The sequence below is a fragment of the Pseudomonas sp. HD6422 genome (assembly GCF_025377065.1).
Lineage (GTDB): Bacteria > Pseudomonadota > Gammaproteobacteria > Pseudomonadales > Pseudomonadaceae > Aquipseudomonas > Aquipseudomonas putida_U.
Window position 1 is genome coordinate 173,014 of sequence record NZ_JAHWIW010000002.1, and the last position, 83,706, is coordinate 256,719.

Consider the following 83,706-nt stretch of genomic DNA (forward strand, 5'->3'; position numbering starts at 1 on the left):
GATTAATCTATTCAGCCTGTGCTGTCGTGCAGTCATTCTGCACGTTAGTCCATAAACGCTTGATCTGTGACGAGCGGATGCGTACCTTTGCCCGCTTTTCCAAATTGCCCCCCGGAGAGCGCCATGTCCGCTGATCTCGAGCACATCCGCCAAGTCATGCGCGAAGCAGACTGCCTGTACAACGAAGCCGAGGTCGAAGCCGCCATCGCCAAGGTCGGCGCGCAGATCAGCGAAGACCTGCATGACAAGAACCCGGTCGTGTTCTGCGTGATGAACGGTGGCCTGATCTTCGCCGGCAAGCTGCTGACCCACCTGCAGTTCCCGCTGGAAGCTTCGTACCTGCACGCGACCCGCTACCGCAACCAGACCAGCGGCGGCGAACTGTTCTGGAAGGCCAAGCCGGAAGTGTCGTTCATCGACCGCGACGTGCTGATCGTCGACGACATCCTCGATGAGGGGCACACCCTCAGCGCCATCATCGAGTTCTGCAAGCACGCCGGTGCGCGTGCCGTGCACACCGCCGTGCTGATCGACAAGGATCACGACCGCAAGGCCAGCCCGGATCTCAAGGCCAGCTATATGGGCCTGCCGTGCGTCGACCGTTACATCTTCGGTTATGGCATGGACTACAAGGGCTACTGGCGCAACGCCAACGGCATCTTCGCCGTCAAAGGGCTGTGACAGGCGCAGGCCTGCCTGCAGGGCGCAGGCAGGCTTGCGGCCAGATGAGGTGGGTTACTTCTTCGCAGCCTGGTACAGCGGCATCACTTTCGGGATGGCCGCCTGCAGCGAGGCGATCCGGCTGCTCGATGCCGGGTGGGTGCTCATGAACTCGGGCGGTGCGCCTTCGGACGCTGCGCTCATCTTGTTCCAAAGGGTGATCGCGGCATTCGGGTCATAGCCGGCGCGGGCGGAGAGCTCCAGGCCGATCAGGTCGGCTTCGTTCTCGTTGGAGCGGCTGTTGGGCAGGGTCATCGCATAGTTGACCACCTGATCCGCCAGACCCAGGGTGTCATCTCCCAGTCCAAGCAGGGCGCCGGCCCCCTGGCGGGCCATGGCCACGCCATAGGCCTTGGACATGGCTTCTCGGCTGTGCTCGCGCAGGGCGTGGGCGATCTCGTGGCCGACCACCGCGGCGATCTCGGCATCGGTCAGCTTGAGCTGGTCGATCAGGCCGGTGTAAACGATGATCTTGCCGCCAGGGCCGCAATTGGCATTGAGCTCGTCGCTCTTGATCACGTTGACTTCCCAGTCCCATTGCGCGGCATCCGGACGGAACTGCGGCGCCTGGGCGATCAGGCGGGTGGCGATGGCCTGGACGCGCTTGGCATCGCTGCTCGATTTGTCCAGCACGCCTTTGGTTTTCGCCTCGCCGAGGGTTTCGGTGTACGACTGGGCGTACATCTGGTTGACCTCATCGGTCGAAAGCATGCTGAACATGTACTGCTTGCGTTCGACCCCGACGGCGCCGCCGCTGGTGGTGTTCACCGCCTGGCAGCCGGCCAGCAGGATGCTGGCGCTCAGGACGCTGACAACAAATGACTTACGCATGAAAAACACTCCCTTTTTTGCATGGCGGTATCCTAGGCGCAGTCGCCTGGGGCGGCTATAGCCGCACGGAAGATTTATATCGGCAAGACGCCCCCAACCTTCAGGCGGGCGTCAGACACTCCGGGGCATCCAGCTTGGGGTCGTTGACGAAATGCGCCAGGGCCCGCTCGCGCAGCGTTGCAGGCGGGCTGGCGAGCAGCTCGTGTAGCCGTGACAGCGGAGTGTCGGGATCCAGCCACGCCGCTTGTCCGGCTTCATCGAGGATCAGAGGGCGACGCTGGTTCATCGCTGCCTGGGTGACCACCGCACAACTCAGCCAGACTTGGTCCTGCACCGGGTAGGCTTCCCACATGGCAGCGAAATACAGTGACGAACCTTCACCTGGGGTCAGCCAGTAGGGGCGCTTGCGTACCGAGCCGCGCCATTCGTAGAAGCCGTTGGCAGGCATCAGGCAGCGCCGTTGGCGCAAGGCTTCGCGGAACATGGGCTGTTCGGCCAGGGTTTCGGCACGGGCATGGGCCGGGGTGCGGGACAGGTCGGTGAGCCAGGCCGGGGTCAGTCCCCAGCGCGCCTTGGCCAACTGCGGCTGGCCGTCGATCTGGCGTTGAATCAGCACCGAGGCACCGGGCGAGATGTTCCATTGCGCAGGCTGGCCTTCGGGAAAGCCTGGTAGATTGGCCAGGGCCTGGGGCCAGCGAAACAGGGCGTAGCGTCCACACATGGGCGAATTGAGAACCTAGCAGATCAAGGTACCGGGAACATGCTCCGGTTCGTCGCCGGCAAGCGGCTGGGCATCATTGTACGCATCGATCAGCTGCCGTGCGTAGTCGGCCTGCTCGTCCGGCACGGCCAGGCCAAGCAGGCCGTGCACCGGCAGCTCGCCGACAGCGCCGATCAGGTCGCGGCCGATCAGGTGGACATCCACGCCCTCGCTGGCGAGCATACCCATCAGCATCTGCGCTTCGAGCAGGTTTTCCGGTTCGTAGATTCTGCGCATCAGGCATCGTCCTCACGTCTGACATCGAGCATCCATTCGTCACCGTGGACCTGCAGAATGAACAGGACCGGTCGACAGCATACCTGGCAGTCCTCGATGTATTGCTGATCGCCGCCGGAAAGGTCGATCGTGGTTTCCACCCGCTCGCCACAATAAGGACAATCGTAGAAGTCGGTTTCCAGCATCGCGGCCTCCGCGCTGACTTGTGCGTATAATTGCCGATCTGTCTTCAGGGCCTGTGCGTGTCCGAGCCGTTTCTTGGGCCCTCCCTGAATTATTACCCTAGCCGTTTCCAACAAGAGAGCATGATGGGCGAATTCGATGCCATCCGACCGTACGACGACGCTGAGGTCCCTGCCGTTCTGGCGCGCCTGCTCAGTGACCCGGCATTCCTCGATATCCTCACCCACTTCCGCTTCCCGCGTGCTGCGGGTGCCTTCGGCTGGCTGCTCAAGCCGCTGATCGCCCGCCGCCTGCGCCAAGAGTTCGCTGGTGTCACCTGCGTCGCGACCCTGCAGGACAAAGTCGAGTACTACGTCGACCGGACCATCGACCGCGCTACCGACGGGGTGACCTACTCGGGCGTCGAGCAGCTCAAGTCGGGCACCGCCTACCTGTTCCTGGCCAACCACCGGGACATCGTCATGGACCCGGCTTTCGTCAATTACGCGGTGTACCACGCCGGTCTGCCCACGCCGCGGATCGCCATCGGTGACAACCTGCTGCAGAAGCCCTTCGTCAGTGACATGATGCGCCTGAACAAGAGCTTCATCGTGCACCGTTCGATCAGCGGCCGCCGCGAGAAACTCGCCGCCTACCAGTTGCTGTCGGCCTACATCAATCACTCGATCCGCAACGACTGCGTGTCGATCTGGATCGCCCAGGCCGAAGGGCGGGCGAAGGACGGCGACGATCGTACCGATTCGGCGATCCTCAAGATGTTCCACATGAGCCGTAAGGACGAAGCATTCGGCGCGGTGATCCAGGGTCTGAACCTGATTCCGGTTTCGATCAGCTACGAATACGACCCCTGCGACCTGGCCAAGGCTCGTGAGCTGTATATCCGCGCCACCACCGGTACCTACAAGAAGGCGCCGGGTGAGGACGACAACAGCATCGCCAAAGGCATTACCGGCTACAAGGGCCGGGTGCACATCAACTTCGCCCCGCCGGTGACCGAGTACTACGAGGACACCAAGCAATTGGCACAGGAAATCGATCGGCAGATCCTCGGTGGTTACCGGCTGTTCCCGGTGCACTACCTGGCTTACGCGATGTGGGACGAAAAGGACGAAGCCCTGCAGGTGCCGAGCGCCGAGAAGCTGTTCCCGGCAGACGAGTTGGCCAAGGCCAGAGAAGAGTGGCAGCGCCGCCTGGACGCCTGTCCGGTCGAACAACGGCCTTACCTGGTATTGCAATACGCGACCCCGGTGCGCAATCAGTACCAGGTCAGGCAGCAGGCGCCAGTGGCTTGAACCGCCAGGGGCCGCAACGCGGCCCCACAGTTCAGACCCAGGTGCTGAACCAGGACAGCAGCAGAGCCATGGCCAGGCACGAGAAACCGAGGATGTAGTAGTAGCGCGGCACGCGTTGATCGACTGCGTCCACCACACCTTCGTCCACCGCCAGTCGTTCGCGGGCCATCGCCTCGCGGCGCCGTGCGCTTTGCAGCAGCAAACCGCCTGGGCAGGTCAGCACTAATGCCAGCAGATTGATCAGCTTGGTCGGATGGGCGGCCAGGAACCCCCAAAGCACGTGCAAGGACATCGAGCAACCTCGGTCGGAACATCGGAAGGCTGGCATTCTACCCAAAGCCGACGCCCATGCTCCGGCTTGGCGACCAACTGTCATCTAATTTCATGTGTCACACGCTCGTCATCAGAACAGGCCACCCTGTCGGCCTTTCGATCAGACGGAGCTTGTCATGCTGCACGCCGAAAACCAGGACCGCCTTTACCTCGTCGCCCAGAACGATGAGCAACAGGCGTTGATCGACGGTTTCGCCATCAATGTTCAGGACCGCCAGTGGTTGGTCTATTGTGCGCTGGGAGGGCATGCCCACGACGACCTGCCCGAGGTGGATGCCGGTACCGGTGTCAGCGTGCTCGACTTCCATATAGAAGCGGCCTAGGCCGCGATTGCCGTGCGGAAATGCCTGTCGTGGGGTATCTGGCGGCTGTGAGATCGAGCGCCGCCCGCGCGGCGCATCGCGAGCTCTGCTCGCTCCTACGCTTGTTTCTGGCCAATGAGGTCTTTGGGATTTGCGCGCGACCGCCTTGGCGCCCGCCACGATATCGCGGCGTACACACAAGGCGGTCGCGCGCACCTGTCATTGACGTTACTGGCCAAAAACAAACGTGGGAGCGAGCGCAGCTCGCGATGCGCCGCGCGGGCGGCGCTCGATCTCACAGCCGCCAGATACCTCACGACAGGCATAAAAAACCCGCTCCCTGATACCAGGCAGCGGGCTTTTGGCTCATCCAGGACGCGCTTATTCGGCCAGGACCTGACCGATGGTCGGATCCTTGAACAGGCGGGTGAGGGCGTCGCTGAGCACGTCGCTCACCAGCTTGGTGTTGGTTTCCTGGTTGGGCGCCATGCCGAAGCGCTGGTCCAGCGAAGCGCCATAGCGGCCACTGTAGCGGCGGCTGGCGTTGGACACGTCGGCACGGAAGGTGGCCCCGATGGTGGCCTCGGTCACGTACAGGTTGTCCTTGGGCGACTGGTACTTGAGCTCGGCCAGGGTGACGGTGAGCTGCGGCGCATTGCCGGCGTTGGCGGTCGGGGTGAAGCCCAGCAGGCGCACGGCTGCTTCGGCCTGGGCCTGCAGCTTGGGCACCACGTCGTTGCCGCTGACGCTGATGGTGCTGGTTTCCGGGTACATGCCACCGCGGGTGCCGAGGGCTTGCGAGGCACGACCGTCAACCACGCGGACCACCACCGGCTGGCCATGGCCGACCGGGGCGAGCTGAGCGGTGAGCTGGGGTTGCGGGCTGAGTTGTTGCGGGCTGTGGGCACAACCGACCAGGCTGAGGCTGGCCACGGCGAGCACACCGAACAACAGACGTTGCAACATGCGCGTTTCTCCAGAAAAGACGGCAAAGGCCAACAGTATACCTAGCCTCGCGACGCCCAGTCATCGGTCACGAGGTGGGTCTGCGGCGGGTTTTTGCAACCGGGCACAACGACGCATGCAGGGGTGCAGTCCGATAACCGGACAAACGCTGCAATAAAAACCACGATTTCCGACCTTTCTGTCCGCGACATCGTTATAATCTCCCCCCGATTATAAGGACGTCTCCTGATCGGGCCCCGCATTCGCCGTCTGACCCCGGCACCTTCACCGCTTCGCCCACAGAGAGCCTTCCACTCAGGTCTTGCATCGGCTGTCGTGCCTGCTTTTCCGGCCCTTCGCACTGCATGAACCTGTGGGTTGCCATCGCGCAGTCCCCTTTTGAGGTTCACGTCTCCAAAAGAGCGTGAAAAAACGGTTTTTCACAACTTCACGAGAGTGTGGCGAGCAATGAACAGTCTGGCATGTGCAAAAGCGACAGATGTGTCCCGAACAGCCCTGAACAGGCGGCAGGATCGCTCATCGCGGATGGGTGACTGAACCCTTCCCATAACGCACGCAGGGCACCCTTGACCATAAGTCGAATTGCCGCATCCGTGGCAAACGGCGTTCAATAGATGAACCCGAAGACTGATTGGCGTGTCCGCGGAAGTTGCAAGAACTGCGAAGAGTCGGACATGGCGATCCCTGGCGACCCCAGTGATCCTATGCTGTCAATTAGGTAGCTGTAGATTGTGGAGACGCGTTAAATGGCGCAGAACGAATCGGTTGATGTGGTATTGGTAGGCGCGGGCATCATGAGTGCCACCCTGGCCGTACTGCTCAAGGAGCTCGACCCGACCCTCAAGCTGGAGGTCGTCGAGGCGATGGACTCCGGGGCCGCGGAAAGCTCCAACCCCTGGAACAACGCAGGCACCGGCCACGCCGGTCTGTGCGAGCTGAACTACACGCCCCAGGCCGCCGATGGCAGCATCGACATCAAGAAGGCCGTGCACATCAATACCCAGTTCGAGGTCTCGCGCCAGTTCTGGGCCTATCTGAGCAAGAAAGGCAACTTCGGCTCGGCTCGTGCCTTCATCAACCCGGTCCCGCACCTGAGCTATGTCGAGGGTGACAAGGGTATTTCCTTCCTCAAGAAGCGCTATGAACTGCTCAAGCAGCACCATGCCTTCGCCGAGATGGAATACACCGAAGACCAGGCCGTGATGAAGGATTGGATGCCGCTGATGATGCCGGGTCGCCCGGCTGACCAGCGCATTGCCGCCACGCGCGTGCTCAAGGGCACCGACGTCAACTTCGGCGCTTTGACCAACAAGCTGCTCAAGCTGTTGGGCGATGCTCCGGACGCTCAGGTCAAATACAGCAAGAAGGTCGTCGGCCTGCGCCGTAACGGCAGCGGCTGGACCGTCAGCATCAAGGACGTCAACAGCGGCGGCAGCCGTGAAGTGGACGCCCGCTTCGTATTCCTCGGCGCCGGTGGCGCTGCCCTGCCATTGCTGCAACTGTCGGGTATTCCAGAGAGCAAAGGCTTTGGCGGCTTCCCGGTCAGCGGCCAATGGCTGCGTTGCGACAATCCGGAAATCGTCAAGCAACACCAGGCCAAGGTCTACAGCCAGGCTGCGGTCGGCGCGCCGCCGATGTCGGTGCCGCACCTCGATACCCGTGTGGTCGACGGCAAGAAATCGCTGCTGTTCGGGCCTTACGCCGGCTTCACCACCAAGTTCCTCAAGCACGGCTCGTTCATGGACCTGCCGCTGTCGGTGCGCATGGGCAACATCGGCCCGATGCTGGCTGTGGCGCGCGACAACATGGACCTGACCAAGTACCTGGTCAGCGAAGTGATGCAGTCCATGGAGCAGCGTCTGGAGTCGCTGCGTCGTTTCTATCCAGAAGCGAAGGCCGAGGACTGGCGCCTGGAAGTGGCCGGTCAGCGCGTGCAGATCATCAAGAAGGACCCGAAGAAGGGCGGCATTCTGCAGTTCGGCACCGAACTGGTCTCGGCCCAGGACGGCAGCCTGGCGGCTCTGCTTGGTGCCTCGCCAGGCGCTTCGGTGACCGTCTCGATCATGCTCGAACTGATCGAGCGTTGCTTCCCCGAGCAGGCCAAGGGTGCCTGGGCTGCCAAGCTCAAGGAAATCTTCCCGGCACGCGAGAAGACCCTGGCGACCGATGCGGCGCTGTACAACAAGATCAGCGCCGAGAACGACGTGGCGTTGGAGCTTGTGGAAAACAGCCCGGCCAAGCATTACGCCTGATTCGGCCCGAAACGAAAAAACGCCCCGAGGGGCGTTTTTTTGTGGCTTTGGCTTGCCAGTACAGACGACCGATCAGCCGCGAGCCTTGGCGATGATCTCGACGTACTCCGGCGCGTTGCGCTGGTCTTCGATCAGTTGGACGAAGGTCTTGCCGTGCTCGTCCTTGCCGTCCAGGTCATAGCCTGCTTCGACGAAGAACCCGACGAACCGCTCGAAGTCATCGACGCGCAGGCCGCGGTAGGCCTTGACCAGCTTGTGCAGCGAAGGCGAAGTCACGCCGTCGGCCGGTTCGAATTGAAGGAACGTCTTGACGTAGTCATCGCTGATCTCGTCACCAATCACCTGCTTCTTGTCTTTGCGCATTGCCGGCTCCAACTGGACCATCACGGAATTTCGAAGGCCGGCAGTGTACTCCCCAGGGGCGGCGGGCCTCAACGCGTACGTACGGTGCCGGTATGCAGGTCGGCCCAGATGTGGCCGTTGGCGTAGGTCAGGAATTGCACGTACAGGGTCTCGTGGCGCAACAGGTCCATGATCACCCGGTAGTCGCTGACCGGGTAGTTCAGGCTCAGGGTCCTCGTGCGTTCGTCGTAGACGGGCTTTTTCAGGCTCTTGCCGGCTTCGCCATCGAAGGTCAGAAGTACCTGGCTGATGGTCGCCCCCTTGCTCAGCGGCTTGCCCTTCAGGCGCATCTGCAACGAGGAGGTGATCGGGATCGGTTGCTGATCGGACGGGCGCTGGGCGCCGACCACCACCGAGTAGTCGGTGACCTGCAGCAGTTGCTGGCCGGTGGGCGCCTCCTGGCGCAGCGACTGGTCGTCGGCAGGCAGGAACTGGCCGTGCATCGGCGCGGCGACCGCTGGCAGGCTCAACGCCAGCAGCAGAGGAAGAATCGCACGCATGTGTAGCTCCATATCCTGTAGCTCCTAGGCATCGGCAGGCCACTCTAGCATGCCCTGTCCACCGACATCGGAACAGGGCTGCCGGGCAGTCCTGATGGCGGTGTCAGCCGACCCAGCCACTTGCCTTCATCGCCGAGTACACAGCGACGACCGCCAGTACGAAGAAGGCTGCGGCGGCCAGGCGGCGAATCAACGCCAGTGGCAATTTCTCGGCGGCGAAATTGCCCGCCAGGACCACGGGAACATTGGCGATCAGCATACCCAGGGTGGTGCCGATGATGACCATGATCAGGTGCGGATACTGGGCAGCCAGCATCACCGTGGCCACCTGGGTCTTGTCACCGATTTCGGCCAGGAAGAAGGCGATCAGTGTGGTCAGGAATGGGCCGAAGCGGCGCGCTGGGTTCTCGTCATCGTCCATCTTGTCCGGCACCAGGGTCCACAGCGCGGTGGCGGTGAAGCTTGCAGCGAGGATCCAGTGCAGCATCGTTTCGCTGAAGAACCCGCTGACCCACGCCCCTACGGCGCCGGCGGCAGCGTGGTTGGCCAGGGTGGCGGCGATGATGCCGGCAATGATCGGCCAAGGCTTGCGAAAGCGGGCAGCGAGGATGAGCGCGAGCAACTGCGTCTTGTCGCCGATTTCAGCGAGAGCGACGATTGCGGTGGGGACGAGCAGAGATTCCAGCATCAGGTTTCCTACGGGGGCGGGTCGACACGGCTATGACACGTACGACCTCCCCGCCCCGGGTAAGGTGTGCGTGTCATAGGTCTTGTCAAACCCTGGGTCCGTCTGTGCGGACCTCGGGTCGCACGCGCCATGGCCTGTGGGCCAAGTATGTTGACGCGTACCGGGCGAGCAGGGCGCTCGCGGGAGACTACTCCCCTAGGACGGAGCGGATTCTGCCTAGCCGAAACGATTTCGGCAAGCCCTGTTTTTATCCGCGTGTGGCCCGGTAGATGCGAAAGCCGTCGGCTTCGGCGCAGGTCTGGCAGTTGCCGAGGGCACCTTCGATCAGCGGTTGGTAGCGCAGGAAGCTGTTGGCAACGAGGCGTATTTCGCCACCTTTTCGCAGATGTTGTCCGGATTTTTTCAGCAGGTTTTCCGAGGCCTGGTAATTGGTGTGGACCCCGGTATGGAACGGCGGGTTGCTCAGGATCAGGCTCAGGTCAGTCGGTGCAGCGTCGATGCCGTCACCGCTGATCACCTCACCCTGCAAACCGTTGGCGGCCAAGGTCAGGCGGCTGGCCGCCACCGCGAAGGCGTCCACGTCCAGCAGGGTCACCCGACTCTGTGGATAACGGCGCTTGACCGTGGCGCCGAGCAACCCGGCGCCACAGCCGAAGTCCAGCACATGACCGACCGGCAACTCGTCGAGGTGCTCGAGCAGCAGTGCGCTGCCGCGGTCGAGGCGGCCGTGGCTGAAGACGCCGGGCAGGCTGATCACTTGCAGCGGGCCGTCGGCAAGGTCCAGCTCGAAGCGCTCTGCCAGGCTTTCCAGCGGCTTGGCCACCGGGGGCTGGTCCACAGTCACCTGCCACAGTTGGCAATGACGGGCGCTGTCGAGTTTGCGCGGCTTGCCCAGGGTTTGCAGCTGCTTGGACGCACCCTCGATACCGCCGCGTTTTTCGCCTACCAGGTAAAGCTCGCGCCCGCCGAGGCGGGCGGCCAGGGTGTTGATCAGATAAGCGGCCAGCTCACGTGACTTGGGCAGGAACAGTACGGCGGCGTCGAGCGCCATGGCCGGCGGCTCGACACCGTAGTGGCAGCGTCCGGCAAAGCGATTGTCGAGCATGGCCTGGTCGCCCGCGTGCCAGACCCAGGCCTGGGCCTCTGGCAACTGGCCGAGCAGACCGTCGGCCGGCGCACCGGCGAGCAGCAGCGGGCCCTGGAACAGCTCCGCCTGGCGGAGCAACACTTCACTGCGCGGGTCCATGGACGATGCCTCCTGGAAAAAGTCGCGCAGTGTAGCAGAGGCTGCTTTTGGACTCAGCTGACTACGCGGCGGGGCTGGCCGGCGAAGAACGCCTGGGCATTCTCGCTGAGCTGGCCGACGATTCGCTGACGTGCTTCCACCGCGCCCCAAGCGCTGTGCGGGGTAATCAGCAGGCGTGGGATATCGTCGGCCAGGAGTGGATTGCCGGCAGCCGGAGGCTCGACACTGAGCACGTCGGTGGCAGCACCGCCCAGGTGGCCGCTGCGCAGGGCGTCGGCCAGGGCCTGTTCGTCGATCAAGCCGCCCCGGGCGGTATTGACCACCAGCGCGCCCGGCTTGAGCAGCTCCAGCTCGCGACTGCCGATCATGTGCCGGGTGTGGTCGTTCAGCGGACAATGCAGGGTCAGCGCATCGACCTGGGGCAGCAGTTCGTCCAGTGGCAGGCGATCGTCGCGGGCTGGGCGTCCGGGGATCTGCCCGCTCAGTACGCGCATGCCGAACGCTTCGGCCAGCCGCGCCACCGCGCCACCCAGTTCGCCGTGGCCGAGCAGGCCAAGGGTCTTGCCTTCCAGTTCGACGATCGGGAAATCCAGCAGGCAGAACTGCTGGGCCTTGGCCCATTCCCCCGCCGCCACCGCCCGGTTGTAGTCCACCAGACGCGTGGCCAGGGCCAACAGCAGCGCGAGGGTGTGCTGCGCAACCGACGGGGTGCCATAGCCTTGGCAATTGCACACTGTGATGCCTTGGGCGCGAGCGGCGGCCAGGTCGACGTTGTTGGTGCCAGTGGCCGCTACCAGGATCAGCTTGAGCTGTGGATTGGCCGCCAACGTCTGGGCATCGAGCACGACCTTGTTGCTGACCACCGCGACCGCACCTTGAAGACGCTCGGCCACCTGCTCGGGGCAGGTGGCGGCGAACAGCTCGAACTCGTCGAACTGCTGCCGCAGAGGCGAGAGGTCGAGATCGCCCAGGTCCAGGGATTGGTGATCGAGAAAGACGGCGCGACGCGGGGTGGGCATGGGAGGCTCCGGCTGCTGGCTGAGTGGTTGTCAGCGCAGTGTCTAGCCCGCGGCTGTCACTCGTCAACGCTTGCCGCTCATACCTCAGGCGGGCAAATCATTCCTTTGGCTGATTTGGTCGTCACATTGGCGGTCTACAGTAGTTGCAGACTTTGACCGGCATGCGTTTCAGAGAAGGAATACCTATGTTGCAGACCCGCATCATCAAGCCAGCCGAAGGGGCTTACACCTTTCCACTCCTGATCAAACGACTGCTGATGTCTGGCAGCCGTTACGAGAAGACCCGCGAGATCGTTTACCGCGACCAGATACGCTTGACCTACCCTCAGCTCAACGAGCGCATCGCCCGCCTGGCCAACGTACTCACCGAGGCAGGTGTGAAGGCCGGCGACACGGTGGCGGTGATGGACTGGGACAGCCACCGCTATCTGGAATGCATGTTCGCCATCCCGATGATCGGCGCGGTGGTGCATACCATCAACGTGCGTCTGTCGCCCGAGCAAATCCTCTACACCATGAACCACGCCGAGGACCGCGTGGTGCTGGTCAACAGCGACTTCGTCGGTCTCTACCAGGCGATTGCCGGGCAGTTGACCACGGTGCAGAAAACCCTGCTGCTGACCGATGGCGAGAGCAAGACCGCCGACCTGCCCGATCTGATCGGCGAATACGAGCAACTGCTCGCTGGCGCCAGCCCTTGCTACGATTTTCCCGACTTCGACGAAGACTCGGTGGCCACTACCTTCTATACCACCGGCACCACCGGCAACCCCAAGGGCGTGTACTTCACCCATCGCCAATTGGTGCTGCACACCCTCGCCGAAGCCTCGGTCACCGGCAGCATCGACAGCGTCAGGCTGTTAGGCAGCAACGATGTGTACATGCCCATCACCCCGATGTTCCACGTGCACGCCTGGGGCATCCCCTATGCGGCCACCATGCTCGGCATGAAGCAGGTCTACCCTGGGCGCTACGAGCCCGAAATGCTGGTCAAGCTGTGGCGCGAGGAGCGGGTGACCTTCTCTCATTGCGTGCCGACCATCCTGCAGATGCTGCTCAACTGTCCTTCATCCCAGGGTCAGGACTTCGGCGGTTGGAAGATCATCATTGGCGGCAGCGCGCTCAATCGTTCGCTGTACCAGGCCGCGCTGGCCCGCGGCATCCAGCTGACCGCCGCCTACGGCATGTCGGAAACCTGCCCACTGATCTCGGCCGCGCACCTGAACGACGAATTGCAGGCTGGCAGCGAAGACGAGCGCGTCACCTATCGGATCAAGGCGGGCGTCCCCGTGCCGTTGGTGGAAGCGGCGATCGTCGATGGCGACGGCAATTTCCTGCCGGCCGACGGCGAAACCCAGGGCGAGTTGGTGCTACGGGCTCCGTGGCTGACCATGGGCTACTTCAAGGAGGCGGAGAAGAGCGAGCAGCTCTGGCAGGGCGGCTGGCTGCACACTGGTGATGTCGCCACCCTTGACGGCATGGGCTACATCGATATTCGCGATCGCATCAAGGACGTGATCAAGACCGGCGGCGAGTGGGTGTCGTCGCTGGATCTCGAGGATCTGATCAGCCGCCACCCGGCCGTCCGTGAAGTGGCTGTGGTGGGCGTGGCCGACCCGCAGTGGGGGGAGCGTCCGTTCGCCCTGTTGGTGGTACGCGACGGCCAGGCGGTGGATGCCAAGGCACTGAAGGAGCACCTGAAGCCTTATGTCGAAGAAGGTCACATCAACAAGTGGGCCATTCCCAGCCAGATCGCCGTTGTTACTGAAATTCCCAAGACCAGCGTAGGCAAGTTGGACAAGAAGCGTATTCGCCTGGACATCACCCAGTGGCAGGCCAGCAACAGCGCATTCCTCTCGACCTTGTGAAGGGTGATCGGGTTGCGGGCTTTGCTCCGCAACCCCTGAACTAGAGCGGTTTTCCCTTGCCAAATGAAGAGAATGAGCCATGCTTTCGCGCAATTCACCCGCAGCTTCCGGCCTGCGTCGGCACCTGTCGCAGTGGCTGTGCAAATCACACTTTAGAGGGATCAAGCACCTGGGCCTGCTGGCTATAGTCGGATCAGGTGATTTTCAGGAATGGGGGAGGGCGACACGCGCAAGCCTTGTCGCTGCGGGCGCAGGCCTGCACACCGGTCGCACGGGCCGTTTCTGAAAGGACTCACTGCCATAACAAAAAAGTACATGGAGTAGCGTCGATGAAATCTGCAAACCTGTTCTGGCGCCGGGCCAAGCTGCCCATGGCCGTCAGCCTTGCTTCCACGCTCGCAAGTCCAGCTTTTGCCGTCAGCTTCAACATCGGAGAGATCGAAGCGCAATTCGACTCCTCGCTTTCGATCGGCGCCAGTTGGTCCACCGCCAACCCCAACAAGAACCTGATAGGCGTCAACAACGGTGGCAAGGGGCTTTCGCAGACCTCGGACGACGGCCATCTGAACTTCAAGAAGGGCGAGACCTTTTCGAAGATCTTCAAAGGCATCCATGACCTGGAACTCAAGTACGGCGACACCGGTGTGTTCGTCCGTGGCAAGTACTGGTACGACTTCGAACTCAAGGACGAAAACCGCGAGTTCAAGGACATCAGCGATTCCAACCGCAAGGAGGGCGCCAAGTCGTCCGGAGCCGAGCTGCTCGATGCCTTCGTCTACCACAACTACAGCATCGCCGATCTGCCGGGCACCGTTCGCCTTGGCAAGCAAGTGGTGAGCTGGGGTGAGAGTACCTTCATCGGTGGAGGCATCAACGCCATCAACCCGATCGATGTCTCGGCCTTCCGTCGCCCAGGGGCGGAGATCAAGGAAGGCCTGATCCCGGTGAACATGTTCTACCTCCAGCAGAGCGTCACCGACAATCTGTCGGTCGAGGGCTTCTATCAGCTGGAATGGGACCAGACGGTGGTCGACAATTGCGGCACCTTCTTCTCCCAGCCTGACGTGATCGCCGACGGTTGCAACAACAACCTCGCGGTGCTGGCCAAGCAATCGACCCTGAGCGGTGCGCTGGGCCCATTGTCGGCGCCGGTGCTTGGCACACTTGGAGCACAGAACGTGTCCTGGGGCTCGCCCGACGAAGGCGTGATCGTGCGCCGTGGTGCCGACCGCGATGCCCGCGACAGCGGCCAGTTCGGCGTCGCCATGCGCTACATGTTCGAGCCGCTGAACACCGAATTCGGTGGCTATTTCATGAACTACCACAGCCGCGCGCCGATCTTCAGCGGGCACGGTGCCGATGCCCAGTACTTCGACCCGAACAACCTGGCTGCGGCACTGGTTGGCGCTGGGGTACCCCCTTCGGTGCTGGCCAACCTGCTACCCTCGCTGATGCCTCTGGTGGTCGCCGGCAACTCCAGCTACTACGTCGAATATCCCGAGGACATTCGGCTCTACGGCTTGAGCTTCTCGACCACGCTGCCGACTGGCACCGCCTGGAGCGGTGAGATCAGCTACCGGCCGAACGCTCCTGTGCAAATCAATACGACGGACATCCTGTACTCCGGCCTGACCCCGCTCAACCCCGACGTATCGGTGTTGCCCGGTACGCCTGGGGCGGACCAGCCTGGCTACCGGCGCAAGGAAATCACTCAGCTGCAGACCACCTTCACCCACTTCTTCGACCAGGTCATGGGTGCAGAGCGCCTGACCATGGTCGGCGAGATTGGCTGGACGCATGTCGGTGGCCTGGAGAGCACCCGCAAGATTCGTTACGGACGTGATCCGGTATTCGGCCCGGGCCCTTTGCCGAACGGCCAGTGCGAGGCGCTGAACAGCAGCACCCTGGGCACCGGCGACGCCAACAACGTGTCGCGCTATTGCGAGAACGATGGCTACACCACCACCGATTCCTGGGGTTACCGGGTGCGCGCGATCTGGGATTACAACAACGTTTTCGCCGGGGTCAACCTGCGCCCCAGCGTGGCCTGGTCGCACGACGTCGATGGTTACTCGCCGGGCCCGGGCGGCAACTTCGAGGAAGGGCGCAAGGCGATCAGCCTCGGCCTGGATGCGGAGTACCAGAACACCTACACCGCGAGCCTGTCGTACACCAACTTCTTCGACGGCAAGTACAGCACCGTGGATGACCGCGACTTCGTCGCCCTCAGCTTCGGCGTGAACTTCTAAGAACACTGATCCAGGACGACACGAGATGAACAAGACCAGAAGTCTGCTGCAAGTCGGTGTGCTGGGCCTGTCCCTGCTGGCGACCAGCGTCATGGCCGCGGTATCCGCCGAAGAGGCGGCCAAGTTGGGCACCACCCTGACGCCGATGGGCGCGGAAAAGGCCGGCAATGCCGACGGCAGCATCAGTGCCTGGGCTCCGCTGCCCAAGAACGCGGGCAGCGTCGATGCCAAGGGCTTCCTGTCCGACCCCTATGGCAACGAGCAGCCGCTGTTCACCATCACTGCGCAGAACGTCGATCAGTACAAGGACAAGTTGTCGCCAGGGCAGGTGGCGATGTTCAAGCGTTATCCACAGACCTACAAGATTCCGGTGTACAAGACCCACCGTGGTTCGACGGTGCCTGACGACGTGTTCGCCGCCATCAAGGAAAACGCCACCAAGACCACTCTGGTCGAAGGAGGTAACGGCCTGAGCAACTTCCGCACCGCGGTTCCGTTCCCCATCCCCAAGAGCGGTATCGAGGTGATCTGGAACCACATTACCCGCTACCGGGGAGGCAGCGTATCCCGCCTGGTGACCCAGGCGACGCCACAGCAGAACGGCTCCTACAGCCTGGTTAACTTTCAGGACCAGTTCGTATTCCGCGACCGGATGAAGGACTACGATCCGAATGACCCAGGTAACGTGCTGTTCTACTTCAAGCAGAAGGTCACCGCACCGGCGCGGCTGGCTGGGACGGTGCTGCTGGTGCACGAGACACTTGACCAGGTCAAGGAGCCGCGCAAGGCGTGGATCTACAACGCCGGCCAGCGGCGGGTGCGCCAGGCGCCCCAGGTCTCGTATGATGGACCAGGGACCGCTGCCGATGGCCTGCGCACCTCGGACAACCTGGACATGTACAACGGCGCGCCGGACCGCTATGACTGGAAGCTCGAGGGCAAGAAAGAGCTGTACATCGCCTCGAACACCTACAAGCTGGACTCCCCCACCCTGAAGTACGCCGACATCCTCAAGGCCGGACACATCAATCAGGACCTGACCCGTTACGAGCTGCGCCGCGTCTGGCATGTGGTGGCGACGTTGAAGCCGGGACAGCGGCATATCTACGCCAAGCGTGACTTCTATATCGACGAAGACACCTGGCAAGCCGCGGTGATCGACCAGTACGACGGTCGTGGCCAGCTGTGGCGGGTGTCCGAGGCCCATGCCCAGGATTACTACAACGTGCACGTGCCCTGGTATACCCTCGAGGCGATCTACGATCTGCAATCCGGTCGGTATCTGGCGTTGGGCATGAAGAACGAAGAAAAACGGGCCTACGATTTCGGTTTCAGCGCCAGCAAGAGCGACTTCCAGCCGGCAGCGTTGCGTCAGGAAGGAGTGCGTTGAGGCGGGGCTGTCTTCACATCTTCAGCGCCTAGAAGATCGAGCGCCGCGCGGGCGGCGCTCGATACCCGCAGCACTGCAAACTCCCCGCGCACACCTCCACGCTCTTCAACCGCCACGCCCGCCATCACCCCCCTGAATACCCCACCAAACCCCTGATCTAGCCGCGATAGAACGCGTCTGTTGCTTTTTGTCGTAGTCTTTTGCCAGCGACTGGCTCCCATCATCTTCAAATGTGCCGTTTTACCGGCTAGTCTCGGAACAATCCGTTTACCGCCGTAGTTTGCCAACCAGAACGAGCCGGCCATGACAGATCTGTCCCGTACGCATGGATTCGCCAGCCAGGCCTTGGGCCTGCTGGACGGGCGCTTCTTTCGGCCGCCACTGCCTGAAGGTCATGTGGCGCGCCCACGCCTGTGCCAGCGATTGCAGGCCGGGTTGGGTGGACGTCTGTTGCTGGTCAACGCCCCCGCAGGGTTCGGCAAGAGCTCGCTGGCCATCGAGTTCTGCGAGGCGCTGCCCGAACATTGGCGCAGCCTGTGGCTTGGTCTGAGCCAGCGCGACGCAGATCCCGGTCGCTTTCTCGAACGCTTGCTCGAAGGCCTGCAGCAATACTGCCCGGCGCTGGGTGGCCAGGCCATGGGCCTGCTGAAAATGCGACAGCGTCATCAGCCGTTCGCTTTCGAGGAGTGGCTCGATAGCCTGCTCGATGAGCTGGCGGTGTACCTGCAACCGGAAACGCCATTGCTGCTGGTGCTGGATGACTACCATCTGGCCCAGGGGGCGGTACTCGATCGCTGCCTGCAGTTCTTCCTCAACCACCTGCCGCCCGGCTTGGTGCTGCTGGTCACCAGCCGCCAGCGTCCCGACTGGCACCTGGCGCGGCTGCGGCTGTCACGCCAACTGGCCGAGCTCAATGAGCAGGACCTGCGGCTGACCGCCGACGAGGCTTTGGCAGTGATCGGCTGCCAGCCTACCGGCCTGCGTGGCCAGGCCCTGGACAACCTGATCTCACGCAGCGATGGCTGGGTGGCGGGACTGCGTTTCTGGCAGTTGGCGGCCAGCGAAGGCGGTGATGAACAAGCCCTGCCCCAGGCTCTGCATGGCGGAGAGGGCCTGATACGCGACTACCTGCTCGAAGAGGTCATCGACCTCCTGCCGCCGGAAGTACAGGCGTTTCTCGACGATACCGCGTGCCAGGAGCGTTTCTGCGCCGAGTTGTGCGATGCCGTGCGCGAACGTGGCGACAGCCGCGAGATACTGCGTTACTTGCAGGCTCACCAGGTGTTCCTGGTGCCGCTGGACGAGCATGGCAACTGGTTCCGCTACCATCACTTGTTTTCCGACCTGCTGCGCAGCCGTCAGGCCAGCGAGCCCTTGGCGCGCCTGCATCTGCGCGCCTGTGGTTGGTTCGAGCGTCAAGGGCTACTGGATGAAGCCGTGGAGCAGGCCTTGCGCGCCGGCCATCTCGATGTGGCTGCAGACTTGGTCCAGAGTCTGTCGGAGGAGCAGTTACTGGCCGAGCAGAACGTTGGCATGTTGTTGCGCTGGAAGATGGACCTGCCGGACAGTCTGTTGATCAGCACCCCGCGTCTGATCGTGCTGTACAGCTGGGCCCTCGGCCTGGCCTGTCAGCTGGATGCGGCCGAAGAGTTGGCGGGTTATCTCAGCCGCTTCCTGCCCGCACCCTCAGCCACTGCGCAGCGGTCGATGCTGGCCCAGTGGCTAGCGCTCAGCGGGGTCATCGCTCGCGGGCGCGGCGACCGCGAGCGGACCCTGGTCTACTGTGGTGAAGCTCTGCAAAGCTTGCCGGACAAACGCTACGGACAGCGCCTGGTGTGCCTCTCGACGTTGTCCAACCTGGCCATTGCCGACGCCGATTTCTGGCGCGCCCGCGGCTGGAACCGCGAGGCGCTGGAGCTGGCCCAGCGGGTCGGCAATCCGCTGTTCGAGGCGCTGGCCCACTATGACCGGGCGCGGGTGCTGCATGCCCGTGGCGAGGTGCTGCGTGCCTTGGACGAAGTGCGCCAGGGGCAGCAGCGGCTGCAGGGGTTGTCGGCGCAGCGTTTGTACGCCGTGCGTGCTCGGCTGACACTCTACGAAGGTTACCTGCTGGTGGCCCGCCTGCAGAACAACCAGGGCCGTGCACGCCTGCGTGCCGGGCTCAGCGAGGCGCGTGCCTGCCGAGACATCAGCGTGCTCATTGGGCATTGCGTGATCGCCTCGCTCGACGGCCGCGAGGGGCAGTTCGCCGAGGCCTTCGCCGAGTTGGCCGAGGCCGAGCGTTTGATGCATATCTGGGACGTACCACCGATCTTCTACCTGGCCATGATCACCCTGGTGAAGTGCGAGCTCTGGCTGGCCCAGGGACGCACCGACCTGGCCGAGTCGTGGCTGCTGCGCCTGGGGCAGACCTACGGCGGCGAGCAGCCGGCAGCGGCGCCGGAATTCCACCCCCTCCTGCCCCTGCATATCGAACTGCAGCAGGCCTTGCTGGAGCGCGCCCACGGGCATGTCGACGCGGCGGCCCGGCGGCTGGCGTTGTTGGTCGAGCGCGGTCTATCCAGCGGTGGTACGTTGCTGGCGGCACATGCACTGTGCCAGTCCATCGCGCTGCGGCTCGCCTTGGGGCAAGTCGCTCAGGCCGGCACATTGTTGCCGCAGGCCCTCGAGGCCGCCCGGGGAGGTGTACTGCAAACCTTCCAATCCTTGCTGCAAGAGCATCCGGTCTGGCTGCGTGAACAGTTGCTGGCCAGCCCTGGCTGTCCGGTTCAGGCGCAGTTGCTGGCACTCCTGCCGGAGCCGCCGCAGGCCGAGAGCGCCCACGGCGAAGCACTGAGCGGACGCGAACGCGCCGTGCTCGAGTTGATCGCCCAGGGTTGCTCTAACCAGCAGATCAGCGAGCGCCTGTTCATCTCGCTGCACACCGTCAAGACCCACGCCAGCCATATCAACAGCAAGCTCGGCGTGGAGCGACGCACCCAGGCGGTGGCCCGGGCCCAGTCGCTGGGGCTTTTGCCCTGAGGGTTGGGGTCGCCGACAAACAATGGCAATATGCCATTTATGATCAAGGCACCAGCCGCCGCTCATCTTTCCAGGCCAACTGCCGATAAAGCAGTTGGCGGGATATCTCGCCACGCACCCCTTTTCCCATCACCTCAAGACAGGTCGTGTTGATGCTGCAGTACGGGCAAAAAAACTTTCTGATCGTCGACGATTTCACCGACTTCCGTACCTCGACCCGGTCCATGCTGCGTGAACTGGGCGTGCGCGACGTCGACACCGCCGACAGCGGTGAGCAGGCGCTGCGCATGTGCGGGCAGAAGCGCTACGACTTCATCCTGCAGGATTTCCACCTCGGTGATGGCAAGAAAAACGGCCAGCAGGTGTTGGAGGACCTGATCCTCGACAAGCTGATCAGCCATGAGTGCGTGTTCATCATGGTCACCGCCGAGAGCAGTCAGTCGATCGTGCTCAGTACCCTTGAACACGAACCTGACGCTTACCTGACCAAGCCATTCAACCGCGTCGGCCTGGCCCAGCGCCTGGAGAAACTGACCCAGCGCAAGACCTTGCTCAAGCCCATTCTCCAGGCTTTGGATCGCGGTCGTCCGGCCGAGGTTCTGGCCGCCTGCGCCGAACTGTGCAAGCAGGACCCACGCTTCGCGCCGCTGTGCCTGCGCTACCGAGCCGACGCGCTGCGCGACCTCAACCGTTTCGATGAGCTGGAGAAGTTCCTCAAGTCGATCCTCGCCAGTCGCCCCCAGCCTTGGGTGTACTCGGCACTGGGTGGCTTGTTGCACAAGCGTGGACAGCACGATCAGGCCCAGGGCGTGTATGAGCAGGCGCTGAAGGCGTTTCCGATCATGCCGGCGCTCTACGATGGCATGGCCGAGGTGCTGGTGGCTCAAGGCGAAACCAAGCGTGCCCAGCACATGCTCGAAGAAGCCGTGCGCCTGTCACCACTGGCAGTGCGTCGCCAGGCCGCTTTGGGCAAACTGGCGCTGGACAACGAGGATTTCGAAAGCGCCTCCAAGGCTTACCGCCATGCGGTGAACCAAGGGCAAAGCTCGCGCTACAAGGATGCCGAGAGCAACCTCGGGCTGGTCCAGGCGCTGATGAACAAGAATGCTGGCTTCGGTCTCGACGCGCGCACGCGGGTCGAGATCAATACCGTGCTCGGTGAAGTGGCCAAGGAGAACGTCGAAGACCAGGGCCTGCAGGTGCGGGCACGCCTGATGAAGGCGGCCAGCCTGCAGCAGGCCGGCGACGCCGAGACCGCTGCCAAGCTCACTGAACAGGCCATGCAGCGCCTGGACAAGATGGAGCAGTTCTTCTCCGTCGATGCGGCCTTGACCGTGGCCAAGCAGTTGCAGGCTTTGGGCCAGGACTCCGCCGGTGGCGCGATTCTCAAGGGTTGCGTTGAAACCTACGGTGATGACCCCAAGGTCATGCAAAGCGTAGCCAAGCTCACTGACGATCCGGCGGTGCTCGGTGCCGTTACCGAGGCGGTCGACCTCAATCGCCAGGGCGTGCGCAGCTACCAGCTTGGTCAGCTCGACCAGGCGCTGGAGCTGTTCCGCAAGGCATTGGCGCTGCAGCCGAAGAACATCAGTATCGCCCTCAATACTGCCCAGGCGTTGTTGCGCATCGGCGGCGAAGCGCCGTCGGCCGAGCTGATGCAGGAGTGTCGCGCTTGCCTGCAAAGCGTTGCCGGTATTCCGGCCAGCGATAACCGACATGATCGTTACCGCAAGCTGCACATTCGAGTGTTCGGCGCATGAGCGGGGTTGACCAGGGGCTGGATTTTTCCACGGTGATCGCCTCCACCGTGCACGATCTGAAGAACTCGTTGTCTGCGCTGATCCAGGCCCATGACCAGTTCCTCGCCCGGCTGCCTGAAGGGCTGCGCCAGGGAACCGAGCAGGGGGTGATCGAGCACGAGTTCCGCCACCTCAATGGCATGCTGGTGCAGATGCTCGGCCTGTACAAACTGGGCGTGAACCAGTTGCCGGTGTGCCCGGACTACCATGAGCTGGAGGATTTCATCGAGGCCCAGCTGGCCGCGCACCAGGAAGTTCTGGAGCATCGCGATATTCTCGCCACCTGGCGCATCGACACCCAAAGCCCGCTGGGCTTTTTCGATCGTGAATTGGTCGCCTCGGTGGTGGCCAACGTACTGACCAACGCCATTCGCTACGCCGGCCATGCCTTGCTGATTGGCATTGAAGAGCAGGACGAACAGTTGGTGGTCAGCGTCAACGACGATGGTCCGGGTTATCCACAGCGTATGCTCGAGCGCCAGCAGGATTATGTGCAAGGCATCGACGCCCAGAGCGGCAGCACCGGCCTGGGCCTGTACTTCGCAGCGCGCATCGCGGCACTGCATGAGCGCGATGGGGTGCAGGGGCGCATTGAAATCAGTAATGGCGGGGCGCTGGGGGGTGGGTTGTTCAGGTTGTATTTGCCGTGAGTGGTTGGCTTGGTATTCCTCTGCTCATCAGATCGAGCACCCCTCGAATCACACAGCAAGCTCCTGTTAATCTACCTGTCGTCATGACTTGCCCCGGTAACCCCATGCCGCCCCAGACCCTCCTCATCCGCGAAACCCTCCCCGTCGGCCCGTTGCAGTGCAATTGCACGCTGATCGGCGACCCACTCAGCAAGAAAGCCATCGTCGTCGATCCGGGCGGTGATCCGGAGAAGATTCTCGCCCGTTTACAGGCCCACGGCCTGACCTTGGTGAGCATCATTCACACCCATGCCCATTTCGACCACTTCCTCGCCTCCGGCAGACTCAAGGAGTTGACCGGCGCGACCTTGCACCTGCACAAGGACGACCAGCCGCTGTGGGATAACCTGGAAATGCAGTGTCAGATGTTCGGTGTGCCGTACACGCCGGTGCCGCCGCCCGATCGCTGGTTGAGTGATGACGAGGAGCTGGCCTGCGGTTGCGGTGTGGCCTTGCACACGCCGGGTCACACGCCCGGATCGATGAGCTTCTGGTTCGCCGACGCCAAGCTGCTGATCGCCGGCGACACCCTGTTCCGTCGCGGCATCGGCCGCACCGATTTGTGGGGTGGGGATCAGCGGGCCATCGTGCGCTCGATCAAGGAGCGGCTGTATCGGCTGGATGAAGAGGCCACCGTGGTCACTGGCCACGGCGCCGATACCCGCCTGGGTGACGAGATGCGGGAGAACCCTTTCGTGCGCGCGTAAGCTGCATGACAAAGGCTTCATGGAATTTTTCCTTGCTCGCGCAATCCAAGCCTGGCAATGATCCGTTCTCGATCCGCCGCACATAATGAATTTCAGTAGGAGCTTGTCCATGTTCACCATGCGTCGTCTGATTATCGTCGCAACCGCCGCCGCCCTGATGACCGGTTGCGCCAGCCAGAATCCTTACGACTCCCAGGGCTCCTCGGGCATGAGCAAAACCGCTAAGTACGGTGGTCTGGGCGCGTTGGCCGGGGCAGTGGCTGGTGCTGCCATCGATCACAACAACCGTGGCAAGGGCGCCCTGATCGGCGCTGCCGCGGTGGGCGCTGCCGCCGCAGGTTACGGTTACTACGCTGACAAGCAGGAAGCGGCACTGCGTGCACAGATGGCCAATACCGGTGTCGAAGTGCAGCGCCAAGGCGACCAGATCAAGCTGATCATGCCCGGCAACATCACCTTCGCCACCGATTCGGCCAACATCGCGCCGAGCTTCTACACCCCGCTCAACAACCTGGCGAACTCGTTCAAGCAGTTCAACCAGAACACCATCGAAGTGGTCGGCTTCACCGACAGCACCGGCAGCCGCCAACACAACATGGATCTGTCCCAGCGCCGTGCCCAGGCGGTCAGCACCTACCTGACCTCTCAGGGCGTCGATGGCTCGCGCGTCAGCGTACGTGGCATGGGCCCGGACCAACCGATCGCGAGCAACGCCGATGCCAATGGTCGCGCGCAGAATCGCCGCGTCGAAGTCAACCTCAAGCCGATCCCTGGCCAGCAGTATGATCAGCAGGGGCAGGTGCAGCAGTACCCCTGAGCTGAATCAGCAACGCCGCTGATGGAGCGGCGCTGTTGTCCTGACGCCGGCAACCTTGCCGGCGTTTTCATTTTCAGTCGGCGACGCTGGCCTGAATCGCCGTCAGGGCGATGGTATGAACGATGTCGTCGACTTGCGCCCCGCGTGGCAGGTCGTTCACCGGCTTGCGCAACCCCTGCAGCATAGGCCCCAGGCTGACGCCGTCGGTACTGCGTTGTACGGCCTTGTGCGTGGTGTTGCCGGTGTTCAGGTCGGGGAACACGAATACCGTCGCCTGGCCGGCCACTTTGCTTTGCAGGGCTAGCTGGCGGGCCACCTGCGGATTGGCCGCGGCGTCGTATTGCAGCGGGCCGTCGATCAGCAGTTGCCGTTGGCTGCTCTGCGCCAGACGGGTGGCTTCGCGCACCTTCTCCACTTCCTCGTCACTGGCCGAGTCGTTCGAATAGCTGATCATCGCCACTCGCGGCACGATGCCGAACGCGCGAGCCGACTCTGCGCTCTGTCGGGCGATTTCCGCCAGTTCAGCAGCGCTTGGGTGCGGGTTCATCACGCAGTCGCCGTACACCAACACCTGTTCGGGAAACAGCATGAAATAAACCGAAGACACCAGGCTGCTGCCCGGTGCGGTCTTGATCAACTGCAAGGCCGGACGAATGGTGTTGGCGGTCGAATGGACCAGTCCTGAAACCAGACCATCGACCTCGTCGAGCGCCAGCATCATGGTGCCGATCACCACCGGATCCTCCAGCTGCTGCTCGGCCATTGGTGCGTTGAGGTTCTTGCTCTTGCGCAATTCGACCATGGGCTCGACGTAGCGGCCACGGATGCGTTCGGGATCGAGGATCTCCAGGTCGGCCGGCAGGCTGATGCCCTGGGCACGGGCCACTGCTTCGACCTCCTCGGGTTTGGCCAACAGCACGCAACGGGCAATCCCACGGGCCTGGCAGAGGGCAGCGGCTTGCACCAGCAGCGGTTCGGCACCTTCCGGCAGGACGATGCGCTTGTTGGCTTGCTGCGCCCGCTGAATCAGTTGATAGCGGAATACTGCCGGCGACAGGCGTGGCTCGCGTGGCGTGCCGCAGCGCTGGTGGAGCCAGGCGGCGTCCAGGTGGCTGGCGACGAAGTCAGTGATGAATTCAGCGCGTTCGCGGTCGTCCACCGGGATCTCGCGATTGAGAGAATTGAGCTGGTTGGCAGTGTCGTACGAGCCGGTGCTGACCGAGAGGATCGGCAGCCCTGCCTGCAAGGCGCCACGGCACAGTTCGAGGATGCGTGCGTCAGGCTTGCTGTCGCTGGTCAGCAACAGGCCAGCCAGGGGCACGCCGTTGATGGCGGCCAGGCTCACTGCGAGGATGATGTCGTCACGATCGCCCGGGGTCACCACCAGGGTGCCTGGGGTCAACAACGGTACGGTATTGGCCACGGTACGTGCGCAGATGATGATCTTGTTCATGCGCCGTTGTTCGTAGTCGCCGGCGTTGAGCACCTGGGCGCCGAGCAGTTCGGCCACATCGCGGGTGCGCGGCGCGTTCAGTTCGGCTTGATACGGAATGCAGCCAAGCAGACGGAAGTCGTCGCCGCGCAGCAGCGGCGAGTGTTCGCGCAGGCGTGTGGCGAAATCGGCCATGCTTTCATCGGTGCGCACTTTGTTCAGCACTACCCCGAGCACCTTCGGGTCACGCGGACCGCCGAACAGCTGAGCTTGAAGCTCTACCCGTCCGGAGAGTTCGCTGAGCACCTCGTTCTCCGCTGCCGAGACCAGGATCACCTCGGCATCCAGGCTCTTGGCCAGGTGCAGGTTGACCCGGGCGGCATAGCTGGCGTGCCGGGTGGGGACCATGCCTTCGACCACTACCACATCGTTGTCCACGCAGGCTTGCTGGTAAAGGCGGATGATTTCCTCCAGCAGCTCGTCCAGTTGGCCGTCGCCGAGCATGCGCTCGACCTGGGCCAGACTCAGGGGCGGGGGAGGCTTGATGCCGTGGGTTCGAGCGACCAGCTCGGTGGAGCGTTCGGGGCCGGTGTCTCCGGGGTGCGGTTGGGCAATCGGCTTGAAGAAGCCGACCTTCAGGCCAGCCCGCTCCAGGGTGCGGACCAGGCCGAGGCTGATCGACGTCAGACCGACACCGAAGTCGGTCGGCGCAATGAAAAATGTTTGCATGCGTGCTTCTCGAAATAAGCGGTGCAAGGAGTCAACGGCCAAGGGTAGCGCCATCTGCCCCCTGTGCGCACCAGCCACAGGCAAAAGGCTGGCCGATGCGTTGCGCCCGTTGTCCGGCGTCGAGCACCCAGGGGCGTGCCTGCCACGGCGGTTGGTGACGCAGGTGCTGGGAATGGCCGCAATCGAGCTCGACCACCCAATGGCCGTCTTCGTCCTGGCGGAAGCCGACGATCCGACTGATGGACCGTTGCTCGATCGAGCTACGGTCGCAATCGGGCGATGCCTTGGTTACACTTGTCCGTTCTACATTCTTTTGCAAAAGGTCTTGCCCCATGCTGATCGCCGCCAACAAGGCAGTCTCCATCGACTATACCCTGACCAACGACGCCGGGGAGACCATCGACAGCTCCGCCGGTGGCGCGCCGCTGGTTTACCTGCACGGTGCCAGCAATATCATCCCAGGTCTGGAAAAGGCCCTGGAAGGCAAGCAGGCCGGTGACGAGCTGGAAGTCGCCGTTGAGCCGGAAGAAGCCTACGGCGAGTACTTGGCCGAGCTGGTCAGCACCCTGAACCGCAGCCTGTTCGAAGGCGTTGACCAACTGGAAGTCGGCATGCAGTTCCATGCCTCGGCGCCGGATGGCCAAATGCAGATCGTCACCATCCGCGACATCGACGGCGACGACATCACTGTCGACGGCAACCACCCGCTGGCCGGTCAGCGCCTGAACTTCAAGGTCAAGGTCGTCAACGTTCGTGACGCCAGCGAAGAAGAAATCGCTCACCGTCACATCCACGGTGAAGGTGGCCATCACCACTGATTTTCTGCGCTAAGCTCAGACAGTCGCCAAGGCGCTCGGGCAAGCCGACTTGCCTTCCCAACGGGAGGTGGATGGCTTGAACGGGCGCCTTTTTAGTGGGCGGATTTTGCCCCGCGGTCTCTGGGAAGCTGAAAGGGGAACACAACATGAGTGCATTTCACGACCTGACGTTGAAGGCGCTGAACGGCGAGGATCTGCCCCTTGCACCGTTCAAGGGCCAGGTGGTGCTGGTGGTCAATGTCGCCTCCAAGTGCGGCCTGACGCCGCAGTACAAGGCCTTGGAAAATCTCTACCAGCAATACAAGGACAAAGGCCTCACGGTGATCGGACTGCCGTGCAACCAGTTCGCTGGCCAGGAGCCGGGCAGCGAAGAGGAAATCCGCACCTTCTGCAACCTCAACTATGGGGTGACCTTCCCGCTGGGTGGCAAACTCGAAGTCAACGGTCCGCAGCGCCATGCGCTGTATCGCCTGTTGGCCGGTGAGGGGGCGGAGTTTCCGGGGGACATCAGCTGGAACTTCGAGAAGTTTCTCGTCGGCAAGGATGGTCGTGTGCTGGCGCGCTTCGCTCCACGCACGACGCCTGATGATCCGGCGGTGGTTCAGGCCATCGAGAAAGCGCTCGGCTGACCCGTTCACCCCTATCCCTGGCTTGTCGAGCCTGGCTTGATTGCCAGCGCTATCTCGGCAGGCCGGTCGTCGCTGTCTTTCGTCGCGCGCCAAGCCGTGTGCAGGTAATTCTCGAACTGCTCGACGATGGCCGGCCAACCTTGGCGGCTGGCATGTTGCCGGGCGTTGAGGCGGACCCGGCGCAGGGTCTCGTTTTCTTCCAGCAGCCAGCAGGCGGCCTCGACGAAAGCAGCCGGGTCACCCGGCATGGCCAGCGCGCCGTTGTGGCCATGGCGGATGTGTTGGGCGGCAGCGGCTTGGTCGTAGGCCACGACAGCAAGCCCCGAGGCCATCGCTTCGAGCACCACGTTGCCGAAGGTCTCGGTCAGGCTGGGGAACAGGAACAGGTCACCGCTGGCGTAATGCTCGGCGAGGTCATCACCGCGCCGGGCGCCGCAGAATACCGCCTCAGGCAGTGATCGCTCGAGTGCGGCGCGCAGCGGGCCGTCCCCGACCAGTACCAGGCGCAGGCGCTTGTGGGGAGAGGCGCGCTGCAGCGCCTGCAGGCTCGGTTGCAGCAGACCGAGGTTCTTTTCCGCCGCCAGTCGACCGACATAGATCACGGCAACGTCATTCGGCTCCAACCCCCATCCCTGGCGCAAGGCCTGATTGCGACGGGCAGGGGTGAACAGGCAGGTGTCCACACCGCGTCCCAACAGGGCCAAACGCTCGAAGCCGCGCCGTTCCAGTTCCAGGCACTGGCTCTGGCTCGGCACCAGGGTGGTCGCGGTGCGGCGGTGGAACCAACGTAGGTAGTGGGTGAGCAGGCGGGTCAGCAGGCCCAGTCCGTACTGGCCGCAATACTGCGGGAAATTGGTGTGAAAGCCGCTGACCACGGCAATGCCCAGGCGTCGGGCAGCGCGCAGGGCGCTGAGCCCAAGCGGGCCCTCGGTGGCGATGTACAGCACATCCGGACGTCGCCGGCGCCAGCGGCGCAGCAACCTGTGCATCGACACTTCGCCCCATTGCAGCCCAGGGTAGCCTGGCAATCCCCACCCCCGGCAGAACATCAGTTGCGGGTCGTCGCCCTTGGCAGTCTCCCCCGCTTGGCGCGGCCGGATGATCTCCACTTGGTGGCCGCGCAGGTGCAAGCCCTCGCTGAGGTGACCAAGGGTATTGGCCACGCCGTTTATCTCGGGTGGGAAGGTCTCGCTGACCAGGGTGATACGCAGGCTGGGAGTATTCATGGGAGAAGTCTCCGCCTGCTGCGTTGCGCGAATGTGACAGCCATATGCCGTAGCAATGACGCCTGATTTCCGGCATGCGCGGTGCCCGGATATTTCCCTGCGCCGTGCTCAAGAGGCCTGGCCCATGGCCGATGAACTTGAATCCGAATCGGTTGATGCGCTCCAGGAGAGCGGTGATGTTCAACAGCAAGCTCAAGAAAGAAAACCGGCAACTGCGTGAAGAATTGATGGCCATCGAGCAGGTCAAGAGCAGCCTCGACAGTGAAATGTTGGTGTTGCAGCTCGACCCCTTGGGGCGCATCGAGCAGGTCAACCACAACTTCGAGGCCGAGATGCACTACCGCGCCGAGCAATTGCTTGGGCGCTCTATCGAAGAGATCGTGCCTGCCCACGTGAAGAAGCTCGATTTCTATCAGCGGATGAAAGGCGCCATTGCCCGTGGCGAGCATCTCAATGGCGCATTTCGCTTGCTGCGCGGCAATGGCAAGGAGGCCTGGCTGCGCTCGATCCTGCAGCCGGTGAAGGATATCGACGGGCGGATCAAGCACTTCTCGCTGCACTCCAGCGATCTGACCCGTACGATCGAAACGTCGCGCGAACATGAAAGTCTGATCAAGGCGCTGATGCGCTCCACTGCAGTGATCGAGTTCGATCTCGATGGCATCGTGCTTGCTGCCAATGAGCGTTTCCTGCAAGCGATCGGCTATACCCTGGAGCAGGTGCGCGGAAAGCATCACCGCATGTTCTGCGAGGCGGCAGAGGCCAGCTCGTCCGACTACCAGGCGTTCTGGGACAAGCTGCGTCGGGGCGAATATGTGGCCGACCGTTTCAAACGCATCGATGCGCACGGTCGCACGGTGTGGTTGGAGGCTTCCTACAACCCGATCTTCGATGCCCATGATGTGTTGTACAAGGTGGTGAAGTTCGCCACCGTCATCACTGACCAGGTCAACCAGGAACAGGCTGTGGCCCAGGCGGCGGATGTCGCCTACAGCACTTCGTTGACCACCGATGACGGTGCGCGTCGAGCGACCGAAGTGGTGACTCAGACTGTCGAGGTGATGCGCGGCCTCGAGCGCTCGATGCAGGATGCCGCCGAGGGCATCCAGGCGCTGGATGAGCAGTCCAAGGTGATCGGCGCGATCATCAAGACCATCAGCGATATCGCCGGCCAGACCAACCTGCTGGCGCTCAATGCCGCCATCGAGGCTGCGCGCGCCGGTGAGCAGGGCCGTGGTTTCGCCGTGGTCGCCGACGAAGTGCGGCAACTGGCGTCGCGCACCAGCGGAGCCACCGAGGAAATCGCCCGGGTGGTGCAGCAGAATGAGCAACTGGCGCAGGCAGCGGTTGGCATCATCGACACCAGCAAGCGTCAGGCCGAGCAAGGCCTGGCACTGGCGGCCGATACCGGTGGGGTGATCGTCGAGATTCAGGAGGGGGCGAAGAAGGTGGTCGATGCGGTAGGACAGTTTTCCAGCCGACTCAGTCAGTGATCGAAGGAGGCGCGAATACGCCTCCTTGCGCCCTACCATCAGCCTGCTTGCTCGGTGTCCTTGATGTGCCTGTAGACGATCTGGATGGCCTCGTCGACGGTTTGCTGGTCGATGTTCAGCAGTTCATCGCTGCTGGTGACTGCCATGCGGCCGAACAGGCCACCGTGCATACCGATGGACGGTGGTTCACTGTCCACCACCGCTTCGGTCAGCAATTGCACCAGCGACTTGCTGTAGTTGACCACACCATCCTCGTTCCAGGTGGTGAAGAAGATATGCTCGTAGGGGTAGGTGATGCCGCTGTTTTCCAGCGTTTCGCGCAGGCGCCACTTCACACGGTGCTCGGCGATGACGGTACCTTGCCGGTGCTCTGGGACACCTGCCAGTTCAATGAAGTCCTTCGATTTCACGTCTGTGAATTCCATGCTCAATCTCCAGGGTCAGTACCGCGACATTGCGGTGCGTGGCCATTGGAAACCAGACGACTGCAGGCTGAACTGTAGATAGTTACTACGTGCGCTCGCGCACCCAGAACAGCGTTGCCCCCGCCACGGCAGCCGGCATCATCACCACGTTCACCAGCGGCACCATCAGCGCCAGGTAGGTGATTCCACCAAACCCCAGCGACTGCCAGCGTTTGCTGCGCAGCCAGGCGAGCATGTCCTGCCAGCTCATCTTGTTGTTGTCCGCCGGGTAGTCGATGTATTGGATGGCCATCATCCAGACGCCGAACACCAGCCATAAAGGGGCCGCGACCACGTTGACCACAGGGATGAAAGACAGGATGAACAGGCCGATGGCGCGCGGCAGGAAGTAGCCGAGCTTGCGCATCTCGCGGCCGAACGTGCGGGGCACCATGGCCACCAGTTCGCCCCAGCTGAAGGCCGGGAAGGGATCCTGGCCACGGACCACCACTTCCACCTTCTCGGCCAGGAAACCATTGAAAGGCGCAGCGATGACGTTGGCCACCAGGGTGAAGGTGAAGAACACCATCAGCACTACCAAGGCGACGAACAATGGCCACAGGATGTAGGTCAGGAAGCTCAGCCAGTCGGGCAGGCTCGGCATCAGGCTATCGACCCAAAGGCTGAACTGATGGCCGGCGAAGTAGATCAGGCCGCCGAACAGCAGCAGGTTGATCGCCAGCGGCAGCAGGACGAACAGCCGCAGATTCGGGCTCAGCACCAGTTTCAGGCCTTCGCGCAGGTATTGCGGGCCGGAGAGGACGGGGGCTTGCATTGGGATACTCCGCAAAACGTGAGGAAACGCGCTGACCTTACCGAGTTTGCTGCGCCGACGAAAGGCGGCGGTTCATGAAGACATCGTCTGTAACAAACCGCGGCGTGATTTTTCAGGTCTGAGTGGCAGATAGAGGATGCCTATGAGGTGGATTGTCGGAGGATATTTCCTTAATCTCTGCCACCTCGTTACAGTGCGCTCATCTTTTTGGTTTTGGACCGGCGCGTTGTAGCCTTCCCCAAGTGCTGCGTGGGTCCTTTTTAATACCAGTCGGCGCAGCCGGTACACCGATGCCGGCCATGCGCCGCCGGCTCGACAGGAGTTCGACATGTCCGAAGTACGTCATTCGCGGGTAATCATCCTTGGTTCCGGCCCTGCCGGTTACAGCGCAGCGGTCTATGCTGCCCGTGCCAACCTCAAGCCGCTGCTGATCACCGGGATGCAGGCCGGTGGCCAGCTGACCACCACCACTGAGGTCGACAACTGGCCGGGCGATCCCCATGGCCTGACCGGTCCTGCTCTGATGCAGCGTATGCAGGAGCACGCCGAGCGCTTCGAGACCGAGATCGTCTTCGACCACATCAACGCGGTCGACCTGGCCAACAAACCGTTCTCCCTGCAAGGCGACAGCGGCACCTACACCTGCGACGCGCTGATCATCGCTACCGGCGCCAGCGCCCGCTACCTGGGTCTGCCTTCCGAGGAAGCGTTCATGGGCAAGGGCGTATCGGCCTGCGCCACCTGCGACGGTTTCTTCTATCGCAACAAACCGGTCGCGGTCATCGGCGGCGGCAATACCGCTGTGGAAGAAGCGCTGTACCTGGCCAACATCGCCAGCAAGGTGACCTTGGTGCACCGTCGCGACACGTTCCGCGCCGAGAAGATCCTGGTCGACAAGCTGCACGCCCGCGTGGCCGAAGGCAAGATCGAACTCAAGCTCAATGCCACCCTGGACGAAGTATTGGGTGACAACATGGGTGTTACCGGTGCGCGCCTGAAGAACAACGACGGCAGCAACGACGAAATCAAGGTCGACGGTGTGTTCGTCGCCATCGGTCATACCCCGAACACTTCGCTGTTCGAAGGCCAACTGACCCTGAAGGACGGTTACCTGGTGGTTCACGGCGGCCGTGAAGGCAACGCCACCGCCACTAACGTCGAGGGCGTGTTCGCCGCTGGCGACGTGGCCGACCACGTCTACCGCCAGGCGATCACCTCCGCCGGTGCTGGTTGCATGGCCGCACTGGACGTCGAGCGCTACCTGGACGGTCTGGCCAACGCCTCGTTCTGATAGTTCTTCACAAGAAAACCGGCCCTTGGGCTAATGCCAGTCAGTTAAGCCAATTGGGGCTGCTTTGCAGCCCTTCGCGGGTGAACCCGCACAGGGACTGCGCCGGCCTTGATTCGAGCGTAGAACCTGTGGGAGCGGGCTTGACCCGCGAACACCGGCGAAGCCGGTGCCATTCACCGCGTCGCCCCATTCGCGGGACAAGCCCGCTCCCACAAGGACCATGGTTCTCTGCGCGACAGCGCAGCCCAGACCCGCGAAGGCCGCAACGCGGCCCCAATAGATGAGCATGAGACCTTAACTGACTGGCATTAGCCCTGGGCCGGTTTTTTTGTCCGCGCAATGCCGAATTCGCGGGGGCTACCTCAAAGACTCAAGCGCATCGACAGGTCCACTGCCTTGACATCCTTGGTCATCGCGCCAATCGAGATATAGTCCACGCCGGTTTCGGCAATCACCCGCAGGGTGCTTTCGTTGACCCCGCCACTGGCTTCCAGCTTGGCCTTGCCGGCATTGATGCGCACGGCTTCGCGCATTTCATCGAGGGTCAGTTCGTCGAGCATCACGATGTCGGCACCGGCGTCCAGCGCCTGACGCAATTCGTCCAGGCTCTCCACTTCGATCTCAACCGGTTTGCCTGGCGCGATGCGGTGCGCCGCGGTCACTGCCTCTGCCACGCCTCCGCAGGCGGCAATGTGGTTTTCCTTGATCAGGAAAGCGTCGTACAGGCCGATGCGGTGATTGTGGCAGCCGCCGCAGGTGACCGCGTACTTCTGTGCCAGGCGCAGCCCAGGCAAAGTCTTGCGGGTATCGAGCAGGCGCACCTGGGTGCCTGCCACCAGCCCGGCGAGGAAGTGCGCGCGGGTAGCGACGCCTGAAAGCATCTGCAGGAAGTTGAGCGCTGCGCGCTCGCCACTGAGCAGCGAACGAGCTGGTCCTTCGAGGTGGAACAATGCCTGGTTGGCCTTGGCCTGATCGCCGTCGGCGACCTGCCAATGTACCGCAACCCGGGGATCGAGTTGACGGAACACCGCATCGACCCAGGCAGTGCCGGCGACCACGCAATCCTCGCGGGTAATGATGGTGGCCTTGGCCAGGCGCTCGGCGGGGATCAGTTGCGCGGTGATGTCGCCGCTGCCGATGTCTTCCAGCAACGCACGGCGCACGTTGGCTTCGATTTCGGCAGTCAGGTCGGCGAGGCGTAGGTTCGGCATGGTCGGCTCCACAAGCTAGGTGTCGCGATTATCGGGTAGGGGAGGCGGCTGTGTACAGCAGACCGCGTGTGCCGGCAGGGGGCTCGAACAGGCCAGAGGTTGCTTTAATGGATCCATATGTGGGCCGGTAATCGCACGGATTACGAATGCATAGCCGTATTTACATTGACTGCCAACGTTGTTCGTGGATTTAATGGATCCATTAAATAAAAACAACATGCCGGAGAGCCTCCATGTACCCAAAAAACACCTGGTACGTCGCTTGCACCCCTGACGAAATTGCCGAAAAACCTCTGGGTCGACAGATCTGCGGGGAAAAGATCGTTTTCTATCGCGGTCACGAGGGCCGTGTTTGCGCAGTCGAGGACTTCTGTCCGCACCGTGGCGCGCCGCTGTCGCTGGGCTACGTCGAAGACGGGAACCTGGTATGTGGTTATCACGGCCTGGTGATGGGCTGTGACGGCAAGACTGTCTCCATGCCGGGGCAGCGAGTTCGCGGCTTTCCCTGCAACAAGACCTTCGCTGTGGTCGAACGCTATGGCTTCGTCTGGGTCTGGCCTGGCGACCAGGCGCAGGCCGATGCGAGCCTGATCCCGCACCTGGAGTGGGCGGTCAGTGACGAGTGGGCCTACGGCGGCGGCTTGTTCCACATCGGTTGCGACTACCGGTTGATGATCGATAACCTGATGGATCTCACCCATGAAACCTATGTCCATGCCTCCAGCATCGGCCAGAAGGAAATCGACGAAGCGCCCCCTGTCACCACTGTCACAGGTGACGAAGTGGTCACTGCGCGCCACATGGAAAACATCATGGCACCGCCGTTCTGGCGCATGGCCCTGCGTGGCAATGGCCTGGCTGACGATGTGCCGGTGGATCGGTGGCAGATCTGCCGCTTCACCCCGCCGAGCCATGTCCTGATCGAAGTCGGCGTTGCCCATGCCGGCAAGGGCGGCTACCACGCCGAGCCCCAGCACAAGGCTTCGAGCATCGTGGTCGATTTCATCACGCCGGAAACCGATACCTCTATCTGGTACTTCTGGGGCATGGCACGCAACTTCGCCGCCCACGACCAGACCCTGACCGACAACATCCGTGAAGGCCAGGGCAAGATCTTCAGCGAAGACCTGGAAATGCTCGAACGCCAACAGCAGAACCTGCTCGCCTACCCCGAACGTAACCTGCTCAAGCTCAATATCGATGCCGGTGGTGTGCAGTCGCGCAAGGTGCTGGAGCGGTGGATCGCCAAGGAGCGCGCAGCCCAACCGGAACTGATCGCCACCAGCGCGACGCCAGCCTGAGGAGGATCCGACATGATCGATGCCGTAGTGGTATCCCGCAACGATGAAGCCCTGGGTATCTGCAGCTTCGAACTGGCCGCTGCCGATGGCAGCCCGCTGCCGGCCTTCAGTGCCGGCGCGCACATCGATGTGCACCTGCCCGGTGGGCTGGTACGTCAGTACTCCCTGTGCAATCACCCTGAAGAACGCCACCGCTATCTGATCGGCGTGCTCGACGACCCGGCTTCACGCGGCGGTTCGCGCAGCCTCCACCAGCAGGTTGGCGCAGGCGCAAGTCTGCGTATCAGCGAGCCGCGTAACCTGTTCCCGCTGACTGCGGGGGCTCGGCGTAGCCTGTTGTTCGCCGGTGGCATCGGCATCACGCCAATCCTGTGCATGGCCGAGCAGTTGTCGCACAGCGGCGCGGATTTCGAATTGCATTACTGCGCCCGTTCCTGTGAGCGTGCGGCATTCCTCGAGCGCATTCGTCACTCGCCGTTTGCCGACCGCCTGTTCGTGCACTTCGATGAACAACCGGAGACCGCGCTGGATATCGCCCAGGTATTGGGCGGTGCGCATGACGATGTTCACCTGTATGTCTGTGGCCCTGGTGGTTTCATGCAGCACGTACTGGAAAGCGCCAGGTCGCTGGGCTGGCAAGAAGCCAACCTGCACCGGGAGTACTTCGCTGCTGCTGCGCTCGATACCAGCGGCGATGGCAGTTTCTCGGTCCAGGTGGGCAGCACCGGCGAGGTCTTCGAGGTGCCGGCAGACCAGAGCGTGGTGCAGGTGTTGGAGCGCCATGGAATCGAAATCGCCGTTTCCTGCGAGCAGGGTATTTGCGGTACCTGCCTGACCCGTGTGCTGCAGGGCACGCCCGATCATCGCGATCTGTTCCTCACCGAGCAGGAGCAGGCGTTGAACGATCAGTTCACGCCATGCTGCTCTCGCTCCAAGACGCCGCTGCTGGTGCTGGATATCTGACCTGGCTCAGGATGCTGGCAGAATGACCTTCATGCGTGGGTCGGCCTTGGCGCTGCCGAAGGTTTCGGCATAGCGCAAGGTGGCATTGGCGTGCTCGCGCATGATCGCCTCGGCGCGGGCACCCTGGCCGTTGACCAGGGCATCGAACACCGCGTGATGCTGCATGTGGGCGAAGTTGAAGCGGCGGTACTCGCGCGCCAGGTCGTGGCGGTCGATGGCCAGTGCGGTGACCGAGGCGAACGGCAAGTGATCGTTGCGCGCCAGGGCATCGGCAATCGCCGGGTTGTGACTGGCCGCGACGATCACCTGATGAAAACGCATGTTGAGATCGTGGTAGGCGTCCAGGTCTTCCTCGGTCACGAAGCCCTTGTCGAACAGCTGGTCCCCCTCGGCCAGGCACTGCTGGAGGGCTTCGCGCGCTGCCGGCGACAGACCACGCTCCGCTGCCTGGCGGGCGGCCAGACCTTCCAGCACACCGCGTACCTCGACCGCGCCGGCGATGTCCTCTTCGCTGACCGAGCGCACCTGAAAACCACGGCCGCCAAAGCGCACCAGCAGGCCTTCCTGCTCGAGGGTGCGAAATGCCATGCGCACCGGCATGCGTGACACACCGAACAGTTCGGCGGTCGGTACTTCCATCAATCGCGCGCCGGCCGCCAGTTCGCCCGAGGCGATCATCTTGCGCAACGCAACCAGCACCATCTGACCGGGTTTACTCATCCAGGCAACTCTTGAGGCATGAGCGGCCATCTTAGCGTAAGGACTGGAGTTGTGGTCGCTCATTGTGGGCGCACCGGCGCTTCACTACGGACTTGAGCTGTGCCGATAACGCAAACAGCCCTCAGCGAAGGCGAGCGGTTCGGGCTCGTCGTCGCTGAGGGCTGTCGGGCGGCTTGGGTCAGGCGTTGGCCAGTTCTGGCCGTGCAGGAGTGGCGGCACGCCGCAGCAACAGCAGGCAGCCGGCGGCGATGACGAATACACTGGCGAACACGCCATACAAATGCAGCGGTTGCCAGCCACCATCGAGCAGGACGCCCGCTACGGTAGGCGAGAGGATCGCGCCGATACGACCGATGCCGATACCCCAGCCAACGCCAGTGGCGCGCACCGACGCGTCATACACCGCTGGCGAGAGCGCATACAGCCCTGCCACGCAGCCATTGGAGAACAAGCCGATCAGCAGGCCCAACGCCAGCGCCATCGCGACCGAAGCGCCGTTGGCCACGAACAGCACCAACAGCCCCGCTGTGATGAGCATGAATATCGACAACACCCGGCTCAATGGCCAGCGTGAGGACAGGCCGCCGATCAGCGCGGCGCCGATGATGCCGCCAACGCTCAGCAACACTCCGCCGGTGATGCCCTGTTGGGCCGACAGGCCTGCTGCGACGAGTAGTTTCGGGGTCCAACTCATGACGAAATAGAAGCCGAACATCACCAGGAAGAACAGCAACCAGATCACCAGGGTGGTGCGCCGCAGCGAGGGCGCGAGCAGTTGTCTGAAACCACCGGTGGTGCCGCGGGTATGGGCGAGGGGGGGAGGGAGCTGTGCCAGTGCCGGGTGGCCGAGGCGAGCAGCCAGGCGGTTGACCCTCGCCAAGGCATTGGCCGGGCGTCGGGCGAGCAGGAAATCCAGCGATTCGGGTAGCCACAGCAGCACCAGCGGGATCACCAGCACCGTCACGATGCCGCCGAACAAAAACACCGAACGCCAGCCCCAATGTCCCAGCAACCATACCGCGAGCAAGCCGCCGAGGGACGCGCCCAAGGCATAGCCGGTCGATTGCAGGCTCACTGCCAGGCCCCGCCAGCGCTTGCTGGCATATTCGCTGGCGATGACGTTGCTGCTGGCCAGAATGCCGCCGATCCCCAGCCCGGTCAGGCCGCGCAACAACGCCAGCTGTAGCGGGCTTTGGCTCAGGGCGCAGAGCAGCATGCCCACCCCGGAAAGCGCCAGGCAGACGAGAATCAAGGGGCGGCGGCCGAAGCGGTCGGCCCAGGGGGCGATGAACAATGAGCCGGCCGCCATGCCGAACAGGCCAGCGCTGAGCAGTAGCCCCACCTGTGCACCGCTCAGGTTCCATTGCGCCGAAACCGAGGCCGCGGTGAAAGCCATGACCAGTACGTCGAAACCATCGATCATGTTCAGGACGATGCAGATACCGATGGCCAGATACTGGAAACCGACCATCGGCTCGTCATCCAGCCGCTGTTTGATATCCATGCTCATGGAGTCACCTGTTGATCGGACTCGACCGCAGTGGAGAAGAGGGAGGTGCGCAGGCACGCTAAGCTGAGGGAACTTTGTCGGTTCCGTGCCCCTGGTAGGCCATTCATGACTGAACCCTTTTGTAATTGTTGTCGCGTACGGCAGGAGGGCTCCGACCGTAGTCAGGCGCTAATCAATCAGATGATGGATCCATAAACACTATCGTCTGAAGGGGATTCGTCGCTGAGATTCCTCGTGCTGACCTCTTCATGAATTGTCTTCCTTCAAAAATGCTAGTTAAATCAAAAGTTTATGAAGATTATTGCTTGACTATTTTTTGTTCGGTTATCGAACCTATTTGATGACATGGATCCATTTGAGGGGGTAAGTCGAGGCGGTAAGTGGAGGGGATGTGCGGGCCACCGCGCCTTTGGTCAGGACGGTTGAGCAATTTCCCGATTTGGCGGTCTTTTGCCTGCCAGCGTCCCGACGCCGGCGTTCCAAAGCGTGCCGAACAAGGAGACAAGGATGCATACAGAAGGCAAGGTGGTGCCGCTGGCAGCCGCCATCGAGCGGGGTAACTATTTGCCCGGCCTTCCGCTACTGCTCCTGCAGGTGCGGGACAAAGCCGCATTGCAATTGCGTCACGGTCTGCAGGCCTTGTTCGATAATGCCGATGACAGCCTTTTCGAAATGGCCGACAAAGCCACCGACCGCCGTGAACAGAATCTGTGCTTCGAAGCCATGCGTGACCTGCGCCTCAAGCGCAAGGGCATCGAGCGCCATGTGCTCGATGGGTTCTATGGCGCCTTTGCCCGCATGGGGCAGACCGCTGCACCGGCGACAACGGCAGAGGTGTCCCTGGAGCGTGATAGCGGAGCAGAGGCCCTGGTCGCCCGCGCCCTCTCGCGCGATGGCCTGGCGCTCGGCCAGTTGCTGCAGCGCTTGCACGCGCTGCTCGATCGAGCTCTGCCCGAACAGAGCAACCCACTCGCACCTGCGCCGTTGTGCGAGCTGTTCATCGATGCCGCGCGCAGCCTCGGGCTCGGCCCGCGCGTCAGGGCAATCCTGCTGAAGCTCTTCGAGCGTCATGTGCTGCGTGATTTGTACCTGGTCTACGACGATGCCAACCAACTGCTCGCCGATGCCGGTATCTTGCCCGACCTGCCGGCGTTGCCGCGTCGACGTGCCGAGGACCGGCGCAGCAATGCTCGTCAGCGCCCGAGCGCCGCCCAGCAAGACGAGCACGCCGACCTTGCCGGCCAGGCGCTGTTCGATGCCGTACAGGGCCTCTTGGCACCTGACCGTCGATCGCCCGTGCCTGTGCAGGCGATCGGCGTGGCCCAGCTGCTGAGCCGCGCCGACTTGCTGCGTCTGCTGACGCACTTGCAGCATCAGGTTCCAGCCACGTTCGAGGCCAATGATTTCGACCCTGGCCAGCAACTTGGCGTGCTGTTGCGGCGTGTCGGTGCACGCAGCGCAACGCCATGCCGGCTCAGTCACGCCGATGAAGACATGATCTGCCTGGTCGGCTTGCTGTTCGATTTCATCCAGGCTGACGACAACTTGCCAACCCGCCTGCGGGCCCTGATCGGTCGTCTGCACATCCCGCTGCTCAAGGTGGCGCTCCTGGACAAGAGCGTTCTGGTTCGCGCCAGTCATCCCGCCCGGCGACTGCTCGACGAAATGGCTGCTGCTGCAATCGGCTGGGAATCCAACGATGACGGTCTGCGTGACAGCCTGCACCTGCGTATCGAGCGCACTGTCCAGCGCCTGCTCAACGAATTCGATGACGACCCGGAGCTATTCGCCGAGCTGCTCGAGGACTTTCTTGCCTTCAATCAGGATGAGCGTCGGCGTTCGGCCTTGTTCGAACAGCGCACCCGCGATGCCGAAGAGGGCAGGGTGCGGACGCTGCAAGCACGCCTGCAGGTGCAGCGGGCGCTCAATGCACGTCTGCGTGGCCGGCGTCTGCCAGCAGGCGTGCTGAACATGGTGGTGCAAGGGTGGAGTCAGGTCATGCTGATGGTCCTGCTCAAGCACGGTGAGGCCTCCGCACCTTGGCGCGACGCGTTGACCACCCTGGACATGCTGCTGGGCAGTGTCGTCCCGCACCATGACCTGCGTGCCCGTGAGCATTTGCTGCAGCAGGTGCCAGGGTTGCTCAAAGCGCTACGTGACGGGTTGGCCGGTGTGGCGTTGGATTCGGCGGTGACCCGCGCGTTCTTTCTGCAGTTGCAGCAACTGCACCTGCGCGCCTGCGCCGCTCAGCCGGCGAGCGTTGACGATGGCGATCCAGCCATGACCGAGGTTCTGATCGAAGAAGACATCGTCCTGGTGCTGGCCGAGGAGCTGGCCTGCGCACCGCTGCGTCCTCTCGATGATCTGGTGCAGCCGTTGCGTCAGGTGCAGCGCCTGCAGTTGGGCGCCTGGGTCGAGGTCTGCGATGAGGGCCAGGCGCTGCGCTGCAAGTTGGTGGCCCGTTTGGATGGCAGTGATCGGCTGGTGTTCGCCAACCGCAGCGGCCTGAAGGTTCGCCAGTGGAGTGCGGCTGGCTTGGCGCAGGCGCTGCGGCGCGGCGATGTGCGGCTGCTGGATGACGGCCTGCTGTTCGAGCGGGCGCTACAAACGGTGCTCGCAGGCCTGCGCCAAGGCACGCGGCATTGAGTGCGCCAGGATTTACATGCAAATGGCCACAGCCGCAAGGCATACTGCGGGCCTGTACCGGCGCTTTCTCAGGATCTTCCCATGCAATTGGACCGTGCCACGGGCTGGTTCGGCGGAATCGACCACTGCCCTTCGCCCAACTTCAACGCCCGCCCCGAGGGCGAAGCGATTTCGCTGCTGGTCATCCATAACATCAGCCTGCCTCCGGCCTGTTTTGGCACGGGCAAAGTGCAGGCGTTTTTCCAGAACCGCCTCGACCCTGACGAACATCCTTACTTCAAGGACATCTGTCATCTGACGGTGTCGGCACACCTGTTCATCGAACGCGATGGCGCCGTGACCCAGTTCGTCTCGCTGCTCGATCGTGCCTGGCATGCCGGTGTGTCGTGCTTCCAGGGCCGTGAAGGGTGCAATGACTTTTCCATCGGCATCGAGCTCGAAGGCACCGACGAACTGCCCTACACCGAAGCCCAGTACAACGTACTGACGCAACTGACCCGGCAGATCCGCGCAGCGTTCCCGCGGATCGACGTGGATCACATCCAGGGGCACTGTGATATTGCTCCGGTGCGCAAGACCGATCCCGGTCCGGCCTTCGACTGGCAACGCTACCGGCGATCCCTGCAGAGCAACGAGGACAAGGCATGAGTTTTCTGGTGTTGGTGCTGGTGCTGTGGGTCGAGAAGTTCTCTGCCTGGCGTAAGCGGGTGCAGCATGACGGGTTCTTCATCGGCGAGCTGACCCGCCTGGAAAGAAGCGGCAAGGTCCATCCCTGGTGGACCCTGGCCATTCTGGTGGCGGCGCCGGTGGCGCTGTTGATGTTGTTGTTGCATGTGCTGGAACCGGTTGCCTATGGTTTGTTGGCCTTGCCGGTGCATCTGCTCGTGCTGATCTACAGCCTGGGCCGTGGCGAAACCAAGGCTGCTCTGGGGCCGTTTCGCGATGCCTGGCGGCGCGGAGACGAACAAGCGGCGCTGCATGTGGCAGAGCGCGATCTCGGCATGCAGGCCGATACCCCTCGCGGCCTGCTGGTGCGGGTCCAGGGTTATCTGTTGTGGCAGGCTTACCAGAGCTTTTTCGCAGTGATCTTCTGGTATTTCGTGCTTGGCCCTGGTGCGGCCCTGGCCTACCGCTTGCTGGCGCTGACAGCCGGCAACAGTGGGCAACCGGCACTCAAGGCGCGTGCCGAGCAACTGCGCCATATCATGGACTGGCTGCCGGTGCGGGTGCTGACCCTGAGCTTCGCCCTGGTGGGCAACTTCGTCGCGGTCATGCGGTTGATGTTGCATGAATTGCTGAATTGGCACATCGGTGCCGGACATTTGGTGGCCCGGGTCGGGCGGGTGGCTGACGACATCCCCGAGGAGGAGGATGACCAGCGCGGCCTGGCCAGGCTGGACAGCCTGTGGGAACTGCTACAGCGCTGCGCGGTGCTGTGGTATGCCGGTTTCGCGCTGTGGACGGTGTTGCTCTGATATTCGCGAGCAGAGCCTGCCCTGCAGTGCAGGCTCGTTCGCTTACACCTGCTGGCGCTTGAGTTTGTTCACGACCACGCTGCCTTTGACCTTCACTTCCTCGGCTGTGTCGGTATCGACCACGAACTCGAAGTTGGTCTTGAACAGGCCAGTGCTCTCGTTCCACTCGGTGTCATGGATCAGGCCGCTCTTGGCAAAACCACTGCCGCTGTCGGTATTGGACCCAAGGTAGGCGCCGGCCGGTGCTTCTTCGCCGTAGCCCATCTCATGCTTGGGCAGGCCGAGGTCTTTTCGCGGCAGCCAGATGTCGACGACGTAGTAACGGCGGTCTGCATTAAATAGTGCCCAGCCTTGAATGCTGACACTTGCATGCTGGTCGCTGACGAAGACGTCGTGGTTGATCTTGAGGGTTTCGCTGCCGCCCGCCCAGGAGACTGTTGCCTCCATCTGACCGTCGACGAATGCTTGAATTTGACCGTTGCTCATGGTTGATCCTCCGTGTGTGAGCCCAGAGGATAGGAGTCGTGTCATAACTGCCACAACTGGCAGATTTACCAGGGATGTGCCCGCCCAGCGCCTGGCAATCGGCACCTCGTCAGTCGAAAAGCGCCAGGGCATTGCGTGTGCTGGCATCGGCCAGCACCTCGACATCCACCGCCATCACGCTGGCCAGCGCTGCGGCGATTTCCGGTAGATGTTCGGGGCTGTTGCGCACCCCAGGAAACATGGCCGGTGCCATGTCGGGGGCATCCGTTTCCAGCACCACGCTGTCCAGCGGTAGTCGGGCGATGGTCTTGCGCAGGCGCAGCGCCTGCGGCCAGGTCGCGGCACCGCCCAGGCCAAGCTTGAAGCCCAGCCTGATGTACTCACGGGCTTCTTCGTAACTGCCGGCGAAGGCGTGGATCACGCCAGCGCGGCTTGGCTTGTAGCGCTTGAGCGTGGCGATGACCTGGGCATGGCTGCGGCGCACGTGCAGCAATGCCGGCAGTTGGAAGTCGCATGCCATCTGCAGTTGGGCTTCGAACAGGTCCTGTTGGCGTTGGCGGTCCAGGGTCTCGACGTAGTAGTCCAGGCCGAACTCGCCCACGGCGCACAGGCGCCGGTCGCCGCGCAGGCGTTCGAGCCATTGGCGCAACTCGAGCACATGCTCGGGACGATGTTGGTCAAGGTAGATAGGGTGCAGGCCCAGAGCGGCGACCAGGCGTCGATCGGCACAGGCCAGGTCCCAGACCCGCTGGAAATTACCCTGGAAGACACCCAGCACCACCATGCGCTCCACCCCGCGCGCCGCCGCGTTGTCCAGCAAGCGCGTGCGGTCGGCGTCGAAGTCGGGGAAGTCGAGGTGGGTGTGGGTGTCGATCAGACGCATGCTCAGGCCTTGGCGATACGTTGCTTGAACGTTCGACCGATGGCATGCACACCCGGTTCGTAGCGTTTTTCCTCGATTGCCGCCAGGGCCAGCTCCAGGGCCGTGGCGGCGATCTGCGCGTGCTGCTGGGCCATGGCGTTCACCGGCAGGGGCAGGAAGTCGAGCAACTGGTTGTCACCAAAAGTGCCCAACTGCAGCTGGCGCTCGCCAGCCGGGCGCGCTTGCAAGGCGTCGAACACCCCTTGCAACAGCACATAGGAGGTGGTCACCAAGGCATCTGGGAGGCCGCCCAATTCATCGATCAGCCGCTGCATCAGACGCTGGCCGCACTCACGGCTGAAGGCTTCGCCCTGATAGCGCCGCACTTCCAGTTCTTTGCCCTCCAGGGCCTGGTCGAAGCCACCGGCGCGGGCCTGGCTGACTGACAGTTCCGGTCGCGCGCCGATCAACGCGATGCTGCGTGGTGCGGTGTTCAGCAGGCTTTCGGTCAGTTGCCGGCTGGCATCGAGGTCGTCGCTGATCACCGAACAGAAGTGCGCCGGATCCAGGCGCCGGTCGATGGCGATCACCGGCAGGCCCTTGTCCTGCAGTTCGCGGTAGCTGTCGTCCTGTGCTGGCAGGCAACTGGCGACGAACAGTGCATCGCAACGCCGGGCACGGAACAGCTGCTGCAACTGGCGTTCGCTGTCGGGCTGGTCATCGCTGCTGGCGATCAGTAATTGGTAACCCCGGGCGCGGGCGCCTTGTTCGAGCTGCTTGGCGATGCGCGCATAGCTCGGGTTCTCCAGATCCGGGAGAATGAAGCCCAAGGTCCGCGTGTGGCGGCTGCGCAGGCCGGCGGCTTGGGGGTTGGGCGTGAAGCCATGGGCCTCGACCACGGCCCGCACGCGCTCGACAGTGCTGTTGCTGATGCGCTGCTGTTCGGCCTTGCCATTGATGACGTAACTGGCAGTGGTCACGGACACACCGGCCAGACGGGCGATATCGCTGAGTTTCACCGAATTTTCCTTGTTGTTACCGGGGCTGGCGGCGAGCCCTGACCGGGTAGTTTGACCCAGTCGATGCACCCCGCGCAGGCGACCATTGTCGCAATTGTCCGACAGGATGGGGCTTTTTCGTCGGAAGATTATCGAGTACCGTGACCACCTGATCAGATTAAACGTTTCAGCAGGCTTTTTTCTGCCGCCAAGACAGCCTGCTAACGGCCATCCTACTGGCCATTCGCCTGAAATTCACAACAATACCTCAGTACCCGACCTGGGGCTGGAAAAGGAGAAGGTCATGCTCGAGCTCGCCAAGGAGCAGATCGCCATGGGCCAGTCGGCCACCGACAAGGCTGAGGCGTTGCGCCTGATGGCCGCACGCCTGGTCGCCGATGGCCTGGTGGCCGACGGTTACCTGGAGGGGCTGCAGGCCCGTGAGGCACAAGGTTCGACGTTCCTTGGCCAGGGCATCGCCATTCCCCATGGCACGCCACAGACTCGCGACCTGGTGTATGCCACCGGCGTCCGTCTGCTGCAGTTTCCCGAAGGTGTGGACTGGGGCGACGGCCAGATCGTCTACCTGGCGATCGGCATCGCCGCGCGCTCCGACGAACATCTGCGGCTCCTGCAGTTGCTCACCCGAGCCCTGGGCGAAACCGACCTGGCCGAAGCGCTGCGCCGGGCGACGTCTGCCGAGGCGCTGCTCAAGTTGCTGCAGGGCGCGCCCCAGGCGCTAGCCCTGGACGCCCAGCTGGTGGGGCTGAACCTGCCGGCCGAGGATTTCGATGAGCTGGCCTGGCGCGGCGCACGCCTTTTGCAACGCGCCGGTTGCGTCGACCCAGGCTTTGCCGCCGTGTTGCAGCAGGCCGAGCCGCTGCCGCTGGGCGAAGGCCTGTGGTGGTTGAACAGCGAACGCCAGGTCCGCCAGCCGGGACTGGCCTTCCTCACTCCGCAGCAGCCCTTGCGATACCGCGATCAGCCGCTCAACGGCCTGTTCTGCCTGGCCAGCCTCGGTGCTGGGCACCAGGCGTTGCTCGAGCGCCTGTGCGAGGTGCTGATCGAAGGCCGTGGGCAAATGCTCTACCAGGCAACCAGCAGCCGTGCCGTGCTCGAAGTCTTGGGCGCCGACGCGCCAAGCGACTGGCCAAGCGTGCGCCAGGTGTTGGCCAACGCCCATGGCCTGCATGCCCGTCCGGCCAAGGTGCTGGCCCAGTTGGCCAAGGGATTCGACGGTGAGATCCGTGTACGCCTGGTCGACAGCGGCCAGCCGGCGGTCTCGGTGAAGAGTCTGAGCAAGCTGCTCGGCCTCGGTGCCCGACGGGGCCAGGTACTCGAGCTGGTGGCCGAGCCCTCGGTTGCCGAGCAGGCGCTGCCTATGTTGCAGGCTGCCATCGAGCAAGGCCTGGGCGAGGAAGTCGAGCCCTTGCCGACCGCCGCCGAGCCCGAGCCAAGCCTGCCTGACGCCGACCCCGTAGCGCCGTTGCCGGGCAGCCTGATCCAGGCGGTCGGCGCGGCCCCGGGCATCGCCTGCGGCCCGGCGTTGGTCTGCGTCGAAAAGGCCATCGACTACCCGCTGCGCGGTGAGTCTCCTGCTCAGGAACGCCTCAAGCTACGCGAGGCGCTGACGGCGGTGCACGACGAACTCGATGCCTTGGTGCAGCGCAGTGACAAGGCGATTGGCGAGATTTTCATTACCCATCAAGAGATGCTCGCCGACCCGGCCCTGGCCGATGACGCCGAGCAGCGCCTGGCCCAGGGAGAAAGTGCCGCAGCGGCCTGGATGAGCGTGATCGAAGCGGCGGCTCGGCAACAGGAGGCGTTGCACGACGCGCTGCTGGCCGAGCGCGCTGCCGACCTGCGCGACATCGGCCGACGGGTCCTGGCTCAGCTGTGTGGTGTGCAGGACCAGGCCGAACCCGAGCAACCTTATGTGCTGGTGATGGCCGAAGTCGGCCCGTCCGATGTCGCTCGCCTGGATCCGGCGCGGGTCACAGGCATCGTCACCGCCTACGGCGGTGCCACTGCGCATAGCGCCATCGTCGCCCGAGCCCTGGGTATTCCCGCCGTGGTCGGGGCCGGGCCTGAGATCCTGCTGCTCGACAGCGACACGCCGTTGTTGCTCGACGGCCAGCGCGGGCAGGTACAGGTCGCGCCTTCGGCCGATGTGCTGGAGCGTGCCCTGGCCGAGCGCGAACTGCGTGAACGACGCTTGCAGGCGGCCTGGGCCAACCGCCACGAGCCAGCCGTGACCCGCGACGGCCATGCCGTCGAAGTATTCGCCAACATCGGCGACAGCAGCGTCATCGACAAGGTGGTCGAGCAGGGCGCCGAAGGTATTGGCCTGCTGCGTACCGAACTGATCTTCATGGCCCACTCCCAGGCCCCGGACGTGGCTACCCAGGAAGCCGAGTACCGCCGCGTGCTCGACGGCTTGGCGGGCCGGCCGCTGGTGGTGCGCACCCTCGATGTGGGCGGCGACAAGCCATTGCCGTACTGGCCCATCGCTGCGGAAGACAATCCCTTCCTTGGCGTGCGCGGCGTGCGCCTGACCCTGCAACGCCCGCAGATCATGGAAGACCAACTACGCGCCCTGCTGCGCGCTGCCGACCGGCGTCCGCTGCGGATCATGTTCCCGATGGTCGGACAGGTGCACGAGTGGCGTCAGGCGCGGGCCATGGTCGAGCGCCTGCGCGACGAAATCCCGGTCGCCGACCTGCAACTCGGCATCATGGTCGAGGTACCGTCGGCTGCGTTGCTGGCGTCGCAACTGGCCCAGGAAGTCGACTTCTTCAGCATCGGCACCAACGACCTGACCCAGTACACCCTGGCCATCGACCGCGGCCATCCGAGCCTTTCGGCCCAGGCCGATGGCCTGCATCCGGCGGTGCTGAGCCTGATCGACATGACCGTGCGCGCTGCCCATGCCCACGGCAAGTGGGTCGGTGTGTGCGGCGAGCTGGCCGCCGACCCGCAAGCGGTGGCGGTGCTGCTCGGCCTGGACGTCGATGAACTGAGCGTTGCCGCCCCGAGCATCGCTGAAGTCAAGGCCTTGGTTCGCCAGGCCGATCACCAGACGGCCCGCGCCCTGGCGCGCGAGGCCCTGCAACAAGACAGCGCCGCGGCGGTTCGCGCGCTGGTGGAGCGCTTCTGACATGGCCAAGATTCTCACCCTGACCCTCAACCCGGCGCTGGATATCACCATCGGCCTGGACACCCTGCGCGCTGGGGCGGTCAACCGTGCCCTGGCCCAGCACAGCCATGCCGCCGGCAAGGGCCTGAACGTCGCCCAGGTGCTGGCCGACCTGGGGCACAGCGTCACCGTCGCGGGCTTTCTCGGCCAGGACAATCTGCAACCGTTCGAAGACTTGATCGCCTGGCGCGGTTTCGCCGATTGCTTCGTGCGAGTGCCCGGCGAGAGCCGCAGCAACATCAAGCTGGTCGAGGCCGATGGGCGGGTCACCGATATCAATGGCCCGGGACCGGAAGTCGACGAAGCCGCGTGCAGTGCGCTGATGCGGCGGTTGCTGCAGGTGGCGCCCGGGCATGCGGCGGTGGTGGTGGCCGGCAGTCTGCCTCGCGGCATCAGTGCGCAGTGGTTCGGCCAGTTGCTCGCTCAACTCAAGGGCCTGGGCCTCAAGGTCGCCCTCGACAGCAGCGGCCAGGCGCTGAAAGCCGGGCTCGACAGCGTGCCTTGGCTGGTCAAGCCCAATACCGAGGAGCTGGGCGATCTGCTCGGCGTGCAGGTGCATGGCCCGGCGGAGCAGCGCGGTGCGGCCGAGCAGTTGCTGGCCCAGGGCATCGAGCATGTGGTGGTGTCCGATGGCGAGAAAGGCGTGTGCTGGTTTGCCGCCGACCTTGCCCTGCAGGCCTTGCCGCCCCGGGTGCAGGTCGCCAGCACCGTGGGAGCGGGCGACTCGCTTGTGGCAGGCATGGTCCATGGCCTGTTGCAGGCCGAGCCTGCGGCACAGACCTTGCGCCGGGCCACGGCGATCGCCGCGCAGGCGGTCAGCCAGGTCGGCTTCGGCATCCGTGACCGCGAGCAACTGGCCCGCTTCGAAACCCAGGTGCGCCTGACAGAACAACAAGAGGGTTGCCGATGAACATCGCCATCGTTACCGCCTGCCCCAACGGTCAGGTGTCCAGTATTCTCAGTGCCCGTCTGCTGGCAGCGGCAGCGCAGCGACGTGGATGGCGGACCTGTGTCGAAGTGCAGGATGCCGAGCATCCCGAGCGCCAGTTGAGCGCGACGCAGATCGCCGATGCCGACTGGGTGTTGGTGGTCGGCACCGGCCCGGTGGCACTGGATCGCTTCGTTGGCAAGCGCGTCTATCAGAGCACACCGGCCCAGGCACTGGCCGACCGCGAAGGTTTTCTCGACGAGGCCGCGCAGGGCGCGACGTTGCTCGAGGCGGTGCCGGCCCAGGCACAAGAGCCACTGCCCGAGGCCCGGACACGCATCGTCGCGGTCACGGCTTGCCCCACGGGGGTCGCGCACACCTTCATGGCCGCCGAGGCCCTGCAGCAAGCGGCCCAACAATTGGGTTACACCTTGAACGTCGAGACTCAGGGTTCGGTCGGCGCACGCAATCCGCTGTCGGCCCAGGCCATCGATGAGGCCGATGTGGTGCTGCTCGCCGCCGACATCGAGGTACCCACCGCCCGTTTCGCCGGCAAGCGCATCTACCGCTGCGGCACCGGCATTGCCCTCAAACAGCCCGGCGCGACCCTGGACAAGGCCTTGCGCGAGGCCAAGCCGGAAAGCGCCAACGATGCCGCTGACGCGCCTGGCTCCGCCCAGGCCGAGAAAACCGGGGTGTACAAGCATCTGCTGACCGGCGTGTCGTTCATGTTGCCGATGGTGGTGGCCGGTGGCTTGCTGATCGCGTTGTCGTTCGTGTTCGGCATCGAGGCTTACAAGGAGCCGAACACCTTGCCCGCGGCATTGATGCAGATCGGTGGAGAGGCGGCGTTCAAACTGATGGTGCCGCTGCTGGCGGGCTATATCGCCTGGTCGATCGCCGACCGCCCAGGCCTCGCGCCGGGGATGATCGGTGGACTGTTGGCCAGCACCTTGGGCGCAGGTTTCATCGGCGGTATCGTCGCCGGCTTCCTGGCCGGTTACAGCGCCAAAGCGATTGCCCGTTGGGTGCGACTGCCGAGCAGCCTGGAGGCACTGAAACCGATCCTCATCATTCCGCTGCTTGCCAGCCTGTTCACCGGGCTGGTGATGATCTACGTGGTCGGTCAGCCGGTGGCGGCGATGCTGGTCGGGTTGACGCATTTCCTCGACAGCATGGGCACCACCAACGCCATCCTTCTCGGCCTGTTGCTGGGCGGGATGATGTGCGTCGACCTGGGCGGTCCGATCAACAAGGCTGCCTACGCCTTCTCGGTCGGCCTGCTGGCGTCATCCAGCTATGCGCCGATGGCCGCTACCATGGCTGCTGGCATGGTGCCGCCAATCGGCTTGGGCATCGCCACCTTCCTGGCTCGGCGCAAGTTCGCCCAGAGCGAGCGTGAGGCGGGTAAGGCGGCCCTGGCGCTGGGTCTGTGCTTTATTTCCGAAGGGGCTATCCCGTTTGCCGCCAAGGACCCGCTGCGGGTGATTCCGGCGAGCATCGCTGGCGGCGCATTGACCGGGGCATTGTCGATGTACTTCGGCTGCAAGCTGATGGCGCCCCATGGCGGCCTGTTCGTGTTGCTCATTCCCAACGCGATCAACCACGCGCTGTTGTACCTGTTGGCGATCGTTGCCGGTAGTCTGGTGACAGCGGTGGTGTACGCGTTGATCAAGAAAGGGGAGCAGGTGGAGTTAGCGGTGGCACCGGTCAAGGGCTGAAACGATCGACTGCCTTCTATGGCCTCTTCGCGGGCTGCCCGCGAAGATATCAGCGCTGATGTTTCTGGCGTAAGGGTATCAGCAGGTCGGCCAGGCCGTTGTGGTCGACCTCGTGCATCAATGCCAACAACCCGCCCAATTCACCTTTCGGAAATCCCTTACGGGCGAACCAGGCGAGATAGTCGCCGGGCAAATCGGCGATGACTCGACCCTGGTACTTGCCAAAGGGCATGCTCCGGGTGACCAGCAGTTCCAACATCTCGGGTTTCATCGGCGGGCCTGGTGAAGGAAAAAGCCGACCATACTGCAAACTGCACGAGCACCCAAGCGGCGATCATGCAGAACGCCGCTTGGGTAGCCTCCGTAGTTTTATATAACTCTTTGTTTTTCAAGAATTTTATTCTTTGTCTGGATTTGGCATGGCAACTGCAATTCTCCTGGTGACTATCACCTGCCTAGGAGTGCAAGCCATGAGCAACCCCAACCAAGACGTGATCGATGTACTGAACGATCTGATCGAGTACAGCAAGGACGGCGAGAAGGGTTTCAAGGAGTCGGCCGATGACGTCAAGAATCCTGAATTGAAAGCTTTCTTCGTGCAGCGTGCCGGTGAATGCGCCAATGCGGCCGCCGAACTGCAGAGCGAAGTCCGTCGCCTGGGTGGCGACCCGGAAACCTCGACCAGTGTTAGCGGTGACCTGCATCGTGGCTGGGTCAACCTTAAGTCGATGGTAACCGGCAAAAGCGAGGAGGCCGTGCTCAACGAAGTGGAACGTGGCGAGGACCATGCGCTGAAAGCCTACAAGGAAGCGCGGGAAAAGCTGGTCAAGCACGGTCGCACTGCTACCGATGATGCCTATGCCTTGGTCGAGCGGCAGTTACAGGGCGTGCAGCGCAACCATGACCAGGTCAAGGCCTTGCGCGACGCCGCCCGCGCCCGCTCCTAAGCGGTGGGCCCCTCTACCCGGTTACGGCCTTTGGCCTTGGCCCGGTAGGCCGCTTCGTCCGCGGCACCCAGTACGCTCGCCAGATCGTCCTGGGTGCCAGGTCTGTATAACCCGATGCCGATGCTCACTGTCACCGAGTGAGTGTCTTCACCCAAGGGCGCCAAGGCCGCGACGCTGGCGCGGATCCGCTCAGCAAGCAGCTGAGCACCGGCCAGATCGGTTTCCGGCAACACCACCTGAAACTCCTCACCTCCGTAGCGAGCCGCCAGATCGGCAGGCCGGCGAATGCAGCGCTCGATGGTCTTGGCCACCTCGCGCAGTGCATGGTCACCCCCCGCATGGCCGTGACGTTGGTTGAAAGCCTTGAAATGATCCACATCCACCATCAGTACCGCCAGCGGCTGGCGGTTGCGTTGGGCGCGTGCCCATTCCTGGCGTAGCACCTGGTCGAGGCGTCGCCGGTTAGACAGGCCGGTGAGACTGTCAGTGGCGGCGAGGGTCGCCAGGCCTTGCTCGGCCAGTTGGCGGCGGCGCAGTTCACGGCCCAGCAGCAGCGTCAGCCAGAGGATGCCAATGCACAGCAGGCCGGTAGCCACCCCGACCAACAGGGCCGTGCGCCGCCAGGGCTGGAACACTTCGTCTCGGGCATGCACTACCAATACGATCAATGGCAGGTTGCCGACCTGGGCGAAGGTATACATGCGCTGCTCTCCGAACAATCCTGATTGCGCGGAGAAGCTGCCGGAGTGCTGGCTGAGGATACGTTTGAAGTTGGGATATGCGGCGAAATTGGACCCTAGCGGCGGATCTTGTGGGCGCATGGGTTGCCGGGCAAGCAACTGGCCGTCGGTGTTGAGCAGGTTGACGCTGCTGTTTTCGCCGATTTCCAGGCGCTGGAACAGTTTGCTGAAGTAGGACAGCCGCAAGGCGCCGACTGCCACGCCAGCGAATCGGCCGTCAGCATCATCGATGCGTCGGCTGAAGCTGATACTCCACGCTTGGTTGGCCAACTGGGATTTGAACGGTGGGCCGACCAGCAGACCGAGGCCGGCATTGTGCAAATGCGCCTGGAACACGCTGCTGTCGGTGAGGTTGAGCGAGGGGGCGTCGGTGCGGGTGGAGTCGCCGACCACGTTGCCTTGTTTATCGACCCAGAGCACGTCGCCACGCTTGCGGTCGATGGCGTGGTTGAACAGCAGGTGCTGGCGCAGCACCTCGGGCATTTCCCGCAGTTCCTTGCGGCTCACCGCCCAGACCAGCTCCTGTAGAGAGTGGTCGTAGAGTTCGACGTTACGCAGGATGTCGCTCTCGATGAGCTGGACGATGTTGTTCGACGAGCGCACGGCCGACTGTTCGACGTTCACCCGTTCGCGCATCAGCAGATAACCGACGATGGCCACGATAGCGAGCACGGCGAGGCAACTGCCCACGGTAAGGATCAGCTCCGGGTGCGACCTGTAGACGGCGAAACGCGATGATCGGATGAGCATGCTCGCTAATGCGGTGGCAGGGCCTGATGCAGCGCGCGACATTTTAGGGAAGCGGGGTTTGTCTAACAAGCTCGGAAGGGGGTATCCGATGAAGTGGCGTCGCTTTTAGGGAGGTGGCGGTGGTTCCGGGTGGTTATCTGGCGTTCTACGCTGGTGCACCCATCGAGCGCCGCCTGCGCGGCGTTCGATGGGTGAGGCGCTGTAGCGCTCCAGGGCGGCAAAAATGGGGCTTAGAAGATGTTCAGCGGATAGTCGACGATCACCCGCAGCTCGTCGTTGTCCTTGCTCGCGTCGGCAGCCCAGTACCCTTGGCCGCCGCGATGGGTGGCGTAGCGCAGCTGCACCGACAGGTCCTTCAGCTCGCCTTCCTGGAACACGTACTTGACGTCCAGGTCGCGTTCCCAGTGCGTAGCATTCTTGCCATTGGCATTGTAGTAATAGTTGTAGTGCTGGTTGTCCTGATCAACCTTGCTCAGGTCGGCTTCACCGCGCGAGTACGACAGCGACGACGTCAGGCCAGGAATGCCGAGTCCGGCGAAGTTGTAGTCGTACTGCAGTTTCCACGAGCGCTCGTTCGGGGCGTTGAAGTCCGAATACATGCGCGAGTTGTCCAGGTACACGCTGTCGCCCTGGTTGATGTAGTCGAACGGCGTATCGCCGTTGACCCGCTGGTAGGCGGCAGTGACGCTGTGATAGCCGGCGTTGACGGTGAAGTGAACGCTGTAGGTGTTGTTGACGATCTTGCCGAGCAGCGCCTGGCCGGTGTCCTGGGTGTGATAGAAGTGCACGCCCGGGTTGAGGCTGACCCTGTCGTTGACCACGTAGGTGTAGTCGAAGTCGGCGTAGTACTGGTTCCAGATGTCCTTGAGCTCGGACGCGTACAGGTTGGCGGTGATGTTCTCGGTGCCGCTCCACGACAGGCCTGCCCAGTTCAGGTGCTTGCTCTTGGCATTGTCGTCCAGCAGGCCGTAGAAGGTGTCGATGCGGCGGTGGCCGCTCTGGTTGTACGGCTTGGTGAAACTGACCTGGCCACCTTCGAGCAGCAGGCCGTCGACGCTGGTGTTGGTCAGGCTGAAGCCGCGGAAGGTCTGCGGCAGCATGCGCGTCTCGCCGCCGGCGATCACTGGATTGGTGAGAAACAGGTCGCCGGCCTTGAGTTCAGTGTCGAAGGCCTTGATCTTGAGCGCCGCACCAGCAGTGGAGAATGAGTGAGGGGCGGCGCCCAGTTCATCCTCGTTCTTCTGGTGGATCGGCAGGATGCTGCTGCCTGCATGGCCGCCGCCGCCGTCGAGTTTCAATCCCAGCATGGCATGGGCGTCGAGGCCAAAGCCTACAGTGCCTGGGGTGTAACCCGACTCGAAGCGCAGGACCGCGCCTTGGCCCCATTCGCGCATGTCGTGCTTGCCAGTGTTGTGGTTGTCGCGGTTGAAGTAAGCGTTACGCAGATGCAGGTTCAGCGAAGAACCCTCGATGAAGCCCTCTGCTGGGACTTCATCTGCCTGAGCGGTGCAAGGAATAGTTGCGGATAATGCAAGGAAAAGCGGGGTGAAACGAAACGCGGAAGGCACCGGTACTAGCTCCTTTGGTCTGACGGTGTGACAGCTCTTATTTTTGAATGTGCAACTTTCTTGTTAGCAATGAGACGCTCGGAGCGCACATAAAAAAAGCCGCTGATCGGCAGCGGCTTTAAAAGGCTAACATAGGGACACCGAGGGTGCCCATGCGCTAGCGGAGGGAAAACGCAAACGCGGGTCGGCCACGCTCAGCCGTCGAGATTAGCATCTTGGCTGGTTTTAGAGGCTGTCTGTTGCGGGGCTTTTACGGCAGGTGCCTGTTGTGCGACGGCTTCACGGGCTTGTTGGTGAACCGCAGCGAGCTCGGCATTGCGGGCAACGAAAGCCGGGGATTCTTCGGCCATGGCCAGGGGCGACAACAACAGGGAAGACAGAATGAAAACGCTGGCAACACCCATACTGTTGGACATTTGTTACTTACCTTCTTGCGATGCAAGTGCTATGAGGACAGGGACTAAGTTAATCGCTCCCAGCCCGGGGAAACAGCACCCGGCGCGATAAGCACTATTGCGCAAAAGGTAACTATAACGCGGCGAACGACCGCAAAAGCGCGGGATTGTCCCGTGCTAGAGCCTCTGGCGATGGTTTGCCGAACTATGACTTGCTGACGTCGACCTTGAGGTCCCACTCGCTGACCGCGGCCACATTCTTCTCGCGGTCGTACAGGCACAGCTCGGTGCCTCGCTTGCCGTTCATGTGTTTCTGAGGGTACATCCCCTCGATCAGCAATGCGCTGATGCCGACCTGGTCGTCGAAGTCGGCGAAGGTGCTGAGGACGTAGGCGCCTTTGAGTTGGCTGGCCTTGAGGCAAGCATCGATCACTGTCTTGCGATAGTCGGCCCAGGCTTGGTTGCTGGACGCTTGAGCGAGGCCACTGAACAACGCACAGGAAATCAGGAGAGAACTAAGAAACTTCATACGCGATTCCGGCAAAAGGCATGCGAGGGGCGCGAATTATGCCCGAGACACCCCTGGCCCTGAGCCAGGGAGTTTGTCGCTGAATATAACAGCGGCTCGGCAGGTGCCTCACCTGTCAATTATGACAGGGTAGTCAACGCTCGCTGAACACCACGGCGCGGGCGGCCACCACCAGGCAATCGGTGAGTTCCGGCGATGAAAACTTGGTGAGAATGGCATTGGCCCCGGCCTGCCTGGCCTTCTCGCCGCTCATGGTGCTGTCCAGCGAGGTATGCAGCAGCACGTACAGGTGCTGGAAATCCGGGGTTTCACGCAGGGTGCGGGTGAACGCGAAACCATCCATTTCCGACATTTCGATATCGGAGACGACGATATTGATTTCCTGGGCGGTGCCTTGCAGTTCCAGCAGTACGTTGATCGCGTCCTTGGCACTGCGGGCGGTGTGGCAGTCGATGCCGAGGTTGCGCAACGTGTGCACCGATTGCTGCAAGGCGACCTGGCTGTCATCGACCACCAGGATATTGGCGGCAGCCAGAAGGCTGGCATCTTCTTCTCCGAGCGCACCGGGGTGGGCTTCAGGAGGGGGCGGGGTAATGGCGTGGATGACCTTTTCGATGTCCAGTACCTGCACCAGGGTGTTGTCCACCCGGGTCACGCCGGTGATGAACGAGCGGCTGCCGGAGCCGAACGGTGGCGGTTTGATGTCGGTGCTCAGGCAATGAACGATGCGGCTCACGGCCTGGACGTGCAAACCCTGGCGTGAGCGGCTGATCTCGGTGACGATCAGGCAACCGCCGTCCGGATCGGCCAGCGGGCGTTCGCCAATGGCGCGTGACAGGTCGATCACCGATAGCGAGTTACCGCGCAGGGTGGCCACGCCCTTGACGTGCGGATGTGCTTCCGGCAGCCGGGTCAGAGGCGGGCAAGGGATGATTTCGCTCACCTTGAGCAGATTGATTGCCATCAGCTTGCCGCTGCGCAATGTGAACAGCAGCAGCGACAGAGAGTCTGCGCGGGCATTTTGCGTGGGCATGGTGACCTTCGTGGGAGTCGGGGAATAACGGGTTATCGGCCTGGATCGGGTGGGCTTTAGGCTTGTGCGCGGGGTGTGTGCGGGGTGTGCGCTGGGGAGTTGTGGGGGGGCAGATATCGAGCGCCGCCCGCGCGGCGCTCGATATCCGCACCCCCACAACTCGCCCGCCGAGCGCCATGCCTCCCAACCCACCCCATCCGCTACCGCTCGCGCAGCGCCTCCCTGGCCCGGTTCAATGGCTTGATCAGGTAATCAAGAATGGTCTTCTCGCCAGTACGGATATCTACCGTGGCGACCATCCCTGGGACGATCGAAAAGCGTTTGCCGGCCTTGTTCTGCAGGCTGTCCTGTTCGGTGCGGATGAACACTCGGTAGTAGATTTCCGGCTTCACTTCGTCCTGCAGGGTATCGGGCGAGATCCCCACCACCTTGCCATCCAGACCACCGTACACCGAATAGTCGTAGGCACTGATCTTCACCTTGGCCGCCTGATCGGGATGGATGAAGGCGATGTCGCGGGGGGCGATGCGGGTTTCGATCAGCAGGCGCTCGTCCATCGGTACGATCTTCATCACCTGGCCACCGGGTTGCACCACCCCGCCCAGGGTGTTGACCTCGATGTCCTTGACGATGCCGCGCACTGGCGAGCGCAGGGTCAAGCGCGTCAGCGAATCGCTGCGCCCGCGGATCACCTCGGCCAGACTGTCGGCCTCGGCACTGGCTTTGGCCAGGTCTTCGCGGGCGCGCACCATGTAGTCGGAGCGGGCTTCGTTGGCCTTGAGCTCCAACTCCGAGCGTTGGCGGTTCAGGCGGATCACCTCGACCCGGCTCGAAGCTCCCATCTTGGCCAGGTTCTCGGTGATCTGCAGCTCGCTGCGCACCAGCCGCAACGAGTCCTCGATGCCGGCAAGGGTCTGTTCCAAGCCGCGACGACGAGTCTGGTACAGGGCGGTTTCGGTCTCGATCAGCTCGGGTGAATCGCGCAGGCTGTCGGGAAAGCTCAGCGGCTTGCCGGTAACTTCGGCGCGCAGGCGCGCCACACTGGCCGTGGCAGCGCGATACTTTGCCTCGCTTTCGCCCACGCTGGAGGCGGTCTTGGTCGGATCGAGCTGGGCGAGGACCTGGCCGCGCTCGACCAGGTCGCCCTCGGCCACGTTCATCTCGGCGACGATGCCGCCTTCGAACGACTGGATCACCTGTTCGCGGGAACTGGGTATCACCTTGCCGGTGCCGGTGGACACCTCGGTCACCTCGAACCAGGCGGCCCAGCCCAGAAATGCGGCGAGCATGACAGCGCAGATGCTGATGATGCGACCGGCGCGCAACACCGCCTGGTCGTCCTGGCCATCGAGATACGAGGCGGGTAGTTCGTGGTTGCTCATGCCTGGCCTCCTTGCAGCTTGGCCAACGCGGCATCGCGCAGGTCATCGACGACGATGCGCCCACCATCGAGCACGATGATCCGGTCCACCCGTTGCAACACGCTGAGGCGATGGGTGGCGATCACCAGGGTCCGTCCCTGGCAGAAGCGTTCGAGGTTATCGAGCAGCTTGCGCTCGGTCATGTCGTCCAGCGACGCGGTGGGCTCGTCCAGCAGCAGCACCTGCGGTTGGCGGACCAGCAGACGTGACAGCACCAGGGCCTGACGCTGTCCGCCGGACAAGCCCAGGCCACCTTCGAGGATCAGATGGTCCATGCCTTTGGGCAGGCGCCGCACGAAGTCCAGGGCACCGGTAGCGGCCAACGCTGCGACCAGTTCCTGATCGCTGGCCTGGCCAGCTCCAAGGGTGAGGTTTTCCCGCAAGGTGCCATGGAACAGACGGGCATATTGCGGTAGCAGGCCGACGTCGCGGCGCAGGTCGGCTGGGTCGAGGTGGGCCAGGGCGATACCGTCCAGGGTGACTTCACCTTCCACCAGGTCCATGGCGCCGCCCAGGGCTTGCAACAGGGTCGACTTGCCGGCGCCGTTGCGCCCCAGCACGGCGATGCGTTCGCCCGGCTTGATGTCCAGTTGGCCGATGTTCAGCACCGGCGAGGTTTCTTCGCTGTAGCGGAAATTGGCCTGGCGCAGCGCATACTCGCCACGAATCGCCGGCAGGTGCACACGGGCCTCGCCCTCGGGATGATCGACCGGTGACTGCATGAGCTTGTCCAGCCCTTGCAAGGCTACCTTGGCCTGTTGCCAACGGGTCAGCACGTGGGTCAGCTGCGCCAGCGGCGCCATCATCCGTGACGACAGCATAGAGGCGGCTACCAGGCTACCGGTGGTCAGATCACCGGCGATGACCATCGGCGCGCCAATCACGATCACCACGGCGAACACTGCCCCCTGGACGTTCTGGGTCCAGGTCACCAAGCCGTTGGTGAGGGTGCGAAGGCGCAGGTTGGTGTGTGCGCAGGCCGCGTTGTACTGGTTCCACTGGCGCTCGAAACGCGCTTCGGCCTGCAGCGCCTTGATTTCGTCCAGGCCCTGGATGCTCTCCACCAACATGGCGTTGCGCAGCGCCGACTCGCGCATCGACGCGTTGGCCAGGCGCGCCAGGCGCCGCTGCGCCAGCAGCCCAGGCAGGATCATGGCCAGCAACGCCACGACCGGGATCAGGACCAGCACCCCACCGATCAGCCAGAATACGAACAGGAACAACAGGAAGAACGGCAGGTCGGCCAGGGCCGTGGCGGTGCTCGAAGTGATCAGGTCGCGGATCGACTCCAGCTCGCGCAATTGCGAGATGAACGAGCCCGTGGACTTCGGACGCACCGAGTTGCGCAGGCGCAGGGCATGGCCATAGACCAGGTCGGAGACGCGCAGGTCGGCACGTTTGCCGAGCAGATCGGTGACCTTCAGGCGCAGCAGGCGCATGCTGAAGTCGAACACCAACGCCAGCACCACGCCACCGAACAGCACGTACAGGGTCGGCAGCGACTCGGCGGGAATCACCCGATCGTAGACCTGCATTGAAAACAGCACGCCAGCCAGGGCCAGCACGTTGGCCACCAAGGATGCGACCATCACCTGGCCATAGGGGCGCAGATCGCGCAACACGATGCGGGCGAACCAATGGCGGTCGTAGGGCGCGGTGTAGTCGTCGGTGCGCACGTCGCGCAGCGGGCGTGCCGGACGCATCAACGCCACGCGCACGATACGTCCTTCCAGTGCCTGGCGAGGCAGGCGCGAGGTCAGGCCCTGGTCGCCGGCGAAGACCACGGCCAGTTCGTTTTCTTCGGTGACTGCCTCGACGCTGGCCAGCTGTCCATCGTCCAGCTCCAATACCAGCGGCGTGCGCCATTGGCGCAGCGCTTTGGCCTCATAGCGCACGAAGCGCAGGGTGAGGCCGGCCTGGCGGGCCATGTGCCGAAGGATTTCGTCCAATGGACGGGCGTCCTCGACTGCGGCCAGGCGGATACGCTGGGGCGACACATCGAGGCGGTAGTGGTGAGCGACCTGCAGCATCACTTCCAGCCACGGCCCGAGATCGGGACGTTCGGCCAGCAGGTGCTCGGCGCTCGGCGCCTGTGCGGCCTGGGCCAGTTTGACGGTATCGTTCATGGCTCGATCTCCACACCTTGCAGGTTGCGCCCTTCGAGCCCGAAGGCGGTGCGCAGGGCCCCGGTGTTGTAAAGGCAGTCGACATCCAGGCGCAGCAGGTCGGAACGCGTGCCGGCGAGGTCGAAGCGGGACTGGTAGATTTCCTGTTCGGCGTTGAGCAGGTCGAGCAGCGGCCGGGTGCCCAGGTCAAGGTATTGCCGGCCATAGAGTACGCGGGCTTCCTGGATGCTCACCTGGCGCGCTTCCAGCGAGCGCAGGCGTCGCCCGAGGCCGGAGGTCTGCGCCATGGCCTCGGCCAAGCCGCGTCGCGCCTGCAGGCGAGCGGCATCTTCGGCGGAGTCGGCGCTGCTCAGGGCATGGCCGGCGGCCCGCGCTCGGGCATTGATGGCGCCACCCTGGTAGATCGGCACCTCCAGATTCAGATAGATACCGGCCTGGGTACGATCGAGGCGGCGGTTGTCGCGATCATAGTCGTTGTCCAGGTAATGGTTGACCTGCGGCTGCAGCGACAGGGTGGGGTAGGCCTCGGCCTTGGCCTGGGCCAGTTCGGCCTTGGACTGGGCGCGCTGGGCAAGGGCCATGAGCACGGCCGGCAGGCGGTCGTCGCCGGCGGCCGGACGTTTGCAGGCGCCGCCCAGCTCCGGTGGGGCTTCCTCGGCCAGGGCCGGAGGGGTGACCCGCCCAAGCAGGGCCGCCAGGGTCGAGCGCCAGCGTTCGTACTGCGCCTGGTACTCTTCCAGAGTGGCGCGTGCGGCTTCGACGCGGGACTCGGCCTGGACCCTGTCGCTGCGAGTGCTGGCGCCCATGTCGCTGCGCTGCCGGGCCATGCCGGCGATCTCGCCGACGCCACGGATCTGCTCGCGAGCGATCACCATCAGCTGTTCGTAGCGCCGGGTTTCGATCCAGGCGTAGGCGGTATCGCGGGCCAGTTCGTCGATCACCAGCAGAATGTTGGCCTGGGCCCGGGCAGCAGCGGCACGTGCAGCATCCACCGCACTGTCGACTTTGCCGAAATCATAGAGCATCTGTTTGAGCGACAGATTCAGCGCCTGGCTGCCGCGGTCACTGCCGTTGCCGGTGTCGTAGCCGGCACGCAGGCCGCCACTCAACTGCGGATAATAGCCAGCGCGGGCGACGGTGATGCCTTCGCCTTGCTTGTAGAGATTGCCGATGGCTTCGGCAACGCTCGGGTGCCACTGCGCGGCGGCAAGCACCGCCTCGGCCAGACCCAGGCGGTCACCATGGTCGGCGGCCTGTCCTGAGGGTGGACGGGCCGGGACGGCATCGGGCGCGTCGCGTAGCAGCGAAGGCCCGATGGTGCGCAGTTGTGGGTCGATGTCATCATCTGCCGTTGCCGGCAGGCTCAAGGTGGAACTGAGGGCCAGGAGCCCGCAGGCTCCCAGCAACAGCGGTGACAGCGGATTGCTTCGCTTCACATCATTCCCTTACTGCTGTGCTTCCCTGCCGCCGGGCCTGCGCCCGGCGGGTTGCGGCGACTTCAAACCACATGGATGCCGTTCTGCACCCACAGGTGATGGCTCGGATCCTCCTGTGCCGTGTATTGGGTATAGTCGATGCCGTCCGCGGTTTGGTTGCCGACCAAGGTCCAGTCATCGGTCATGTGCACCGAATCGTTGTCGTCTCCTTTGATCACCAGGGTGTCCTTGCCGCTTTCGGTGATCGCCACCACATCGGCGAGATTGAGCGTCAGGGCCACCGAACTGGTGTCGTTGAGGTCGATGACTTCGATGTCGTGGACGCGCCCGACCAAATTGCCGAGGTCGATGCTCGCCGCGGCGCCGCCCCACAACAGCGTATCGGTGCCGGTGCCGCCATCGACGCTGACGAAGTTCTGGTCGACCACCACCAGCGTGTCATCGCCGGCCCCGCCCTGCAGGGTGACGGCACCGCCTTGGCTGCCGTCGAGGTGATCGTTGCCGTCCGTGCCGGCGATCACCTCGCTGGACGCTGCCGCGGGCACGCTGGCTAACGCCGCACTGTCATCGCCGATGTCGGCGAGCAGCGAGGTGAAGGCCGTGACGCTGGCGGCGTTGTCCAGGTTGATGGTGAGCGTGGCGGTGTCGGTGGTGCCGTTGGGGTGGGTCAACTCGTAGGTGAAGGTTTCGTGCTGGCCGATCACCGATGAGGTCAGGCCGCTGTTGAGGGTGTAGGTGTAGCTGCCATCGGCTTGTACCAGCAGGGTGCCGTACTGGCCGGCGACCGATGCACCGTTCTGTCCGGGAATGGCATAGGTGTTGGCTGCCACCAGGACGCTCAGAACCGTGAGAGTCGAGCCGAGGTTGTCGGCACCGCTGCCATCGGTCAGCAAGTTGCCGTTCACCGCGGTGTAGCTGCCGACGTCGAACTGGTTGTTGTAGGTGGTGGTGGTGTTGAGGCTGGTGGTGAGCGTGCTGGCCAGGCCAATACCGCTGGCGGTGACGCGAATTTGATAGGTGCCGGCTGCCTGGTCTTGGAACGTGTAGCCCGCAGCGTTGGTTCCCAGGCTGGCCAGTGAGCTCCCTTGTACGCTCTGCACCAACACATACTGCCCGGTGGCGGGGTTGAGCTTGAGCAGATCGATGGTGGCTCCATTCAGTAGCGACAGGAGGCTGGTGGAGTTGAGCACCACTTGCAGGTCGGCTGTGGTATCGGCCGCCACCGACGTGCTGTAGGTGGCCTGTCTGGAGCCGATCAAGGGTAGCGTCAGGTTGCCCAGGGTCGCGCTGCTGGTGGTTTCATGATTGACCAACGTGATATCGGTGCTGCTGACGTCGTTGACGGCGTCCACCACGGTGGCCGGCGCGCTCAGGTTGCTGTCGCTCCACACCTCGGTCGCCTGGGGACTGTCGATGCGCACGTAGAGGGTGGCGGTGTCGCTCGCGCCGTTGGCGTGCAGCAGTTGGTAGCTGAACACGTCCACCTTGCCGACGCTGCTTGGGCTGCCGTTGGGGGTGTAGGTGTAGCTGCCATCGGCGCTGATCACCAAGGTACCGTACTGGCCTTGCACCGTGGTGGCGCTACCGGCGGAAACGTAACTGCCGTTCTTCAGTACCTGCAGCACGGCACCGCTGTCCGGGCCAAGGCTATCGGTGGTGCCATCGGTGCCAGCATCGGTGATCACGTTACCGGTGGTCGGCGTGCCGGTGCCGGTGAACTGGGTCTGGCTGGTGGTCTCGATGTCCAGGGTGGTGGTCACCGTGGTCAGCAAGCCGATGCCACCGCTGGCGACGGTCAGACGATACTCGCCAGCCAGCAGTTCGCCGATGTCGACGCGAACACCTTGGCCAAGGGGAAGCAGGATCAGGTCGAGCAGACCCTGGCTGTCGCCGGTGGCCAGCGTCACCCAGGCACCGGCGGCGTTCTTCACCTGCAGGGTGAAGCTGGTGTTGTCGAGCAGGGCCAGGGCGCTGCTGGTGGTCAGTGTCAGCGTCGGGTCCACCGAGGTACCGGCACCGACCGTCCAGGTGTAGGTCTTGGAGAACCCGGCCAACAGCGTGGTGAAGCTGTCCTGATAGCTTTGCGAACTGACCACCGGTGCCAGATCGACGGTGGCGGTGACCAGGTTGTCACTGGCCACCACTGGTGCGTTGGCGTCGACGTCAGGGGCCGTGATGTTGACGTTGCCGGAGACGTTGTTGCGGGGATCGGTGAGCGTCACCGACAGCACCTGGCCGTTGTCCTGCGCGGGGCTCAGGGTCACGCTGAAGCTGCCGTCAGGCTGCACGGTGCCGGTCTGCAGGACGGTTCCGGTAGCGCTGCGCACGGTCACCGTGGCGCCAGGCTCGCCAGTACCGGTTAGGGTGCTGCCGTCGGCACTGAGCGCCAGGTTGGTGGCTGCGGCTGGTGGAGTGAAGTCCGGTGCAGTGACGGCGGTCGCGGTGGAGGTGTTGCCGGCGGCATCGGTGAGGGTGACGCTAAGCGCCTGATTGTCCACCTGCGCCGCTGTGAGACTGACCACGAACAGACCGTTGCTGCCGACCGTGGCGGTGCCCAGTAGGGTGCCGGCGCTGTTGCGCACGGTGACCGTACTGCCGATTTCCCCAGCGCCGCTGATCGAGGTGCCGTTGGCATTGATGGTGGCTGTCGGGGCAGTCGGCGCGGTGGTGTCCGGGGCAGTGATACTGGCACTGGCTGACACATTGTTGGCGGCGTCGGCCTGGCGCACCGTGAGGACTTGCCCATCGTTCTGCGCCGCGCTCAGGCTGACGCTGAACGTGCCGTTGGCCAGCACCGTTGCGGTGCCCAGCGGGGTGCCGCCGGCGCCGAGGACGGTGACGGTGGCGCCCGGTTCGCCGACACCGGTCAGGGTAAGGCCCGCATCGGTGATGACGAGGTTGGTCGGTGCCGCAGGCGCTTGTACGTCGGGGGCGGTGAAGCTGGTACTGCCCGAGGCATTGTTGGCCGCATCGGTCTGGCTCACGCCCAGTACCTGTCCATTGAGTTGCGCACTGGAGAGGTTCACGGTGAAGCCGCCACCGGCGTTGACCACGGCAGTGCCGAGGACGACGTTGCCGGGGCCGGTCACGGTGACCGTGGCGCCGGCTTCACCGGTACCGGTGAGTACCAGTCCGTTGGCCGACAGCGCCGTTACCACGGGGTCGTCGGGTGCTGTGATGTCGGCGGCCTGGATCACCACCGGTTCGGACTCGGCACCGCTGAGCAGATCGACGGCGCGCACGGTCAGCACTTCGCCATTGAGCTGGGCGCTGTCCAGTTGCAGGGTGAAACTGCCATCGAGGGGATTGGCCAGGCCGGTACCGATGAGGTTGCCGTCCGCATCGTAGGCGTTGACTGTCACGCCGACCGCGGCTTCACCGGTCAGGGTCAGGCCGTCGGCGGCCAGTTGCACGTTGAAGGGCGCATCGGGTGGTGGAACCAGGGGCGTATCGTAAGTCTGCACCTCGGAGCCGTTGCCGGCGGCATCGGCTTGCGTCACCTCCAGGGTCGCGCCCGGAGCTACCGCTGCGTCGAGAGTGACCTGGAAGAAGCCATTGGCATCGACGGTCGCCGTGCCTAGGGTCGACGTGCCGTCGCTGACCGTGACGGTCGCATTCGGTTCGCCACGCCCGGTGAGCACGGTGTAGCTACTGTTGATGGCGAGCTCGGTGACTGGCGCAGGCGGTGAGGTGTCCTCGGTCTGGAAGGTCGCCGGCATGGAGTCGTTGCCGGCACCGTCGGTGGCAATGACGGTCAGCACCTGGCCATTGTTCTGCGCGGGGTCCAGTGCCACTTCGAACGTCCCGCCGGCCGGTACCACGATGCTGCCCAGCTCGGATCCGTCCGGTGCATAGACAGTAACGGTGCTGCCGACTTCGCCGGTGCCGGTCAGCAAGGTACCGTCATTGGTCACGGCAGTGACGACGGGCGCATCGGGGGCGGTGAGGTCGGGGGCGGTGACTTCCAGTGGGGTCGACGGATTACCCGTGGCATCGCGGGCGATGATCGACAGTATCTGGCCATCGATCTGTGGCGTGGTGAGGTTGAGTACGAACGTGCCGTCGGCATCGATCTGGCCTTCACCGACCATGTCGCCGCGGTCGTTCATCACCACCAGCCGCGCACCGGGTTCACCGCTGCCGCTGAGCTGCGTGCCATTGGCATTGAGAGTGGCGGTAACGGCTTCGGGGGGCGTGATATCCGCTGCAGTCAGCGTGCTGATCGGCGAAATGTTGCCACTGGCGTCCTCGAGGGTGATCTGCAACTGCTCGCCGTTGACCTGTGGATCGTCCAAGGTGACCACGAAGCTGCCATTGGCACCGACGACGGCGGTACCGATCGCCACACTGCCGAGGTACACCGTCACCGTGGTGCCGGCTTCACCAGTACCGCTCAGCTGGGTGCCATCGGCGCTCAGGCGCAACTGGGTCGCTGGCTCCGGCGGCGTGAGGTCCGGTGCGTCGACCGTCACCGCTGGGCTGATGTTGCCAGGTGGATCGGCCTGCTGGACCGACAACACCTGCTGGTTGATTTGCGGCGGGTCCAGCTCGACGCGGAAGCTGCCATCGGCCAGCACCGTGGTGGTGCCGATCACCACGCCGTCAGGGTCGGTCACGGTGACGGTCGCACCGGCCTCGCCCTGACCGCTGACCACGCTGCCATCGGCGTTGATGATCACGTTGGTGAGTGCCGCGGGCGGCGTGAAGTCCGGTGTCTGCAGGGTGGCCACGGCAGAAGCGTTGCCGGCCGCATCGCTCTGCACCACGCTGAGCAGTTCGGCGTTGCTCAGCGCTGGGTCGAGGGTCAGCGTGAAGGCACCGTTGGCGTCGACGACAGCGGTGCCGATCTCGTCGCCATCCGGATTGCTGACCACGACCGTGGCACCCGGCTCGCCCCTGCCGGTAATGGTCGCGCCGTCGCTGGCGATGGCCAGCTCGGTGACGGCGGCTGGCGGGGTGGTATCAGGCGCGGTGATGGCCGTGGCGCTGGACTGGTTGCCCGCCCCATCGGCGAGTATCACCTGCACCGTCTGGCCGTTAGCCAGAGGTGGGCTCAGGGTCACCTGGAAGGTCCCGTCGCCGCGCACGACCGCCGTGCCCAGTTCGCTACCGTCGCTGGCCACCACGCGCACGCTGGCACCGGCCTCACCGGTGCCGCCGAGCAGACTGCCGCCACCGCTGAAGGCCAGGTTGTCGGCAGCCTCCGGTGCGACCCGATCCGGTGCGGTGAGGTTGACGCTGTTGGACTCGTTGCCGGCCCCGTCGGTCTGGCTGGCGCTGAGCAGTTCGCCGTTGAGCTGCGCCGGATCGAGATCGACGCTGAAGGTGCCATCGGCGCCGACCACGGCATTGCCAAGAGCGATACCGCCTTCGCCGACCACAGCGACCGTGGCGCCCGGCTCGCCGTGGCCACTGAGCACCAGACCGTCGGCGGACAGCGCCAGTTGCGTCAGCGGCTGCGGTGCGGTGGTGTCCGGGGCTTGCAAGGTGGCCGGCAGCGAGGCGCTGCCATCGGTGCCGACCGCATTCACCTGCAGTACCTCGCCATTGGCCTGGGCGCTGTCCAGGGTCACGCTGAAGGTGCCGTCATTGCCTACGGTGGAAGTTCCCAGCAGTACGCCGTTGGGTCCGTAAACGTTCACCGTGCTGCCTGCCGAGCCGGTACCGCTGACGACCAGACCGTCCGCTGACAACGCCAGGTCGTCGGGGATGTCCGGGGCAAGGGCGCCTGGTGCGGTAATCGTCTGCGCCGGCGAGGCATTGTCGGCGGCGTCAGCTTGCACCACCCTGAGGCTGTCGCCGGCGTTTGCCGGTGGTGCCAGGGTGACGCTGAAGCGTCCATCGGCGCCAACCGTGGCGGTGCCCAGGGCGTTGCCATCGGCATCGCGCACGGTCACCGTGGCTTCCGCCTCACCGTTACCGGTCAGGGTCGCGCCATCGGCCGAAACCGCCAGGCCGGCCACCGCCACTGGCGCGGTGGTGTCGGCTGCACTGTAGGCCGTACTTGGCGATACGTTGCCAGCGGCATCGGTCGCCGTGACCGACAGGACCTGGCCATTGGTCTGGGCGTCGTTGAGGGTGACCTGGAAAGTGCCGTTGGCAGCGGCTGTCGCAGTGCCCAGCACAGTGCCGGCGGCATCGCGCACGATTACCGTGCTGCCGGCTTCGGCCATGCCGCTCAGCTGCAGGCCGCTGCTGGCCAAGGCCAGATCGGTCGGGGCGGCGGGTGGAGTGAAGTCGGGCGCGATGACCTGGGTTGGGCTGGAGGTGTTGTTGCCCGCGTCGGTCTGGGTCACGCTCAGGCGCTGAGCGTTGAGCTGAGCGCTGTCCAGGGTGAGGGTGAAGCTGCCGTTGGCCGCTATCAGGCCGGTACCGATGATGGTGCCATCTGGCCCGCGTACGGTGACGGTGGCCCCGGCTTCGCCCAGACCGGTGAGGGTCAGGCCGTTATTGTTGAGCACGAGGTTGGTGAGGGGGGCGGGAGCGGTCAGGTCCGGTGTGGAAACGTTGACTGCCGGCGAGGTGTTGCCAGCGGCATCGACCTGCGTGACACCAAGCGCCTGGCCACTGGCCTGGGGAGTGTCGAAGGTGACGGTGAAGCGCCCATCGGCGCCGACGGTTGCCGTGCCCAGGACGGTCCCCGCAGCATCGCGCACCTGCACTGTGGCACCGACTTCGCCGCTCCCGGACAGCTGCCGGCCATCGCCACTGAGCACGGTATCGGTAACGGCTGCCGGTGGTGTACGGTCGGGTGTCGCCAGGTTACTGGGAGCGGAGGTGTTGCCAGCGGCATCGGTGAGGGTCACCTGCAACGGACTGCCGCTGGTCTGCGCACTGGGCAGGGTGATCTGGAACTGGCCGCTCTGGTTCACGGTACCGGTGGCCAGCACTGCACCGCTGGCATCGCGGACGGTCACCGTCGAGCCGGCTTCGCCCTGGCCGCTGACCACCGTGGCAGCATCGTTGAGGGTGACGTCGCTGGCGGCTTGCGGCGCTTGCAGGTCAGGCGCCAGCACGGTGGCGGCCAACGAAACGTTACCGGCCGCATCGGCCTGGGTGATGACCAGGTTCTGCGCGTTGGCCTGAACGGGGTCGAGCGTGACGCTGAACAGCCCGTCGCTGCCCACGGTCGCAGTGCCGAGCACCGTGCCCTGGGCATCGGTCACACTGACCGTGGCGCCCACTTCGCCGCGCCCGGTCACGGTCGTGCCACTGCGGTCGATGGTAACGTTGGTGGGAGCATCCGGCGCGGTGGTGTCGTCGGCGACGACGGTCGCCGGCAGCGATGGCTTGCCGTCTGCACTTGCGCGGGCCGAGACTTGCAAGGTCTGGGCGTTGAGCTGGGCGTTGGCGAAGAACACCCGGAAGATGCCATCGCTGCCGACCGTAGCGGTACCCAGCGTGGTGCCGCCGGACGTCACGGTGATCAGCGATCCGACCGTGCCTTGGCCGGTCAGCAGGAAGCCGTCGTCGCTGATGGTGAGGTCGGTTGGGGTGGCCACTTCGGTGCCATCGGGGCCGGTGACCGCGACGACGGTCTCGTTATCGGCGGCGTCGCGAACGACCACCTCCACGGTCTCACCGTTGGCAATGGGCGGTTGCACGGGAATGACGAAGGTGCCATCCGGGCCGACCACCGCACTGCCGCGTTCGGAGTCGTCCACTGGGTCACGAACGATGACCGTGGTACCTGGCTCGGCACCGCCGCCGACGAGGGTGCCATCAGGACTTACCGCGACATTGGTCGGCTCGGCCGGAGGGGTGGTGTCTGGGGCGGTGACCGTGGTCGGCAAGGTGGTGTTGCCCGCTTCGTCGCTCACCACCACGGTCACGGTTTCGCCATTGCTCAGCGGAGTATCGAGGTCCACGCTGAAGCTGCCGTCGGCATTGACCGGCACGGTGATCGGCGTGCCATCCGGGCCGGTGACGGTAACCTCGGTGGCTCCCGGCGCGTTACCGGTGACCGTGGTGACGCCTGCAGTATTGGTGACCTCCAGATCGGTCGGGGTGGCCGGTGGGGTGAGGTCCGGTGCTGTGGTGGTGGCTGAGCCGCCCGCGTTGCCGGTGGCATCGGTCAAGCTCACGGTCAGCGATCGGCCATCGACCTGAGCGGGGTCCAGGGCGACCTGGAAGCTGCCGCCAGCCGGGATGGTGACGCTACCGATCAGGTTGCCGTCGGCATCGCGGACCTCCACGGTAGCGCCGACTTCGCCGGTGCCTTGCAGCGAGGTGCCGTCTGCACTCACGTTCAGGCCTCCCGGCGCGGCTGGCCCCGTGGTATCCGGTGCCGTGAGGGTCGCCGAAGGCGAGGCGTTGCCGGCGGCGTCGCTGAGCACCACGGAAATCACTTCGCCGTTGGCCTGGGCCGGGTTCAAGGTGATGCTGAAGTTGCCGTCGCCGTCGACCTGGCCTTCACCGAGCAGGTCGCCAGCGGCGTTGCGCACCTCTAGGGTGCTGTTGGGTTCACCCTGACCGGTGAGCACGCTGCCCCCACCGGTCAGGCTCAGGCCTTGCGCAGGGTCTGGAGCCTGCACATCGCGGGCGATGACCGCGCTGCTATCGGACGTCTGCCCGGCGCCGTCGGTCTGGCTCACCGAAATCGTCTGACCGTTGAGCTGCGGGGGTGACAGCGTCACGCTGAAGCTGCCGTCTGGCTGCACCACGGCAGTGCCCAGCGGCACGCCGCCGTCACCGACCACTTGCACTTGGGCGCCGGGCTCGCCGGTCCCGGTAAGGGTGGCGCCATCGGCCGACAGCGCCACGCCAGTGGGCGCGTCGGGAGCCTGGGTATCAGGCGCTGGCAGTTCGACCGCCGCCGAGACATTGCCTGCCGTGTCGCGTTGCTCGACGGTCAGGGCCTCGCCGTTGGTTTGCGGCGGGTCGAGGGTGACCGTGAAGCTGCCGTCGCCATCGGCCACGGCGCTGCCCAGTTCGGTGCCATCGGGAGCGCGGACGATGACCGTGGCGCCGGGTTCTCCGGTACCGCTGACGGTGGTGCCGGTGTCATCGATGGTCGGAGTGGTAACCGCTTGCGGTGGGGTGCTGTCCGGTGCGGTGATGTTCACGGCGCCGGAGCTGTTACCGGCGCTGTCGGACGCGTCGACGGTCAGCGTCTCGCCATTTCGTTGTGGTGGATCCAGCGATACCTGGAAGCTACCGTCGGCGCCGACGACGGCGCTGCCGAGCTCGTTGCCATCGGCGTCGCGCACGGTCACGGTCGAACCGCTCTGGCCCGTGCCGGTGACCACCGTACCATTGCCGCCCACCGCGAGGTCAGTCGGTTGCAGCGGGCCGTCCAGGTCTGGCGCGGTGAGCGAGGCGCTGGAGCTGTTGCCGGCGGCGTCGCGCAGTACCACGTCAAGCATCTGGCCGTCGGTCTGGGCGGGGGAGAGGATGACGGTAAAGGTGCCGTTGCTTTGGACCACGGCACTGCCCAGCACGTTGCCTTGGGCGTCGGTGACCTGGACGGTCGCGCCGACTTCGCCATGGCCGGTGAGTGTCACGCCATCGTTGGCCAGGACCAGGTCGGTGGCTTCGGCCGGAGCGGTGATGTCTGGAGCGGTTACCAGGGTCGGCAAGGAGCTGACGCCACCGTCTATTGCAACGACATCGAGCACCTCGCCGTTGGCCTGCGCAGGTGTCAGACCGATGGTGAAGCCTCCGCCGGCACCCACGGTAACGCTACCCAGCACGTTGCCGTTGGCATCGCGTACTTCAACCACGCTGCCTGCTGGGGCCGTACCGCTGATGGAAGTACCGTCGCCCGCCAGAACCAGGTTGTCCGGGCTTGCCGGCAGCGCGGTGGCCGGAACGGTGACGCTCACGGGGTCGGAGGTGTTGCCGGCAGCATCGGACTGCACCACCTGCAGGCTTTCGCCGGCGACGACGGGGGTATCGAGGGCGATCACGAAGGTGCCGTTGGCCGCCACGGTGCCCGAGCCAATCAGGTTGCCGGCGGAATCGCGTACTTGCACGGTAGCCCCTGGCTCGCCGCGCCCGCCCACCTGTTGCGTGCCGATATCGACCTGGAGGTCGCTGACGTCTGCCGGTGGCGTGATGTCCGGGGCCGTGAAGTTCAGCGGTGCAGAGCTGTTGCCGGCGGCATCGGTGACGGTGACGGCCAATGGCTGACCATTGGCCTGGGCGGGGTCGAGAGTCAGGCTGAAGCTGCCGTCGGCATTGACCACGGTGCTGCCGATCAACGTGCCATTGGCATCGCGGACCTCAACCCGTGTGCCCGGCTCGGCGCGGCCGGTCAGGGTGGTGCCATCGGTCAGGACGAGCCCCTCCGGCTGAGCAGGTGCCAGCAGGTCGGGTGCGCTCACCGGGCTGGACAGCGAAACGTTGCCCGCTGCGTCGGTGAGGGTCACCTGCAGCGTGGAGCCGTCGGTCACTGCTGAAGGCAGTTGCAGGGTGAAGGTACCATCGGCCTGTACCGTCCCGGTGGCCAGCACCTGGCCTTGGTCATTGAGTACCCGTACCGTGGTGCCCGCCTCACCTCGGCCGGAAAGGGTCCGGCCATCGCCGCTGATGACCAGGTCGGTGGCAGGCTCCGGTGCGGTGGTGTCGACGGGTTGAGTACTGTCGGGGGCGGTGATGCTTGCTGCCTGCGAGACGTTACCGGCACTGTCGGTGGCGGTGACGCTCAGTTGCTCTCCGTCGATTTGCGGCGGATCGAGGGTGATGCTGAACACGCCGTTGGCGCCGGCGATCCCACGGCCCAGTTCGCTACCGTCGGCGCCGAGCACGCGCACCGTGCTGCCCGGTTCGGCGCGGCCAGTGAGTCGGCTGCCGTCTGCGGATACCGCCAGATCGGTCGGCGCATCGGGCGGGGTGGTGTCGGGCGGGTTGCCGGTGCCATCGTCCGGGGCGGTAATCGCCGCACCCGTCGACGTGTTGCCGGCGGCATCCTCGGCAGTGACCTGCAAGGCCTGGCCATCGGTCTGCGGCGGCTGCAGGGTAATGCTGAAGGTGCCATCGGCCCCAGCCACCGCACTGCCCAACAGGGCCCCGTTGGCGCCGCGCACCTGCACGGTCGAGCCGGGCTCGGCGCGACCGGTGAGGGTGGTGCCGCTGTCGTTGATCACCAGGTCGGTGGGGGCGTCCGGGGCGGTGATGTCTGGTGCGGCGACGTTGCCGGGAGCAGAGACGTTGCCGGCGTCGTCGGTGAGCGTGACGTCCAGGTTTTCGCCGTTGACCTGCGGGGGATCGAGGGTCACCTCGAAACGACCATCGGCACCCACGATGCCGGTGCCGATCAAGTTGCCCGCGGCATCGCGGATGTTGACCGTGCTGCCGGGTTCACCACGCCCGGTCAGGCGCAGTCCGTCCGGCGATACCAGCAAATCGATGGGTGTAGCCGGTGCCTCGGTGTCGCCGCCACCACTGCCGCCACCGCCGCCACCACCACCGCCGCCCCCGGCTGCCGCCGCCGCACCGCCCACGCCGAGCAGTCCGAGGCCGGCAATCGCCCAGGTCGGCATGGCGTCACCGGCAGTACCGACTCCGGCCACCAGTTCGTCGAGCGAGTCGACCTCGTCGAAGGTGAAGCCAGTGAAGGCCTCGGCATCGTAGTTGGCATGCCACAGGGTGCCATCCTCGCCAACGAACACCATGTCACTGGCAGTGCCTGCCTGATCCACGGCGAAGAAGTTGCCAACTGTGACCTTTTCACCCGACTTGAGGGTGACGATCAGGTCCTGGCCTCGTCGAGTGACGGTGGCCACCTGGTCGGGGGCGACGGGCATTTGCACCACACCGGGGCTATTGAGGCTGATGTTGCCCCAGGCGTTCTGGGTGGCGACTGCGGTTTGCTTATCGGCGACGACGATGTTGTCCATGGGTGCTCCCTGCTGGGTTTCGCGATACAGGGCGCACTGCCGGTGGCGGGGCTTGGCGCTGGCCAACCGGGGAGCGGAGGCAATGCGCGCAGCCGGTGCCCGGGTAGCGGCCCTGTTAGCGCTCGTTAGGGAGATATAGCAGCCCAGGAAAGCTCAACCAGAGGCTTTCTGGACTAATCCTTTTGTTAACGCATGGGTTCAGCGCAGGCCCAGTCGCCGCGCCAGACGGCTCAGGTTGGCGCGATCCAGGCCCAGTTCGCGGGCGACCGCGGCCCAGTTGTCCTGATGTTTCTGCAGGCAGCTTTCGATGAGGGTGCGTTGGTAGTCGTCGATCGCTTCGCGCAGACCACCGCTGGGTAAGGGACGCGGTTCGACCGGCTGCTCAGCGGGCGTGCTGTCGGCCGGGATCACTGCACGCAGGTCGAGGTCGCTCGCCTCCAAGGTCAGGATGCGGGGGCGCTGCGGATGGAGGCCCATGGCCTTGAGCGTCGAGCGACCAATCAGGTGCTCCAGTTCGCGCACGTTGCCCGGCCAGTCGTAGGCCAGCAGCGCTGCCTGGGCCTCGCTGCTCAGGCGCAGGCTGCCGAGCCCCAGCCGCGAGCGGTTCTGCTCGAGAAAGTACCCGGCCAGCAGCAGCACGTCGCGGCCACGCTCGCGCAAGGGCGGCACCTGCAGTGGGTAGACACTCAGGCGGTGGTAGAAGTCGGCACGCAAGTGACCGCTGCGCACCTGGGCGGAGAGATCGCGATTGGTGGCGGCGATCAGGCGTACGTCGACCTGGTGCTCTCGGTCAGAGCCCAGACGCTGCAACTGTCCGCTTTGCAATACCCTCAGCAGCTTGGCCTGTACGCCCAGCGGGAGTTCACCGACTTCGTCGAGAAACAACGTGCCGCCGTTGGCCAGTTCGAACTTGCCACGGCGTTCGCCATGGGCACCGGTGAAGGCGCCGCGCACATGGCCGAACAATTCGCTTTCCACCAGGGTGTCGGGAAGCGCGGCGCAGTTCAGGCTGATCAGCGGCTTGTCGGCGCGGTCGCTGGCCCGGTGCAGAGCCTGGGCGACCAGTTCCTTGCCGACCCCGGTCTCGCCAGTGATCAACACCGTCAGGTCGCTGCCGCCCACCAGGCGGATCTCTTCGATCAGGCGTTTGTGAACCTTGCTCTGGCCGATCAGTTCGCGATCCTGGCCGCTGGCCTGGCGGTAGACCTCGGCCCGTTGGTGTTCGTCCTCGGCGCGCAGGGCCAGACCCTCGATGCGCTCGGCGACGGTGACGGTGGCGGCGGCCAGGCTGGCGAACGCTTGCAGGGAGTCGAGTTCCAGGCTCTGGAACTGGCCAGGGGTCAGCGCATCCAGGGTCAGCAGCCCCCACGGTCGTTCGTCGACCATCAGCGGGCAGCCCATGCAGTCGTGTACTTCGAGGTCGGCGTGGGCGGCGTTGACCAGGCCATCGTAGGGGTCGGGCAGTTGCGAGTCGCTGGCGAAGCGGGTGGGCTCCGCGCGGCTCAGCAGAACCTGGAAGCGCGGGTGCTCACTGACTCGGAAACGCCGCCCTAATGTGTCCGCTGACAAACCATCGACCGCCAGTGGTACCAGCCATTCACCGTCCAGACGTAACAGCGCGGCGGCGTCGCACGGTAGAAGTCCACGCATGGCCTGAAGCAGGCGGCGATACCGCTCCTGGTCGGGAAGGTCGCGGGAGAGATCGCTGACCAGGGGGAGGAGGGCAGTGAGCAGGGGCGTTGCTGTCATATTGACTCCTGTAGGTCGTTATGACTATACGCGGCTGTTGGTCATTTTGACATAGTAGGGTGTGTAAGGTCCGGTTTCATTGGGGCGCAGAGTTGGCACGATTGCTGAAACGTTAGGTGCAACCCATTCGAAGCTCAAGGCTCAGGAGTCGTTGCCCATGCTTACTGCCGAACAACGTTCGATCATCAAGGCCACCGTTCCGTTGCTGGAAAGCGGTGGCGAAGCGCTGACCACCCATTTCTACACGATGATGCTCAGCGAATACCCCGAGGTTCGCCCGCTGTTCAATCAGGCCCATCAGGCCAGTGGTGACCAGCCACGCGCCTTGGCCAACGGCGTGCTGATGTATGCCCGTCACATCGACCAGCTCGAGCAGTTGGGCGGCTTGGTCGGTCAGATCATCAACAAGCATGTTGCCCTGCAGATCCTGCCTGAGCACTACCCGATCGTCGGCGGCTGCCTGCTGCGTGCGATAAAGGAAGTGCTCGGCGAAGAGATCGCCACCCCGGCAGTGATCGACGCCTGGGGCGCGGCCTACGGACAATTGGCGGATATCCTCATCGGTGCCGAAGAGGGCCTGTACCGGCAGAAGCAAGAGGCCGCCGGCGGCTGGCGTGGCAGCCGTGAGTTCCGCCTGGTGCGCCGCGAGCAGGAAAGCAGCGAAATCGTTTCGTTCTACTTCGCTCCGGTCGACGGCAAGCCTGTGCTCAAGGCCGACCCTGGCCAGTACATCGGATTGCAGGTGTTCATCGACGGTGTCGAGCATCGCCGCAACTATTCCCTGTCGGCCCTGTGCGATGGCGAGCAGTACCGCATCAGCGTCAAGCGCGAGGCCGAGGGCAAGGTTTCCAATTACCTGCACGATGAGCTCAAGGTCGGCGATAGCGTGCCGATGTTCCCACCGGCTGGCGATTTCACCCTGGCGGACGGCGACAAACCGTTGGTGCTGATCAGCGGTGGCGTGGGCATCACGCCAACCCTGGCGATGCTCGAAGCGGCGCTGCAGGGTGAGCGTCCGGTGCACTTCATCCACTGCGCCCGCAACGGCGCTGTCCATGCCTTCGCGGACTGGATCGACGGGTTGGCTGCGCGCCACCCCCAGCTCAAACGCTTCTATTGCTACGCCGAGGACGATGGTAGCCAACGTGCCACTGCAGTCGGCCTGCTGAGCCAGGAACAACTGGAGCAGTGGTTGCCCCAGGAGCGAGACGTGGATGCTTACTTCCTCGGGCCCAAAGGGTTCATGGCGGCGGTCAAGCGCCATCTGAAGGGGCTGGGCGTGCCGGAGCAGCAGAGCCGTTACGAGTTCTTCGGGCCGGCGGCTGCGTTGGAGTGATCGATTGACCCCGGCGGACCCATCGCCGGCAAGTCGGCTCCTGACGGATCACCACCTTTGTCGAATACGGTGAGGTCACGTCGGCGTGGATTTACCTGCGAAGGGTCTGCTACTTCCTGCCTATATATAAAGGAAGAAGATGAACCGCTACGTAGCGATCTTTCATCTTTAATCCTCCGTTAATCACGGTATCCTTCACTCCCGGTTGTCGAGGGGCTTGCCCTGAGCGACGCCCGGGCAGGCGCTTTTCTGCCGGCTGGCATTGAACCCGTTCGGCTCTCGTCGGTCACAAGGCCGCTGCGGATAGCTCCGCGCAGTGTCTTGGCCGCTTCCTCGGCATGCTCTGAAGGCCATGTCAGCGTGTAGACTTGCGCGAGGCAGGCTCCCACGCTGCCACTATCCATCGAAGGAACCGGCAATGAACGAACAAACACTGCGCCTGAACCGTGAGCGGCGCTTTTTGGTGCTGCTTGGGGTAATCTGCCTGTCGCTGATCGGCGGGGCACTTTACATGCAGGTGGTACTCGGTGAAGCACCGTGCCCGCTGTGCATCCTGCAACGCTATGCCCTGCTGCTGATCGCACTGTTTGCTTTCATCGGCGCGGCCATGCCGGGGCGACGCAGCCTGACCCTGTTCGAGGGGCTGGTCGTGCTCAGTGCCATTGGTGGAATCATTGCAGCCGGCAACCATGTGTATATACTCGCCAACCCGATGGTCAGCTGCGGTATCGATACGCTGCAACCGATCGTCGATGACCTGCCCCTGGCCAAGGTCTGGCCGCTGGTGTTCCAGGTCGACGGCTTCTGCAGCACGCCATACCCGCCGATCCTCGGCTTGTCGCTGGCGCAATGGGCTTTGATGGCGTTCGTTCTGACGGCGGTTCTGGTACCGCTGGGCATCATCCGCAACCGACGCCGGGGTTAGACAAAGGTCACGAATTTCGCAGGGTTTTTTACGCCCGATGAGAAGAGCGAAATGCCCATCACCGCTTGATCTTCATAGAGCTCAAAGCCTTGTATGGCAAGGGCTGCAGGGCGATCAAGCGGGGTGCGACAAACTGTCGCGAAGTTGATTTGCCGGGCTTGATTGTTGCAGATTCTGTAAAAGACTGTTGCTCAATAAGTCATAGTCAAGGGTTGGCGACCTATCTACAATCGCCCCCAATTTCCGTTCGGCACTGCTTGCGAGTCGCAGGATTGAAGGAAGCCCCAGCGCTCCTTTTTGCTGACTTCGTCAAGTTTCGCCCAACGGCGATACCGGGCGGACCCCCCTCCGCGTTTTCCGCACCAAATGGACTTGGTCTGAAGTACAGGCCTGTGCCTACGAAACCAAAAGCACCGCTAACACGCTTGAAGCCAGGATCCTGCAGTCGGACCCCGGCGGGAGCGAGTACGGGCGCACATTGCTGACACCTGGCAGGACGACGTGTTGGCTACCAAAACACAAATTGCATTGAAGCAAGCTGATCTAGAGGTCGTGAGATGAGTAAAAAGCGTTACCCCAGACTGTTTGGCATATTGCCCTTTTTAGGCATGCTTTTACTCAGTGGGTGCAACTGGACCCTGCTCGACCCGAAGGGCCAGGTGGGCATTGAGCAAAAGAACCTGATCCTGATCGCTACCGGCCTGATGCTGCTGGTGGTCATCCCAGTCATCATCATGACCGTGGCGTTCGCCTGGAAGTACCGTGCTTCCAACAAGGCTGCCACCTACACCCCCGACTGGTCGCACTCGACCAAGATCGAGGCCGCGGTGTGGATCATCCCGATCATCATCATCATCGCCCTGGGTTACGTCACCTACAAATCCACCCACAAGCTGGACCCGTATCGCCCACTGGATTCCGATGTGAAGCCGGTGCAGATCGACGTGGTCGCTCTGGATTGGAAGTGGCTGTTCATCTACCCGGAACAGGGCATCGCCACGGTCAACAAGATCGTCTTCCCAGCTAACACCCCGGTCAACTTCCGCGTCACTTCCGACGCCGTGATGAACTCGTTCTTCATCCCGGGCCTGGGTGGTCAGATCTACGCCATGGCCGGTATGACCACCAAGCTGCACCTGATCGCCAACGAGAACGGCGAGTTCGACGGTATCAGCGCCAACTACAGCGGCGCTGGCTTCACCGGCATGAAATTCAAGGCCACTGCCACCTCTCAGGAAGACTTCGACAAGTGGGTCGCCGAGGTCAAGCAGTCGCCGAAGAAGCTGGACAAGGCCGAATACGAAGCCTTGGCCAAACCAAGCGAAAACAACCCAGTCGCGCTGTATAGCGAGGCTTCGCCTGACCAGTTCCAGCTGATCGTCGACAAGTACGAAGGCATGAACCGCGGTCGTCCGAGCCACGAAGAAGCAGGCAGCAAAGATCTGGCCACAACCAAGGGTGTGGAATCGAGTATGCAACCAGCTGCCGGTGCAGAGGAGTAAGAGATGTTCGGTAAATTAAGCCTGGAGGCGATACCCTATCACGAGCCGATAGTCATGGTGACGCTTGCCATGATCGCGCTCGGTGGTATCGCTGTCGTCGGTCTTATCACCTATTTCCGCAAGTGGACCTACTTGTGGAGCGAGTGGCTGACTACCGTCGACCACAAGAAGATCGGCGTGATGTACATCGTCGTCGCGATGGTCATGCTGCTGCGCGGCTTTGCCGACGCCATCATGATGCGTACCCAGCTGGCCGCCGCTACCGGTGGCTCCGAAGGCTATCTGCCGCCTGAACACTATGACCAGATCTTCACCGCTCACGGTGTGATCATGATCATCTTCATGGCGATGCCGTTCTTCACCGGCCTGATGAACCTCGCGGTTCCTCTGCAGATCGGTGCACGTGACGTGGCCTTCCCGTTCCTGAACTCCCTGAGCTTCTACCTGCTGCTGGCAGGCGTGCTGCTGGTCAACATCTCGCTGGGCGTTGGTGAATTCGCCAAGACCGGCTGGGTTGCCTATCCGCCGCTCGCAGGTATCCAGTACAGCCCTGGAGTAGGTGTCGACTACTACATCTGGGCGCTACAGCTATCAGGCCTGGGTACGACACTGACAGGCGTGAACTTCCTGGTTACCGTCCTGAAGATGCGTGCTCCTGGCATGAAACTGATGGACATGCCGATCTTCACCTGGACCTGCACCTGGGCCAACGTGCTGATCGTCGCTTCGTTCCCGATCCTGACCGCTGCACTCGCTCTGCTGACCGTTGACCGTTATCTGGACTTCCACATCTTCACCAACGAGCTTGGTGGGAACCCGATGATGTACGTCAACCTGTTCTGGGCGTGGGGTCACCCTGAGGTCTACATCCTGATCCTGCCGGCCTTCGGTGTGTTCTCGGAAGTCACCTCGACGTTCTCCGGCAAGCGTCTGTTCGGCCACCACTCGATGATCTACGCATCGGGCGCCATCGCCGTCCTGGGCTTCGCCGTATGGCTGCACCACTTCTTCACCATGGGTGCCGGCGCCAGCGTCAACACCTTCTTCGGCCTGGCGACGATGCTGATCTCCATTCCGACCGGTGTGAAGCTGTTCAACTGGCTGTTCACCATGTACCAGGGCCGTGTGCGTTTCACCGCGCCGATGCTGTGGACCCTGGGCTTCATGATCACCTTCTCCATCGGTGGTATGACTGGCGTTCTGCTGGCTGTTCCAGGTGCTGACTTCGTGCTGCACAACAGCCTGTTCGTTATCGCTCACTTCCACAACGTGATCATCGGTGGTGCGGTATTCGGCTACATCGCCGGCTTCGCCTACTGGTGGCCGAAGGCCTTCGGCTTCAAGCTGAACGAGAAGTGGGGCAAGGCTGCCTTCTGGTTCTGGATCTCGGGCTTCTACGTAGCGTTCATGCCGCTGTACGCCCTGGGCTTCATGGGCATGACCCGTCGTCTGAACCACTCCGACAACCCGCTGTGGGAACCCTACCTGTACGTAGCCGTCGTCGGCGCCGTGCTGATCCTGTTCGGTATCGCCTGCCAGCTGATCCAGATCGTCGTTTCGATCCGCGATCGCCAGCAGAACCTGGACGTGACCGGCGACCCATGGGGCGGTCGTACCCTGGAATGGTCGACTTCTTCGCCACCTCCGTTCTACAACTTCGCTCACATGCCTGAGAAAGTTGGTCTGGACTGCTGGCACGAAGCCAAGGAAGCCGGTGTCGCCTACAAAGCGCCTGGCAAGTACGAGCCGATCCACATGCCGAACAACACCTCTACCGGTCTGTTCATGGGTCTGTTCCTGACCGTCTTCGGCTTCGCCTTCATCTGGCACATCTGGTGGCTGGTCGGCGCGAGCCTGGTTGCAACCATCGCTGTCTTCGTTCGCCACGCTGCGCGTGACGATCAGGGCTACATGGTTCCGGCCGAAGAAGTGGCGCGCATCGAAGGCGAGCGCATGAAAGCGCTGGCCCAAGCAGGTGCTCTGCCTGCCGGCGCACGTGTCGAATCGTTTGAGCGGGTGTAATCAATGTCCAGTCAAGTAATCCACGGCGGCGCTCATGGTCACGACCATGGGCACGACGATCACCACCACGACTCGGGCCAGATGACCGTATTCGGTTTCTGGCTGTACCTGATGACCGACTGCATCCTGTTTGCGTCGCTCTTCGCCACCTACGCGGTGCTGTCCGGCAGTTTTGCCGGCGGCCCGTCGGGTCACGACATCTTCCAGCTCGACTTCGTAGCGGTTGAAACCCTGTTCCTGCTGCTGTCCTCGATCACCTTCGGCTTCGCCATGCTGAAGATGTTCGACGGCAAGAAAGCGGGCGTACTGGGCTGGTTGGCCGTGACCTTCCTGTTCGGTGCAGGCTTCATCGCGATGGAAATCTATGAATTCCATCACCTGATCGGCGAAGGCTTCGGCCCGAACCGCAGTGGCTTCCTGTCGGGCTTCTTCGCCCTGGTAGGTACCCACGGTCTGCACGTGACCGCCGGCCTGATCTGGATGGCAATCATGATGTACCAGATCAACAAGCACGGCATCACGCCGACCGCCAAGACCCGCATGAGCTGCCTGAGCCTGTTCTGGCACTTCCTGGACGTGGTCTGGATCTGCGTATTCACCGTCGTCTACCTGCTGGGAGTTCTGTAATGGCTAACGCACACGACACTCATCACGAAGGTAATCACGGCAGCGTGAAGTCGTACATGATCGGCTTCGTCCTGTCGATCATCCTGACTGCGATCCCGTTCGGCCTGGTGATGTACCCAAGCCTGCCGAAGAACCTGACCGTTCTGATCGTTGTTGCCATGGCCGTCATCCAGGTAGTTGTGCACCTCGTGTACTTCCTGCACATGGACCGCTCGAAAGAGCAACGCAACAACGTATCGACGTTCCTGTTCACCACCTTGGTGATCGCTCTGCTGGTCGGCCTGTCGCTGTGGATCATGTTCAGCATCCACTTCGAAATGTTGGCCAAGTGAGGTAAGACTGCATGTCCGTTAAGCACTTTATCCAAATCACCAAACCGGGGATCATTTTCGGTAACGTGCTTTCCGTGGCAGGCGGATTCTTCCTTGCCGCGAAGGGCCATGTGGATTTCGCCCTGTTCCTGGCAGTGGTGGTGGGTACTTCCCTGGTGGTGGCGTCCGGTTGCGTGTTCAACAACTGCATCGACCGCGACATCGACCAGAAGATGGAACGCACCAAGAACCGTGTCATGGTTCAGGGCGGCATGTCGCTGCCCCTCGCACTGATCTACGCCACCCTGCTCGGGGTGGCGGGCTTCAGCCTGCTGTATGTCCAGGCCAATCCGCTGTCGGCGTTCTGTGCGCTGATCGGTTTCATCGTCTACGTCGGTTTCTACAGCCTCTGGCTGAAGCGCAAATCGGTGCACGGCACCTTGGTCGGCAGCCTGTCCGGTGCCATGCCTCCGGTGATCGGCTACTGCGCCGTGAGCAACAGCTTCGACCTGGCTGCGGTGACCCTGTTGGTGATGTTCAGCCTGTGGCAGATGCCACACAGCTTCGCCATCGCCATCTTCCGCTTCAAGGACTACAGCGCTGCCAACATCCCGGTCCTGCCGGTGGCGCGCGGTATCCTCGCGGCGAAGAAGCAGATCGTGCTGTACGTATTGGCTTTCGTCCTCGCGACCCTGATGCTCACCCTCGGCGGTTACGCCGGCCTCGGCTACCTGGCCGTGGCGGCAGCCATGGGCCTGTACTGGCTGTACATGGCCTGGGGTGGCTACAAGGCCGAAGACGACAGCAAGTGGGCTCGCAAGGTGTTTGGCTTCTCGATCCTCACCGTCACCGCCTTGAGCGTGATGATGTCGGTGGACAGCCAGACCGCTGCGGACGTGCTGATGACCTACGCACGTTGATAGCTGCCTGCTGCAGAGAAAACCCCGGCCATGTGCTGGGGTTTTTTTTATCTTCGCGGATTAGGGGGCTTTGGGATTGGGTGGCGGATCCGAGGGATGTAGCGGCGTTACTGGCCCCTTCCGCCTTTACGGCGGGCAACTTTTTTCTTGGAAAAAGTTGCGCAAAACCGCTTGCTTCCCACATACGGCCCCTACGCTGCGCTTCGGGGTTCCCTCGCTCCGGCGGCTTGCGGGCCCGCGCGGCCTACGACTTGCTGCGCAAGTCTACATCTCGCGCCTCCGGCTACGCCGGAGGGTGCTGCGCACTTGGCCCTCCAGCCACCTCCACTCGGCCTCCTGAGGTCGCGGGTAGATCAAAAGCAAGATCAAGAGCAAGATCAAAAG

65 protein-coding genes, 1 pseudogene and 1 riboswitch are annotated in these 83,706 nt (G+C 63.5%); of the genes and pseudogenes, 33 read left to right on the forward strand and 33 right to left on the reverse strand.

Annotation, left to right across the window (positions count from 1 at the left end; genetic code table 11):
- The first annotated feature begins 123 nt into the window (after window positions 1-123).
- The gene (locus KY379_RS01950; protein WP_133331309.1) at window positions 124-681 is read left to right on the forward strand and encodes a hypoxanthine-guanine phosphoribosyltransferase; all 558 of its coding nucleotides are present in this window, start codon (window positions 124-126) and stop codon (window positions 679-681) included.
- Window positions 682-735: 54 nt separating this feature from the next.
- Here KY379_RS01950 and KY379_RS01955 read toward each other — a convergent pair whose 3' ends face one another.
- The 4 genes from KY379_RS01955 to KY379_RS01970 all read right to left on the reverse strand — a co-directional run bounded on the left by KY379_RS01955 (window position 736) and on the right by KY379_RS01970 (window position 2,733).
- On the reverse strand, window positions 736-1,551 hold the full coding sequence (locus KY379_RS01955; RefSeq protein WP_133331311.1) for a M48 family metallopeptidase: 816 nt from the start codon (window positions 1,549-1,551) through the stop codon (window positions 736-738).
- A gap of 100 nt (window positions 1,552-1,651) precedes the next feature.
- Complete coding sequence (locus KY379_RS01960; RefSeq protein WP_261240835.1) at window positions 1,652-2,272, reverse strand: SOS response-associated peptidase; 621 nt, start codon at window positions 2,270-2,272, stop codon at window positions 1,652-1,654.
- A 15-nt stretch (window positions 2,273-2,287) separates the two neighbouring features.
- Window positions 2,288-2,548 (reverse strand): putative signal transducing protein, encoded by a 261-nt coding sequence (locus KY379_RS01965; protein WP_133331315.1) that lies wholly within the window; start codon window positions 2,546-2,548, stop codon window positions 2,288-2,290.
- Window positions 2,548-2,733 carry a CPXCG motif-containing cysteine-rich protein gene (locus KY379_RS01970; protein ID WP_133331317.1) on the reverse strand — a complete coding sequence of 62 codons (186 nt, stop codon included), beginning with the start codon at window positions 2,731-2,733 and terminating at the stop codon, window positions 2,548-2,550. The genes KY379_RS01965 and KY379_RS01970 overlap by 1 nt, the downstream gene beginning before the upstream one ends.
- Before the next feature lie 120 nt (window positions 2,734-2,853).
- Here KY379_RS01970 and KY379_RS01975 point away from each other — a divergent pair, with 120 nt between their 5' ends.
- The gene (locus KY379_RS01975; RefSeq protein ID WP_165976110.1) at window positions 2,854-4,023 is read left to right on the forward strand and encodes a 1-acyl-sn-glycerol-3-phosphate acyltransferase; all 1,170 of its coding nucleotides are present in this window, start codon (window positions 2,854-2,856) and stop codon (window positions 4,021-4,023) included.
- A gap of 31 nt (window positions 4,024-4,054) precedes the next feature.
- Here the strand turns inward: KY379_RS01975 and KY379_RS01980 are convergent, their stop codons facing one another.
- Entirely contained in the window at window positions 4,055-4,315 is a 261-nt protein-coding gene (locus KY379_RS01980) for a hypothetical protein (protein ID WP_133331321.1), read from the reverse strand.
- A 157-nt stretch (window positions 4,316-4,472) separates the two neighbouring features.
- On the opposite strand from KY379_RS01980, the gene KY379_RS01985 reads away from it, so the two are divergent.
- Window positions 4,473-4,679, forward strand: a complete 207-nt coding sequence (locus KY379_RS01985) for a hypothetical protein (protein ID WP_133331323.1) — start codon at window positions 4,473-4,475, stop codon at window positions 4,677-4,679.
- Between the two features lie 360 nt (window positions 4,680-5,039).
- Here the strand turns inward: KY379_RS01985 and KY379_RS01990 are convergent, their stop codons facing one another.
- Window positions 5,040-5,624: a YajG family lipoprotein gene (locus KY379_RS01990; protein ID WP_133331325.1), complete on the reverse strand. Its 585-nt coding sequence runs from the start codon at window positions 5,622-5,624 to the stop codon at window positions 5,040-5,042.
- A 746-nt stretch (window positions 5,625-6,370) separates the two neighbouring features.
- Between KY379_RS01990 and mqo the strand changes: the two genes are divergently transcribed.
- The gene (gene mqo, locus KY379_RS01995; protein WP_133331327.1) at window positions 6,371-7,876 is read left to right on the forward strand and encodes a malate dehydrogenase (quinone); all 1,506 of its coding nucleotides are present in this window, start codon (window positions 6,371-6,373) and stop codon (window positions 7,874-7,876) included.
- Between the two features lie 72 nt (window positions 7,877-7,948).
- On the opposite strand, the gene KY379_RS02000 is transcribed toward mqo, so the two are convergent.
- The 5 genes from KY379_RS02000 to KY379_RS02020 form a co-directional block, all read right to left on the reverse strand.
- The gene (locus KY379_RS02000; RefSeq protein ID WP_133331329.1) at window positions 7,949-8,239 is read right to left on the reverse strand and encodes a PA4642 family protein; all 291 of its coding nucleotides are present in this window, start codon (window positions 8,237-8,239) and stop codon (window positions 7,949-7,951) included.
- Window positions 8,240-8,307: 68 nt separating this feature from the next.
- Entirely contained in the window at window positions 8,308-8,778 is a 471-nt protein-coding gene (locus KY379_RS02005) for a hypothetical protein (RefSeq protein WP_133331331.1), read from the reverse strand.
- A gap of 103 nt (window positions 8,779-8,881) precedes the next feature.
- Entirely contained in the window at window positions 8,882-9,463 is a 582-nt protein-coding gene (locus tag KY379_RS02010; protein ID WP_196172254.1) for a TMEM165/GDT1 family protein, read from the reverse strand.
- A gap of 91 nt (window positions 9,464-9,554) precedes the next feature.
- A riboswitch (yybP-ykoY riboswitch) is annotated at window positions 9,555-9,674 on the reverse strand.
- Window positions 9,675-9,713: 39 nt separating this feature from the next.
- Window positions 9,714-10,712 (reverse strand): class I SAM-dependent methyltransferase, encoded by a 999-nt coding sequence (locus KY379_RS02015; RefSeq protein WP_133331335.1) that lies wholly within the window; start codon window positions 10,710-10,712, stop codon window positions 9,714-9,716.
- Window positions 10,713-10,765: 53 nt separating this feature from the next.
- On the reverse strand, window positions 10,766-11,731 hold the full coding sequence (locus tag KY379_RS02020; protein WP_261240832.1) for a 2-hydroxyacid dehydrogenase: 966 nt from the start codon (window positions 11,729-11,731) through the stop codon (window positions 10,766-10,768).
- A 185-nt stretch (window positions 11,732-11,916) separates the two neighbouring features.
- On the opposite strand from KY379_RS02020, the gene KY379_RS02025 reads away from it, so the two are divergent.
- The 8 genes from KY379_RS02025 (at window position 11,917) to KY379_RS02060 (ending at window position 24,271) form a co-directional block, all read left to right on the forward strand.
- Complete coding sequence (locus KY379_RS02025; protein ID WP_133331339.1) at window positions 11,917-13,599, forward strand: fatty acid--CoA ligase; 1,683 nt, start codon at window positions 11,917-11,919, stop codon at window positions 13,597-13,599.
- Window positions 13,600-13,928: 329 nt separating this feature from the next.
- Window positions 13,929-15,848 (forward strand): DUF1302 domain-containing protein, encoded by a 1,920-nt coding sequence (locus KY379_RS02030; RefSeq protein ID WP_133331341.1) that lies wholly within the window; start codon window positions 13,929-13,931, stop codon window positions 15,846-15,848.
- Window positions 15,849-15,873: 25 nt separating this feature from the next.
- The gene (locus KY379_RS02035; protein WP_261240831.1) at window positions 15,874-17,238 is read left to right on the forward strand and encodes a DUF1329 domain-containing protein; all 1,365 of its coding nucleotides are present in this window, start codon (window positions 15,874-15,876) and stop codon (window positions 17,236-17,238) included.
- Between the two features lie 303 nt (window positions 17,239-17,541).
- A complete protein-coding gene (locus KY379_RS02040) occupies window positions 17,542-20,259 on the forward strand; it encodes a LuxR C-terminal-related transcriptional regulator (RefSeq protein WP_133331344.1) in 2,718 nt (905 codons plus the stop codon).
- A gap of 152 nt (window positions 20,260-20,411) precedes the next feature.
- Window positions 20,412-22,019 (forward strand): tetratricopeptide repeat-containing response regulator, encoded by a 1,608-nt coding sequence (locus KY379_RS02045; protein ID WP_133331378.1) that lies wholly within the window; start codon window positions 20,412-20,414, stop codon window positions 22,017-22,019.
- Window positions 22,016-22,708 carry a sensor histidine kinase gene (locus KY379_RS02050; protein WP_133331345.1) on the forward strand — a complete coding sequence of 231 codons (693 nt, stop codon included), beginning with the start codon at window positions 22,016-22,018 and terminating at the stop codon, window positions 22,706-22,708. The genes KY379_RS02045 and KY379_RS02050 overlap by 4 nt, the downstream gene beginning before the upstream one ends.
- Window positions 22,709-22,812: 104 nt before the next feature.
- Window positions 22,813-23,454, forward strand: a complete 642-nt coding sequence (locus KY379_RS02055; protein WP_261240829.1) for an MBL fold metallo-hydrolase — start codon at window positions 22,813-22,815, stop codon at window positions 23,452-23,454.
- A gap of 109 nt (window positions 23,455-23,563) precedes the next feature.
- Entirely contained in the window at window positions 23,564-24,271 is a 708-nt protein-coding gene (locus tag KY379_RS02060) for an OmpA family protein (RefSeq protein ID WP_133331347.1), read from the forward strand.
- 73 nt (window positions 24,272-24,344) lie between these two features.
- On the opposite strand, the gene pta is transcribed toward KY379_RS02060, so the two are convergent.
- Both pta and KY379_RS02070 read right to left on the reverse strand, forming a co-directional pair.
- Entirely contained in the window at window positions 24,345-26,432 is a 2,088-nt protein-coding gene (gene pta, locus KY379_RS02065) for a phosphate acetyltransferase (RefSeq protein ID WP_261240827.1), read from the reverse strand.
- Between the two features lie 31 nt (window positions 26,433-26,463).
- The gene (locus KY379_RS02070; protein ID WP_133331349.1) at window positions 26,464-26,766 is read right to left on the reverse strand and encodes a DUF3565 domain-containing protein; all 303 of its coding nucleotides are present in this window, start codon (window positions 26,764-26,766) and stop codon (window positions 26,464-26,466) included.
- Here KY379_RS02070 and KY379_RS02075 point away from each other — a divergent pair.
- Both KY379_RS02075 and KY379_RS02080 read left to right on the forward strand, forming a co-directional pair.
- Window positions 26,765-27,250, forward strand: coding sequence for a peptidylprolyl isomerase (locus tag KY379_RS02075; RefSeq protein ID WP_133331350.1), 486 nt, complete (start codon window positions 26,765-26,767; stop codon window positions 27,248-27,250). The two genes, KY379_RS02070 and KY379_RS02075, sit on opposite strands and share 2 nt — an antisense overlap.
- A 146-nt stretch (window positions 27,251-27,396) precedes the next feature.
- Window positions 27,397-27,879: a glutathione peroxidase gene (locus KY379_RS02080; protein ID WP_133331352.1), complete on the forward strand. Its 483-nt coding sequence runs from the start codon at window positions 27,397-27,399 to the stop codon at window positions 27,877-27,879.
- A gap of 11 nt (window positions 27,880-27,890) precedes the next feature.
- Here the strand turns inward: KY379_RS02080 and KY379_RS02085 are convergent, their stop codons facing one another.
- On the reverse strand, window positions 27,891-29,105 hold the full coding sequence (locus KY379_RS02085) for a glycosyltransferase family 4 protein (RefSeq protein ID WP_261240824.1): 1,215 nt from the start codon (window positions 29,103-29,105) through the stop codon (window positions 27,891-27,893).
- Between the two features lie 266 nt (window positions 29,106-29,371).
- Here KY379_RS02085 and KY379_RS27325 point away from each other — a divergent pair.
- Together KY379_RS27325 and KY379_RS27330 are read left to right on the forward strand one after the other, a co-directional pair.
- A pseudogene (locus KY379_RS27325) lies at window positions 29,372-30,058 on the forward strand (PAS domain-containing protein); the annotation flags it as partial.
- A 129-nt stretch (window positions 30,059-30,187) separates the two neighbouring features.
- Complete coding sequence (locus tag KY379_RS27330; protein WP_409977258.1) at window positions 30,188-30,598, forward strand: methyl-accepting chemotaxis protein; 411 nt, start codon at window positions 30,188-30,190, stop codon at window positions 30,596-30,598.
- Window positions 30,599-30,636: 38 nt separating this feature from the next.
- On the opposite strand, the gene KY379_RS02095 is transcribed toward KY379_RS27330, so the two are convergent.
- Window positions 30,637-31,023 carry a hypothetical protein gene (locus KY379_RS02095; protein WP_133331358.1) on the reverse strand — a complete coding sequence of 129 codons (387 nt, stop codon included), beginning with the start codon at window positions 31,021-31,023 and terminating at the stop codon, window positions 30,637-30,639.
- 85 nt (window positions 31,024-31,108) lie between these two features.
- Complete coding sequence (cysZ, locus tag KY379_RS02100) at window positions 31,109-31,837, reverse strand: sulfate transporter CysZ (protein WP_133331360.1); 729 nt, start codon at window positions 31,835-31,837, stop codon at window positions 31,109-31,111.
- A 328-nt stretch (window positions 31,838-32,165) separates the two neighbouring features.
- Here cysZ and trxB point away from each other — a divergent pair, with 328 nt between their 5' ends.
- Entirely contained in the window at window positions 32,166-33,128 is a 963-nt protein-coding gene (gene trxB / locus KY379_RS02105; protein ID WP_133331362.1) for a thioredoxin-disulfide reductase, read from the forward strand.
- A gap of 362 nt (window positions 33,129-33,490) precedes the next feature.
- Here trxB and nadC read toward each other — a convergent pair whose 3' ends face one another.
- Window positions 33,491-34,339 carry a carboxylating nicotinate-nucleotide diphosphorylase gene (gene nadC / locus KY379_RS02110; protein ID WP_133332111.1) on the reverse strand — a complete coding sequence of 283 codons (849 nt, stop codon included), beginning with the start codon at window positions 34,337-34,339 and terminating at the stop codon, window positions 33,491-33,493.
- Window positions 34,340-34,572: 233 nt separating this feature from the next.
- Between nadC and KY379_RS02115 the strand changes: the two genes are divergently transcribed.
- Entirely contained in the window at window positions 34,573-35,640 is a 1,068-nt protein-coding gene (locus KY379_RS02115) for an aromatic ring-hydroxylating oxygenase subunit alpha (RefSeq protein WP_133332110.1), read from the forward strand.
- 12 nt (window positions 35,641-35,652) lie between these two features.
- On the forward strand, window positions 35,653-36,603 hold the full coding sequence (locus tag KY379_RS02120) for a PDR/VanB family oxidoreductase (RefSeq protein WP_133332109.1): 951 nt from the start codon (window positions 35,653-35,655) through the stop codon (window positions 36,601-36,603).
- A gap of 6 nt (window positions 36,604-36,609) precedes the next feature.
- Here KY379_RS02120 and KY379_RS02125 read toward each other — a convergent pair whose 3' ends face one another.
- Together KY379_RS02125 and KY379_RS02130 are read right to left on the reverse strand one after the other, a co-directional pair.
- The gene (locus tag KY379_RS02125; protein ID WP_133332108.1) at window positions 36,610-37,323 is read right to left on the reverse strand and encodes a GntR family transcriptional regulator; all 714 of its coding nucleotides are present in this window, start codon (window positions 37,321-37,323) and stop codon (window positions 36,610-36,612) included.
- Between the two features lie 178 nt (window positions 37,324-37,501).
- Window positions 37,502-38,833, reverse strand: a complete 1,332-nt coding sequence (locus KY379_RS02130; RefSeq protein ID WP_133332107.1) for an MFS transporter — start codon at window positions 38,831-38,833, stop codon at window positions 37,502-37,504.
- A 507-nt stretch (window positions 38,834-39,340) separates the two neighbouring features.
- Here KY379_RS02130 and KY379_RS02135 point away from each other — a divergent pair.
- The 3 genes from KY379_RS02135 (at window position 39,341) to ampE (ending at window position 42,954) form a co-directional block, all read left to right on the forward strand.
- Entirely contained in the window at window positions 39,341-41,479 is a 2,139-nt protein-coding gene (locus KY379_RS02135; protein WP_261240820.1) for a DUF1631 domain-containing protein, read from the forward strand.
- An 81-nt stretch (window positions 41,480-41,560) separates the two neighbouring features.
- Complete coding sequence (gene ampD / locus KY379_RS02140; RefSeq protein WP_133332105.1) at window positions 41,561-42,127, forward strand: 1,6-anhydro-N-acetylmuramyl-L-alanine amidase AmpD; 567 nt, start codon at window positions 41,561-41,563, stop codon at window positions 42,125-42,127.
- On the forward strand, window positions 42,124-42,954 hold the full coding sequence (gene ampE, locus KY379_RS02145; RefSeq protein WP_261240819.1) for a regulatory signaling modulator protein AmpE: 831 nt from the start codon (window positions 42,124-42,126) through the stop codon (window positions 42,952-42,954). Before ampD ends, ampE begins: the two co-directional genes overlap by 4 nt.
- Before the next feature lie 42 nt (window positions 42,955-42,996).
- Here the strand turns inward: ampE and KY379_RS02150 are convergent, their stop codons facing one another.
- The 3 genes from KY379_RS02150 to cra all read right to left on the reverse strand — a co-directional run bounded on the left by KY379_RS02150 (window position 42,997) and on the right by cra (window position 45,321).
- Window positions 42,997-43,440: a hypothetical protein gene (locus KY379_RS02150; protein WP_133332103.1), complete on the reverse strand. Its 444-nt coding sequence runs from the start codon at window positions 43,438-43,440 to the stop codon at window positions 42,997-42,999.
- A 109-nt stretch (window positions 43,441-43,549) separates the two neighbouring features.
- A complete protein-coding gene (locus tag KY379_RS02155; protein ID WP_133332102.1) occupies window positions 43,550-44,323 on the reverse strand; it encodes a TatD family hydrolase in 774 nt (257 codons plus the stop codon).
- Window positions 44,324-44,325: 2 nt separating this feature from the next.
- Complete coding sequence (cra, locus tag KY379_RS02160) at window positions 44,326-45,321, reverse strand: catabolite repressor/activator (RefSeq protein ID WP_261240818.1); 996 nt, start codon at window positions 45,319-45,321, stop codon at window positions 44,326-44,328.
- Between the two features lie 283 nt (window positions 45,322-45,604).
- Here cra and ptsP point away from each other — a divergent pair, with 283 nt between their 5' ends.
- The 3 genes from ptsP to KY379_RS02175 are packed head-to-tail and all read left to right on the forward strand — an operon-like array spanning window position 45,605 to window position 51,145.
- The gene (gene ptsP / locus KY379_RS02165; RefSeq protein WP_261240816.1) at window positions 45,605-48,457 is read left to right on the forward strand and encodes a phosphoenolpyruvate--protein phosphotransferase; all 2,853 of its coding nucleotides are present in this window, start codon (window positions 45,605-45,607) and stop codon (window positions 48,455-48,457) included.
- A 1-nt stretch (window position 48,458) separates the two neighbouring features.
- Window positions 48,459-49,406 carry a 1-phosphofructokinase gene (gene pfkB, locus KY379_RS02170; RefSeq protein WP_133332099.1) on the forward strand — a complete coding sequence of 316 codons (948 nt, stop codon included), beginning with the start codon at window positions 48,459-48,461 and terminating at the stop codon, window positions 49,404-49,406.
- Window positions 49,403-51,145, forward strand: coding sequence for a PTS fructose-like transporter subunit IIB (locus tag KY379_RS02175; protein WP_261240814.1), 1,743 nt, complete (start codon window positions 49,403-49,405; stop codon window positions 51,143-51,145). Before pfkB ends, KY379_RS02175 begins: the two co-directional genes overlap by 4 nt.
- A 49-nt stretch (window positions 51,146-51,194) precedes the next feature.
- Here the strand turns inward: KY379_RS02175 and KY379_RS02180 are convergent, their stop codons facing one another.
- Window positions 51,195-51,416: a DUF3820 family protein gene (locus tag KY379_RS02180; protein WP_133332097.1), complete on the reverse strand. Its 222-nt coding sequence runs from the start codon at window positions 51,414-51,416 to the stop codon at window positions 51,195-51,197.
- A 199-nt stretch (window positions 51,417-51,615) separates the two neighbouring features.
- Between KY379_RS02180 and KY379_RS02185 the strand changes: the two genes are divergently transcribed.
- Entirely contained in the window at window positions 51,616-52,092 is a 477-nt protein-coding gene (locus KY379_RS02185; protein ID WP_133332096.1) for a ferritin-like domain-containing protein, read from the forward strand.
- On the opposite strand, the gene KY379_RS02190 is transcribed toward KY379_RS02185, so the two are convergent.
- The 10 genes from KY379_RS02190 to norR form a co-directional block, all read right to left on the reverse strand.
- Window positions 52,089-53,582 (reverse strand): sensor domain-containing diguanylate cyclase, encoded by a 1,494-nt coding sequence (locus KY379_RS02190; protein WP_261240812.1) that lies wholly within the window; start codon window positions 53,580-53,582, stop codon window positions 52,089-52,091. The genes KY379_RS02185 and KY379_RS02190 overlap by 4 nt on opposite strands.
- Before the next feature lie 230 nt (window positions 53,583-53,812).
- Entirely contained in the window at window positions 53,813-55,150 is a 1,338-nt protein-coding gene (locus tag KY379_RS02195) for an OprD family porin (RefSeq protein WP_261240811.1), read from the reverse strand.
- A gap of 194 nt (window positions 55,151-55,344) precedes the next feature.
- Window positions 55,345-55,566: a hypothetical protein gene (locus KY379_RS02200; protein WP_133332093.1), complete on the reverse strand. Its 222-nt coding sequence runs from the start codon at window positions 55,564-55,566 to the stop codon at window positions 55,345-55,347.
- Window positions 55,567-55,750: 184 nt separating this feature from the next.
- Complete coding sequence (locus tag KY379_RS02205; protein ID WP_196171898.1) at window positions 55,751-56,074, reverse strand: hypothetical protein; 324 nt, start codon at window positions 56,072-56,074, stop codon at window positions 55,751-55,753.
- A 133-nt stretch (window positions 56,075-56,207) separates the two neighbouring features.
- A complete protein-coding gene (locus tag KY379_RS02210; RefSeq protein ID WP_133332091.1) occupies window positions 56,208-57,107 on the reverse strand; it encodes a chemotaxis protein in 900 nt (299 codons plus the stop codon).
- Between the two features lie 200 nt (window positions 57,108-57,307).
- Entirely contained in the window at window positions 57,308-58,489 is a 1,182-nt protein-coding gene (locus KY379_RS02215; protein WP_261240810.1) for an HlyD family type I secretion periplasmic adaptor subunit, read from the reverse strand.
- A complete protein-coding gene (locus KY379_RS02220; protein WP_261240809.1) occupies window positions 58,486-60,654 on the reverse strand; it encodes a type I secretion system permease/ATPase in 2,169 nt (722 codons plus the stop codon). The genes KY379_RS02215 and KY379_RS02220 overlap by 4 nt, the downstream gene beginning before the upstream one ends.
- A complete protein-coding gene (locus KY379_RS02225; protein WP_133332088.1) occupies window positions 60,651-62,090 on the reverse strand; it encodes a TolC family outer membrane protein in 1,440 nt (479 codons plus the stop codon). Before KY379_RS02225 ends, KY379_RS02220 begins: the two co-directional genes overlap by 4 nt.
- Window positions 62,091-62,152: 62 nt before the next feature.
- The gene (locus tag KY379_RS02230; RefSeq protein ID WP_409977257.1) at window positions 62,153-73,930 is read right to left on the reverse strand and encodes a BapA/Bap/LapF family large adhesin; all 11,778 of its coding nucleotides are present in this window, start codon (window positions 73,928-73,930) and stop codon (window positions 62,153-62,155) included.
- A gap of 198 nt (window positions 73,931-74,128) precedes the next feature.
- Window positions 74,129-75,679 carry a nitric oxide reductase transcriptional regulator NorR gene (gene norR, locus KY379_RS02235; RefSeq protein ID WP_261240807.1) on the reverse strand — a complete coding sequence of 517 codons (1,551 nt, stop codon included), beginning with the start codon at window positions 75,677-75,679 and terminating at the stop codon, window positions 74,129-74,131.
- Between the two features lie 157 nt (window positions 75,680-75,836).
- Between norR and hmpA the strand changes: the two genes are divergently transcribed.
- The 7 genes from hmpA to cyoE all read left to right on the forward strand — a co-directional run bounded on the left by hmpA (window position 75,837) and on the right by cyoE (window position 83,322).
- Window positions 75,837-77,015 carry an NO-inducible flavohemoprotein gene (hmpA, locus tag KY379_RS02240; RefSeq protein WP_133332085.1) on the forward strand — a complete coding sequence of 393 codons (1,179 nt, stop codon included), beginning with the start codon at window positions 75,837-75,839 and terminating at the stop codon, window positions 77,013-77,015.
- A gap of 418 nt (window positions 77,016-77,433) precedes the next feature.
- On the forward strand, window positions 77,434-77,940 hold the full coding sequence (locus KY379_RS02245) for a disulfide bond formation protein B (RefSeq protein WP_133332084.1): 507 nt from the start codon (window positions 77,434-77,436) through the stop codon (window positions 77,938-77,940).
- A 557-nt stretch (window positions 77,941-78,497) separates the two neighbouring features.
- The gene (gene cyoA / locus KY379_RS02250) at window positions 78,498-79,442 is read left to right on the forward strand and encodes a ubiquinol oxidase subunit II (RefSeq protein WP_133332083.1); all 945 of its coding nucleotides are present in this window, start codon (window positions 78,498-78,500) and stop codon (window positions 79,440-79,442) included.
- A 3-nt stretch (window positions 79,443-79,445) separates the two neighbouring features.
- Window positions 79,446-81,464, forward strand: a complete 2,019-nt coding sequence (cyoB, locus tag KY379_RS02255; RefSeq protein WP_133332082.1) for a cytochrome o ubiquinol oxidase subunit I — start codon at window positions 79,446-79,448, stop codon at window positions 81,462-81,464.
- A 3-nt stretch (window positions 81,465-81,467) separates the two neighbouring features.
- Window positions 81,468-82,091, forward strand: a complete 624-nt coding sequence (cyoC, locus tag KY379_RS02260; protein ID WP_133332081.1) for a cytochrome o ubiquinol oxidase subunit III — start codon at window positions 81,468-81,470, stop codon at window positions 82,089-82,091.
- Entirely contained in the window at window positions 82,091-82,423 is a 333-nt protein-coding gene (gene cyoD, locus KY379_RS02265) for a cytochrome o ubiquinol oxidase subunit IV (protein WP_133332080.1), read from the forward strand. Before cyoC ends, cyoD begins: the two co-directional genes overlap by 1 nt.
- Before the next feature lie 11 nt (window positions 82,424-82,434).
- Window positions 82,435-83,322: a heme o synthase gene (gene cyoE / locus KY379_RS02270; RefSeq protein WP_133332079.1), complete on the forward strand. Its 888-nt coding sequence runs from the start codon at window positions 82,435-82,437 to the stop codon at window positions 83,320-83,322.
- The last annotated feature ends 384 nt before the right edge of the window (window positions 83,323-83,706 follow it).

Bases quoted from the DNA above. Each gene is read 5' to 3' on its own strand.
- KY379_RS01950 (WP_133331309.1), top strand. From the start codon at position 124: ATGTCCGCTGATCTCGAGCACATCCGCCAAGTCATGCGCGAAGCAGAC.
- KY379_RS01955 (WP_133331311.1), bottom strand. From the start codon at position 1,551: ATGCGTAAGTCATTTGTTGTCAGCGTCCTGAGCGCCAGCATCCTGCTG.
- KY379_RS01960 (WP_261240835.1), bottom strand. From the start codon at position 2,272: ATGTGTGGACGCTACGCCCTGTTTCGCTGGCCCCAGGCCCTGGCCAAT.
- KY379_RS01965 (WP_133331315.1), bottom strand. From the start codon at position 2,548: ATGCGCAGAATCTACGAACCGGAAAACCTGCTCGAAGCGCAGATGCTG.
- KY379_RS01970 (WP_133331317.1), bottom strand. From the start codon at position 2,733: ATGCTGGAAACCGACTTCTACGATTGTCCTTATTGTGGCGAGCGGGTG.
- KY379_RS01975 (WP_165976110.1), top strand. From the start codon at position 2,854: ATGATGGGCGAATTCGATGCCATCCGACCGTACGACGACGCTGAGGTC.
- KY379_RS01980 (WP_133331321.1), bottom strand. From the start codon at position 4,315: ATGTCCTTGCACGTGCTTTGGGGGTTCCTGGCCGCCCATCCGACCAAG.
- KY379_RS01985 (WP_133331323.1), top strand. From the start codon at position 4,473: ATGCTGCACGCCGAAAACCAGGACCGCCTTTACCTCGTCGCCCAGAAC.
- KY379_RS01990 (WP_133331325.1), bottom strand. From the start codon at position 5,624: ATGTTGCAACGTCTGTTGTTCGGTGTGCTCGCCGTGGCCAGCCTCAGC.
- mqo (WP_133331327.1), top strand. From the start codon at position 6,371: ATGGCGCAGAACGAATCGGTTGATGTGGTATTGGTAGGCGCGGGCATC.
- KY379_RS02000 (WP_133331329.1), bottom strand. From the start codon at position 8,239: ATGCGCAAAGACAAGAAGCAGGTGATTGGTGACGAGATCAGCGATGAC.
- KY379_RS02005 (WP_133331331.1), bottom strand. From the start codon at position 8,778: ATGCGTGCGATTCTTCCTCTGCTGCTGGCGTTGAGCCTGCCAGCGGTC.
- KY379_RS02015 (WP_133331335.1), bottom strand. From the start codon at position 10,712: ATGGACCCGCGCAGTGAAGTGTTGCTCCGCCAGGCGGAGCTGTTCCAG.
- KY379_RS02020 (WP_261240832.1), bottom strand. From the start codon at position 11,731: ATGCCCACCCCGCGTCGCGCCGTCTTTCTCGATCACCAATCCCTGGAC.
- KY379_RS02025 (WP_133331339.1), top strand. From the start codon at position 11,917: ATGTTGCAGACCCGCATCATCAAGCCAGCCGAAGGGGCTTACACCTTT.
- KY379_RS02030 (WP_133331341.1), top strand. From the start codon at position 13,929: ATGAAATCTGCAAACCTGTTCTGGCGCCGGGCCAAGCTGCCCATGGCC.
- KY379_RS02035 (WP_261240831.1), top strand. From the start codon at position 15,874: ATGAACAAGACCAGAAGTCTGCTGCAAGTCGGTGTGCTGGGCCTGTCC.
- KY379_RS02040 (WP_133331344.1), top strand. From the start codon at position 17,542: ATGACAGATCTGTCCCGTACGCATGGATTCGCCAGCCAGGCCTTGGGC.
- KY379_RS02045 (WP_133331378.1), top strand. From the start codon at position 20,412: ATGCTGCAGTACGGGCAAAAAAACTTTCTGATCGTCGACGATTTCACC.
- KY379_RS02050 (WP_133331345.1), top strand. From the start codon at position 22,016: ATGAGCGGGGTTGACCAGGGGCTGGATTTTTCCACGGTGATCGCCTCC.
- KY379_RS02055 (WP_261240829.1), top strand. From the start codon at position 22,813: ATGCCGCCCCAGACCCTCCTCATCCGCGAAACCCTCCCCGTCGGCCCG.
- KY379_RS02060 (WP_133331347.1), top strand. From the start codon at position 23,564: ATGTTCACCATGCGTCGTCTGATTATCGTCGCAACCGCCGCCGCCCTG.
- pta (WP_261240827.1), bottom strand. From the start codon at position 26,432: ATGCAAACATTTTTCATTGCGCCGACCGACTTCGGTGTCGGTCTGACG.
- KY379_RS02075 (WP_133331350.1), top strand. From the start codon at position 26,765: ATGCTGATCGCCGCCAACAAGGCAGTCTCCATCGACTATACCCTGACC.
- KY379_RS02070 (WP_133331349.1), bottom strand. From the start codon at position 26,766: ATGGGGCAAGACCTTTTGCAAAAGAATGTAGAACGGACAAGTGTAACC.
- KY379_RS02080 (WP_133331352.1), top strand. From the start codon at position 27,397: ATGAGTGCATTTCACGACCTGACGTTGAAGGCGCTGAACGGCGAGGAT.
- KY379_RS02085 (WP_261240824.1), bottom strand. From the start codon at position 29,105: ATGAATACTCCCAGCCTGCGTATCACCCTGGTCAGCGAGACCTTCCCA.
- KY379_RS27330 (WP_409977258.1), top strand. From the start codon at position 30,188: ATGCAGGATGCCGCCGAGGGCATCCAGGCGCTGGATGAGCAGTCCAAG.
- KY379_RS02095 (WP_133331358.1), bottom strand. From the start codon at position 31,023: ATGGAATTCACAGACGTGAAATCGAAGGACTTCATTGAACTGGCAGGT.
- cysZ (WP_133331360.1), bottom strand. From the start codon at position 31,837: ATGCAAGCCCCCGTCCTCTCCGGCCCGCAATACCTGCGCGAAGGCCTG.
- trxB (WP_133331362.1), top strand. From the start codon at position 32,166: ATGTCCGAAGTACGTCATTCGCGGGTAATCATCCTTGGTTCCGGCCCT.
- nadC (WP_133332111.1), bottom strand. From the start codon at position 34,339: ATGCCGAACCTACGCCTCGCCGACCTGACTGCCGAAATCGAAGCCAAC.
- KY379_RS02115 (WP_133332110.1), top strand. From the start codon at position 34,573: ATGTACCCAAAAAACACCTGGTACGTCGCTTGCACCCCTGACGAAATT.
- KY379_RS02120 (WP_133332109.1), top strand. From the start codon at position 35,653: ATGATCGATGCCGTAGTGGTATCCCGCAACGATGAAGCCCTGGGTATC.
- KY379_RS02125 (WP_133332108.1), bottom strand. From the start codon at position 37,323: ATGAGTAAACCCGGTCAGATGGTGCTGGTTGCGTTGCGCAAGATGATC.
- KY379_RS02130 (WP_133332107.1), bottom strand. From the start codon at position 38,833: ATGAGCATGGATATCAAACAGCGGCTGGATGACGAGCCGATGGTCGGT.
- KY379_RS02135 (WP_261240820.1), top strand. From the start codon at position 39,341: ATGCATACAGAAGGCAAGGTGGTGCCGCTGGCAGCCGCCATCGAGCGG.
- ampD (WP_133332105.1), top strand. From the start codon at position 41,561: ATGCAATTGGACCGTGCCACGGGCTGGTTCGGCGGAATCGACCACTGC.
- ampE (WP_261240819.1), top strand. From the start codon at position 42,124: ATGAGTTTTCTGGTGTTGGTGCTGGTGCTGTGGGTCGAGAAGTTCTCT.
- KY379_RS02150 (WP_133332103.1), bottom strand. From the start codon at position 43,440: ATGAGCAACGGTCAAATTCAAGCATTCGTCGACGGTCAGATGGAGGCA.
- KY379_RS02155 (WP_133332102.1), bottom strand. From the start codon at position 44,323: ATGCGTCTGATCGACACCCACACCCACCTCGACTTCCCCGACTTCGAC.
- ptsP (WP_261240816.1), top strand. From the start codon at position 45,605: ATGCTCGAGCTCGCCAAGGAGCAGATCGCCATGGGCCAGTCGGCCACC.
- pfkB (WP_133332099.1), top strand. From the start codon at position 48,459: ATGGCCAAGATTCTCACCCTGACCCTCAACCCGGCGCTGGATATCACC.
- KY379_RS02175 (WP_261240814.1), top strand. From the start codon at position 49,403: ATGAACATCGCCATCGTTACCGCCTGCCCCAACGGTCAGGTGTCCAGT.
- KY379_RS02180 (WP_133332097.1), bottom strand. From the start codon at position 51,416: ATGAAACCCGAGATGTTGGAACTGCTGGTCACCCGGAGCATGCCCTTT.
- KY379_RS02185 (WP_133332096.1), top strand. From the start codon at position 51,616: ATGAGCAACCCCAACCAAGACGTGATCGATGTACTGAACGATCTGATC.
- KY379_RS02190 (WP_261240812.1), bottom strand. From the start codon at position 53,582: ATGCTCATCCGATCATCGCGTTTCGCCGTCTACAGGTCGCACCCGGAG.
- KY379_RS02200 (WP_133332093.1), bottom strand. From the start codon at position 55,566: ATGTCCAACAGTATGGGTGTTGCCAGCGTTTTCATTCTGTCTTCCCTG.
- KY379_RS02205 (WP_196171898.1), bottom strand. From the start codon at position 56,074: ATGAAGTTTCTTAGTTCTCTCCTGATTTCCTGTGCGTTGTTCAGTGGC.
- KY379_RS02210 (WP_133332091.1), bottom strand. From the start codon at position 57,107: ATGCCCACGCAAAATGCCCGCGCAGACTCTCTGTCGCTGCTGCTGTTC.
- KY379_RS02215 (WP_261240810.1), bottom strand. From the start codon at position 58,489: ATGAGCAACCACGAACTACCCGCCTCGTATCTCGATGGCCAGGACGAC.
- KY379_RS02220 (WP_261240809.1), bottom strand. From the start codon at position 60,654: ATGAACGATACCGTCAAACTGGCCCAGGCCGCACAGGCGCCGAGCGCC.
- KY379_RS02230 (WP_409977257.1), bottom strand. From the start codon at position 73,930: ATGGACAACATCGTCGTCGCCGATAAGCAAACCGCAGTCGCCACCCAG.
- norR (WP_261240807.1), bottom strand. From the start codon at position 75,679: ATGACAGCAACGCCCCTGCTCACTGCCCTCCTCCCCCTGGTCAGCGAT.
- hmpA (WP_133332085.1), top strand. From the start codon at position 75,837: ATGCTTACTGCCGAACAACGTTCGATCATCAAGGCCACCGTTCCGTTG.
- KY379_RS02245 (WP_133332084.1), top strand. From the start codon at position 77,434: ATGAACGAACAAACACTGCGCCTGAACCGTGAGCGGCGCTTTTTGGTG.
- cyoA (WP_133332083.1), top strand. From the start codon at position 78,498: ATGAGTAAAAAGCGTTACCCCAGACTGTTTGGCATATTGCCCTTTTTA.
- cyoB (WP_133332082.1), top strand. From the start codon at position 79,446: ATGTTCGGTAAATTAAGCCTGGAGGCGATACCCTATCACGAGCCGATA.
- cyoC (WP_133332081.1), top strand. From the start codon at position 81,468: ATGTCCAGTCAAGTAATCCACGGCGGCGCTCATGGTCACGACCATGGG.
- cyoD (WP_133332080.1), top strand. From the start codon at position 82,091: ATGGCTAACGCACACGACACTCATCACGAAGGTAATCACGGCAGCGTG.
- cyoE (WP_133332079.1), top strand. From the start codon at position 82,435: ATGTCCGTTAAGCACTTTATCCAAATCACCAAACCGGGGATCATTTTC.